This is a genomic window from Acidovorax sp. 107 (genome assembly GCF_003058055.1).
Taxonomy (GTDB): Bacteria; Pseudomonadota; Gammaproteobacteria; order Burkholderiales; family Burkholderiaceae_C; genus Acidovorax.
Genome location: NZ_QBTZ01000001.1, coordinates 1,346,283 through 1,459,849 on the forward strand (window position 1 = coordinate 1,346,283; position 113,567 = coordinate 1,459,849).

The 113,567-nt window shown below is 63.3% G+C and carries 102 protein-coding genes, 8 tRNA genes and 1 other RNA gene (2 of these 111 cut by a window edge); 68 read left to right on the forward strand and 43 right to left on the reverse strand.

The genetic code is table 11. The features are described 5' to 3' along the window. Positions 1-682, reverse strand: partial view of a DMT family transporter gene (locus C8C99_RS06395; protein ID WP_233247317.1) — the 5' portion only. The gene continues 230 nt to the left of window position 1, outside the view; the window shows 682 of its 912 coding nt (coding positions 1-682); the start codon lies at positions 680-682; the stop codon falls past the left edge of the window. Positions 683-775: 93 nt separating this feature from the next. On the opposite strand from C8C99_RS06395, the gene C8C99_RS06400 reads away from it, so the two are divergent. The 12 genes from C8C99_RS06400 to C8C99_RS06455 all read left to right on the forward strand — a co-directional run bounded on the left by C8C99_RS06400 (position 776) and on the right by C8C99_RS06455 (position 11,696). Further along, a complete protein-coding gene (locus tag C8C99_RS06400; protein ID WP_056645984.1) occupies positions 776-1,198 on the forward strand; it encodes a gamma-glutamylcyclotransferase in 423 nt (140 codons plus the stop codon). 252 nt (positions 1,199-1,450) lie between these two features. Continuing rightward, on the forward strand, positions 1,451-2,782 hold the full coding sequence (aceA, locus tag C8C99_RS06405) for an isocitrate lyase (RefSeq protein ID WP_056645589.1): 1,332 nt from the start codon (positions 1,451-1,453) through the stop codon (positions 2,780-2,782). 317 nt (positions 2,783-3,099) lie between these two features. After that, positions 3,100-5,019 (forward strand): threonine--tRNA ligase, encoded by a 1,920-nt coding sequence (gene thrS, locus C8C99_RS06410; protein WP_056645545.1) that lies wholly within the window; start codon positions 3,100-3,102, stop codon positions 5,017-5,019. An 81-nt stretch (positions 5,020-5,100) separates the two neighbouring features. After that, positions 5,101-5,709 (forward strand): translation initiation factor IF-3, encoded by a 609-nt coding sequence (gene infC, locus C8C99_RS06415; RefSeq protein WP_082576925.1) that lies wholly within the window; start codon positions 5,101-5,103, stop codon positions 5,707-5,709. Positions 5,710-5,890: 181 nt separating this feature from the next. After that, positions 5,891-6,094, forward strand: coding sequence for a 50S ribosomal protein L35 (rpmI, locus tag C8C99_RS06420; RefSeq protein WP_056645539.1), 204 nt, complete (start codon positions 5,891-5,893; stop codon positions 6,092-6,094). Positions 6,095-6,119: 25 nt separating this feature from the next. Then, complete coding sequence (rplT, locus tag C8C99_RS06425) at positions 6,120-6,479, forward strand: 50S ribosomal protein L20 (RefSeq protein ID WP_005795139.1); 360 nt, start codon at positions 6,120-6,122, stop codon at positions 6,477-6,479. A gap of 101 nt (positions 6,480-6,580) precedes the next feature. Then, entirely contained in the window at positions 6,581-7,633 is a 1,053-nt protein-coding gene (gene pheS / locus C8C99_RS06430; RefSeq protein ID WP_056645537.1) for a phenylalanine--tRNA ligase subunit alpha, read from the forward strand. A 72-nt stretch (positions 7,634-7,705) separates the two neighbouring features. Further along, a complete protein-coding gene (gene pheT / locus C8C99_RS06435) occupies positions 7,706-10,153 on the forward strand; it encodes a phenylalanine--tRNA ligase subunit beta (protein WP_108625270.1) in 2,448 nt (815 codons plus the stop codon). A gap of 25 nt (positions 10,154-10,178) precedes the next feature. Continuing rightward, a complete protein-coding gene (locus tag C8C99_RS06440; protein ID WP_056063789.1) occupies positions 10,179-10,505 on the forward strand; it encodes an integration host factor subunit alpha in 327 nt (108 codons plus the stop codon). A gap of 97 nt (positions 10,506-10,602) precedes the next feature. Further along, a complete protein-coding gene (locus C8C99_RS06445; protein ID WP_108625271.1) occupies positions 10,603-11,040 on the forward strand; it encodes a MerR family transcriptional regulator in 438 nt (145 codons plus the stop codon). A gap of 30 nt (positions 11,041-11,070) precedes the next feature. Beyond that, positions 11,071-11,147: transfer RNA gene (locus C8C99_RS06450), tRNA-Pro, on the forward strand. Between the two features lie 237 nt (positions 11,148-11,384). Next, the gene (locus C8C99_RS06455; RefSeq protein WP_108625272.1) at positions 11,385-11,696 is read left to right on the forward strand and encodes a single-stranded DNA-binding protein; all 312 of its coding nucleotides are present in this window, start codon (positions 11,385-11,387) and stop codon (positions 11,694-11,696) included. A 75-nt stretch (positions 11,697-11,771) separates the two neighbouring features. Here C8C99_RS06455 and C8C99_RS06460 read toward each other — a convergent pair whose 3' ends face one another. From C8C99_RS06460 to C8C99_RS06490, 7 genes are all read right to left on the reverse strand, one after another. Then, positions 11,772-11,978, reverse strand: coding sequence for a hypothetical protein (locus C8C99_RS06460; protein WP_082576924.1), 207 nt, complete (start codon positions 11,976-11,978; stop codon positions 11,772-11,774). Positions 11,979-12,259: 281 nt separating this feature from the next. Next, positions 12,260-12,335: transfer RNA gene (locus C8C99_RS06465), tRNA-Thr, on the reverse strand. Between the two features lie 11 nt (positions 12,336-12,346). After that, positions 12,347-13,354 (reverse strand): class 1 fructose-bisphosphatase, encoded by a 1,008-nt coding sequence (locus C8C99_RS06470; RefSeq protein ID WP_056063775.1) that lies wholly within the window; start codon positions 13,352-13,354, stop codon positions 12,347-12,349. Between the two features lie 23 nt (positions 13,355-13,377). Further along, positions 13,378-16,134 carry an aminopeptidase N gene (gene pepN / locus C8C99_RS06475; RefSeq protein WP_108625273.1) on the reverse strand — a complete coding sequence of 919 codons (2,757 nt, stop codon included), beginning with the start codon at positions 16,132-16,134 and terminating at the stop codon, positions 13,378-13,380. Continuing rightward, positions 16,118-16,792 (reverse strand): HAD family phosphatase, encoded by a 675-nt coding sequence (locus C8C99_RS06480; RefSeq protein WP_043565428.1) that lies wholly within the window; start codon positions 16,790-16,792, stop codon positions 16,118-16,120. The genes pepN and C8C99_RS06480 overlap by 17 nt, the downstream gene beginning before the upstream one ends. A gap of 9 nt (positions 16,793-16,801) precedes the next feature. Further along, positions 16,802-17,906, reverse strand: a protein-coding gene (gene prfB, locus C8C99_RS06485; RefSeq protein ID WP_099730502.1) for a peptide chain release factor 2 whose coding sequence is annotated in 2 segments (ribosomal slippage) — positions 16,802-17,824 and positions 17,826-17,906 — 1,104 coding nt in all. Because the reading frame shifts where the segments join, the coding sequence is not laid out codon by codon here. Between the two features lie 201 nt (positions 17,907-18,107). Then, positions 18,108-19,016 carry an alpha/beta fold hydrolase gene (locus C8C99_RS06490; protein ID WP_108625274.1) on the reverse strand — a complete coding sequence of 303 codons (909 nt, stop codon included), beginning with the start codon at positions 19,014-19,016 and terminating at the stop codon, positions 18,108-18,110. Between the two features lie 157 nt (positions 19,017-19,173). Here C8C99_RS06490 and C8C99_RS06495 point away from each other — a divergent pair, with 157 nt between their 5' ends. Then, positions 19,174-20,235, forward strand: a complete 1,062-nt coding sequence (locus C8C99_RS06495; RefSeq protein ID WP_108625275.1) for an aldo/keto reductase — start codon at positions 19,174-19,176, stop codon at positions 20,233-20,235. Positions 20,236-20,328: 93 nt separating this feature from the next. Here C8C99_RS06495 and C8C99_RS06500 read toward each other — a convergent pair whose 3' ends face one another. Further along, entirely contained in the window at positions 20,329-21,753 is a 1,425-nt protein-coding gene (locus C8C99_RS06500; protein WP_108625276.1) for a M20 family metallopeptidase, read from the reverse strand. Between the two features lie 25 nt (positions 21,754-21,778). Then, positions 21,779-22,777, reverse strand: a complete 999-nt coding sequence (locus C8C99_RS06505) for a tripartite tricarboxylate transporter substrate binding protein (protein ID WP_108625277.1) — start codon at positions 22,775-22,777, stop codon at positions 21,779-21,781. 177 nt (positions 22,778-22,954) lie between these two features. On the opposite strand from C8C99_RS06505, the gene C8C99_RS06510 reads away from it, so the two are divergent. The 3 genes from C8C99_RS06510 (at position 22,955) to plsY (ending at position 25,203) form a co-directional block, all read left to right on the forward strand. Beyond that, on the forward strand, positions 22,955-23,914 hold the full coding sequence (locus C8C99_RS06510; RefSeq protein WP_108625278.1) for a LysR family transcriptional regulator: 960 nt from the start codon (positions 22,955-22,957) through the stop codon (positions 23,912-23,914). Between the two features lie 71 nt (positions 23,915-23,985). Continuing rightward, positions 23,986-24,477, forward strand: a complete 492-nt coding sequence (locus tag C8C99_RS06515) for an aminoacyl-tRNA deacylase (RefSeq protein ID WP_108625279.1) — start codon at positions 23,986-23,988, stop codon at positions 24,475-24,477. Positions 24,478-24,534: 57 nt separating this feature from the next. Then, positions 24,535-25,203 (forward strand): glycerol-3-phosphate 1-O-acyltransferase PlsY, encoded by a 669-nt coding sequence (gene plsY, locus C8C99_RS06520; RefSeq protein ID WP_108625280.1) that lies wholly within the window; start codon positions 24,535-24,537, stop codon positions 25,201-25,203. Between the two features lie 26 nt (positions 25,204-25,229). Here plsY and C8C99_RS06525 read toward each other — a convergent pair whose 3' ends face one another. Genes C8C99_RS06525 through C8C99_RS06535 form a run of 3 tightly spaced genes read right to left on the reverse strand, consistent with a single transcriptional unit; the run spans position 25,230 to position 27,515 of the window. Beyond that, positions 25,230-26,249 (reverse strand): HD-GYP domain-containing protein, encoded by a 1,020-nt coding sequence (locus C8C99_RS06525; RefSeq protein WP_108625281.1) that lies wholly within the window; start codon positions 26,247-26,249, stop codon positions 25,230-25,232. An 8-nt stretch (positions 26,250-26,257) separates the two neighbouring features. After that, complete coding sequence (locus C8C99_RS06530; RefSeq protein ID WP_369867127.1) at positions 26,258-27,028, reverse strand: TIGR02281 family clan AA aspartic protease; 771 nt, start codon at positions 27,026-27,028, stop codon at positions 26,258-26,260. Between the two features lies 1 nt (position 27,029). Next, positions 27,030-27,515: a YajQ family cyclic di-GMP-binding protein gene (locus C8C99_RS06535; RefSeq protein ID WP_108625282.1), complete on the reverse strand. Its 486-nt coding sequence runs from the start codon at positions 27,513-27,515 to the stop codon at positions 27,030-27,032. Positions 27,516-27,600: 85 nt separating this feature from the next. Between C8C99_RS06535 and murB the strand changes: the two genes are divergently transcribed. Next, on the forward strand, positions 27,601-28,674 hold the full coding sequence (gene murB, locus C8C99_RS06540; RefSeq protein ID WP_108625283.1) for a UDP-N-acetylmuramate dehydrogenase: 1,074 nt from the start codon (positions 27,601-27,603) through the stop codon (positions 28,672-28,674). A gap of 222 nt (positions 28,675-28,896) precedes the next feature. On the opposite strand, the gene argG is transcribed toward murB, so the two are convergent. The 4 genes from argG to C8C99_RS06560 all read right to left on the reverse strand — a co-directional run bounded on the left by argG (position 28,897) and on the right by C8C99_RS06560 (position 31,982). Then, positions 28,897-30,234 carry an argininosuccinate synthase gene (gene argG, locus C8C99_RS06545; RefSeq protein WP_056645500.1) on the reverse strand — a complete coding sequence of 446 codons (1,338 nt, stop codon included), beginning with the start codon at positions 30,232-30,234 and terminating at the stop codon, positions 28,897-28,899. 85 nt (positions 30,235-30,319) lie between these two features. Next, complete coding sequence (locus C8C99_RS06550; protein WP_015014470.1) at positions 30,320-30,637, reverse strand: pyrimidine/purine nucleoside phosphorylase; 318 nt, start codon at positions 30,635-30,637, stop codon at positions 30,320-30,322. A 163-nt stretch (positions 30,638-30,800) separates the two neighbouring features. Beyond that, positions 30,801-31,463, reverse strand: a complete 663-nt coding sequence (locus C8C99_RS06555; protein WP_108625284.1) for a glycine zipper 2TM domain-containing protein — start codon at positions 31,461-31,463, stop codon at positions 30,801-30,803. A gap of 135 nt (positions 31,464-31,598) precedes the next feature. Then, a complete protein-coding gene (locus C8C99_RS06560) occupies positions 31,599-31,982 on the reverse strand; it encodes an arsenate reductase (protein ID WP_108625285.1) in 384 nt (127 codons plus the stop codon). Between the two features lie 61 nt (positions 31,983-32,043). Here C8C99_RS06560 and folC point away from each other — a divergent pair, with 61 nt between their 5' ends. From folC to C8C99_RS06620, 12 genes are all read left to right on the forward strand, one after another. Then, on the forward strand, positions 32,044-33,369 hold the full coding sequence (gene folC, locus C8C99_RS06565) for a bifunctional tetrahydrofolate synthase/dihydrofolate synthase (RefSeq protein WP_108627065.1): 1,326 nt from the start codon (positions 32,044-32,046) through the stop codon (positions 33,367-33,369). Positions 33,370-33,391: 22 nt separating this feature from the next. Then, on the forward strand, positions 33,392-34,234 hold the full coding sequence (locus tag C8C99_RS06570) for an SPOR domain-containing protein (protein WP_108625286.1): 843 nt from the start codon (positions 33,392-33,394) through the stop codon (positions 34,232-34,234). 28 nt (positions 34,235-34,262) lie between these two features. Next, a complete protein-coding gene (locus C8C99_RS06575) occupies positions 34,263-34,751 on the forward strand; it encodes a CvpA family protein (protein WP_056645488.1) in 489 nt (162 codons plus the stop codon). A 78-nt stretch (positions 34,752-34,829) separates the two neighbouring features. Next, positions 34,830-36,335, forward strand: coding sequence for an amidophosphoribosyltransferase (gene purF / locus C8C99_RS06580; protein ID WP_056645485.1), 1,506 nt, complete (start codon positions 34,830-34,832; stop codon positions 36,333-36,335). A 146-nt stretch (positions 36,336-36,481) separates the two neighbouring features. Continuing rightward, positions 36,482-37,903 carry a glutamate--tRNA ligase gene (gene gltX / locus C8C99_RS06585; RefSeq protein WP_108625287.1) on the forward strand — a complete coding sequence of 474 codons (1,422 nt, stop codon included), beginning with the start codon at positions 36,482-36,484 and terminating at the stop codon, positions 37,901-37,903. 65 nt (positions 37,904-37,968) lie between these two features. Further along, positions 37,969-38,044 (forward strand) — tRNA-Ala (locus C8C99_RS06590). Positions 38,045-38,076: 32 nt separating this feature from the next. Continuing rightward, a tRNA-Glu gene (locus tag C8C99_RS06595) sits at positions 38,077-38,152 on the forward strand. A 53-nt stretch (positions 38,153-38,205) separates the two neighbouring features. Further along, a tRNA-Asp gene (locus C8C99_RS06600) sits at positions 38,206-38,282 on the forward strand. 65 nt (positions 38,283-38,347) lie between these two features. Beyond that, a tRNA-Ala gene (locus C8C99_RS06605) sits at positions 38,348-38,423 on the forward strand. A 37-nt stretch (positions 38,424-38,460) separates the two neighbouring features. Further along, positions 38,461-38,536: transfer RNA gene (locus tag C8C99_RS06610), tRNA-Glu, on the forward strand. 53 nt (positions 38,537-38,589) lie between these two features. Beyond that, positions 38,590-38,666, forward strand: a tRNA-Asp gene (locus tag C8C99_RS06615). 214 nt (positions 38,667-38,880) lie between these two features. After that, on the forward strand, positions 38,881-41,763 hold the full coding sequence (locus tag C8C99_RS06620; protein ID WP_108625288.1) for an EAL domain-containing protein: 2,883 nt from the start codon (positions 38,881-38,883) through the stop codon (positions 41,761-41,763). 251 nt (positions 41,764-42,014) lie between these two features. On the opposite strand, the gene C8C99_RS06625 is transcribed toward C8C99_RS06620, so the two are convergent. From C8C99_RS06625 to C8C99_RS06635, 3 genes are all read right to left on the reverse strand, one after another. Beyond that, positions 42,015-42,773, reverse strand: a complete 759-nt coding sequence (locus C8C99_RS06625; protein WP_015014461.1) for a 3-hydroxyacyl-CoA dehydrogenase — start codon at positions 42,771-42,773, stop codon at positions 42,015-42,017. 118 nt (positions 42,774-42,891) lie between these two features. Next, positions 42,892-43,944, reverse strand: a complete 1,053-nt coding sequence (locus C8C99_RS06630; RefSeq protein ID WP_056645480.1) for an extracellular solute-binding protein — start codon at positions 43,942-43,944, stop codon at positions 42,892-42,894. 399 nt (positions 43,945-44,343) lie between these two features. Further along, on the reverse strand, positions 44,344-44,892 hold the full coding sequence (locus C8C99_RS06635) for a phasin family protein (RefSeq protein WP_056645474.1): 549 nt from the start codon (positions 44,890-44,892) through the stop codon (positions 44,344-44,346). 200 nt (positions 44,893-45,092) lie between these two features. Here C8C99_RS06635 and C8C99_RS06640 point away from each other — a divergent pair, with 200 nt between their 5' ends. From C8C99_RS06640 to C8C99_RS06680, 9 genes are all read left to right on the forward strand, one after another. After that, the gene (locus C8C99_RS06640) at positions 45,093-46,025 is read left to right on the forward strand and encodes a histone deacetylase (protein ID WP_056645470.1); all 933 of its coding nucleotides are present in this window, start codon (positions 45,093-45,095) and stop codon (positions 46,023-46,025) included. Beyond that, the gene (locus tag C8C99_RS06645; protein WP_056645466.1) at positions 46,022-46,504 is read left to right on the forward strand and encodes a thioesterase family protein; all 483 of its coding nucleotides are present in this window, start codon (positions 46,022-46,024) and stop codon (positions 46,502-46,504) included. The genes C8C99_RS06640 and C8C99_RS06645 overlap by 4 nt, the downstream gene beginning before the upstream one ends. Before the next feature lie 230 nt (positions 46,505-46,734). Then, entirely contained in the window at positions 46,735-47,955 is a 1,221-nt protein-coding gene (gene pncB / locus C8C99_RS06650; protein WP_056645463.1) for a nicotinate phosphoribosyltransferase, read from the forward strand. Positions 47,956-48,022: 67 nt separating this feature from the next. Continuing rightward, a complete protein-coding gene (locus C8C99_RS06655) occupies positions 48,023-49,435 on the forward strand; it encodes a sodium:proton antiporter (RefSeq protein WP_108625289.1) in 1,413 nt (470 codons plus the stop codon). 17 nt (positions 49,436-49,452) lie between these two features. Then, positions 49,453-50,436 (forward strand): D-glycerate dehydrogenase, encoded by a 984-nt coding sequence (locus tag C8C99_RS06660; RefSeq protein WP_108625290.1) that lies wholly within the window; start codon positions 49,453-49,455, stop codon positions 50,434-50,436. Between the two features lie 75 nt (positions 50,437-50,511). Continuing rightward, positions 50,512-52,059: a DNA recombination protein RmuC gene (gene rmuC, locus C8C99_RS06665; protein WP_108625291.1), complete on the forward strand. Its 1,548-nt coding sequence runs from the start codon at positions 50,512-50,514 to the stop codon at positions 52,057-52,059. Continuing rightward, complete coding sequence (locus C8C99_RS06670) at positions 52,056-53,246, forward strand: MFS transporter (RefSeq protein WP_056645452.1); 1,191 nt, start codon at positions 52,056-52,058, stop codon at positions 53,244-53,246. Before rmuC ends, C8C99_RS06670 begins: the two co-directional genes overlap by 4 nt. 50 nt (positions 53,247-53,296) lie before the next feature. Further along, a complete protein-coding gene (locus tag C8C99_RS06675) occupies positions 53,297-54,634 on the forward strand; it encodes a surface lipoprotein assembly modifier (RefSeq protein ID WP_108625292.1) in 1,338 nt (445 codons plus the stop codon). Between the two features lie 47 nt (positions 54,635-54,681). After that, complete coding sequence (locus C8C99_RS06680) at positions 54,682-55,635, forward strand: FecR domain-containing protein (protein ID WP_199226345.1); 954 nt, start codon at positions 54,682-54,684, stop codon at positions 55,633-55,635. Between the two features lie 49 nt (positions 55,636-55,684). On the opposite strand, the gene C8C99_RS06685 is transcribed toward C8C99_RS06680, so the two are convergent. From C8C99_RS06685 to C8C99_RS06705, 5 genes are all read right to left on the reverse strand, one after another. Further along, a complete protein-coding gene (locus tag C8C99_RS06685; RefSeq protein ID WP_056645443.1) occupies positions 55,685-56,548 on the reverse strand; it encodes a TIGR00730 family Rossman fold protein in 864 nt (287 codons plus the stop codon). Between the two features lie 121 nt (positions 56,549-56,669). Further along, entirely contained in the window at positions 56,670-57,053 is a 384-nt protein-coding gene (gene crcB, locus C8C99_RS06690; RefSeq protein ID WP_108625293.1) for a fluoride efflux transporter CrcB, read from the reverse strand. A gap of 120 nt (positions 57,054-57,173) precedes the next feature. Further along, a complete protein-coding gene (locus tag C8C99_RS06695) occupies positions 57,174-58,478 on the reverse strand; it encodes a TRAP transporter large permease (RefSeq protein ID WP_108625294.1) in 1,305 nt (434 codons plus the stop codon). 20 nt (positions 58,479-58,498) lie between these two features. Next, entirely contained in the window at positions 58,499-59,008 is a 510-nt protein-coding gene (locus C8C99_RS06700) for a TRAP transporter small permease (RefSeq protein WP_015014448.1), read from the reverse strand. 18 nt (positions 59,009-59,026) lie between these two features. Then, positions 59,027-60,010, reverse strand: a complete 984-nt coding sequence (locus C8C99_RS06705) for a TRAP transporter substrate-binding protein (protein ID WP_108625295.1) — start codon at positions 60,008-60,010, stop codon at positions 59,027-59,029. Positions 60,011-60,197: 187 nt separating this feature from the next. Here C8C99_RS06705 and C8C99_RS06710 point away from each other — a divergent pair, with 187 nt between their 5' ends. Both C8C99_RS06710 and C8C99_RS06715 read left to right on the forward strand, forming a co-directional pair. Continuing rightward, a complete protein-coding gene (locus C8C99_RS06710; RefSeq protein WP_108625296.1) occupies positions 60,198-60,734 on the forward strand; it encodes a winged helix DNA-binding protein in 537 nt (178 codons plus the stop codon). Between the two features lie 92 nt (positions 60,735-60,826). Then, positions 60,827-64,477, forward strand: a complete 3,651-nt coding sequence (locus C8C99_RS06715; RefSeq protein WP_108625297.1) for a hydantoinase B/oxoprolinase family protein — start codon at positions 60,827-60,829, stop codon at positions 64,475-64,477. Positions 64,478-64,548: 71 nt separating this feature from the next. Here the strand turns inward: C8C99_RS06715 and mnhG are convergent, their stop codons facing one another. From mnhG to gyrA, 16 genes are all read right to left on the reverse strand, one after another. After that, a complete protein-coding gene (mnhG, locus tag C8C99_RS06720; RefSeq protein WP_108625298.1) occupies positions 64,549-64,929 on the reverse strand; it encodes a monovalent cation/H(+) antiporter subunit G in 381 nt (126 codons plus the stop codon). After that, positions 64,926-65,204, reverse strand: a complete 279-nt coding sequence (locus tag C8C99_RS06725) for a K+/H+ antiporter subunit F (protein ID WP_056063664.1) — start codon at positions 65,202-65,204, stop codon at positions 64,926-64,928. The genes mnhG and C8C99_RS06725 overlap by 4 nt, the downstream gene beginning before the upstream one ends. Beyond that, complete coding sequence (locus C8C99_RS06730; RefSeq protein ID WP_108627067.1) at positions 65,201-65,692, reverse strand: Na+/H+ antiporter subunit E; 492 nt, start codon at positions 65,690-65,692, stop codon at positions 65,201-65,203. Before C8C99_RS06730 ends, C8C99_RS06725 begins: the two co-directional genes overlap by 4 nt. Before the next feature lie 56 nt (positions 65,693-65,748). Further along, positions 65,749-67,470, reverse strand: coding sequence for a monovalent cation/H+ antiporter subunit D (locus tag C8C99_RS06735; RefSeq protein ID WP_108625299.1), 1,722 nt, complete (start codon positions 67,468-67,470; stop codon positions 65,749-65,751). Between the two features lie 159 nt (positions 67,471-67,629). After that, on the reverse strand, positions 67,630-67,995 hold the full coding sequence (locus C8C99_RS06745; protein WP_108625301.1) for a Na+/H+ antiporter subunit C: 366 nt from the start codon (positions 67,993-67,995) through the stop codon (positions 67,630-67,632). Continuing rightward, positions 67,986-70,931: a monovalent cation/H+ antiporter subunit A gene (locus C8C99_RS06750; RefSeq protein WP_108625302.1), complete on the reverse strand. Its 2,946-nt coding sequence runs from the start codon at positions 70,929-70,931 to the stop codon at positions 67,986-67,988. The genes C8C99_RS06745 and C8C99_RS06750 overlap by 10 nt, the downstream gene beginning before the upstream one ends. Before the next feature lie 339 nt (positions 70,932-71,270). Further along, positions 71,271-71,735 carry a helix-hairpin-helix domain-containing protein gene (locus C8C99_RS06755; protein ID WP_056645423.1) on the reverse strand — a complete coding sequence of 155 codons (465 nt, stop codon included), beginning with the start codon at positions 71,733-71,735 and terminating at the stop codon, positions 71,271-71,273. Positions 71,736-71,772: 37 nt separating this feature from the next. Then, entirely contained in the window at positions 71,773-72,930 is a 1,158-nt protein-coding gene (gene lapB / locus C8C99_RS06760; RefSeq protein WP_056645420.1) for a lipopolysaccharide assembly protein LapB, read from the reverse strand. Next, positions 72,920-73,243 carry a lipopolysaccharide assembly LapA domain-containing protein gene (locus tag C8C99_RS06765; RefSeq protein WP_056645417.1) on the reverse strand — a complete coding sequence of 108 codons (324 nt, stop codon included), beginning with the start codon at positions 73,241-73,243 and terminating at the stop codon, positions 72,920-72,922. The genes lapB and C8C99_RS06765 overlap by 11 nt, the downstream gene beginning before the upstream one ends. Before the next feature lie 132 nt (positions 73,244-73,375). After that, a complete protein-coding gene (locus C8C99_RS06770; RefSeq protein WP_056645414.1) occupies positions 73,376-73,723 on the reverse strand; it encodes an integration host factor subunit beta in 348 nt (115 codons plus the stop codon). 123 nt (positions 73,724-73,846) lie between these two features. Continuing rightward, positions 73,847-75,532: a 30S ribosomal protein S1 gene (rpsA, locus tag C8C99_RS06775; RefSeq protein ID WP_056063647.1), complete on the reverse strand. Its 1,686-nt coding sequence runs from the start codon at positions 75,530-75,532 to the stop codon at positions 73,847-73,849. 195 nt (positions 75,533-75,727) lie between these two features. Then, positions 75,728-77,758, reverse strand: coding sequence for a bifunctional 3-phosphoshikimate 1-carboxyvinyltransferase/cytidylate kinase (locus C8C99_RS06780; RefSeq protein WP_108625303.1), 2,031 nt, complete (start codon positions 77,756-77,758; stop codon positions 75,728-75,730). Positions 77,759-77,893: 135 nt separating this feature from the next. Then, complete coding sequence (locus C8C99_RS06785; RefSeq protein WP_056645410.1) at positions 77,894-78,766, reverse strand: prephenate dehydrogenase/arogenate dehydrogenase family protein; 873 nt, start codon at positions 78,764-78,766, stop codon at positions 77,894-77,896. Between the two features lie 12 nt (positions 78,767-78,778). Then, positions 78,779-79,876 (reverse strand): prephenate dehydratase, encoded by a 1,098-nt coding sequence (pheA, locus tag C8C99_RS06790; protein ID WP_056645407.1) that lies wholly within the window; start codon positions 79,874-79,876, stop codon positions 78,779-78,781. A 65-nt stretch (positions 79,877-79,941) separates the two neighbouring features. Beyond that, positions 79,942-81,051: a 3-phosphoserine/phosphohydroxythreonine transaminase gene (gene serC / locus C8C99_RS06795; RefSeq protein WP_056645404.1), complete on the reverse strand. Its 1,110-nt coding sequence runs from the start codon at positions 81,049-81,051 to the stop codon at positions 79,942-79,944. 95 nt (positions 81,052-81,146) lie between these two features. Continuing rightward, positions 81,147-83,810, reverse strand: coding sequence for a DNA gyrase subunit A (gene gyrA / locus C8C99_RS06800; RefSeq protein ID WP_108625304.1), 2,664 nt, complete (start codon positions 83,808-83,810; stop codon positions 81,147-81,149). A 223-nt stretch (positions 83,811-84,033) separates the two neighbouring features. On the opposite strand from gyrA, the gene ompA reads away from it, so the two are divergent. The 5 genes from ompA to C8C99_RS06825 all read left to right on the forward strand — a co-directional run bounded on the left by ompA (position 84,034) and on the right by C8C99_RS06825 (position 88,032). Then, complete coding sequence (gene ompA / locus C8C99_RS06805; RefSeq protein WP_056645400.1) at positions 84,034-84,678, forward strand: outer membrane protein OmpA; 645 nt, start codon at positions 84,034-84,036, stop codon at positions 84,676-84,678. Between the two features lie 90 nt (positions 84,679-84,768). Further along, positions 84,769-85,479, forward strand: coding sequence for a bifunctional 2-polyprenyl-6-hydroxyphenol methylase/3-demethylubiquinol 3-O-methyltransferase UbiG (gene ubiG / locus C8C99_RS06810; protein WP_056645397.1), 711 nt, complete (start codon positions 84,769-84,771; stop codon positions 85,477-85,479). Between the two features lies 1 nt (position 85,480). Next, a complete protein-coding gene (locus C8C99_RS06815; RefSeq protein WP_056645394.1) occupies positions 85,481-86,155 on the forward strand; it encodes an HAD family hydrolase in 675 nt (224 codons plus the stop codon). A gap of 13 nt (positions 86,156-86,168) precedes the next feature. Then, positions 86,169-86,555: a transfer-messenger RNA gene (gene ssrA, locus C8C99_RS06820) on the forward strand. Between the two features lie 217 nt (positions 86,556-86,772). Continuing rightward, complete coding sequence (locus C8C99_RS06825) at positions 86,773-88,032, forward strand: site-specific integrase (RefSeq protein ID WP_108625305.1); 1,260 nt, start codon at positions 86,773-86,775, stop codon at positions 88,030-88,032. 400 nt (positions 88,033-88,432) lie between these two features. Here the strand turns inward: C8C99_RS06825 and C8C99_RS06830 are convergent, their stop codons facing one another. Continuing rightward, complete coding sequence (locus C8C99_RS06830; protein WP_108625306.1) at positions 88,433-89,605, reverse strand: reverse transcriptase family protein; 1,173 nt, start codon at positions 89,603-89,605, stop codon at positions 88,433-88,435. 414 nt (positions 89,606-90,019) lie between these two features. Here C8C99_RS06830 and istA point away from each other — a divergent pair, with 414 nt between their 5' ends. From istA to C8C99_RS24400, 10 genes are all read left to right on the forward strand, one after another. Beyond that, positions 90,020-91,546 carry an IS21 family transposase gene (gene istA / locus C8C99_RS06835; protein ID WP_108625307.1) on the forward strand — a complete coding sequence of 509 codons (1,527 nt, stop codon included), beginning with the start codon at positions 90,020-90,022 and terminating at the stop codon, positions 91,544-91,546. After that, positions 91,536-92,339: an IS21-like element ISThsp10 family helper ATPase IstB gene (gene istB / locus C8C99_RS06840; RefSeq protein WP_108625308.1), complete on the forward strand. Its 804-nt coding sequence runs from the start codon at positions 91,536-91,538 to the stop codon at positions 92,337-92,339. Before istA ends, istB begins: the two co-directional genes overlap by 11 nt. Before the next feature lie 169 nt (positions 92,340-92,508). After that, positions 92,509-92,940, forward strand: a complete 432-nt coding sequence (locus C8C99_RS06845; RefSeq protein WP_108625309.1) for a hypothetical protein — start codon at positions 92,509-92,511, stop codon at positions 92,938-92,940. Next, positions 92,924-93,898: a PD-(D/E)XK motif protein gene (locus C8C99_RS06850; RefSeq protein ID WP_108625310.1), complete on the forward strand. Its 975-nt coding sequence runs from the start codon at positions 92,924-92,926 to the stop codon at positions 93,896-93,898. The genes C8C99_RS06845 and C8C99_RS06850 overlap by 17 nt, the downstream gene beginning before the upstream one ends. After that, positions 93,895-96,024, forward strand: a complete 2,130-nt coding sequence (locus C8C99_RS06855) for an AIPR family protein (RefSeq protein ID WP_108625311.1) — start codon at positions 93,895-93,897, stop codon at positions 96,022-96,024. Before C8C99_RS06850 ends, C8C99_RS06855 begins: the two co-directional genes overlap by 4 nt. Positions 96,025-96,050: 26 nt before the next feature. Beyond that, positions 96,051-96,506 (forward strand): HipA domain-containing protein, encoded by a 456-nt coding sequence (locus C8C99_RS06860; RefSeq protein ID WP_108625312.1) that lies wholly within the window; start codon positions 96,051-96,053, stop codon positions 96,504-96,506. A 174-nt stretch (positions 96,507-96,680) separates the two neighbouring features. Next, positions 96,681-98,369 carry a class I SAM-dependent methyltransferase gene (locus tag C8C99_RS06865; protein WP_108625313.1) on the forward strand — a complete coding sequence of 563 codons (1,689 nt, stop codon included), beginning with the start codon at positions 96,681-96,683 and terminating at the stop codon, positions 98,367-98,369. Positions 98,370-98,615: 246 nt separating this feature from the next. Next, a complete protein-coding gene (locus tag C8C99_RS06870; RefSeq protein WP_108625314.1) occupies positions 98,616-98,879 on the forward strand; it encodes a helix-turn-helix domain-containing protein in 264 nt (87 codons plus the stop codon). A 1-nt stretch (position 98,880) separates the two neighbouring features. Further along, a complete protein-coding gene (locus C8C99_RS06875) occupies positions 98,881-100,221 on the forward strand; it encodes a type II toxin-antitoxin system HipA family toxin (RefSeq protein WP_108625315.1) in 1,341 nt (446 codons plus the stop codon). Positions 100,222-100,547: 326 nt separating this feature from the next. Further along, on the forward strand, positions 100,548-100,799 hold the full coding sequence (locus C8C99_RS24400; protein ID WP_108627068.1) for an AlpA family phage regulatory protein: 252 nt from the start codon (positions 100,548-100,550) through the stop codon (positions 100,797-100,799). 292 nt (positions 100,800-101,091) lie between these two features. On the opposite strand, the gene C8C99_RS06885 is transcribed toward C8C99_RS24400, so the two are convergent. Continuing rightward, positions 101,092-101,361 carry a hypothetical protein gene (locus tag C8C99_RS06885; protein WP_108625316.1) on the reverse strand — a complete coding sequence of 90 codons (270 nt, stop codon included), beginning with the start codon at positions 101,359-101,361 and terminating at the stop codon, positions 101,092-101,094. 30 nt (positions 101,362-101,391) lie between these two features. Here C8C99_RS06885 and C8C99_RS06890 point away from each other — a divergent pair, with 30 nt between their 5' ends. The 13 genes from C8C99_RS06890 to C8C99_RS06950 form a co-directional block, all read left to right on the forward strand. Continuing rightward, entirely contained in the window at positions 101,392-101,859 is a 468-nt protein-coding gene (locus tag C8C99_RS06890) for a Spy/CpxP family protein refolding chaperone (protein WP_108625317.1), read from the forward strand. 17 nt (positions 101,860-101,876) lie between these two features. Beyond that, positions 101,877-102,203, forward strand: a complete 327-nt coding sequence (locus C8C99_RS06895) for a hypothetical protein (RefSeq protein ID WP_056645960.1) — start codon at positions 101,877-101,879, stop codon at positions 102,201-102,203. Positions 102,204-102,220: 17 nt separating this feature from the next. Further along, positions 102,221-102,907, forward strand: a complete 687-nt coding sequence (locus C8C99_RS06900; RefSeq protein WP_056645387.1) for a response regulator transcription factor — start codon at positions 102,221-102,223, stop codon at positions 102,905-102,907. Next, a complete protein-coding gene (locus C8C99_RS06905) occupies positions 102,904-104,286 on the forward strand; it encodes a cell wall metabolism sensor histidine kinase WalK (protein ID WP_108625318.1) in 1,383 nt (460 codons plus the stop codon). Before C8C99_RS06900 ends, C8C99_RS06905 begins: the two co-directional genes overlap by 4 nt. A gap of 403 nt (positions 104,287-104,689) precedes the next feature. Further along, the gene (locus C8C99_RS06910; RefSeq protein ID WP_108627069.1) at positions 104,690-105,655 is read left to right on the forward strand and encodes an ABC transporter substrate-binding protein; all 966 of its coding nucleotides are present in this window, start codon (positions 104,690-104,692) and stop codon (positions 105,653-105,655) included. 21 nt (positions 105,656-105,676) lie between these two features. Next, positions 105,677-106,513 carry an ABC transporter permease gene (locus C8C99_RS06915; RefSeq protein WP_108627070.1) on the forward strand — a complete coding sequence of 279 codons (837 nt, stop codon included), beginning with the start codon at positions 105,677-105,679 and terminating at the stop codon, positions 106,511-106,513. Continuing rightward, a complete protein-coding gene (locus C8C99_RS06920) occupies positions 106,510-107,289 on the forward strand; it encodes an ABC transporter ATP-binding protein (RefSeq protein WP_108625319.1) in 780 nt (259 codons plus the stop codon). The genes C8C99_RS06915 and C8C99_RS06920 overlap by 4 nt, the downstream gene beginning before the upstream one ends. Before the next feature lie 30 nt (positions 107,290-107,319). Further along, complete coding sequence (gene hutC, locus C8C99_RS06925) at positions 107,320-108,132, forward strand: histidine utilization repressor (protein ID WP_108625320.1); 813 nt, start codon at positions 107,320-107,322, stop codon at positions 108,130-108,132. 201 nt (positions 108,133-108,333) lie between these two features. Then, the gene (hutH, locus tag C8C99_RS06930) at positions 108,334-109,872 is read left to right on the forward strand and encodes a histidine ammonia-lyase (protein WP_108625321.1); all 1,539 of its coding nucleotides are present in this window, start codon (positions 108,334-108,336) and stop codon (positions 109,870-109,872) included. A 161-nt stretch (positions 109,873-110,033) separates the two neighbouring features. Next, complete coding sequence (gene hutU, locus C8C99_RS06935) at positions 110,034-111,767, forward strand: urocanate hydratase (RefSeq protein ID WP_108625322.1); 1,734 nt, start codon at positions 110,034-110,036, stop codon at positions 111,765-111,767. 106 nt (positions 111,768-111,873) lie between these two features. After that, the gene (locus tag C8C99_RS06940; protein WP_233247168.1) at positions 111,874-112,620 is read left to right on the forward strand and encodes an IclR family transcriptional regulator; all 747 of its coding nucleotides are present in this window, start codon (positions 111,874-111,876) and stop codon (positions 112,618-112,620) included. A gap of 32 nt (positions 112,621-112,652) precedes the next feature. Beyond that, complete coding sequence (locus C8C99_RS06945) at positions 112,653-113,402, forward strand: transporter substrate-binding domain-containing protein (protein WP_108625324.1); 750 nt, start codon at positions 112,653-112,655, stop codon at positions 113,400-113,402. Between the two features lie 29 nt (positions 113,403-113,431). Continuing rightward, positions 113,432-113,567, forward strand: the beginning of a protein-coding gene (locus C8C99_RS06950) for an amino acid ABC transporter permease (RefSeq protein WP_056645362.1). 533 nt of this gene lie beyond the right edge of the window; 136 of the gene's 669 nt are visible here — the first part of the coding sequence; the start codon lies at positions 113,432-113,434; its stop codon lies beyond the right edge, outside the window.

Here is a 113,567-nt window from a genome sequence, read left to right on the forward strand (position 1 = left end):
TCCACATGCAGGCCGCTAGTGCATAGAACAGCAGCAGGAGCCAGGTGCCCCAGCCCACCGAGGCAAACGGAAAGTCCAGCGCCAGATACAGGCCGAACGGTGTCGTCAGCACAAAGCCCCACAGGTTGATGAGCGAGGTGATGCGCTTGGGCCCCAGGCTACCGGTGAGCTTCTTGCCGATCACCGTGTAGGCGGCCTCACAAATCACCGCCCCCAGCAGCAGAATTTGGCCCCACCAGGCCTGGTTTTCAGTGTTTTTGGCTCCCAGTGCCGGTTCCATATGCGCCGCGTGCTCTGGTTTTGATAGCGAAAACAGGGCGATGCCCACCACTGCGCAAAGCACTGCCATCCAGGTGCGGGGCGCCACCCGCTCCCCTAAAAATGCCCAGCCCATCAACGCCACAGCCGCGGGAATGGCCGCCATGGTGACGCCTGCTGAAACCGCATCGGTCAGGCTCACGCCATAGATCATGCAGATGGTGAACAGAAAGTTGCCCAGAAAGGACTCCAGGAACAGCAGCCGTCGGGTCTGCGGTGTCAGTGGCGGCTCGTTGTCGGGCTTCTTGAGCCAGTGCAGCATGGCGATGCCCCCGATGCCAAAGCGCATCCAGGCGAGCAAGAGAACGGGCAGCACGGCCGCCAGCGGTTTGGACAGCGCCACATAGCTGCCCACCAGCGACATGCTGAGGGCTAGGCACAGATAGGCGAAAGGGCGGCTGGGCGGGGGCGTATTCACTAGACTGGGACGCTGTTCAAACAAAAAAGACTGCGCATCATGCCCGAGCCTTCTTTGCCAGCGGCCGTCCCGCGCCATGTGTTTGTGTACGGCACCTTGCGCCGTGGTGGGTCGAACGACATCACGCGCTTGTTGCCTGCACCGCGCTGGGTGGGGTTTGCGCAAGTTGCAGGGATGCTGTTCCACCTGGGGGCTTACCCCGGCATGACCCTGGGTGGCGACCGGCCGGTGCATGGCGAGGTGTACGCCATCGAGCCTGCGCTGGAGGTGGTGCTGGATGTTATTGAAGGACTGGGCGGGGATCACCCGACCGATGAGTACTGCAAGCGCGAAATTGTGGTGACGGTGGAGGGCCAAGCGCTGTCTTGTCTGGTGTACGAGATCCATCCCCGATATGCGCAGGGCGCACGCCGGATCGAGCACGGTGACTGGCTCAGGGCAGTTGGCGCTACACCCGCCTGAATTCTCACAATACGAAAGTTAAATTTCTTTATGTGGAATGCGATAGATGTTGCATTGCCGCAATTTTTCTCGATATGAGAAATCAATTTCTGTATTGAGAAATCGCGTGCTTAAGTGGTTGTTTTGAAAGAAGAAAATTTATCTCTTCTATAAGACATAAGAGCTTGCGCAAGTCTTATAGAAGACTTAAAGTTGTCGTCAAGGGCGGCACACAGCAGCCCGGCGTTTTCAACCAACCCCTGGAGTGATCTCATGCCCCAATCTCTCAACGAACAACTGAGCCGCGAACAGCAAATTGCCGCCCTGGAAAAAGACTGGGCACAGAACCCCCGCTGGAAGGGTGTGAAGCGCGGCTACTCCGCTGCCGACGTGGTGCGCCTGCGCGGCTCGTTGCCCATCGAGCACACCCTGGCCAAACGCGGCGCTGAAAAGCTGTGGGACAAGATCAACGGCGGCGCCAAGAAGGGCTACGTCAACGCCTTCGGCGCCATCTCTGCCGGTCAGGCCATGCAGCAAGCCAAGGCTGGCCTCGAAGCCGTGTACCTGTCGGGCTGGCAAGTCGCCGCCGACGGCAACACCAGCGAAACCATGTACCCCGACCAGTCGCTGTACGCCTACGACTCGGTGCCCACCATGGTCCGCCGCATCAACAACACCTTCAAGCGCGCTGACGAAATCCAGTGGGGTCGTGGCATCAACCCCGGCGACAAGGAATTCATCGACTACTTTCTGCCTATCGTGGCTGACGCAGAAGCTGGTTTCGGCGGCGTGCTGAACGCGTTCGAGCTGATGAAGAACATGATCGCTTCGGGCGCTGCCGGTGTTCACTTCGAAGACCAACTGGCTGCCGTGAAGAAGTGCGGTCACATGGGTGGCAAGGTGCTGGTGCCTACGCAAGAAGCCTGCGAAAAACTGATCTCCGCACGTTTCGCTGCCGACGTGATGGGCGTGTCCACCATCGTGCTGGCCCGCACCGATGCCGAAGCCGCCAACCTGATCACGTCCGACCACGACGCCAACGACAAGCCTTTCCTGACCGGCGAGCGCACGCAAGAAGGCTTCTACCGCGTGAAGAACGGCCTGGAGCAAGCCATCAGCCGTGGCGTGGCCTACGCTCCTTACGCCGATCTGGTGTGGTGCGAAACCGGCGTGCCAGACATCGGATTTGCTCGTGAATTCGCTCAGGCCGTGCACGCTGCGTGCCCCGGCAAGCTGCTGTCCTACAACTGCTCGCCATCGTTTAACTGGAAGAAGAACCTGAACGACAAGCAGATCGCATCGTTCCAGGAAGACCTGTCCGCTCTGGGCTACAAGTACCAGTTCATCACGCTGGCCGGCATCCACATCAACTGGTTCAACACCTTCCAGTTCGCCCATGCATACGCCCAAGGCGAAGGCATGAAGCACTACACCGAGATGGTGCAAGAGCCAGAATTCGCAGCACGCGAAAAGGGCTACACCTTCGTGTCGCACCAACAAGAAGTGGGCGCAGGCTACTTCGACGACGTGACCACGGTGATCCAGGGCGGTTCGTCCTCCGTGAAGGCCCTGACGGGTTCGACCGAAGAAGAGCAGTTCCACTGATCTGCGGGGCTCGGCGCCGCTTTGTTGTGGCGCCAAATGCACTCGACGAAAGCCCGAAGCATCTGCTTCGGGCTTTTTTTCTGGGTGCTGGGGTTAAAATCCATAGAAATTCACTGCACAAGAGCGAGAAAGGCAATCTGGTTATGACACCGCGAACTACATCGGAGATGTTGGCCGGCCTCTGAGGCTGGCTGTTCGCGCCTGCACGAGATTGCACACACCTCCAAAAAGCGCGGACCTGTTCCGCGCTTTTTTGTTTCCGGGGCCTGGCGCGTGCCCGTATCCAATGCACTGATTGCAAAGAAAGAGTTACTCCCATGATTCACATCACGCTTCCCGACGGTTCGCAACGCGAGTTTCCAGGCCCTGTCACGGTGGCCGAAGTAGCCGCCTCCATTGGCTCTGGTCTGGCCAAAGCTGCCTTGGCGGGCAAGATCAGTGACAAGGTGGTGGACACCAGCTACCAGATCACGGCCGACAGTCCGCTGTCCATCGTGACGGCCAAGGATGCAGATGGCCTGGACGTGATCCGGCACTCCACTGCCCACTTGCTGGCGTACGCGGTCAAGGAGCTGTTTCCTGACGCGCAGGTCACCATCGGTCCGGTGATCGAAAACGGCTTCTATTACGACTTTGCCTACAAGCGCCCCTTCACGCCTGAGGACCTGGTGGCCATCGAAAAGCGCATGGCCGAATTGGCGGCCAAGGATGAGCCTGTGGTGCGCCGTGTGTTGCCGCGTGATGAGGCGGTGGCGTACTTCAAGGGTCTGGGTGAGCACTACAAGGCAGAAATCATTGCGAGCATTCCCAGCAATGAAGACGTGAGCCTGTACCGCGAAGGCAATTTCGAAGACCTGTGCCGCGGCCCCCACGTGCCCAGCACGGGCAAGCTCAAGTTCTTCAAGCTGATGAAGGTGGCGGGCGCCTATTGGCGTGGCGACCACCGCAATGAGATGCTGCAGCGGGTGTACGGCACGGCCTGGGCGACCAAGGACGAGTTGCAGCAGTACCTCACGATGCTGGAGGAGGCAGAGAAGCGCGATCACCGCAAGCTGGGTCGCGAGCTGGATCTGTTCCATATCGACGAGCATTCGCCTGGCACGGTCTTCTGGCACCCTAAGGGCTGGACGGTGTGGCAGGAAGTGGAGCAGTACATGCGCCGTGTGTACCGCGACAACGGCTACCAAGAGGTCAAGGGGCCGCAAATCCTGGATCAGGGCCTGTGGGAGAAAACCGGCCACTGGGACAAATACCGCGAGAACATGTTTGTCACGGAATCGGAGAAGCGTGACTACGCGCTCAAGCCGATGAACTGCCCCGGGCACATCATCATCTTCAAGCAAGGCATCAAGAGCTATCGCGACCTGCCGCTGCGTTTTGGCGAATTCGGCCAGTGCCATCGCAATGAGCCCACCGGGGGGCTGCACGGCATCATGCGCGTGCGCGCGTTCACGCAGGACGATGGCCATATTTTCTGTACCGAAGACCAGATTCAGTCGGAAGTGGTGGCCTTCACCACGTTACTGCAGAAGGTCTACAAAGACTTTGGATTCACACACATCATCTACAAGCTGTCCACCCGGCCAGAGAAGCGTATTGGCAGTGAGGAAAGCTGGGACCGCGCCGAAAACGCCTTGGCTGAGGGCCTGCGGGCGTCCGGTTGCGAGTTTGAATACCTGCCTGGCGAAGGCGCGTTCTACGGCCCCAAGATCGAGTACACGCTCAAGGACGCGCTGGGTCGCCCATGGCAATGCGGAACGATCCAGGTCGACCCCAACATGCCAGAGCGCCTGGATGCAGAGTTTGTGGGCGAAGATGGCGACCGCCATCGACCCATCATGCTGCACCGTGCCATCGTGGGTAGCCTTGAGCGCTTCATCGGAATTCTGATCGAGCAGCATGCGGGCGCCTTGCCCACCTGGCTTGCTCCCGTACAGGTTTCTGTGCTCAACATCACGGATGCGCAGTCCGATTACTGTCGTGAAATCGCAGCAAAACTGCAAAAAGCGCTGCCCAATCAAGGCCTTAGGGTGGCCCTGGATCTGCGTAACGAGAAGATTACGTATAAAATACGGGAGCATTCGATGCAAAAGCTGCCCTACATCCTCGTCGCAGGCGATAAGGAAAAGGCGGCGGGAGCCGTTGCAGTACGAGCCCGAGGCAATCGTGACCTCGGCGTGATGTCGGTGGATGCGTTCATTGAATTGATCGCTAACGACATCGCTACCAAAGCCTGATTTTGAACACAAAAACTGCTTTGCCGCTCGCGGTCTGTGCGGATGTAGCTACTTTATTTGTAGCAATTTGATTCAAGGAAGATAGCCATCGCTACTGAATTTCGTGATCGTCGCCACCGGGAAGAGCGCAAGCACCGCCTGAACCGTGAAATCATGGCCCCGGAAGTCCGCCTGTCCGGGCCTGACAACGAGCCTCTGGGTGTTGTCAGCCTCATGGAGGCCTTGCGCATGGCTGGTGAGTTGGACGTGGATCTGGTGGAAATCGCCGCCACGGCAAACCCTCCGGTATGCCGTCTCATGGACTACGGCAAGTTCAAGTACCAAGAGCAAAAGCGTGCGGCAGAAGCCAAAGCCAAGCAGACGGTCATTGAGATCAAGGAAGTCAAGTTCCGTCCCGGTACGGACGATGGCGACTACAACATCAAGATGCGCAATATCCGCCGCTTTCTGGCGGATGGCGACAAGTGCAAGATCACGCTGCGGTTCCGCGGTCGCGAAATCACGCACCAGGAACTCGGCTTGGCTTTGCTGAACCGGATTCGCGACGAGTTGGCAGACAGCATCATCATCGAACAGTTTCCAAAGCTGGAAGGCCGCCAGATGATCATGATGATTGCGCCTGGCAAGAAGAAGCCGGCGGCCAAGCCCGCGGCTGAAGGCGCTGCGCCGGCAGCGGGCGCGGCGGCCTGATCTGTCAGGTAGTTGCAGAGTTTGAGCACTGCGCCCGCGAGGGGGGAGTGCTCGAAAAGGTAGTGCTTTCGAGCATTGCCGAGAGAAGGGCGCGAGCCCTTCGATAAAAGTGGCTCGGGGCCAACAAGTTTGCAGATCGGTTTGCAAACGCCTCACGAGCACAACGAAAAGGAGCATTCACATGCCCAAAATGAAGACCAAGAGCAGCGCGAAAAAACGTTTCCGCGTTCGTCCCGGTGGCACCGTCAAGCGCGGTCAAGCCTTCAAGCGTCACATCTTGACCAAGAAGACCACCAAGAACAAGCGCCACCTGCGTGGTGCAGTTGCTGTGCATGAGACCAACATGGGCTCGATCGCACAAATGCTGCCCGGTGCTGGCCTGTAATTAACGACGAACAAGGAGTACATACATGCCTCGCGTCAAACGTGGTGTAACGGCCCGTGCCCGTCACAAGAAAGTTCTCGCCCTTGCCAAGGGTTTCCGTGGTCGCCGCGGTAACGTCTTCCGTATCGCCAAACAGGCGGTAATGAAGGCTGGGCAATATGCCTACCGTGACCGCCGCACCAAGAAGCGCGTGTTCCGCCAGTTGTGGATCGCCCGTATCAACGCCGCTGCCCGTGAACTGGGCCTGACCTACAGCCAGTTCGCCAACGGCCTGAAGAAGGCATCCATCGAGATCGACCGCAAGATGCTGGCCGACCTCGCAGTGCACGACAAGGCTGCCTTTGGCAGCATCGTGGAGCAAGTCAAGGCCAAGCTGGCTGCTTGAGTTCACGATGAGCGGCTATCGTTCTGATAGCTGCTTGCGCAATAACAGCAAGGGCTAGGGCTTGAAAAGGCACTAGCCCTTGTTCATTTTCAAGAGTCGATATGAACGAGTTGGATTCCCTGGTCGAGAGCGCGACGCAACTGTTTGCCCAAAGCGCAACCCCCGCTGACCTCGAAAACGCCAAGGCGCAGTTTCTGGGCAAGTCGGGTCGCGTGACCGAGCTGATGAAGGGCATGGCGCAGCTGTCCGTCGAGGAAAAGAAATCCCGCGGTGCAGCCATCAATGTGGCCAAGCAGGCCATTGAGGCCGCGCTGACTGCGCGCCGCCAGGCGCTGGCCGATGCCGAACTTCAATTGCAGCTCAAGGCCGAAGCACTGGACGTGAGCCTGCCAGGCCGCCAGCGCGGGCAGGGTGGCTTGCACCCGGTGTCGCTCACGCTTGAACGCATCCAGGGCATCTTCGGTTCCATGGGCTTTGACGTCGCCGAAGGTCCGGAGATCGAAACCGACTGGTTCAATTTCACCGCATTGAATACGCCGGAAGACCACCCCGCGCGCTCCATGCATGACACGTTTTACGTGGAGGGCGGCACTGCCACCGCCCCCAACCTGCTGCGCACCCACACCAGCCCCATGCAAATCCGCCATGCGGTGCAGCACGTGAAGAAGCACCGCGCCGCACTGGATGCCGGTCAGTCGATGCCCGAGATCCGCGTGATCGCCCCCGGCCGCACCTACCGTGTGGACAGCGACGCCACGCACTCGCCCATGTTCCACCAGTGCGAAGGCCTGTGGATCGGTGAGAACGTGAGCTTCAAGGATCTGAAGGTCATCTTCACGGATTTCTGCCGCACTTTCTTTGAAAGCGACGATCTCGTGTTGCGCTTCCGTCCCAGCTTTTTCCCGTTCACGGAGCCCAGCGCCGAGATCGACATCCAATTCCAGACGGGCCCGCTGGCTGGTCGTTGGCTGGAGGTGGCCGGCTCAGGCCAGGTGCACCCCAACGTGGTGCGCAACATGGGCCTCGACCCCGAGAAGTACATCGGCTTTGCGTTCGGCATGGGGCCAGACCGCCTGACCATGCTGCGTTATGGCGTCAACGACCTGCGCCTGTTCTTTGATGGCGACATCCGTTTCCTGTCGCAGTTCCAGTAAAGCCCACCGATTTCGCGCCGCGCGCGTGCCTGGTGGCCGCGCTCCGCCCCTTTCGAACAAGAGTGTCCGACTATGCAATTTCCTGAATCCTGGTTGCGTGAGTTTTGCAACCCCCCTTTGACGACGGCCGAGCTGGCTGAAACGCTGACCATGGCAGGCCTTGAGGTGGAAGAGCTGCGCCCTGTGGCCCCGCCGTTCACCAAGATCGTGGTGGGTGAGATCAAGGAGGCGGTGCAGCACCCCGACGCCGACCGCCTGCGCGTGTGCCAAGTGGACGTGGGACAGGGCGCCTTGCTCAACATCGTGTGCGGTGCGCCCAATGCACGCGTAGGCATCAAGGTGCCTTGCGCGTTGGTGGGCGCCGAACTGCCTCCGGGTGACGATGGCAAGCCGTTTCTCATCAAGGTGGGCAAGCTGCGCGGGGTGGAGAGCCAGGGCATGTTGTGCTCGGCCCGTGAGCTCAAGCTGTCGGAAGACCATGGTGGGCTGCTGGAGCTCGACGCTGCCGCGCCCGTGGGCCAAGACATCCGCACCCACCTGAACCTCGACGACACGCTGTTCACGCTCAAGCTCACGCCCAATCTGGCGCATTGCCTGAGCGTCTATGGCATCGCGCGTGAAGTGTCCGCGCTGACCGGCGTGCCGCTGCAGCAGCCATCGTTTCCTGTAGTGGCCGCAAAGCTGTCCGACAAGCTGTCGGTCAGGGTGAGCGCGCCCGACCTGTGCGGGCGTTTCTCCGGCCGCATCGTGCGCCACGTGAATACGCGGGCCGCCACGCCCCAGTGGATGCTGGACCGCCTGGCCCGTTGCGGCCAGCGTGGCGTGTCGCCGCTGGTGGACATCTCCAATTACGTGATGTTCGAACTGGGCCGCCCTTCGCACATTTTCGATCTGGACAAGATCCGTGGCGGACTGGATGTGCGCTGGGGCAAGTCGGGAGAGCAGCTCAAGCTGCTCAATGGCAACACCATTACGGTGGACGACAAGGTGGGTGTGATCGCGGATGACAGCCAGGTCGAATCACTGGCGGGCATCATGGGCGGTGACGCGACGGCGGTGTCTGACGATACCCAGCATATCTACATCGAGGCCGCCTTCTGGTGGCCCAAGGCAGTGGCGGGCCGCTCGCGTCGGTTCAACTTTTCGACGGATGCCGGTCACCGCTTTGAGCGTGGCGTGGACCCGAGCCTCACGGTGGAGCACATCGAGCGCATCACCCAGCTTGTCATCGACATCTGCGGTACGCCAGACACAGCTTGCGGTCCCATGGATGATCAGGCAGTGAACCTGCCTGCATCGCAGTCCGTCACGCTGCGCGTGGCGCGCGCTGCCAAGGTCATCGGTATGCCGCTGACGCAGGTGCAGTGCGCAGACGCCTTGCAGCGCCTGGGTCTGCCGGTGGTGCAGGGCGATGGCATGCTCACGGTCACGCCGCCCTCGTTCCGTTTTGACATCACCATTGAGGAGGACCTGATTGAAGAGGTCGCCCGCATGATCGGCTACAACAACCTGCCGACTACGCCGCCTTTGGCCCCCATCACGCCCAAGCTGGCGCTGGAGGCTACACGCAGCCCGTTTGCGGTACGCCGTTCGCTGGCAGCGCTGGGCTACCAGGAAACGATCAACTTCAGCTTTGTGGAAGAGCGGTGGGAGCATGGGCTGGCCGCCAATCCGCAGCCCATCAAGCTGCTGAACCCGATTGCCAGCCAGATGAGCGTAATGCGCTCGACCTTGTTGGGTTCTCTGCTACAAGTTTTGAAGTTTAACCTCGACCGCAAGGCCGAGCGGGTGCGTATTTTTGAACTGGGCCGCGTGTTCCTGCGCGATGGCCGTGTGCGCAATACCGACACCACGGTGGACGGCTTTCACCAGCCCATGCGCGTGTCCGGCCTGGCCTACGGTCCGAACGACATGCTCCAGTGGGGGCGCAAGGACCAAGTCATCGATTTCTTCGATGTGAAAGGCGACGTGGAAGCACTGCTGGCACCTTTGCGGGCGACGTTCGAGCCCGGCAGCCATTCCGCCATGCATCCCGGCCGCTGTGCACGCGTGCTGATCGACGGGCGCGCCATTGGTTTCGTGGGCGAGTTGCACCCGCAGTGGCGCCAGTCGTGGGATTTGCCGCTCGCCCCAGTGATGTTCGAGCTGGAGCTTGACGCGGTGCTGCAGCGTGTGGTGCCCCAGTTCAAGCCTGTGACCAAACACCAAGCTGTCGAGCGCGACCTGGCTGTGGTGGTGGCCGAGCGTGTGACGCATGCGGACATCGTGGGTGCGGTCGAGCAGGCGGTTCCAGGCGGCATGCTGCGCTCTGCGGTCCTGTTTGACGTATACCGGCCAAAGGCGCTGCGTGCGGGTGAAGAGGCTCCCGCAGGGGGCTTGGCACCCGGCGAGAAGAGTCTGGCCGTGCGCCTGACTCTGGGGCGCGACGAGGCCACGCTCACCGAGGCTGAAATCGACGCGGCAATGCAATCCGTGATCACGCAGCTGACGCAGCGCACGGGCGCCCGTCTGCGGGTTTGATGATGTCCACAGGGAGCGACCGACCATGATCGAATTCGCAGTCGAAAGCCTGGAAACACCGGCACTGACCAAGGCGCAATTGGCGGATCTGTTGTTCGATCAGATCGGCCTGAACAAGCGCGAGTCCAAGGACATGATCGACGCCTTCTTCGACCTGATTGCCCAGAGCCTGGTTGAAGGCAAGGATGTGAAGCTGTCGGGGTTTGGCAACTTTCAGATCCGCACTAAAGCACCTCGCCCCGGGCGCAATCCGCGTACCGGAGAGGCCATTCCCATCAAGGCGCGCCGCGTCGTGACTTTTCATGCCAGCAGCAAGCTCAAGGAGCAGATTCAGACGGCAGCCGTTGCGTGAATTTGCACCGTTTCTGTTGCCAAGATGTTCCTGGTGGCTGGCGGTGCAGGCTGGTCTGCAGTACCCTTGAAAGCTTTCCCGTTTGAATTCGCATCTCATGGGCACCACCCTCCCTTCCATCCCCGCCAAACGATACTTCACGATTGGTGAGGTTGCGGAGCTGTGCGGCGTCAAGCCGCACGTGTTGCGTTACTGGGAGCAGGAGTTCACGCAGCTGCGACCGATGAAGCGGCGTGGCAACCGGCGCTATTACCAGCACCATGAGGTGCTGATGATTCGCCGTATCCGTGACCTGCTGTACGACCAAGGCTTCACCATCAGCGGGGCGCGCAATCGTCTGCAAGAACTCACGCATCCTTCGCGGGAGGGGGCAACGGGCTCTGATGAATCGGCGATGGCTCAGGACGCTGAGCTACCCAGCATGCTGGTGGATAACGCGCGTGACCTTTCTATCGTCGCAACGGGCTTTTCCCTGGACTCCAATGCAGTGCGCCAAGAATTATTTGAAATTCGTGCACTACTTTCTCTGAACTGAGCTTTTTTCTGCATATAATCTAAGTCTTGTCGGCGTGTAGCGCAGCCTGGTAGCGCACTTGCATGGGGTGCAAGGGGTCGCGAGTTCGAATCCCGCCACGCCGACCATTGATAGCAAAAGCCCAGAGCCGAAAGGTTCTGGGCTTTTTTGCTTTTCCCTCCGCGCTGATTCTGCTGACCTCGGTATCGCTGGTTGGTGGCGGCGCCTGCTGCGCCATGGTCAGCTGCGTTTCCGCGCCGGCAACGCAGCGGTGTCAGGCGCCTTGGCAGGTGCGTCAGCTGGGCGCTGATGGCTGGCCCGCCGCGGGGGAGGCGACAACAGCCCGCTATGGGCACGGAGACCTCATGATTGATGGATTGGTGGCTGGACGGCTATACGGTGAAGCGGAGCGCCGTACAGACAAAGCGGGCAAGGTCTACACCTTGGTAAAGGTGCGAGCCAGCACGGCAGAGGGCGAAGTGCTTTTCATCAACGTCATTGCCTTTGACGAGGACCTTTGCGCATCCCTTCACCAACTGCGCGATGGTGATTCGGTGGCGTTGTCTGGCGGTCTCAACCCCCGTGTCTGGACTGACAAGCAAGGCAACGTCAGACCGGCGCTCGATATGGTGGCGCACCGCCTGATTGGCTTGCCAGCCTGCGGCCGGGAGGATTAGGCTCGAACCTTGCCCCGCCCACATTGTCCCCCCCGTGCGCGGTGCAGAGGGCCTGCGTGCGGGGCGAGCGCAGGCTTAGCCGGTCTTTCGAGTGTTGTCTTTTGTAGGGGTTGTAAAACCCAGTGCCTTGAGCTCGTCCTCGCTCATGTGTAGTTCCGTCAATTCGGGCTGGCGTGCCTCGATGGCCCGTCGCCGCTCGAAATTGGTGGGGGGGCCTTTTTCTTCCTGGCGGCGATCCTTGCCGGTACGGCGGTCCGGGCTGCCTCTGCGTTCGACGCTCATGATGGTGGGTGGTGGTGGAAGGGTTGAGGGGACTTTGGTGAGCTACCTGTCGGCGGTGGATGGAGCGTCCTGCAGCGGCAGGCAGAGGTAAATAGTCTGCCTCAGTTGCAGATGTTTGCAAACACGTAAGCTGCCATTCGCGCGCCCCTGGATGCGCGAGAGGTTGCCGCCGGTGGATGGAGTGGTGCCCTATTGGTTGCTGCCCGACTACTGCAGACAGGCTTTAGCCTCGTGAAGGCCAACAAAAAAGCCCTGACTCTTGCGAATCAGGGCTTTTCATTTGGTGCCGGAGAGATGAATCGAACACCCGACCTTCTCATTACGAATGAGCTGCTCTACCGACTGAGCTACACCGGCTTAGCCTCGAATTATAGCGTGGAATGGTAGCTGGTCACGCGCTCAACTTCATTTTTTGAGCCAAGGATCACGCTCACGCGTTCGTGCAACTGGGTGGGCTGGATGTCGAGGATGCGTTGCTTGCCGTTGGTGGCAGCACCACCCGCCTGCTCGACCAGCCAGCCCATGGGGTTGGCTTCGTACATCAGGCGCAGCTTGCCGGGCTTGTTGGGCTCGCGCTTGTCCCAGGGGTACATGAAGACGCCGCCACGGGTCAGGATGCGGTGCACGTCGGCCACCATGCTGGCAATCCAGCGCATGTTGAAGTCCTTGCCGCGCGGGCCTTCCTTGCCTTGCAGGCATTCGTCGATGTAGCGCTTCACGGGCTCGTCCCAGTGGCGCATGTTGCTCATGTTGATCGCGAATTCCTTGGTGTCCTCGGGGATGCGCACGTTCTCCTCGGTCAGCACGAAGGAGCCTTGTTCGCGGTCGAGCGTGAACATGGCCACGCCGTCGCCCACGGTGAGCACCAGCGTGGTCTGCGGGCCGTAGATGCAGTAGCCCGCGGCCACTTGCTGCGTGCCGGGCTGCAGGAAGTCGCCTTCCTCCACGCCCCGGTCGCCATCGGGCTTCTTCAGCACGCTGAAGATGGTGCCGATGCTCACGTTCACATCGATGTTGCTGGAGCCGTCGAGGGGGTCGAACAGCAGCAGGTATTCACCTTGCGGGTAGCGGTTGGGCACCAGGTAGATGCCATCCATTTCTTCGGATGCCATGGCCGCCAGGTGGCCGCCCCATTCGTTGGCCTCGATCAGCACCTCGTTGGCGATGATGTCGAGCTTTTTCTGGATCTCGCCCTGCACGTTTTCGCTGCTGGCCGTGCCCAGTACGCCGCCCAGCGCACCTTTGTTCACGGCGTGGCTGATGCTTTTGCAGGCGCGCGCCACCACTTCGAGCAGCAGGCGCAGCTGCGAGGGGATGAGGCCGTCCACCCGTTGCTGCTCAACGAGGTAGCGGGTCAGGCTGATGCTTTTTGCCATGTCAGTCTCTTCTCGGTCGTGGTTTATTCGGCGAGTGCGCGGGTCACCACCTCGCGCACATCGTTGGACAGGTCGGGCTTGGCAGCGACGCGTGCGATGGCCTCGCGGGCGGCGCTGCGCCACGGGTCTGCCAGCTTCTTCCAGCGGTCGAGCGCGCGCGCGAGGCGGGCGGCGACCTGCGGGTTGATGGCGTCCAGCTCGATCACGCGATCGCTCCAGAACACGTAGCCCGCAGCGTCCTGCCGGTGGAAGGCGCCGGGGTTGGCACTGCAGTAGCTGAAGATCACGCTGCGCGCACGGTTGGGGTTCTTCAGGCTGAAGTCCGGGTGCGACATGAGCTGGCGCACAGAGGGCAGCACGTTACCGCCCCGATCTGGCGCACCGGCCTGCAGCGCAAACCACTTGTCGATGACCAGCGGCTCGTCCTTGAATATCGCATGGAAGCGCGCCAGGGCAGGTGCCGCCAGTTCGCTGCCACTGGCCACCAGGGCCGTCAGGGCGTTGAAGCGGTCCGTCATGTTGCCTGCCACCTTGAAGCGCTGGTAGGCCTTGCCAGGCCACACCACATCGCCTGTCTTCTGCGCGGCAATGCACAGCATGTGCAGCGCCAGGCCGCTGAGCGCGCGGCGGCCGGAGGAGACGGGGTCGGGGCGGTAGCCGCCGGTGTCCTGGTTCTGTTCCCAGACGGTTTCCCAGTCGGCCTGCAGTGCTAGCGCCAACTCTTCGCGCATGGCTTCGCGTACCGCGTGGATGCGCTGAGGGTCCGCCACATCCAGCTGCTCGGCGATGTAGGTTTCGGAGGGCAGCGTGAGCACCAGCTCCTTGAACGCTGCATCCAGGGCTGGGTTGCGCAGCACGCTGCGCATGGCTTCCACAAACTCTGCAGACAGGATGGTTTGGTCAAATCGGCCGTTAGCGCCAGTTTTATATGCCTCATTAGCTATTGTATTAATAGCAATTCGCAGTGCTAGGCGCTGGCCTGCTTCCCAGCGGTTGAAGGCGTCGGCATCGTGCGCCAGCAGGGTGAGCAACTGCGCATCGGTGTAGTCGATGTCCAGCACCACGGGCGCGCTGAAGCCGCGCAGCAGCGAGGGCACGGGTTCGGCGTCCAGGTTGGTGAAGGTCAGGGTCTGCGACGCCTCGGTGAGCACCACCACGCGCGAGGTGGTGTGGGCTGCACCTTCTGCAGCGCCTTCGCCCGCAAGGTGCAAGGGCAGGGCGGCACCAGTGTTGGCGTCGATCAGGCCCAGCTCGACCGGGATGACGAAGGGCTGCTTCTCGCTCTGGCCAGGCGTAGGGGCGCAGCTTTGCGACAGCGTGAGTGCGTAGCAGCGCATGGCGGCGTCGTAGCGGCCTGTGGCGCGCACGCGGGGCGTGCCGGCCTGGCTGTACCAGCGTTTGAACTGCGCAAGGTGCTGCGTGAGCGGGCTGCCTGGGTTGGCATCGGCAATGGCTTGCACAAAGTCGTCGCAGGTCACAGCCTGGCCGTCATGGCGCTCGAAGTACAACTTCATGCCCTTGGCAAAGCCTTCGCGGCCCACCAGGTTGTGCTGCATGCGCACCACTTCCGCACCCTTTTCGTAGATGGTGACGGTGTAGAAGTTGTTGATCTCGACGTAGCTGTCGGGCCGTACGGGGTGGGCCATGGGGCCCGCGTCTTCCGGGAACTGGGCGGTGCGCAGCACGCGCACGTCCTCGATGCGCTTGACGGCGCGGGCGGACGGGCTGCCCGCCAGGTCCATGCTGAATTCCTGGTCGCGGAAGACGGTGAGGCCTTCCTTCAGGCTCAGCTGGAACCAGTCGCGGCAGGTCACGCGGTTGCCTGTCCAGTTGTGAAAGTACTCGTGGCCGACCACGCTTTCGATGTTGGCAAAGTCGGTGTCGGTGGCTGTGGATTCGCTGGCCAGAACGTACTTCGTGTTGAAGATGTTCAGGCCCTTGTTCTCCATGGCGCCCATGTTGAAGTCGCTGGTGGCGACGATCATGAAGCGCTCCAGGTCCAGCGGCAGGCCGAAGCGGGCTTCGTCCCAGGCCACGCTGTACATCAGCGAGTTCATGGCATGTTCGGTCTTGCCCAGGTCGCCCGGACGCACGTAAACCTGCAGCAGGTGGTCGGTGCCCGAGCGGCTCTTGATCTTCTGCTCGCGGGCCACCAGCTTGCCCGCCACCAGGGCGAACAGGTAGCAGGGCTTCTTGTGCGGGTCGACCCACTTGGCAAAGTGGCGGCCGTCTTCTAGGTCGCCGCTGTCCACCAGGTTGCCGTTGCTCAGCAGCACCGGGTACTGGGCCTTGTCGGCGCGCAGCGTGACGGTGTAGCTGGCCATCACATCAGGGCGGTCCAGGAAGTAGGTGATGCGGCGAAAGCCCTCGGCCTCGCACTGCGTGAAGAAGGTGCCCTGGCTCACGTACAGGCCCATGAGCTGCGTGTTCTTGGCGGGGCAGCAGGTGGTGAAGATCTCCAGCGCGAAAGGCTCGGAGCCTTCAGGCAGGTTCTCCAGCACCAGGCGGGTGCCTTCCATCTTGAACGAGGTGCCCTGGCCGTTGACCAGCACGCGCGCCAGGTTCAGGTCATCGCCGTCGAGCTTGAGCGGCTGCGCGGCCACGTCGGGGTTACGGCGCAGCGTCATGCGGTTGAGCACACGGGTCTTGGCCGGGTCCAGGTCGAAGGTCAGCTCCACGCTGTCGATCCAGTAGGCGGGGGCGGTGTAGTCCTCGCGGCGGATGGCGATGGCCGGGGCCGCGCCGTCTCCGCTTCCGTCGGCTTTATGCAGTTGCAACATGGATGCTCTCCAGAAAGTCGGTGTTCATGAGTTCGGTGTAGTCGCGCACGGCTGCCAGCACATGGGGCCCGGCCAGTTGCTCGGGCGTGTGGGTGCTGCAGATGGCCACGGCGCGCATGCCCGCGCGGCGCGCGGCCTCAATGCCAAAGGGTGCATCTTCAAAAACGATGCAGTGCGCTGGGTCGGCTGCAATGCGGCGCGCGGCTTCGAGAAAAATGGCAGGCTGGGGCTTGCCAGGCAGGCCCTCGTCGCCGCGCACGATGGCTTGTGGCGCGGGCTCCAGGCCGAGGTGGCCCAGGGCGAATTCCACGTTGCCGATGTCGCCCGCCGTGCCCACGGCCACCTTGAGGCCACGGGCACGCACCTGCGCCGCAAACTGGCGAAACCCGGCCACTTCGGAGAAGCGCGGGGCGAACAGCTCGCGGTAGATGGTTTCTTTTTCGTGCGTGAGCGCGTCGGCCTCGTCCTGCGACACGGGGCGGCCCAGCAGCTCCACGATGCACTCGGTGCCATTGCGGCCCGTGGTGCGCGCCATGAGGTCAGGCACGTCGATGTCCATGCCCCGGCGGCGTGCAAACTCGACCCACGCCTGGGCGTGCCAGGGCATGGAGTCGATCATGGTGCCGTCCATGTCGAAGATGATGGCGTCGGTGCGCATACGCATCGCTCAGACGCCTTGCTTCAACGAAGCTTCGATGAAGGCATCGAGGTCGCCGTCCAGCACCTTCTGCGTGGCCGAGATTTCGACGTTGGTGCGCAGGTCCTTGATGCGGCTGTTGTCCAGCACGTAGCTGCGGATCTGGTGGCCCCAGCCCACGTCGGTCTTGGTGTCTTCCAGCTTCTGCTGCTCTTCCATGCGCTTGCGCATCTCGAAGTCATACAGGCGGCTGCGCAGGCGCTGCCATGCCACGTCGCGGTTGCTGTGCTGGCTGCGGCCGTCCTGACACTGCACCACGATGCCGGTGGGGATGTGCGTCAGGCGCACGGCCGAGTCGGTCTTGTTGATGTGCTGGCCGCCCGCGCCCGATGCGCGGAAGGTGTCGGTTCGCACGTCGGCCGGGTTGATGTTGATCTCGATGGAGTCGTCGATCTCGGGATACACGAACAGCGACGCGAACGAGGTGTGACGGCCGCCCGAGCTGTCGAACGGGCTCTTGCGCACCAAGCGGTGCACACCGGTTTCGGTGCGCAGCAGGCCGAAGGCGTATTCACCCTCGATCTTGATCGTGGCGCTCTTGATGCCGGCCACGTCGCCCGGGGTTTCTTCTTCGACCGTGGCCTTGAAGCCCTTGCGTTCGGCGTACTTCAGGTACTGGCGCAGCAGCATGCTGGCCCAGTCGCAGGCCTCGGTACCACCAGCGCCTGCCTGAATGTCCACAAAGCAGTTGAGCGGGTCCGCCTCGTTGCGGAACATGCGGCGGAACTCCAGCTCTTCCACCGCCGCGCGCATGGTGGCGGCTTCCGACTCGATGGTCAAAAGGCCGGCTTCATCGCCTTCCTCTTTGCTCATCTCATACAGCTCGGCGTTGTCGGCCAGATCGCGGGTGAGCTTGTCGAGCGTGACCACCACGCTGGAGAGCGATTTTTGTTCCTTGCCCAGCTCCTGGGCCTTCTTCGGATCGTTCCAGACCGAAGGGTCTTCCAGCGAAGCGTTTACCGTGCGCAGGCGTTCAAATTTGGCATCGAAGTCAAAGATACCTCCGTAACTCTTGCGTGCGCAGAGCCAGGTCGCTGAGGGTAGTGCCGATGAGGTTGATGCGTTCTGCGTCCATGATTCTTGTCCTGGGTGTTCTGTGGAATAACCCGCGATTTTCTCATGGGATGGGTAAGAGCCCCACCAATGCCCTTTGTGCCGGGCGGTTGCCGGACTGGAGCATGAAGTCCGGTGGGTAGTCCGCCTGGAGGATATCAAAAATGATAGCTACTCAGGCAATATCCACTAGCGCCTGAAGGCGCCAGGGCTCTCAATTGCCTCAGGCAGCACCCAAAAACGATTCGATCAGCTGGGCCACCTGCTCCGGCTGGTCATGGTGCAGCATGTGCCCCGCGTCTTGCACGACGGCCGTGCTGCAGGTGCGCACATGGGTCAGGCGCTGGTGGTATTCGTCCAGGGTGTACCGGCCGTTCCACCACTGGCCCAGGCTGTCGCCACTGGCCTCGATGGCCAGCACGGGGGCGGTAATGCGCTCGTAGATGGCCAGCGCCTCGTCCGCGCGGTACAGCTGCGCGCTGGTGATCTTGTGGGCGGGGTCGCCCAGGATTTCCCACTGCCCCTGCGCGTTGGGCCGTGCCCAGTGCTGGGCCAGCCATTGGGCCTTGTCCTCGGACAGGCGGGGGTTGGTCTTCATCAGGCGGCGGGCCACGCCGTCGGCGCTGTCATAGGTCTTGAGTTCCTTGGTGCCCTGGTGCAACTGCTTGATTTCGTCGATCCATTGCGCGTAGCGCGTGGGCGCTTGCGCAGGGCGTGTGGCGGGCAGGCCAAAGCCTTCCAGGTTGACGAGCTTGCGCACGCGCTCGGGCCGCACGCCGCCGTACATCATGGCCACGTTGCCGCCCATGCTGTGGCCCACCAGGTCGATGGCCTCGCCGGGCGCGTAGTGGTCCAGCAGCAGGTCCAGGTCGGCCAGGTAGTCGGCAAACACATAGTGGTCCACCGGCGCACCGGTGGTGAGGCCAAAGCCGCGCCAGTCTGGCGCAATGATGCGGCGTGGTTGGCGCAGCGCGTCCACCGTGAACTGGTAGGAGGCACTCACGTCCATCCAGCCATGCAGCAGCACCAGCGTGGGCAGGTCGCTGTGCTCGGGGCCCCAGTGGCGGACGTGGTAATTGAGGTGCCGCAGCGCCAGTGTGCTGCTGCGCGAAGGGGTGAGAACTTGGTACATGCTGTGCCAATGTTACGTTGCCGCCGCGCTGGCGGGGCGCCCTGCGGTGTCACCAAGGAGTCCGGCGCCCGGCAGGTTTTGGCGATCGCTTGTACCATCGCCAGCCGGGGTCGCAGCAGGCCCTGTTTCCTTTTCCACCATCTGGAGCCTTCACCGCATGAACACCGTCCGCTTGGGTCAGAGTGACCTGCTTGTCACCCCCATTTGCCTGGGCACCATGACCTTCGGCGAGCAGGTCAACGAGGCCGATTCGCACGCCATCCTGAGCCAATCGCTTGCGCGTGGCGTGAACTTCATTGACACGGCCGAGATGTATGCCGTGCCCGCCAAGGCTGAGACCTTTGGCGCGACTGAAACCATCATCGGCAACTGGTTTGCCAAGAACCCCGGCGCGCGCCAGAAGCTGGTGGTGGCCACCAAGGTGGCCGGCCCATCGCGCGGCATGCCCTGGGTGCGCGAGGGCAAGGGCATGACGGCGGCCGATATCGTGGCGTCGTGCGAAGGCAGCCTGCGCCGCCTGCAGACCGATGTGATCGACCTCTACCAGATCCACTGGCCCGAGCGCCATGTGCCTGCCTTCGGCAACCTGTATTACGACCCCGCCAAGGAAACGTCGCAAACCCCCATCCACGAGCAGCTGGAAGCGCTGGCCGGGCTGGTGAAGGCGGGCAAGGTGCGCTACATCGGCCTGTCGAATGAAACCCCCTACGGCGTGCACGAATTCGTGCGTCTGGCCGAGCAGCATGGCCTGCCGCGTGTCGCTACCGTGCAGAACCCGTACTGCCTGATCAACCGCACCTGGGAAAACGGGCTGGATGAAACCTGCCACCGCCTGGATGTGTCTCTGCTGGCCTATTCGCCCTTGGGCTTTGGCCTGCTGACGGGCAAGTACGACGAAAGCGGCATCACCGGCCCCAATGCCCCGCAGGGCGCGCGCATTGCATCGTATGAATCCGTGCGCAAACAGCGCTGGGGCCGCCCCGAGGCGTTGGAGGCTTCGCGCCGTTACAACGCATTGGCCCGCGCCAACGGCATGACGCCCACGCAGATGGCGCTGGCGTTCTGCTACACCAAGTGGCAAGTGGCCAGCACCATCATCGGCGTGACGTCCGTGGCGCAGCTGGAAGAAGACCTGAACGCCTGGGGCACCACGCTGTCGCCCGAGGTGCTGAAGGCCATCGACGCGATCCGCTGGGAGCTGCGCGACCCGGCGCTGTGAGCGGGCAGGGTGTGACCCTGTGACTCGGCAGGAGAAAAACAAAGGGGCCCAGCAGGGCCCCTTTGTTTATTGACGAATCGTCGGGCACAGCCGTCAGGCCGTCGCCTCCTGGCGGGTGGTGCGTCCTTCAACCCACGGCGTTCCTTGGGCCTCTCCCAGGTCCCAGAACAACCCGGCCATCACCGCCAGCCCTTCGCGTGCCACGGGTGCCAGCAAATGCTCGTTGGGCGCATGCTGGGCGCAAGCGGGGTACGAGTGGGGCACCCACAGCGTGGGCAGGCCCAGCTGGTCGGCAAAGATGTCGTTGGGCAGCGAGCCTGCCAGGTTGGGCAGCAGCGTGGCGGGCTGGCCGGCGCTGGCCTGCAGCGAGGCCATCGTCCAGTCCACCCAAGGGTTGTGCAGATCGAGCCGCGTGGCGCCGCAGTGCATGCCCATGGTGATTTCGACCTGGTTGAAGCCATGCGCGTCCAGGTGCTCGCGCAGCGTGGCCTGCACGTTCTGCCAATCGGTGCCCACCACAAAGCGCAGCTGGCAATGCGCCACGGCCTGCGCAGGGATGGCATTGATGGGCCGCTGTGCGTTGCCCGCGCCCAGCGCCAGCACTTCCAGCGTGTTCCAGCCCACCAGCTGCTCGGCGGGGGTGAGGCCGGGCTCGCCCCAGTCGGGTGTGAGCGCGGGGTCATCGGCGCCGGTGCCAATCACCACGTCCTGGAGGGCCGTGCGCAGCTTGTCGGGCACCGCAGGCGGCAGCAGGCCTTTGACCAGGATGCGGCCCTTCGCGTCCACCAGCGTGGCCAGTGCGTGCGTGAGCACCATGGCCGGGTTGGCCAGCACGCCGCCCCAGTTGCCCGAGTGATACGCCTTGTCGCGGCTGCGCACGGCGAGCGAGAAATTGATCGCACCGCGCGACCCCAGAAAGAGGGTGGGGTGGCCCGCATTCACACGGGGGCCGTCGCTGGCCACGAACAGATCGGCCTTCAATGCATCGCGGTGTTGCTCGCAGAAGGCGCCCAGGCCGGGTGAGCCCGCCTCTTCGCCCATCTCCATGAGCAGCGTCACGTTGTAGCCCAGGCGGCCGCTCCGGGCCTCGATGGCGTGCGCCAGTGCGGCCAGGCTCACGGTGTGCTGGCCTTTGTTGTCGGCCGTGCCCCGGCCGTACCAGCGCTCGCCTTCGATGGTCAGCTCCCAGGGCGAGAGGCCTTCGCGCCATTGCGCGTCCTGCCCGTTGACCACATCGCCATGGCCATAGGTCAGCACGGTGGGTAGCGCAGGGTCTTCCACGCGGCGGGCCACCAAAAAGGGGCCGCCTTGTGGCGACGGGTTGTCGAGCACCTCGCACTCAAAACCCAGGGGCGTGAGCCAGGGCACCATTTCGTCGGTGAGGTAGGCGCGTAGCTCGGGCGGCACCTTGCCGGTGTCGCTTTCTGTGCGCCAGGCCACACGGCGGCGCAGGTCGTTGGCAAAGCGGCCCTCGTCAAAGTAGCGCTGGACGCTTTGAATGAGCTGTTGGCGGTTCATCGTGCAGGTCCTGTTCATGTGTTCTTCAATCCACCACGATCTTGGCGCGGTGGGCCAGCGCGCGGTAGCGGCCGATCTCGTCATCGATCATGGCGCGCGTGGCCACGGGGCCCAGGTGCACGGGTTCCATGCCCTGGGTGCGCATCTGTTCCTGCAGTCCACTGTCGCGGGTGACAGCCTCTACCTCGGTCACCAGCTTGCGGATGACGGACTGTGGTGTCTTGGCGGGGGCGGCGATGGCGTACCACGCATCGAACACAGCGTCGGGCAGCTTGAGTTCCTCCACGGTGGGCACCCCCGGCAGCATGCTGGAGCGCGACTTGCCTGCAATGGCCAGGGCGCGCAGTTTGCCGGCCTTCACCTGCGGCGCCGCAGCGGCCACGGTGTCGATGCCCAACTGAATTTCGCCGCCCATGAGGGCGATCAGCGACTGGCTGCTGCCCCGGTAAGGCACGTCTTGCAGCTGGATGCCCGCAGCCTGCTCCAGCAGTGCGCCTGCCAGGTGCGGGCCGGAGCCCGAGCCGAAGGTGGCGTAGTGGATGCTCTTGGGCTTGGCCTTGGCGGCTGCGATCAGCGCATTCAGGTCTTTGTAGGGCGCGCTGGCGCTGACGACCAGCACCAGCGGCGCCCGGGCCACGGTGGCCACGGGCACCAGGTCCTTGGCCGGGTCGTAGGGCAGCTTGCTGCGCAGGGCAGGGTTGACCGTGTAGCTGGTGGAGCCCGAGACCAGCAGTGTGTAGCCGTCCGGGTCGGCGCGCACCACGGCTTCGGTGCCGATGATGGTGGAGGCGCCCGGCTTGTTGTCGATCACCACCGCCGTGCCCAGGCGGCCAGCCAGCTTCTGTGCCAGCGCGCGTGCCACCACGTCGGTGCCGCCGCCGGGCGGGAAGGGCACCACCATGCGCACCGGACGCTGGGGCCACGCTTCGGCAGGCGGCGTAGTCTGGGCCGAGGCCAGGCTGGCATGGCCGGCAAACACTGCCAGGGTGGCAGACAGGAAAGTGGCTCGAACAAGGCGTTTCATGCGGACTCCGGTGGTAGGGCCCCGGCAGCGGGCGCGTGGCTCCATGAGGCCACGCGGCGCCCGTGCCAGGGCATGGGTGAATTGGAGCCTCAAGCCATGCAAGATGGATGCTGGTTTACCATTGCTTGGAATAGAGATTTGGCAACTGACCATTGCCTTTTTGTGATTTAAACAACCATGGCCATTTCACTGCTCAGCCTGCCCTTGCGTTACTTTCTGGAGGTGGCGCGCACAGGCTCCGTCAACCAGGCGGCGCAGCGCCTGCATGTGGCCGCGTCGGCCGTGAGCCGCCAGCTGGGCAAGCTGGAAGACAGCCTGGGCGTGGTGCTGTTTGAGCGCCAGGCCCGGGGCATGACGCTGACCGAGGCAGGCACCCGGCTGCTGGCCCACGCCAGCGCGCACGACGCGCAGGCGCTGGAGCTGGTCGAGCAATTGCAGGATCTGTCCGCCCAAGGTGCCCTGCGGGTGCGGCTGGCCTGTACCGAAGGGTTTGCGGCAGCGTTCATGCCGCTGGTCATGGCCGGGTTTCGGCAGGCGCATCCCCAAGTGCAGCTGCAGTTGCAGGTGGCCGTGCCGCAAGAGGTGTCGGCCCTGGTGCTGCGCGGCGAGGCGGATCTGGCGCTGAAGTACAGCACGGCACCGGAGAAGGGCCTGCAGGTGCTGCACTCGGCCATCGCACCCATTTACGCCGTCATGCCCGCGCAGCACCCGCTGGCGCGCCAGCGCAGCGTGAGCGTGGCCGATGTGGTGCGCTACCCCTTGCTGCTGGGCGCCGCTAATACCACCGGGCGGCAGCTGTTTGACCTGAGCTGTGCGGTGCAGGGGCTGCGCTATGTGCCCGCCGTGGAGAGCAATTTCTCGTCGGCCCTGCTGCCGCTGCTGAGCGGGCAGGACGTGGTGCTGGCCAGCTACCTCACGGCGGCGCGCTGGGTGGAGGCGGGCCTGCTGGCAGCCCGGCCTTTTGACGAGGCGCAGCTGCAGCAGCGCCGCCTGCAGGTCTTGGCGGCCGAGGGGCGCAGTCAGTCCACATTGGTGCGGCAGTTCACGCAGGCGCTGGTGGTCGCCATCGAGGAATACGGCAAACGCAAGGTAGGGCGGCGCCGCAAGGCCGCCGCAGCGCCTGCCACGGTGTTCTGACACGTCGCTGCAGGATTCAACGCGCTCACATTTGGATACGGATACCATCGGTGCCCTATCCGCACCACACCATGGCCAAGAAAGAAAACGTTTCCGAGACTCAAGCCACCCAGCTGCTCAAGGCGAACAAGGTGGCGTTCACCGAACACCCGTATGAGTACCTGGAGCACGGCGGCGCGATGCACAGCGCCGAGGTGCTGGGGCTGGACCCGTTCACCGTGGTCAAGACCCTTGTCATGCAGGATCAGGACGCCAAGCCACTGCTGGTGCTGATGCATGGCAATCGCAAGGTCTCTACCAAGAACCTCGCACGCCAGATCGGCGCCAAGTCGGTCGAACCCTGCGCGCCCGAGGTGGCCAACCGGCACAGCGGCTACCTGGTGGGCGGCACGTCTCCGTTCGGCACGCGGCGCACCATGCCGGTCTATATCGAAGAAACCATCCTCGCGCTGCCCCGCATTGCCATCAATGGCGGGCGCCGGGGCTTTTTGGTGCAGTTGGACCCGCAGGTGTGCGTGCAGCTGCTGGGCGCCAAACCGGTGCAGTGCGCGCTGGCAGAATAGGCCGCCGCGCGATACAGCCCGTCAGAAGGCTGACCATTAGATTTCCAAGGAGTTGCTTTGACCGCCGTCTATCCCGTTCTTGCCACTGTGGCCGCCTACCTGTTGGGCTCGCTATCGTTTGCCGTCATCGTGACGCGCGTCATGGGCCTGAGCGATCCGCGCACCTATGGCAGCAAGAATCCCGGCGCCACCAATGTGCTGCGCTCGGGCAGCAAGGCGGCTGCCATCGTGACCCTGCTGCTGGACGCGATGAAGGGCTGGCTGCCGGTGGCGCTGGTGATGTGGTTTGGTCATCCCTATGGGTTGGAGGACGGCACTGTTGCGCTGGTGGGGCTGGCTGCTTTCCTGGGGCACCTGTGGCCGGTGTTCTTCCGGTTTCAGGGTGGCAAGGGCGTGGCGACGGCGCTGGGCGTGCTGGTGGGCATCAGCGGCTGGCTCGGCCTGGCCACAGCGGCCACCTGGCTCATCATTGCGTTCTTCTTCCGCTACTCGTCGCTGGCCTCGCTGGTGGCCGCTGCGTTTGCCCCGGTGTACTACCTGATGGTGGATGGCGTGGTCTGGTATGCCGAGGGCACGATTGCAGCCTCCATTGTGGTGATGGCGCTGCTGCTGGCCTGGCGCCACCGCGAGAACATCCAGCGCCTGATTGCAGGCAAGGAATCACGTCTGGGCAGCAAAAAAGCCAAGCCCGCTGAAGACGAGGCCAAGGCCAAGCACAAACACTGACAGAAGAACTGCGCCGGGCGCGAGTGTCAGAGCGCTCCGGGCGCGGTCACCAGCCCGCGCAGCCCCGCGCTGTGCTGAGCGGCATAAAGCCCCAGCCGCACCATGGTGCGGTGGTTCAACTCCAGGCTCACGGCGGACCGAGCCAGAGCCGACTGGATGCGCGGCTTACCGCTCGCGGTCTGGTACAGGCTGGGCTGGCTGCGGTGGTTGCCGGTGTTGTCCAGCAGGCTGGCCACCAGCGGGTGGTTGGCCTTGTCGCTGCGGCGCAGCACGATGGCGGTCTCTCCGTTGTCCAGTTTGACAAAGGTACCTGGGGGGCACAGGCCGATGGACCGCACCAGGGTGTAGCTGACCTCATCGCGTTGGTCCACCTCTTGCCCCACGATGGCGCGCACCGAGTCGGTGGCGCTGCGCCCGGCGCGGGATTTGCGCGGGCTGATCATGGCGGCATACCGGTCGATGGTGCCGAGGATGCGGGTGAGCCGGTCGATTGGCTCCTGATTGGCCAGGGGCACGCGCTCTGCAATGCTGGCATGGTGTTGCCCCACCACGTCCAGCCAGAGAGGATCGTTGATGAACAGGCGCTCCAGCAGCAGCATGCTGTCCTCGGGGTGGCTCTTGATGGCCTCCTGCTGCTCGGTCGAGGGGCGCTCGCGCTGCACGGCGAGTTCGTCTTGCAGGGTTGTCATGCCAATGTTCATCGTGAGTGCGGCCCGCACCAGGCTGTCGCGCTCACGCTGCGGCAGTTTGAGCTCCAGCGCCATGATGTGGCACAGCGTGCCACACACCAGCGCGTGCGATGCGCTGTAGCCCACGGTGGATGTGGACGCATGCTGGAACATCAGGTACAGCGCCGCGTCGATGTCGTGCGCCACCAGGTCCTGCAGCCAGGCATCAAACTGCCGTACCTTGCCCGGAAAATCCTGCACCTGCAGCGGCCGGCTCAGCAGGACCGACAGGGCCGACTCCAGGTCGGACCAGAGGCTGAGCAGGTCTTCGTACTCCCCTTCGGAGTGGGCGTGGGTGGAGGCTGGGTGTGCGGACATCGTCGGTGTCAGTGGCGCTTTTCCAGCACCATCTGGTCGTTGGTGCGGGTCATCTGGAACTCGTTCAGGAAGCTGTTACCCAGCAGCACGTAAGGCATGGGCTGCGAGGTGATGATGGCCTCCACCCCAAAGACTTCGACGTCGCCAATGCGGATGGAGTCGAGCTTCATGCGCCAGCCTTGGGCAACACCATTGGCGGTGTTCACGCGCACTGGCTGGCCGCTTTGGTAGTTGAGGCCCATGCGCTCCGCATCGGGCCGCCCGATGGCGACGGTGGAAGCCCCGGTGTCCACCATGTACTGCATGACCTGGCCGTTGATGGTGCCGCTGTTCACAAAATGCCCTCGGCCATCCGCCACCAGCAGAATGCGTTTGCCGCTGCCACTGCGTCCGCCCACGCTCACGGGCGCCTCGCCCATCCGCAGCGTGCGCCGTGCGCCCTGGATCTCGACGGTGGCCTCGTCCTTGGCGACGGCGATGACTTTCACGCCCTGGAACTCATCCCCCGCGCCCACCGCCTTGGGCGGGCTGGCGTTCACCACGAGCAGTGCCTTGCTACCCAACACACCCGCCAGCGCCACGGCCTGCGCATGTGCCCATGTGGGGCCAAGCAGCAAACCGATCCACAGGGCCACGAGGTGCAGATACCGGCGCGGTTCATGCAGGAGCCGCTGCGCAAGGGTGGCCCCGCGGCGCTGGTGGCTTCCCCCTGCCCGCAGCGCTCCGCGCTGCGAGAGCGGGTGGCCGGCCCGCAGGGCTGCACGGGGGTGTTGCTTCATATCAGTCGCGGAAGTTGTCGAACGACAGCGGCACGTCCGTCACATCTTTGCGGATCAGGGCCATGGCGGCCTGCAGGTCGTCGCGCTTGGCGCCGGTCACGCGCACCTTGTCCTCCTGGATGGCTCCTTGCACCTTGAGCTTGCTCTCCTTGAGCAGCTTCTGGATCTTCTTGGCCAGCTCGCTCTCGATGCCGTTGCGCACCTTGATGACCTGCTTGACCTTGTCGCCGCCCATTTTCTGCACGTCACCCATGTCCAGAAAACGCACGTCCACATTGCGTTTGGTGAGCTTGTTGCGCAGCACGTCTTCGATCTGGGTGAGCTGGAAGTCGGCGTCGCCGATCAGCGTGATGTCCTTGTCCTTGATCTCGATGCTGGCGGAGGTGCCTTTGAAGTCGAAACGGGTGGTGATTTCCTTGGCGGTGTTCTCGACCGCGTTTTTCACTTCGACCAGGTTGGCTTCGCAGACGGTGTCAAAAGATGGCATGGTGGGTCTCTATCTCGGGGAAAACAGGTGCAGATAAGGGGGCTGATCGCAGGGGGCCAAAAGGCCGGGTGCGACAATCGGGCCAATGGTAGTCGAGAAAAACGCCCCTTTACAGCCCTGCAACACCTTCGGCATTGCCGCGCGCGCCCAAACCCTGGTGCGCGTGCGTTCGGTGGATGACGTGCACGCTGTGCTGGCTGACCCCCAGCTCGCGCCCGCACCGAAATTTGTGCTGGGTGGCGGTAGCAACATCATCCTGACCGGTGATGTGAAGTCCGTCGTGCTCAAGATGGAAATCAAGGGCCTGCGCCTGGTGGAGGAAACCCCCAAGGCCTGGATCGTGGAAGCGGGCGCTGGCGAGGTCTGGCACGACGCCGTGGCCTGGACACTGGCGCACGGCTATCCGGGCCTGGAGAACCTCGCCTTGATCCCGGGCACCGTGGGGGCGTCACCTGTTCAGAACATCGGCGCCTACGGGGTGGAGCTGCAGGACCGTTTCGAGTCGCTCGACGCCATCGATCTGGCCACGGGCCAGTCGTTCAGCCTGGACGCCGCGCAGTGCGGCTTTGGCTATCGCGATTCGGTCTTCAAGCATGCACCCTCCGAGGCGCAGGACGGCAGCGGGCTGCCGCGCGGCATGGGGCTGGCAGGCCGGGCGGTGATCACGCATGTGCGCTTTCGGCTGCCCAAGCCCTGGAAGCCGGTACTGGGCTATCTGGACCTGGAGCGCCGTCGCGCTGAGGCGGGGGTGGAGCACCCCAGCGCCGGGCAGATCTTTGACTGGATCTGCGACATTCGCCGCGCCAAACTGCCCGACCCCGCCGTGGTGGGCAATGCGGGCAGCTTCTTCAAAAATCCCACCGTGTCGCCCGACCAGTGCAGCGACATCATCGCCCGCGAGCCCAAGATCGTGCACTACCCCATGCCGGACGGCAGCATCAAGCTGGCCGCGGGCTGGCTGATCGATGCCTGTGGCTGGAAGGGCAAATCCATTGGCAAGGCCGGGGTGTACGAAAAGCAGGCCCTGGTGCTAGTCAATCGGGGGCAGGGCGCTGACAGCGTAACGGGGGGCGAAGTGATGACCCTGGCCAAAGCCATCCAGACCAGTGTGTATGAGCGCTTTGGCATCCGGCTGGAACCCGAGCCGGTGGTGGTATAGAGCGCGAAGCGTTTTGCGGCCCGTGTACCTCGGGCGTGCATATGTAGCTCTGGGTCAGATGCATCCATGAAAAAGCCACCCCATGGGTGGCTTTACTCATTTATTGATAGCTGCCAAGGCATATTGCACTGGCGCTATCAGCCATTTTCATCCAGAAAGAACTGCCAAGGTGCTCCCGGCGGCACCCGGGAGACTTCTGACAGCTGAGGGCTTCTTCAGGGCTTACTTGCGGTCGTTTTCCAGCTGGGCCAGGGCGGCATTGCCTCCCAGCGACAGCAGGCCAGCGCGCGAGTACACGCCCAGTTTGCCGCGCGTGTCCACGATGTCCAGATTGCGCATGGTGAGTTGACCAATGCGGTCCAGCGGCGAGAACGGCGCGTCTTCCACTTTCTCCATCGACAGGCGCTCGGGGTGGTACGTCAGGTTGGGCGACTCGGTGTTCAGCAGCGAGTAGTCGTTGCCACGGCGCAGTTCCAGCGTCACGGTGCCGGTCACGGCGCGGGCCACCCAGCGCTGGGCGGTTTCGCGCAGCATGATGGCTTGCGGGTCGAACCAGCGGCCTTGGTACAGCAGGCGGCCCAGCTTCAGGCCGTTCATGCGGTACTGCTCGATGGTGTCTTCGTTGTGAATGCCGGTCACCAGGCGTTCGTAGGCAATGTGCAGCAGGGCGAGGCCGGGGGCTTCGTAGATGCCGCGGCTCTTGGCTTCGATGATGCGGTTTTCGATCTGGTCGCTCATGCCCAGGCCGTGGCGGCCGCCGATGCGGTTGGCTTCGAGGATCAGTTCGACCGGGTCGTTGAACTCCACGCCATTCAGTGCGACGGGCTGGCCTTCTTCAAAGCGCACCGACACTTCTTCGGCCTTGACAGCGACTTCTTCCTTCCAGAACGCCACGCCCATGATGGGGTTGACGATGCGGATGCCGCTGGACAGGAACTCCAGGTCCTTGGCCTCGTGCGTGGCGCCCAGCATGTTGCTGTCGGTGCTGTAGGCCTTCTCGGCGCTCATCTTGTAGCCAAAGCCAGCCTGCGTCATGAACGCCGACATTTCCGCGCGGCCGCCCAGCTCGTCGATGAACAGCTGGTCCAGCCAAGGCTTGTAGATCTTGAGCGAGGGGTTGGTGAGCAGGCCGTAGCGGTAGAAGCGCTCGATGTCGTTGCCCTTGAAGGTCGAACCGTCGCCCCAGATGTGGACGTCGTCTTCCTTCATTGCGGCCACCAGCATGGTGCCGGTGACGGCGCGGCCCAGGGGCGTGGTGTTGAAGTAGGTCAGGCCGCCGGTGCTGATGTGGAAGGCGCCAGCCTGCAGGGCGGCAATGCCTTCGTGGGCCAGCTGCGTGCGGCAGTCCACCAGGCGGGCCTTCTCGGCGCCGTATTCCATGGCCTTGCGCGGGATGGCGTCGTAGTCGGGCTCGTCAGGCTGGCCCAGGTTGGCGGTGTAGGCGTAGGGCACGGCGCCCTTGAGCTTCATCCAGTGCAGTGCGGCGCTGGTATCGAGGCCGCCGGAGAAGGCGATGCCGACCTTTTGGCCGAGGGGGAGGTTCTGGAGGATGGTTGCCATGGAATATTCTTCAAAAATGATAGCTACCAGCGCATTGTGGACTAGCGCTAGAGGCCAAAATCAATCAAATTTTAGCCCGAACATCTCAGCCGAAATGGCAGATGTAGTGATAGGCCTCGGTCACGCGGATGTCGAACTTGGAGTTGCCGGGCACGCTGAACTTTTCGCCTGCGGACGATTTCACCCACGCATCCGTGCCTGCCAGCTTGTATTCGCACGAGCCTGCGACACATTCCATGATTTCAGGCGCGCCAGTGTTGAACGTGAGCGTCGCGGGCAGCACCACACCCACCGACTTCTTCGTGCCGTCCGGGAAGGTGATGCCGTGGCTCACGCACTTGCCGTCAAAGTACACATTGGCTTGGGTGGTGACGGACACGCCGTCGATTTTTTCGGTGGTCATGGAATGCGCGGGTAGGAATGGAGGAAACCCACGATTTTAGGGCAGGGTGCTGACGCCTCGGACTGCGGGCGCCAACGAAATCCGTGCCCTCGACCGCTTGTGCCAAGAAAAAGAGCCCCGAAGGGCTCTTGGTCACTGGCCTGGGCAGCTTGGCTGCCGGCGCTTAACGCCAGTAGGGGTTGCGGTGGTGCGGGTAGTAGGGACGTCCGCCGTCGTAGCCATATTCAATTACCGTGACCGGGGGCGTCACGTAAGTGGGTGGTGCCTGGTACACCGGCTGCACGGGGTAGGTGGAGGTCACCACACCCGGCTGGCTGTATACGCCCTGGGCTGCGTATGGGTCAGGCTGGGTCGAATAGGTCTGGCCAGCGGGCTGCACGTTCACCGAAATCCAGCGGCCTGGGTCATTCTGGGTGCGGGTGGTGTACTGGCGGCCTGCGTATTCATAGACCACGTCGTAGCCCACCGTGCGGTTCTCGTAGTACGTCTCGGTAGTGCAGCGCTGCACGTTCTGGTACTGCGGCTGGCCATTGCCTTCGATCTGGTTGCCCACCACTGCGCCGCCCAGCACCCCGATGGCTGTGGCTGCGGCGCGACCGCTGCCCCTGCCAATGGTGTTGCCCACAGCGCCACCGGCAATCGCGCCAATCACAGCGCCTGCGCCAGTGGTGCGGTTGCCGTTGTAAACGGTTTCATTGCCACAAACCTGCTGCGGAACGCCGACTTGCTGAATGATGGGCGTGGCAGACAGCACACGGCCTTGTTCCTGGGCGCCGGCCACGACGGCGACGGCGGCCAGGGCAGAAAAAATCACGATCTTTTTCATGGAGAAACTCCTTTCGGGTCGGTACATAACGCACCAGACTGCAGAAAAGTTTAGGCCCGCCTGGTCAACCCGGGCCCCTGACGCCGTAAATCTGCGTAAAGATTTGTGCGATTTTCCCGCGTTCCCCTTCCTAAGTCACCCCTTGGATGCGCCATCCGGTCCAGCGGGCCACTGGTCCGGCACAAATCCGATGGTGACATGCAGGCCTTTGGCGTCCTGCCACTGAACCACCGGCCTTTTGATCACGCTGGGTTGCTGCTGAACCAGTGCGCTGGCGCTCGCATCGTCCAGCACCGCTGCCTGCGTTGCCGCATCGAGCTTGCGCCAGGTGGTCCCCTGGCGATTGACCAGCTTTTGCCAGCCGACCGCCTTCAGCCAGACCGGGAGTTGGTCGGCCGGAACGCCCTGCTTTTTGAAGTCATGAAACTGGACTTCCAACCCTTGCTCTGCAAACCAGATCCGGGATTTTTTGACGGTATCGCAATTGGGGATGCCGTAAACGGTGATGACGATGTTCATGCCGCGCATCATCCTCGAAATCGAGGGGGTGAATGCGGGCTCGGCGACAATCCCGGGCTGTATGCAAACCAAACCCCACACCCTGGAAGGCTGGCTGCGCCACTGCGAGCAGCTGCACCCCCGCAACATTGACATGGGCCTGGACCGGGTCGCTGAAGTCGCGCGCCGCATGGCGCTGCGTTTCGAGTGCCCAGTAATCACGGTGGCGGGCACCAACGGCAAGGGATCGACCTGCGCAATGCTCGAAGCGGTGGCGCTGCAGGCGGGTTACCGCACGGGCGTGTACACCTCGCCGCACCTGGTGCACTTTGAAGAGCGCTGCCGCGTGCATGGCGAAATCGTCCCAGCGGCAGATCTGCTGCCCCATTTCGAGGCGGTGGAGGCCGCCAGAACACAGAACGGCAACGAGGTGTCGCTCACGTATTTTGAGTTCACCACCCTGGCCATCCTGCGGCTCATGAGCCATGCCTTGCTGGATGTGGCGATTCTTGAGGTCGGCCTGGGTGGGCGCCTGGACGCCACCAATGTGATCGACACCGACTGCGCCATCATCACCAGCATCGACATCGACCACACAGAGTTTCTGGGCCCGGACCGCGAGAGCATTGGCCGGGAAAAGGCCGGCATCATGCGTACCGGCAGGCCGGTCATCGTGAGTGACCCGATGGCGCCCCAGAGCGTGGTGGACCACGCGCGGGAGATCGGCGCAGATCTGTGGAGTTTTGGGCGCGATTTCAACTTTTCGGGCGACAAGCAGCAGTGGAGCTGGGCTGGCCGGGGGCGGCGTTATGCCGGGCTGGCTTATCCGTCCCTGCGCGGGGCCAACCAGCTGGTGAACGCATCGGGTGTGTTGGCCGCTTTTGAGGCATTGCGTGACCGCCTCCCCGTCACAGCGCAGGCAGTGCGCAACGGCATGGCCCTGGTGGAATTGCCGGGGCGGTTTCAGATCGTACCGGGGCAGCCAACGCTGGTGCTGGATGTGGCGCACAACCCCCACTCCGTGGCGGCGCTCACGGCCAATCTGGATGCGATGGGGTTCTTCCCTACCACCCACGCGGTGTTTGGCGCCATGGCGGACAAAGACCTGGCGCCGATGCTGGCCAAAGTGGGGCCGCTGGTGGACCGTTGGTATTTCACCGATCTGCCCACTCCCCGTGCAGAGTCGGCCGCCGTGTTGCAGCAAAAGTGGAATGCGGTGCACATGGTGGCGGGCGGTCGCCGGGACGTCACGTCCAGCTTGCATGCCGACCCACTGCAGGCCCTGCACGCGGCGGTGGCTGCTGCAGACCCCGCTGATAGAATCGTGGTCTTTGGCTCGTTCTTTACGGTGGGTGGGGTGTTGATCAACGGAACACCTCGCTTGCACGCCAAACATCTGGGCGCCTGAGCGCCTCACGAGTCCTTAGTCCATGGCATTTTTCAAGTTCCGGTGGCCCGGTCAGGGTGAGCAGCAACAGGCCGAAAAGCCGTCCAAGCGCTCGCGCACCCCACAGGCTGAGAGCATCGAAGTGATGCGCCGCCGCGCCCGGCATCGTTTGATTGGCGCAGCGGTGCTGGTGCTGGTGGGGGTCATTGGGTTTCCGCTGCTGTTTGATACCCAGCCACGGCCCATTCCTGTGGATATTCCCATCGAGATCCCGGACCGCAACAAGGTCGCGCCGCTGGTGGTGCCTGCGCCTGTGGTCGATGCCGCCGCGGCCAAGCCAGCAGCGCCCGCCGCCCCAGAGCAAGCACCCGCAGCTGCCGCACAACGGCCTGCACCTTCGCGCACGGCTGCGGCCAATGGTCTGGCGGACGGGGAGGAGCTGGTGCCCAGCGCTCGTCCCGCAGCAGCCAAACCTGCGCCAGCCCCTGCAGCCGCACCCGCCAGGCCCGAGGTGAAACACGAGGCCAAGCCGCCCGTGGCCCCAGCGCCTGCTCCTGCGCCCGAGCCCAAGCCTGTGCGCGCGGACGACTCGGCGCGTGCCCGTGCCTTGTTGGAAGGCCGCAGCACTCCGGTACCAGCGGCAGCGGGTGCCGAGGAGGCGCGTTTCATTGTGCAGGTTGGCGCCTTCGCAGATGCTGAAAAGGCCCGTGAAGCCCGTACCAAGGTGGAACGGGTGGGCCTCAAGACCTATACGCAAGTGGTGGACACCAAAGACGGCAAACGCACTCGTGTGCGTGTCGGCCCGTTCACCAATCGGACAGAGGCAGACAAGGCGGCGGCACGCATCAAGGCGCTGGACCTGTCGGCTTCTGTGCTGACCCTGTAAGCGTTGCTGATCGGGCTACCGTTTGTCCATGGCTGCGCTGGATTGGGTGTTTGTGGCCGTGTTGCTGGCCTCCATGCTGATTGGTGCGTGGCGTGGCCTGGTGTTTGAAGTGCTGTCGGTTCTGGGCTGGGTGGTGTCGTTTTTTGTGGCGCAGTGGTTTGCAGCTGATGCCGCGGCCTTGTTGCCCATGGGCGGTTCGGGCGATTCACTGCGATATGCAGCCGGTTTTGTCGTGGTGTTTGTGGCTTCGGTTTTCGCTTGTGGTTTTCTGGCCTGGATCGCCAAGAAACTGGTGGAGGCGGTAGGCCTGCGCCCTGCCGATCGCACCTTGGGTGCCGTGTTTGGCGTGCTGCGTGGTTTGGTTTTGTTGCTGGCGGTGGCCGTGGTGGCGGGCATCACGCCTGTGCACGAGGCGCAGTGGTGGCAGGAGTCGCAGGGTGCACCGGTCTTGACCGAGGTGCTCAAGGGGTTGAAACCGGCGCTGCCGGACGAATTTGGAAGGCATCTGCCTTCGTGATATCGAAGCGGGAGCGGCCAGAAGCTGCTGCCGTTGGATGACCGCGGGGCTGTTCCCGCAAACGGATGGAATACAACTATGTGTGGAATCGTCGGCGTCGTCAGTCCTGCGCCCGTTAATCAGCTGATCTATGACGCCCTGCTGCTCTTGCAGCATCGCGGTCAGGACGCAGCGGGCATCGTGACCCAGCAGGGCCGCAAATTCTTCATGCACAAGGCCAAGGGCATGGTGCGCGACGTCTTTCGCACGCGCAACATGCGTGCTCTGCCGGGCAACGTGGGCCTGGGCCAGGTGCGCTACCCCACCGCCGGCAATGCCTACAGCGAAGAAGAGGCGCAACCGTTTTACGTCAACGCCCCGTTCGGCATCGTGCTGGTGCACAACGGCAATCTGACGAACGCCCGCGAACTGCGCACCGAGCTGTTCCAGACAGACCATCGCCACACCAACACCGAAAGCGATTCAGAAGTTCTGCTGAACGTGTTTGCGCACGAGCTCGAACGCGCCACGCGCGGTGTGCCGTTGCAGCCCGAGGACGTCTTCACGGCCGTGCGTGCGGTGCACAAGCGCATCAAGGGTTCGTATGCCGTGATCGCGCTGATCGCAGGCCACGGCCTGCTGGCCTTCCGCGACCCGCATGGCATTCGCCCGTTGGCCATGGGCCGCAGCCAGGACGGCACCGTGATGGTGGGCAGCGAGTCGGTGGCGCTGGAAGGCACCTCCCATGTGTTCGACCGCAATATCAACCCAGGCGAAGCGATTTTCATCACGCTCGATGGCCAGGTTCACGCCAGCCAGTGCGCTGAGAACCCGCAGCTCAATCCATGCATCTTTGAGTTTGTGTACCTTGCGCGGCCTGATTCGGTGCTTGACGGCATCTCGGTTTATCAAGCCCGTCTGAACCTGGGTGAAGCCTTGGCCAAACGCGTGGTATCCACCGTGCCGCCCAACGAGATCGACGTGATCATCCCCATTCCCGAGTCCAGCCGCCCCAGCGCCACCCAACTGGCACATCTGTTGGGCGTCCCGTATCGGGAGGGCTTCGTCAAGAACCGCTATGTGGGCCGCACCTTCATCATGCCGGGGCAGGGCGTGCGCAAAAAGTCGGTGCGCCAAAAGCTCAACGTGATCGGCAGCGAGTTCAAGGGCCGCAACGTGCTGCTGGTGGATGACTCCATCGTACGCGGCACGACCAGCCGCGAGATCGTGCAGATGGCGCGCGATGCGGGAGCCCGCAAGGTGTACCTGGCCAGCGCGGCGCCGCCTGTGCGCTACCCCAACGTGTATGGCATCGATATGCCCACCAGCAGCGAACTGGTAGCCCACGGCCGCACGGTTGAAGAGATCCGCCAGGCCATTGGCTGCGACGCGCTTATCTACCAGGATGTGGATGGCATGAAGAAGGCGGTGGGCGCGCTCAATAGCGCCATCGTTGGTTTCGATGCGTCGTGTTTTGATGGCGTGTACGTGACGGGCGACATCACCGCAGAAGGGATTGCCAGCCTGAACGAAGGGCGTGTGGGCGCGGAGGAGGGCGAGGAAGACACCTCGCGCCTTGCTTTGCCCAATGCGCAGGAAGCGTAGCCAAGGACTGGCGCAGCCACCGCTGGCTATCGCACGGGATGCTGGGCCTCCAGTGGAACGGGCGAGGCTTTAGCAGGGCCGGCTGCGCCCGACGACGGATTGACCCATTTTGGAACTGGCCCCGTTGAGGGCCAGCATTGATTGTTATGACTGAAACCATTGCATCCAGCACGGGCCGCGTACGCACCCGTTTCGCACCCTCGCCCACGGGGTTCATCCACCTGGGCAACATCCGCTCGGCCCTGTACCCCTGGGCGTTTGCCCGCGCCACGGGCGGTGACTTCATTCTGCGCATTGAAGACACCGACCTGGAGCGCTCCAGCCAGGCGGCGGTGGACGTCATCATCGAGGGCATGGCTTGGCTCGGTTTGAACCACGACGAAGGCCCGTTCTATCAGATGCAGCGCATGGACCGTTACAAGTCCGTGCTCGCAGACCTGCAGGCCGCAGGGCACGTGTATCCGTGCTACATGAGCGTGGCAGAGCTGGATGCCCTGCGCGAGCGGCAGATGGCTGCCAAGGAGAAGCCCCGCTACGACGGCACGTGGCGCCCCGAATCGGGCAAGACCCTGCCAGCCATTCCCGAGGGCGTGCAGCCCGTGCTGCGCTTCAAGAACCCGCAAGGTGGCGTGGTGGCTTGGGACGACAAGGTCAAGGGCCGCATCGAGATCAGCAACGATGAGCTGGATGACCTGGTCATCGCACGCCCGGATGGCACGCCCACCTATAACTTCTGCGTCGTGGTGGACGATATCGACATGGCGATCACGCATGTGATCCGCGGTGACGACCATGTGAACAACACACCGCGCCAGATCAACATCTTCCGTGCCCTGGGCAAGGAACCTCCGGTGTATGCCCACTTGCCTACGGTGCTGAACGAGCAGGGCGAGAAGATGAGCAAGCGCAATGGTGCCAAGCCGGTCACGCAGTACCGTGATGAAGGCTATTTACCCGACGCCATGGTGAACTACCTGGCCCGCTTGGGCTGGAGCCACGGCGATGATGAGATATTCAGCCGCGAGCAGTTCCTGCAGTGGTTCAACCTGGACCACCTGGGCCGCAGCGCGGCACAGTTCGATGAAGCCAAGCTGCGCTGGGTGAATGCCCAGCACTTGAAAGCCATGGCCGATGACGCGCTGGCGGCGCTGGTTGCTCCGCAATTGCAGGCCCGTGGTGTCTCGGCCGAGGCACTGGCTGATGGCCGTCTCCCTCGCATCTGCGCGCTGTTCAAAGATCGGTGCGACACCACCGTCGTGCTCGCCAACTGGGCGCAAGTTTTTTATGGCGATGTGTCGCCCGTCGATGCAGAGCGTGCGCAGCATGTCACCGACGCCATTGCGCCTGCTCTGGACGCGCTGGCCGATGCGCTGTCTGCGTGTGAATGGGACAAGGCTTCCATCAGTGCGGCGTTCAAGCAGGTGCTGGCTGCCCAGGGCCTGAAGATGCCTCAGTTGGCGATGCCCGCGCGCGTGCTGACGGTCGGAACCGCACACACTCCGTCGGTCGATGCCGTGCTGGAATTGGTCGGACGTGAAAAAGTTGTAGCGCGTTTGCGAAACCGCTAAAAATCTGTCTATAATTCAAGGCTCAGGTGATGACAAAAAATACTAAGTGTTTGAGGTCATTTAGTGGGGGTATAGCTCAGCTGGGAGAGCGCTTGCATGGCATGCAAGAGGTCATCGGTTCGATCCCGTTTACCTCCACCACACAGCTTGATAACGGTTAGTTCTAAGGTTTTGACCCTATCGTCTAGAGGCCTAGGACATCACCCTTTCACGGTGAGTACCGGGGTTCGAATCCCCGTAGGGTCGCCAAGTTCGTAGCACTTGGCTTGTGTTGAGAAATGCAAGCGAAAAGCTGCCTGCCAGGAGTGGTAGTTCAGTTGGTTAGAATACCGGCCTGTCACGCCGGGGGTCGCGGGTTCGAGTCCCGTCCACTCCGCCAGTTATCAGCCGTTGCAAATCTTGAAGATGCAACGGTTCTCTTTGGTGCAAGCCAGAGAAGTTTTGGGGGGTATAGCTCAGCTGGGAGAGCGCTTGCATGGCATGCAAGAGGTCATCGGTTCGATCCCGTTTACCTCCACCAAATTTGTCAGTAGTAGTTCGGTTAGTTCCAAGGTTTTGACCCCATCGTCTAGAGGCCTAGGACATCACCCTTTCACGGTGAGTACCGGGGTTCGAATCCCCGTGGGGTCGCCAAGTTCGTAGCACTTGGCTTGTGTTGAGAAATACAAGCGAAAAGCTGCCTGCCAGGAGTGGTAGTTCAGTTGGTTAGAATACCGGCCTGTCACGCCGGGGGTCGCGGGTTCGAGTCCCGTCCACTCCGCCAGATGCAAACCGCTGCAGTCGCAAGGCTGCAGCGGTTTTTTTATGCCCGGTGTTCTTTGCTGCTTTTCCCTGCAGGCATTGAAGCCGGGCCTGCTGAATGACTGTCGCCCCGGATTGAGCCTGTTACAAGGGGTGGGCCTGTGCAAGAATTGCCGGTACCGGTCGCACCATCGTATCGCTCAGGCGGCCGGTCTTCACAGACCCATTTGGCGCCCATGAACCTTCTTCGGTTGCAGATCCACCCGCAGCACCAGGCCAGTTTCAAAGCTGTGGCACCGGTGCTTTACCTGTTGACCGGTGGATTGGTTGCTGCGTGGGTGTATTTTTCGGTGGCAACCTCCTTGCGGGTGGGGCACTACCTCACGCTGCACCAAGTGCTGGAGACCTTGTCCATTGCCGTGTCGGCGCTGGTGTTTGCCGTGGGGTGGAAGGCGCACAGCCTGAACCCCCAGCGTAACGTCCTCATTCTGGCCTGCGGATTTCTGGGGGTCGCGGTGCTGGACTTTTCGCACATGCTGTCATTTGCCGGCATGCCGGACTACATCACGCCCAACTCAGTGGCCAAGGGCATCAATTTCTGGCTGCCCGCGCGCTACCTGGGGGCGCTGACGCTCTTGGGCGCCGTAGTGCTGCACTGGCGCGCGCCCGGCGATGCGCCCGTTTCAAGCCCGGGTCGGTTGATGGTGCTGGCACTGGTGTTGGCTGTGGTGGTCGCCATCCACGCCGTTGTGTTCTGGTTTCCGCAGTGGTACCCGCAGACCTACGATGCTCAGGGGCTCACGCGGTTCAAGATCGCCGCCGAGTACGGCGTGGTCGCTTTGTATGTTGCGTCGTTGGTGCTGCTGCTGCGCAGTGCGCGCGAGCGCGCCGCCTTTGATGTGGCGAGGCTGTTCGCCGCAGTGTGGGTAATGGCTCTGAGCGAGGTCTTTTTCACGTTTTACGTCATCGCCACGGACGCCTTCAATCTGCTGGGCCATCTGTACAAAGTGGCGGGGTACTACTACCTCTACCGGGCCATTTTTGTGGGCACCATCGAGGCGCCTTACCGGGTGCTCAAGCAGTCCGACAAGGCCATGCGGGCCGTGCTGGATGCGGTCCCCGACTTGATGTTCGAGGTGACTCGCGATGGCCGCTATGTGCAGATCCATACGCGCCAGCCTGAGTTGCTGTTGATGCCGACCAGTGAGGTCATCGGCCGGTCGATCCACGACATCCTGCCGCCTGCGGCCGCAGCGGTGGCGCAGGCGGCAATCGATGCGGCGGCCGAACATGGCCTGGCCCGCGACTTTCAGTACGCGCTGATCTTGCCCGACGGCCAGCATTGGTTTGAGCTCTCTGTGGCACGCAAGGTAATGGACGATGAGGCGGATGATCACTTTGTGGTGCTGTCCCGCGACATCACGCTGCGGGTCCAGACGCTGGATACCTTGCGCAAGCTGCGCCACGCCGTGGAGCAAGCGCCCAACTCCATCTTCATTGCGGGCGCCGATGGCAACATCGAATACGTAAACCCCGCATTCACTGCCACGACGGGCTACAGCCCCGAGGAGGTCATTGGCCGCAACCCGCGCCTGCTGAGCGCGGGTTCCACGCCCGCCAGCGTGTATGCCGACCTGTGGCAGCACCTGGAGTCAGGTCGGCCGTGGCGCGGCGAGTTCGTGAACCGCCGCAAGGGGGGCGCCGAATACCATGAGTCTGCCATCATCTCGCCGCTGCACGACGAGCAGGGCCGCATCACCCACTATCTCGCGGTGCAGGAGGATGTGACGGAACGCAGGCGCGACGAGGAGCGCATTCGCAAGCTGATCAACTTCGACGCATTGACTGGCCTGCCCAACCGCACGATGTTCGCCTCCCGGTTCAGCCAGGCTCTGGCACTTACTCAACGAAGCGGCCACCAGCTGGCCCTGCTGTACCTGGACCTGGACCACTTCAAGAACGTGAACGACTCGCTGGGTCACCAAGTGGGCGACGGGCTGCTGATCGAGATTGCACATCGCTTGCAGTCGGTGGTGCGCGATGAAGACACGGTGTCCCGGCAGGGCGGGGACGAGTTCGTCATCGTGCTGCCCCTGACCGATGCGCAACAGGCGGCCCACGTGGCCGACGAACTGCAGGCGCAGGTGCGTCGCATCTGCAAGCTGGAGCACCACGAGCTGGTAGTGACCTCATCGATCGGGATTGCGATGTACCCCGAAGACGGCGGTGACTTTGAAACCCTGGCGCAGCGTGCCGACGCAGCCATGTTCCGCGCCAAAGAGTCTGGACGCGATACCTATCGGTTCTTCTCCACAGACATGCAGGCGCGTTCGCTCAGGGTGTTGCAGATTGAGAACGCCTTGCGCAGCGCCCTGGTGCAGGGCCAGCTGACGCTGCACTACCAGCCACAAATCCGGCTGCGGGATCGCCAGCTGGTGGGGGTAGAGGCGCTGCTGCGCTGGACTCACCCCGAGCTGGGCACCGTCGGCCCCGCTGAATTCATTCCGGTGGCGGAAAGCAGCGGACAGATTCTGGGCATGGGCGAATGGGTGTTGCGCACCGCGCTGGCCCAGGCCCGGCACTGGCGCGATGCCGGCCACACTGAGCTGGTGGTGGCGGTGAACCTGTCGATGGTGCAGTTTCGCCACCCAGGCCTGGTGGACACGGTGCGCCGGTCGCTGGCCGACAGTGGTGTACCGCCGCAAATGCTGGAGCTGGAGCTGACGGAGAGCATTGCCATGGATGCGCCAGAACAGGTGATTGCCATCGTGCAGCAGCTGTGTGACCTGGGGGTGAAGCTGTCCATCGATGACTTTGGCACGGGGTATTCATCGTTCAGCTACATCCAGCGCCTCAAGGTCCACAAGCTCAAGATCGACCAGTCGTTCGTGCGCCACCTGGGTGATGACCCCAGCGCACCCCACATCGTGCGCGCCATCATTGGCCTGGCACAGAGTCTGGGTCTGGAAACCATTGCCGAAGGCGTGGAGACGGCCGTCCAGGGCGAGGTGCTTTTGGGACTGGGTTGCGACACGGGGCAGGGCTATCACTTCAGCCGTCCGGCGCCCGCCACGGACCTGGACGGTATGTTGACCCAGGGCCACGCGGTACCGGGTTGAGCGGCCGAGGAGAGGCCAGAGGCGATCGCATGGTCAACGCGGAACCGCCGCGTTGTCAGCGCGGCGAGTGGGCGGGCAGGCGGCAATTGGGGGGCGTGTTTGGCGCGCCTGAAACAGGAGCCACTCCAAGCCTTTGTGTGGCCAATTTTGTGCCAAACAAGCCCTATGCGCAGAGGAAATATGCCTGGATAGCTATCGAATAAATAGCATTCAGGCGGTCCTTAGAGCCCCTGCCCAAGCTCAGTCGAGGCTCAGCGAGGTGCCAGGCGAATGGCACCGTCCAGGCGAATCACCTCGCCATTGAGCATGTCGTTTTCAAGGATGTGGCGCACCAGCTTGGCATAGTCCTGGGGGGTGCCCAGGCGGCTGGGGAAGGGCACGCCAGCGGCCAACGCGTCCTGCACTTCTTGCGGCATGCCAAACAGCATGGGGGTACCAAAAATGCCAGGGGCAATGGTCATGTTGCGGATGCCGTTGCGGGCCAGGTCACGGGCAATCGGCAGGGTCATGCCTACCACGCCGCCCTTGGAGGCGGCGTAGGCGGCCTGGCCGATCTGTCCGTCATAGGCGGCCACGCTGGCCGTGGAGATCAGTACGCCGCGCTCGCCCGTGGACTCAGGCTCGTTCTTGCTCATGGCCTCGGCGGCCAGGCGGATCATGTTGAAGCTGCCGATCAGATTGACCGTGATGGTCTTGCTGAACAGGGCCAGCGCATGTGCGCCGTTCTTGCCAACGGTCTTTTCCGCAGGGGCGATGCCCGCGCAGTTCACGAGGCCCACCAGTTTCCCGAGCGACACCGCCTTGGCCACGACGGCCTGGCCATCGGCCTCGTTGCTCACATCGCATTTCACAAACGCGCCGCCGATTTCCTTGGCCACGGCCTCGCCTTTTTCTGCCTGCATGTCGGCAATGACCACGGTGCCGCCCTGGGCGGCCAGCATGCGTGCCGTGCCTTCGCCCAAGCCCGACGCGCCGCCGGTGACGATGAATACCTTGCCTTGGATGTCCATGGTTGTCTCCATTAAGTGACGTTAACGTAAACGTCAATTATGGCGCATCTCCCAGCCGTGCCGAAGGCGAAAAAAGCCCGGACGAGGCCGGGCTTGTGGTGGGTGAGGCAGGGGCGGCTTACTGGAAGCCCACGCGGTCCAGCATCTGCTGCACCTTGGTCGTGTTGGCGCCCACCGCGCTGATCGGGATGGTTTCGCTCTTGAAGGGCTTGCCGCCAGTCATGGCCTTGAGGGCGGGGTTGTCCAGTGTCACGCCCTTGGCGGCGGGCCACTCATTGTTGCCATTGGCAAAGTAGTTCTGTGCCTCGGGGCTGGCCAGGTATTCGAGGAACTTGACGGCATTGGCCTGGTTCTTGGAGTGCTTGGCCACCGCGCCACCAGCGATGTTCAGGTGCGTGCCCCAGGACTCCTGGTTGGGGAACACCACGCCCACCTTGTTGACCACTGCCACATCCTCGGGTGCGTTGGAGCGCATCATGCGAGCCAGGTAGTAGGTGTTGGTCACTGCAATGTCGCATTCGCCTGCGGCCACGGCCTTGATCTGGTCGGTGTCGCCGCCCTTGGGTGGGCGGGCCAGGTTGGCCACCATGCCCTTGAGCCAGGCCTCGGCTTTTTGTTCGCCCAAATGCTCGGTGACTGCGCCGAACAGGCTCAGGTTGTAAGGGTGCGAGCCGGAGCGGATGCACAGCTTGCCCTTGTTCTTGGGGTCACCCAATTCTTCATACGTGTCCACATCGGCCTTTTGCATTTTGACCTTGTTGTAGACGATCACGCGCGCGCGGGTGGACAGTCCAAACCACGAAATGCCGCCGTCCGCCGCAGGTTGGCTGCGCAGGTTGGCGGGGATGGCATCGTTCAGCACCTTGGACTGGATGGGCTGGAACAGGCCATCGACCTCACCCTTGTACAGGCGGGCGGCGTCCACCAGCAGGATCACGTCGGCAGGGGAGGCGGAGCCCTCGGCCTTCAGGCGGGCCAGGATGCCGGCGTCGTCGGCGTCCACGCGGTTGATCTTGATGCCCGTGGCCTTGGTGAAGCCCGTGTAAAGCGCTTCGTCGGTGGAGTAGTGGCGGGCCGAGTAGAGGTTGACCACTTGTTCCTGGGCATGCACGGCGCCTGCAGCGGCGGCCAGGGCACAAGCGCTCAGCAAGGCTTTCACAGTCTTCGACATGGGTTGCGTCTTTCGGGGTTGAAACTGCGCCAATGATAAAGCAAACGCGAATTATTCTTAATAAATATCCGATTCGACGGCTGGATTTGGGGTCTGGATTTGACGTGGAGCAAGGGCCAGGCACTGGGTAACGGCATTGCGGCGCGTTGGGCGAGTGCGTCCAAAGTGCCGATCAACATCCGGCCTCGGGCCAGGTCGAATGGGCTTGTATTGCGCGCAGGCAAAAAAAAGCCCAGTCGTAAAACCGGGCTTTAAAAGGATCCTTGAAACGGGGGTTTCGAGAGGATCCAAGGAGACAACTGGGGCGCTGTTGACAAGGTCAGCAGCGCATGGATTGCATTATCAGGGTATTCCCTGAACGCGGCCTAGAGGTTGCACTCCAGACCGCCAACATGGCGATTAACGCTTGCGGGGAGCGGCCGTCTTGGCAGCGTTGGCAGCGGTGTTGGCCACAGCGTTGAAGTTGGCTTCTGCCACGTCAGACGCTTGCTTGACGGCCTTTTGCACCGACTCAAACGCGTTGTTGGCGGCCGACACGGCGCTCTTCATCACGGCGACGGCGGTTTCGGAGCCGGCAGGGGCGTTCTTGGCGGCGCTGTCCACCAGGTTGGTGAAAGCCTTTTGTGCGTCGGTGGCCTGGGTTTCGAAAGCCTTGCCGAATTCGGCACCGGTGCCCGAAGCGATGTCATACAGGTGACGGCTGTAGGCGGCGGTCTTTTCAGCCAGGGGCTGGAACAGGCCAGCTTGCAGGGCCAGCAGCTCTTGTGCGTCCTTCACGCCCAGCACGGCTTGGGTGTGGTTGGCGGCTTCGGACAGGGCAGCGCGCGAAGCGGTCACGTTCAGTTCGACCAGCTTTTCCACGCCTTCGAACGCCTTGGTGGTCAAGCCAAACAGGGTTTCGATGTTGGCCTTGTGGGATGCCAGGATTTGTTCTGCGGTCAGCGACATGTCATATCTCCTAAGAATGAGGGCCCGAAGGGCCGGGGTGGTTCACAGACATCTGCGCTGACCTTGACCGGGTGAGTCATGTTGCAGTGCAGCATGGGTTGAATTTTAGGGGCTTGCTGCGCTATTGCAAGGGGTTTTTGTTGCGGTGCAGCAAATTAGACACGATCACCCAGAAATCCCCGACTTGCCACAATTGCGTCATGCACGCCTACTATGCCGACCACTTCGTGTTGCCCTTGCCCGAAGGCCATCGCTTCCCCATGGCCAAGTACCGCATGCTGCGCGATCGGATCGCTGCGCACCTGCCTGACGCGCTGTTGAAGGAAGCTTTGCCAGCCTCGGATGAGGCGCTGGCGCGGGTGCATAGCCAGCAGTACATCGACGCCATCGCCCACGGAACGCTGGCGCCCCCGGCGCAGCGGGAGATCGGCTTTCCCTGGAGCCCGGCCATGGCCGAGCGCGCGCGCCGCTCGGTGGGCGCCACCCTGGCGGCCACCCGCGCCGCGTGGCGCGAGGGGGTGGCGGGCAACCTGGCGGGTGGCACGCACCACGCGTATGCCGACAAGGGCAGCGGCTTTTGTGTATTCAACGATGTGGCGGTGGCTGCCCGGCAGGTACAGGCCGATCACCTGAACGATGGATCGGGCTGGCCGTTGCAGGTGGCGGTGATCGACCTGGATGTGCACCAGGGCAATGGCACAGCCCATATCTTTCAGTGCGACGACAGTGTGTTCACCCTGTCGCTGCACGGCGCGCGCAACTTTCCGTTTCGCAAGGAGCCGAGCGACCTGGATGTGGAGCTGCCCGACGGGTGTGCTGATGATGAGTACCTGCACGCGCTGGACCAGGCCCTGGACGCGCTGGACCACCGCTGCAAGCCAGATCTGGTGTTTTATCTTGCGGGTGCGGACCCCCATGTGGGCGATCGGCTGGGGCGTCTTGCTGTCACCCACGATGGGCTGGAGGCACGCGACCGGCGGGTATTTGACTGGGCCTGGCAGCGGCGCATTCCCACGGTGTTCGTCATGGCGGGCGGCTACGGCGACGACCTGGAGGACACGCTGCAGGCGCAACTCACCACCTGGCGCGTGGCCTGGCAGTACCACCAGCGCTGGCAGAATGTGCGGCCATGACCTCTGCCGCCAGCACCCCGTCCACCACTCCATCCGTGCCCGCCCGCCCGGCTCCGCAGCCGCGCAGCGCCTACCGCGTGTTCCGCCCCATCACCACGCGCTGGGCCGACAACGACGTGTATGGCCACGTGAACAACGTCGTGTACTACAGCTGGTTCGATACGGCGGTGAATGCCCACCTGATCGACCAGGGCGTGCTCGACATCCACGCGGGTGGAACCATCGGCCTGGTCATCGAAACCCAGTGCAATTACTTCGCGCCGCTGGCGTTCCCGCAGACGGTGGAGGCTGGCATCCGCGTTGCGCGGCTGGGGGGCTCCAGCGTGCGCTACGAGGTGGGCCTGTTTGCGCAAGGCGAGCCGATGACGGCAGCGGCGGGCCACTTCATCCATGTGTATGTGGACCGCGAAACCCGTCGCCCGGTGGCCGTGCCAGACGCGTTGCGCGCCGTGCTGCAGGCGCTGGTCATGCCAGGTTGATGGGCGGCGGCACGCTGCTGCCATTGATTTGATAGCAAAGGGCGCAGGTGCGATGTGCGCCCTGGCCCGAAATGGCGCTAAATGCAGGTGGTGGCTGAACACTGGCTGACGCCGCTGTGTGCACCAAGCGCCGGGCGCTGTGATGGCCTACACTTTGCGGCTTTATTGCCCGGTTTGCGACCGGTGCGCTGCGTACTTTGCGTGCGCGGTTTCTAAGGCTTGCCCTGTCCATGATCATCACCAGCCTGCTCGACACCGACCTGTACAAGTTCACCATGATGCAGGTGGTGCTGCACCAGTTTCCGGGGGCGCAGGTTGAATACAAGTTCAAGTGCCGCAACCCTGGCGTGCAGCTGGCGCCCTTTGCCAACGAGATCCGCGATGAGATCCGTTCGCTGTGCAGCCTCCAGTTCCAGGACGCCGAGCTGACCTACCTGCGGTCGCTGCGTTTCATCAAGAGCGACTTTGTGGATTTTCTCGGGCTGTTCAAGCTCAACGAGAAATACATCACCGTCACGCCCCAGCACAACGGCGAGATAGACATCACCATCCGCGGGCCCTGGCTGCACACCATCCTGTTCGAGATCCCGGTGCTGGCCATCATCAACGAGGTGTACTTCCGCAACACGCAGAAGGTGCCCGACTTTCCTGAAGGCCGCCGCCGGCTCGACGCCAAGATTGCGCTGCTGCAGGGCGAGGGTCTGTCCGACCTCAAGATTGCCGACTACGGCACGCGCCGCCGCTTCTCGCGCGCCTGGCACGAAGAAGTGCTGCGCGTGCTGGTGGCCCGCCTGGGTACAGGCGACCGCCGCCCCGGCGCTCCCGCAGGTCCGGGGCAGTTTGCGGGCACCAGCAACGTGCTGTATGCGATGAAGCTGGGCGTGACCCCCTTGGGAACCATGGCACACGAGTATCTGCAGGCCTGCCAGGCGCTGGGGCCGCGCCTGCGTGACAGCCAGGTGTTCGGGTTTGAAGTGTGGGCCAAGGAATACCGGGGTGACCTGGGCATTGCGCTGTCGGATGTGTACGGCATGAGTGCCTTCCTGCGCGACTTCGATCTGTACTTCTGCAAGCTGTTCGACGGCGCACGGCACGACAGCGGCGACCCGTTTGCTTGGGGGGAGCGCCTGCTGGACCACTACCGCAAGAACCGCGTGGACCCGCTGACCAAGACGCTGATTTTCAGCGATGCGCTCACCATCCCACGCACGATCGAGCTGTACCAGCAGTTCCGTGGGCGCTGCCAACTGGCCTTTGGCATTGGCACCAACCTGACCAATGACCTGGGCAGTCCGCCTGCCCACGAGCCCTTGCAGGTGGTCATCAAGATGACGCGCTGCAACGACCAGCCCGTGGCCAAGCTGTCCGACACGCCGGGCAAAGGCATGTGCGATGACGAGAAATACCTGGCCTACCTGCGCCAGGTCTTCGATATCCCATCGCCGGCTTGACCGCGCAGCGCGGGTGTTACCACCCTGCGAGGCCCTGACTTTTGACAATGAGACGGAGACAAAAACCATGAAATTTTCGCGCGGGCTGGCGGTTGCCGGCTTCCTCGCAGTGCTGCCCGGCCTGGCGCTGGCGGCCGATATCGACGGCGGTACGCTGTCCGTGCTGTGGGGCGTGCCCTTTGCGGGCATCCTGCTGTCGATTGCGCTCATGCCGTTGCTGGCGCCCATCTTCTGGCACCACCACTTTGGCAAGGTGGCCGCGGGTTGGGCCTTGGCGTTTTTGCTGCCGTTCGCGGTGGTGTTTGGCCCCGGTGCAGCGGGGGCGAGCTTTGCGCACGCACTGGTGGCCGAATACATTCCCTTCGTCATCCTGCTCACGGCGCTGTTCACCGTGGCGGGGGGCATCTACATACGGGGCAACCTGCACGGCAGTCCGGCGCTCAACACCGCCATCCTGGCCATTGGCGCGGCGCTGGCCAGCGTCATGGGCACCACGGGCGCGTCGATGCTGCTGATCCGACCGTTGATTCGTGCCAACGACAACCGCAAGCACACGGCGCATGTGGTGGTGTTCTTCATCTTCATCGTCTCCAATGCCGGGGGCTCGCTCACCCCGCTGGGTGATCCGCCGCTGTTCCTGGGTTTCCTGAAGGGGGTGGACTTCTTCTGGACGGTGGGGCACATCTTCCCCGAGACCCTGTTCCTGGTGGGCGCGCTGCTGGCCATCTTCTTCATGATGGACTCCTGGTACTACCACCGGCGTGAAGAAGTGCTCAAGGCCGACCCGACCCCCGACACCAGGGCCATCGGCTTTGACGGCAAGGCCAACTTTGCGCTGCTGGGCGTGGTGGTGGCGCTGGTTCTGCTCAGTGGCTTGTGGAAGTCTCCCGTGTCGTTCACCATTGCCGGAGCCGATGTAGGCCTGCCCGGTATCGTGCGGGACGTGGGCCTGATCCTGGTGGCGCTGGTGTCCCTGCGCGTCACCCCCAAGCAGGTGCATGAGGACAACCAGTTCAGCTGGGGCCCCATGCAAGAGGTCGCCAAGCTGTTTGCAGGCATATTCCTCACCATCGTCCCGGTCATTGCCATGCTCAAGGCGGGCGTCAACGGCCCCTTCGGCGCCGTGGTGGCTGCCGTGACCCGGCCCGACGGCACGCCAGATCCGGCCATGTACTTCTGGGCCTCCGGGGCGCTCAGCTCCTTCCTCGACAACGCGCCCACTTACCTGGTTTTCTTCAACACCGCCGGTGGCGACCCCGCCGTGCTGATGACCACCCTGGCCCCCACGCTGGCGGCCATCTCGGCGGGCTCGGTCTTCATGGGAGCCAACAGCTACATCGGCAACGCGCCCAACATGATGGTCAAGGCCATTGCCGAAGACCGGGGTGTGAAGATGCCCAGCTTCTTTGGCTACATGCTGTGGTCGGGCGGCATTCTGGTGCCGCTGTTCATCGTGATGACGTTTATCTGGTTCCGTTGATTGGAGTTTTGAGCGCTATGAGCAAACCCCGCATCCTGGTCGCCCGCGCGATCTTTCCCGACATTGTGGACCGCCTGCGCCAACACTTCGATGTGGAAGACAACCCCAACGACGTGATCTGGTCGCCGCAAGAGCTGGCCGCCCGCCTGGCTGACAAGGACGGGGTGCTGACCACAGGCAGTCAGCGCATCGATGCCGCACTGCTGGCCGCCGCGCCACGCCTCAAGGTCTGCGCCAACATGGCCGTGGGCTACAACAACTTTGACGTGGACGCCATGACCACAGCCGGCGTTCAGGGCACCAACACGCCCGACGTACTGACCGAGACCACGGCCGACTTTGGCTTTGCGCTCTTGATGGCCACGGCCCGCCGCATGACCGAGAGCGAGCATTACCTGCGCGCCGGTAAATGGACCAAGTGGAGCTACGATATGTTCGCGGGCGGCGACATCCACGGCAGCACGCTGGGCATCATCGGCATGGGCCGCATCGGGCAGGGCATTGCCAAGCGTGGTGCGCACGGCTTTGGCATGAAGGTGGTCTATCACAACCGCTCGCGCCTGTCGCCCGAGCTGGAAGCCGAATGCAAGGCCACCTATGTGGGCAAAGACGAGCTGCTGCGAACGGCCGACCACGTGGTGTTGGTAGTGCCGTACAGCGCGGCATCGCACCACACCATCGGCGCGGCCGAGCTGGCGCTGATGAAGCCCACGGCCACCCTCATCAACATTGCGCGCGGCGGCATCGTGGACGACGCCGCTTTGGCGGTGGCCCTGCGCGAAGGGCGCATTGCTGCGGCGGGGCTGGATGTGTTCGAGGGCGAGCCCAGTGTGCACCCCGATCTGCTCACCGTGCCCAACGTAGTGCTCACCCCGCACATTGCCAGTGCCACCGTGCCCACACGCCGCGCCATGGCCAACCTGGCGGCCGACAATCTGATCGCGTTCTTTGACGGGCGCGGGCCACTCACACCGGTGAACCAGCCCTCCGCACTGCGCTGAGACGAAGATTGGGCCAAATCGCCTGTATGCGCTAGTCGAATATGCCCTGATAGCTATCAAAAATATAGTAAACCATTGACCACTGACACTCTCGTTCTATTGGCTGCGCTGGCATTGGCGCTGGTACTTTTGGTGGTGCTGTTGCTGCGCCGTCCCCGGATAGACCTGCCGCCCGAATGGCTGGCTCGCCAGCAGGCGCTGGAGCGCACCGTGCAGGCCACCCAGATTGCAGTGGCCAAGAATGACGGCGCGCTGGACGGCATGGGCCAGCAGCTGCGCGGCTTCACGCAAACCACGCAGACCACGCTGGAGGGGCTGCGCCACGCGGTGGACGAGCGATTGACACAAGCGGTGGCCGAATCGCGCAACGGCCGCGCCGAGCTGCTGGCGGCCTTTGGCGTGTTTGAGGCGCGGCTGGAGCAGCGCCTCACGGCCCTGGACGCCGCCACACGCCTCACGCTCGACTCGCTCAAAGGCGACACCCAGTCGCAGCTGGGCGCGATGTCGCAGGCGCTCAAGGACCAGCTCGAAGCCAACAGCTTTCAGATCAAAAACCAGTTTGCCGTGCTGCAAGACGCCGTGTCGCAGCAGCTCACCGGACTGGTGCAGGGCAGCCAGCACAACGCCGAACAACTGCGGACCGCGCTCAACGAGCGCTTGGCCGCCATCCAGGCCGACAACGCCACCAAGCTTGAAGAAATGCGCCGCACGGTGGACGAAAAGCTCCACGCCACGCTGGAGCAGCGCCTGGGCGAATCTTTCAAGCTTGTCAGCGACCGGCTCGAACAAGTGCACAAGGGCCTGGGCGAGATGCAGACCCTGGCGGGCAGCGTGGGCGACCTGAAACGTGTGATGACGAATGTGAAGTCGCGCGGCACCTGGGGCGAGATGCAGCTGGGCGCCATCATCGACAACGTGCTCACGCCCGACCAGTTCGCGCGCAACGTCAAGACCGTGCCGGGCAGCGATGAGCTGGTGGAGTTTGCCATTCGCCTGCCGGGCAAGAGTGACGAGCACCCGGTGTGGCTGCCCATCGACTCCAAGTACCCGGTGGAGCAATACCAGCGCCTGCTGGACGCGCAGGACGCCGCCGACAAGGTGGCCATCCTGTCCGCAGGCAACGCGTTCGAGGCCTCCATCAGGCTCGAAGCGAAGAAGATATTTGCCAAGTACGTCTCCCCCCCGCATACCACCGACTTTGCCGTGCTCTACCTGCCCACCGAAGGCCTGTTTGCCGAGGTGATGCGTCGCCCCGGCCTGGTCGAAGCCGTGCAGAACGACTGCCGCGTGATGATCACCGGCCCGGCCAATCTGGCTGCCATGCTCAACAGCCTGCAGATGGGTTTCAAGACGCTGGCCATCGAGAAGCGCTCGTCCGAGGTGTGGAGCCTCTTGGGCGTGGTCAAGACCGAGTTTGCCAAGTTTGGCGATGTGGTCGAGGCCACCAAGAAATCCATCGACGCCGCCGCCAAGAAGTTTGACGAGGTGGGCGTGCGCACCCGGGCCATCCAGCGCAAGCTGCGTGATGTGCAGGACCTGCCCGCGCCCGATACCGCCGTGCAGCAGGCGGGGGGCCGCACGGCGGCGCTGCCGGGGCTGGATGCGGAGGATGATTTGCTGTGAACTGGGCCCTAGCGCGGTTGATTGCGGGGCAGATCTGCGTGCACGCCTGCATGGCCGGCATGCGCATGGCTGCACCGCTGCTTGCGCTGCGCGAGGGCCACAGCGCAGCGGCCGTGGGGGTGTTGCTCGCGCTGTTCGCACTCACGCAGGTGTTTCTGGCCTTGCCCGCAGGGCGCTATGCGGACCGCCATGGCCTCAAGCGCCCCGTGGGCTATGCGGTTGCCGTGGCGTCGGCAGGGGCTGCACTGGCGCTGGCGTTCCCGGTTTTCCCGGTGTTGTGTGCGGCCGCCTTGATGACCGGAGGGGCCAGCGGCGCCGCAATCATTGCGCTGCAGCGCCATGTGGGCCGCGCCGCGCACGATGCCACGCAGCTCAAGCAGGTGTTCAGCTGGCTGGCCATTGGGCCTGCGGTGTCCAACTTCATCGGGCCCTTCTGTGCGGGGCTCATGATCGACAACGCGGGCAGTGCGGCGGGCAGCACAGAAGGCTACCGCGCCGCCTTCGCCCTGATGGCGGTGCTGCCCCTGCTCACCTGGTTCTGGGTGCGCGACACGGTGGAACTTCCGCCTGTGATCGCCGCCGCAGGCGGTCCTCCGCAGCGCGCGTGGGACTTGATGAACGACCCACCGTTTCGCCGCCTGCTCCTGGTCAACTGGATCTTGTCCTCGTGCTGGGACGTACACACCTTCGTGGTCCCGCTGCTGGGGCACGAGCGCGGCTTGTCGGCGTCGGTCATTGGCTCCATCCTGGGGGCATTCGCCATTGCCGCCGCCGTCATCCGGGTGCTGATGCCCATCGTTGCGGAGCGGCTGCGCGAGCGGGTGGTGGTAGCGGGCGCCATGCTGGCTACGGCGGTACTGTTTGGTGCCTACCCGCTGCTGCACAGCGCGCTGGCCATGGGCGCATGTTCGGTGCTGCTGGGGTTTGCGCTGGGCTCGGTGCAGCCCATGGTGATGAGCCTGCTGCACCAGATCACGCCGCCCGCCCGCCATGGCGAGGCGCTGGGCCTGCGGCTCATGGCCATCAACGCATCCAGCGTGCTCATGCCCATGTTGTTTGGCTCTGCGGGTGCCGTGATTGGTGTGGGAGGGCTTTTCTGGGTGGTGGGAGGAGCCGTTGGCGGGGGCGCGCGAATCGCATGGCGCATGGGTGAAAAGCACTCCACAAAGCTCCCACAAAAAGAGTAAACAGGTGTAAATTGCCTCCACCCGGCAGCGGGTTTCGAGAGGGGGCGGTCATGTACCTGCGAAATTGGTCACGGCGCGTGCTGCCATGGTGCGTGGTACTGGCGTGGGGTGGCGGGCTGTCCTGCAGTGCGCGAGCTGATGGCGTGGTGGAGCAGGCGCAGGCGCTGGTGCAACAAGGCCAGGCCCAGCAGGCGTTCCGTTTGCTGGACGCGGACGAGGCGCAGCGCGCTGGCGACCCTGCTTTTGATGCAGCCATGGGTGAAGCGGCGCACGCTGCAGGCCAGTACACGCGAGCGATCATGGCGCGCGAGCGATGGCTCGCCGCGCAGCCGGGCAGCCTGGAGGCCCAGGTGGCACTGGGGCAGTCCCTGCAGGCCGCGGGCGACCGCAGGGGCGTCATGGCCCTGCCTGCGCCGGTGCAGGCAGCACTCATCCCGGTGGATGCTGGGCACACCCTCGATCAGTTTTTGTATTCGTATGATCGCCTGGAGGCCGGTGGGCGCTCTTCGATCAAGGGCTATGTAGAGCTGGGCATGGGGCATGACTCCAACGCCAACGCTGGGCCCGTGGTGGGCGACCTGCAGTCGCCCGTGCCGGGCACCCCCGCGTGGGCTCTGCTGCCCGAAGCCCGGGCAACCTCGGGCAACTATGTGGTGGCCCAAGCGGGGCTGCGGGGGCGGGCGGTGCTCAATGCGCGGTGGTCCGTGGTGGGCACTGCGGTGGGCGCCGCGCGGCACTATGGAGGCGAGGCGGACCGGCTGGACCACACGGCGCTCGACGGCACCCTGGGGCTGGCCTGGCGTACCGAGCGCCATGAGCTGATTGCGTCTGGCCAAGGGTCCTACTACGCGCTGGACGGCACGCGGCTGCGCACCATGGGCGGCGTGCTGGGTGAATGGATTTACCGTATTGACGGGTTTCGCCAGTGGGGCAGTTTTGTGCAGGTGCTCGACGTGCGGTACCCCGACCAGGCACTGCGCAACGTGCGCCGGAGCGTGGTGGGCACGTCGTATTCCCATCTGTTTCGCAACGGTTCGTCGGCCTATGGGGGCGTGTACGGTGGCCGGGAGCGGGCGCAGGCAAGCGGTGCCGACGCGCTGGGTCATCGACTGTGGGGCCTGCGGGCCGGAGGGCAGTGGCCCCTGGCGCCTCAGTGGTCTGTGTTTGCCAATGCAGACTGGGAGCACCGGCGCTACGGCGGCCAGGACCCGTTTTTCGCGGTCACCCGTACCGACCGGCAGGCCCAGCTGGCCCTGGGACTGAACTGGACACCATCGCCGGGTTGGCGGGTCACGCCGCAATGGTCGTTCACGCGCAACGCGTCCACGCTGCCCATCACCGACTATGAGCGCCGGGTGTTTTCCGTCACCGTGCGCCGGGAGTTCTGAATGCTTTGGCATAGCGGGTCCTGTGCCGACTCACCTTGGAGTTGTCTATGACGTCAGACCAAAAACGCTCGCGGCTGGCGCTGCTGATGGGCATGGTGGCGGCCTGGCCACTCACAGGGCTGGCCGCTGCCGGGCTGGTGCAGTTCACGGCCGGGGATGTGCAGCTGCGGCGGGGTGAAACTCTGTCGAGACTGTCCAAAGGGGCAGAACTGGATGGCGGGGATGTGGTGCTTACCGGCACCGAGGGCAGGGCGCAGATACGGTTTTCAGATGGTGGCCTGGTGGCCTTGTACCCGGACTCGCAGTTCACCGTCACCCGGTATGCCGACGGTGCGGGTACGGGTGAGGACCATTTTGTGGTCAACCTGTTACGGGGAGGAATGCGCGCGCTCACCGGGCTGATCGGCAAACGTAACCCGGCCAACTACAAGGTGGTCACACCGACGGCGGTGGTGGGGATCCGGGGCTCCGCCTTCTTGCTGGCCATCGATGCCAACGGCGAGGTGTTCGTGTCGGGTGAGCAGGATGAGATCGAGGTGTGCACCCAGGCGGGCTGTGTGGGGGTGACGGCGGGTGAAGCCGTGTTGGTGGTGTCGGATCAGGAGCTGCCGGTCTACACCCACACCCGCGCCCTGCTGCCGGTGCCCCAGGTACAGACTCCTTTGCTGGCGGGCGATCAGCTGGATGTGCAGGGCCGCCGTGCATTCGTGTACATCGTTCCTGCGCCGGTGCCCGTACCCGTTCCACCCCCACCGGAGGCTGCGCCGCCACCGGCACCCGTGCCGGTCTCGCCGCCGCCTCCCACGGGTGCGCCGCAGCCGGGGATTCCTGCGCCGCCTGCGCCCACGCCAACGACGCCGCCACCTCCGCCCACGCGGCCGACAGCGCCACCAGTGACTACGACGCCGCCGCCTCCAACGGTACGGCCACCGATTGTCTTCATCCCGGTGCTGCCTATCATCCGGCTACCGCCGCCACCGCCACCACCTGTGATTCGATAGCGAGGAGGGTTGCAGCCATCTGACGCGCGCGCAGGCGCGGTGCTGCCCCTCAGAGCTGGTAAAACGCCCGGATCAGGTCCCAGGCTTCCTGCGGGTTGTCGGTGTAGTGGAAGAGCTTCAGGTCTTGTGCCGAGATCGTGCCTTCTTCCACCAGTACATCGAAATTGATGAGGCGCTTCCAGTAATCGGTGCCGAACAGCACGATGGGCACAGGTTTGGCCTTTTTGGTCTGCACCAGGGTCAGCACTTCAAACAGCTCGTCCAACGTGCCAAAGCCGCCGGGGAAGGCCACCAGCGCCTTGGCGCGCATCATGAAATGCATCTTGCGCAGCGCGAAGTAGTGGAACTTGAACGACAGCGACGGCGAGATGAAGCGGTTGCCGCTTTGCTCGTGGGGCAGGGCGATGTTCAGGCCTACGTTCAGTGCACCAGCGTCGTGGGCGCCCCGGTTGGCGGCCTCCATGATGCCGGGGCCGCCGCCGGTGCAGATGTAGATGCGGTCGGCAGGGCGCTGGCGTTCGCTGTAGTCGGCCACCAGTTTGGCGAACTGGCGGGCCAGGTCGTAATAGCCCGCGTTGCGCACGGCCAGGCGCGCGCGGCGCACGCGTTCGGCGTCGCCACTGGCTTCGGCTTCGGTGAGCTGGGCAGCGGCCTCGTCGGGCGCCACGAAGCGCGCGCTGCCGTATACCACCACGGTGCTTTCAATGCCTTGTTCGGCCTGGCCCAGGTCGGGCTTGAGCATTTCGAGCTGAAAGCGTATGCCGCGGGTTTCGCGGCGGAACATGAATTCGGGGTCCGCAAAGGCCATGCGGTTGGCATCGGCCTGCAGCGGGTTGCCGTTGTGGGCGTGGTTGTGCAGTTCGGCCCAGGCATCGGCCAGGCGGCGTTCGTTGAGTTGGGTGTTGGCTTCCATGGCGGGCTCGCGTATCGGTCGGTGAACAGGAGAAAAAAAGTGGCGGCACTGGCGTTCGCCGGGGCTGGCACCTTTAGTGTGGCGTGGGTTTATGACGAAATAGCTTGCAAGTGCACAAGCATCATGCGCGTGATGCTATGAAATACGAAGCAGTTTGCATGCCAAGCACCGTGAGGCTCAGGGAGCCGAGCAGGTGCAGTGCGGTGGTGCCCAGCGCCATGGCGTAGCGCTGCACCATCAGCATCTCTATGACCTCGGCCGAGAAACTGGAGAACGTGGTGAGTGCGCCCAGGAAACCCGTGACCAGCGCCAACCGCCACATGGGGTCGATTTGCGGCATGGCATGGAACACGGCGACGCACACACCAATGAGATAGCCGCCCACCAGATTGGCGGCCAGCGTGCCCCAGGGGATCAGGCCTCCCGGGCTGAGCCACAGACCCAGGCGCCAGCGCGCCAGTGCGCCCACACAAGCGCCGATGCAGATGGCAAGAACATTCAACATCGAACGATTGTCGCTGGATTTTGGAGCGCCGGACTGGCTGCTCTCCATCCCTTAAACGCCAAACGGGGCGTCCCCGGTGAGGGCGCCCCGCTTGGTTGTGCCTGCTGGCGGCAGGTGTGTTCAGCGCGCCGACATCTGCTGCGGCAGCCAGGTCACGATGCCGGGGAACACATAAATCAGCGCCACGGCGCCACACATCAGGAAGAACATGGGCATCGCAACCTTGGCAATCCAGGGCAGCTGGCGCCCTGTCATGCCCTGCAACACAAACAGGTTGAAGCCCACGGGCGGCGTGATCTGCGCCATCTCGACCACCAGCACGATGAAGATGCCGAACCAGATGGTGTCGATGCCCGCGGCCTGCACCGTGGGCATGAGCACGCCCATGGTCAGCACCACCATCGAGATGCCGTCGAGAAAGCAACCCAGGATGATGTAGAAAATCGCCAGCGCCACGATGAGCTGGGCCTGGTTCAAGCCCAGCGACGCGATCCATTCGGCCAAGTGGCGAGGCAAGCCGATGTAGCCCATGGCCAGCGTGAGGAAGGCGGCGCCTGCCAGGATCAGTGCGATCATGCAGTACAAGCGCGTGGCGCCCATCAGCGAGTCCTTGAACGTGCCCCAGGTCATCGAGCCCTGCACGGCCGACAGCACCAGCGAGCCCACCACGCCCACGGCCGCCGCCTCGGTGGCGGTGGCAAAACCGGTGTAGATGCTGCCCAGCACGGCCGCAATCAGCAGCACCACGGGGATCAGGCTGCGCGATTCCGACAGCTTTTGCATGAAGCTCATGCGCACATCGGCCGCGGGCACCTGCTCGGGGTGGCGCAGCGCCCAGACCATGATGTAGCCCGAGAACAGCGCCGCCAGCAAGATGCCCGGCAGCACGCCCGCAATGAACAGCTGCGAGATCGACACCTCGGCCGACACGCCGTACACGATCATGATGATGGAGGGTGGGATCAACAGGCCCAGCGTGCTCGCGCCCGCCAGCGTGCCCACGACCATGTGCTCGGGGTAGCCGCGGCGCGTCAGTTCGGGCAGCGTCATCTTGCCGATGGTGGCGCAGGTGGCGGCGCTCGACCCCGACACGGCGGCAAAGATGGTGCAGCCCACCACGTTGGTGTGCAGCAGCCGGCCCGGCAGTGCCTGCACCCAGGGGGCCAGGCCCTTGAACATGTCTTGCGACAAGCGGGTGCGGAACAGGATTTCGCCCATCCAGATGAACAGGGGCAGGGCTGTGAGGGTCCAGCTGGAGGCGCTACCCCAGATCGTCACAGCCATCGCATCGCCCGCCGGGCGGGCGGAGAACAGCTGCATGGCGATCCAGGCGACGCCGGAGAGGGTGAGCCCGATCCATACGCCGCTGCCCAGAATCAGGAAAAGCGACAGTACGAGCAGGCCGGTTATGGCGAGATCACTCATGGTAGGTCGTGCAGCAGGGGTTATTCATTGCGCAATGCTTCGCCAGAGGAGGCATCCACACGCTTGCCCATCATCTCCAGCACCAGCTCGTCCAGGAACGCGATGGCCAGAATCACCGTGCCCACGGCCATGGCGATCTGTGGAATCCATAGAGGTGTGGCGTCACTGCTGGTGGAGATGTCGTGGAACTCGTGCGACTGCCAGGCCAGCTTGCAGCTGTACACCGCAAACAGCACGGCGAGCAGGGTGGCAATGGCCAAAGCCCAGATCTCGAACGCCTTCTTGGCGCCGCCCTTCAAGAAGTTGAGCAGCAGCGTGACGCGGATGTGCTCTCCGCGCTTCAAGGTGTGGGCGAGTGCCAGAAAGCCCGATGCAGCCATCAGATAGCCCGCATAGGCGTCCGTGCCCGGCACGTGAAAGTGGAACTGCCGGCTGGCGATGGACAGCAGCACCATCCCCAGCAGGCCGACCATGAAAAGCGCCGCCAGGGCGGCGGCGCTGTCGTACAGAAAGTCCAGCAGACGACGCATGTGCGTGGGCGCCTGGGCTTACTTGCGGTAGGCGTCGATGAGCGCCTTGCCTTCGGGGCCGGCCTTTTCGAGCCATTCCTTGAGCATGGTGTCACCCACCTTGGCCATGTCGGCCTTCAGCGCGGCGGGCGGCGCCTCTACGCTCATGCCATTGGCCTTGAGCTTCGCGATGGTGTCGGCGTTGACCTTGGCACTGTTGGCCCAGCCGCGCGCCTCGGCGTCAGCACCGGCCTTGAGCAGGGCGTCCTGGCTGGGCTTGTCCAGCGCATCAAACGCCTTCTTGTTCACCAGCAGGGCGTTTTTGGGCAACCAGGCCTGGGTGTCGTAATAGAACTTGAGGTGCTCGTACAGCTTGCTGTCCACGCCTGTGGCGCCCGAGGTCATGGTCGATTCGACCACGCCCGTGGCCAGGGCTTGCGAGAACTCCGCAGCCTGCACCGTCACGGGCTGGGCACCGACCAGCTCGGCAATGCGCGCGGTGGCAGGGCTGTAGGCGCGCCACTTGATGCCCTTGAGGTCAGCGGCAGAGGCCAGCGGCTTCCTGGTGTAGATGCCTTGTGGAGGCCAAGCCACCGCGTACAGCAACATCATTCCCTGCTCAGCCAGCTTCTTTTCCAGGAAGGGCTTTTGGGCGGCGTAGAGCTTTTTGGAGGCGTCGTAGCTGTCGGCCAGGAAGGGCAGGCCATCCACGCCAAACAGCTGCCATTCGTTCTGGAAGTTGGCCAGCAGGATCTCGCCCATCTGTGCCTGGCCGCCTTGCACAGCGCGCTTGATTTCAGGGGCCTTGAACAGCGCCGCGTTGGCGTGCACCGTGATCTTGAGCTTGCCGCCCGTGGCCTTGTCCACATCGCTGGCCAGCTGCACCATGTTCTCGGTGTGGAAGTTGGTGGCAGGGTAGGCGGCGGCCAGGTCCCACTTGGTCTGGGCGAATGCCGAGGTGGCAGACAGGCCCGCAGCCAGGGTCAGGGCGAGTGCGGTCACGGGGAAGATTCGACGCTTCATAGATATTGCTCCGCAGGGTTGTATGTACAAGGTTGGATGTAACAAATCACTGTATCGGAAGCCGATCCGATTGCGATAGGTGTTTTGCCTAAACGCTGACAAATTGCCAACAAATTACCATCGACTTGCCTACAATGCCCCATGCATATCCCGTGCCAATGACAGAACCCGCAGGCCCGAACCCGCCATGAAATCTGACGCCAAGCCCAAGGCCAAAACCGACTCCGGACCCATCGTGTCGTCGGCGCACCTGGTGTCGGCGCAGAGCGCGGAGATGAGCGAGTTCGAGTTTGGCCTCATCGTGGCGGGCAATGCGTTCCACCGCTGGGTGGTGCACTGCATGGCGGCGGCGGGGCTCAAGGACCTGACGCCGCTCGACGTGGTGGTGCTGCACCATGTCACGCACCGCGCGCGCGACAAGCGCCTGGCCGACATCTGTTTCATCATGAACGTGGAAGACACGCACCTGGTGAACTACTCGCTCAAAAAGCTGCAGACCCTGGGCGTGGTGGCCTCGCAAAAGAATGGCAAGGAAGTGACCTACGCCGCCACCGACATCGGCCGCGCCTACGTGCAGCGCTACCGCGAGATCCGCGAGAGTTGCCTGATCGACGCCTTGAATGCCGATGACGCGCTCAACCGCGACATTGGTGAGCTGGCCCGTTTGCTGCGTGTGCTCTCGGGCATGTACGACCAGGCAGCGCGCTCGGCCGCGTCGTTGTGAACTCTGGCCTCCAATCTTTGAGTTTTTGAATGAAAAGCGGCTGTGGCGCAGATATTGAATGCGCTGGCAGCTATTGATTAGATAGCATCACCATGTCCAACCAACCTTCCCCCATGTCCCGCTGGCAGTTCTGGATAGACCGTGGAGGCACCTTCACCGACGTGGTGGGCAAGCGGCCTGACGGCACCCTGGTCACGCACAAGCTGTTGTCCGAGAACCCCGAGCAGTACAAGGACGCGGCCGTGGCAGGCATTCGGCACCTGCTGGGTTTGAAGCCGGGCGAGCCGGTGACGCCTGCGCTGGTGGAGTGCGTGAAGATGGGCACCACCGTGGCCACCAACGCGCTCTTGGAGCGCAAGGGCGAGCCCACGCTGCTCATCACCACCAGGGGCTTCAAGGACGCGCTGCGCATTGCGTACCAGAACCGCCCACGTTTGTTTGACCGCCACATCGTGCTGCCCGAGCTGCTGTACGAGCGCGTGATTGAGGCGCAGGAGCGCGTGAGCGCGCAGGGTGAGGTGATCGAGCCGCTGGACGAAGACCACCTCAAGGAACGCCTGTGGGCCGCTTACGACGCGGGCCTGCGCAGCGCGGCCATCGTGTTCATGCACGGCTACCGGTTCACGGCGCACGAAGAGGCGGCGGCCCGCATTGCGCGCGCGGCGGGTTTCACGCAGGTGAGCGCCTCGCACGCCACCAGCCCCATGATGAAGCTGGTGAGCCGGGGCGACACCACGGTGGTGGATGCCTACCTGTCACCCATCCTGCGCCGCTATGTGGACCAGGTGGCGAGCGAGATGCCGGGCGTGAAGCTGTTCTTCATGCAGTCGTCGGGCGGCCTGACGGACGCCCAGGTGTTTCAGGGCAAGGACGCGATCCTCTCGGGCCCCGCAGGCGGCATCGTGGGCATGGCACGCACTGCCGGTTTGGCAGGCCACGACAAGGTGATCGGCTTTGACATGGGCGGCACCAGCACTGACGTGAGCCACTACGCGGGCGAGTTTGAGCGGGAGTTCGAGACGCAGGTGGCCGGCGTGCGCATGCGTGCGCCCATGATGAGCATCCACACCGTGGCGGCCGGTGGCGGCTCCATCCTGGGCTTTGACGGCGCACGCTTTCGTGTGGGCCCCGAGAGCGCGGGTGCCAACCCCGGCCCCGCCAGTTACCGCCGTGGCGGCCCGCTGGCCGTGACGGATGCGAACGTGATGGTGGGCAAGATCCAGCCCGCGCACTTCCCCAAGGTGTTTGGCCATGCGGCCAACGAGGCGCTGGATGGCGACGCAGTGGCGCACAAGTTTGGCGATCTTGCCGAGCAAACCGGGCGCAGCGCCGAGGATGTGGCCCATGGTTTTATTCAGATCGCCGTGCAGCAGATGGCCAACGCGATCAAGAAAATCAGCGTCGCGCGCGGCTATGACGTGACGCGCTACACGCTGCAGTGCTTTGGCGGCGCAGGCGGCCAACATGCGTGTTTGGTGGCTGATGCGCTGGGCATGACCCGCGTGTTTGTGCACCCGCTGGCCGGTGTACTCAGCGCCTACGGCATGGGGCTGGCGGACCAGAACGTGATCCGCGAACAGGCCGTGGAAACGAAGCTGGTGCCAGAGGCACTCGCAAGCATCGAAGCCACGCTGGACCAACTGGCCACCACCGCACGCACCGAGCTGGAGCGCCAGCAGGTGGGCGCAGGCACAGCCGTGGTGCACCGCCGCGTGCATGTGCGCTACGAGGGCAGCGACTCGGCGTTGATCGTGCCGTTTGGCTCGCTGGCCGAGATCACCGCAGGCTTTGAGGCCGCCTACCGCCAGCGCTTTGCGTTCCTCATGCAGGGCAAGGGCTTGGTGGTGGAGGCTGTATCGGTCGAGGCCGTGGTGCCCGGCGACGCCCCCGAGGAGCCACGCCACGCGCTGCAGCCCGCGCGCGAGGTACCGCGCCGCTGCACCGTGCGCATGTACACCGGTGGCGTGGACGGCGTGCCCGCTTGGCATGACGCGGCATTGGTGGTGCGCGAGGACCTGCGCCCCGGCGACGTGATCCCCGGCCCGGCCATCATTGCCGAGAAGAACGCCACCACCATCGTTGAGCCCGGCTGGGAAGCGCAGCTCACCGAGCTGGACCACCTGCTGCTCCACCGCCGCGTGGCGCGCGCTGTGCAGCATGCTGTGGGCACCACCGTGGACCCGGTGCTGCTGGAGGTGTTCAACAACCTGTTTATGAACATTGCCGAGCAGATGGGGCTGCAGCTGCAGAACACGGCGTACTCCGTCAACATCAAGGAGCGCCTGGACTTCAGCTGCGCGCTGTTCGACACCGAGGGCAACCTGATTGCCAATGCGCCGCACATGCCCGTGCACCTGGGCTCGATGGGCGAGAGCATCAAGACCGTGATTCGCGAGAACGCAGGCAAGATGCAGCCCGGCGATGTGTTTGTGCTCAACGACCCGTACCACGGTGGCACGCACCTGCCGGACATCACGGTCATCACGCCGGTCTACATCGCCGATGAAGCCACGCCCACGTTCTATGTGGGCAGCCGGGGCCACCACGCGGATGTGGGTGGCACCACGCCCGGATCGATGCCACCGTTCTCCACGCGCATCGAGGAAGAGGGCGTGCAGATCAACAACGTGAAGCTGGTGGAGCGCGGCGTGCTGCGCGAGGCGGCGATGGTTGCGCTGCTGGAAAGCGGCGAATACCCATCACGCAATCCACAGCAGAACATGGCCGATTTACGCGCGCAAATCGCTGCCAACGAAAAAGGCCAGCAGGAGCTGCGCCGCATGGTGGCCGAGTTCGGTCTCGACGTGGTGCAGGCCTACATGCGCCATGTGCAGGACAACGCCGAAGAGTCCGTGCGCCGTGTCATCACACGGCTGAAGGATGGTGCGTTCACCCTGCCGCTCGATAACGGCGCGCAGATCAGCGTGGCGGTGAAGGTGGATGCCGCCAGCCGCAGCGCCACCATCGACTTCACCGGCACCAGCCCGCAGCAGACGAACAACTTCAATGCGCCCACGGCGGTGTGCATGGCGGCGGTGCTGTACGTGTTCCGCACGCTGGTCGATGACGACATTCCGCTGAACGCCGGATGCCTGAAGCCGCTCAACGTCATCATCCCCCCCGGCAGCATGCTCAACCCCAACCCACCGGCCTCGGTGGTGGCGGGCAACGTGGAGACCTCCACCTGCATCACCAACGCGCTGTATGGCGCCTTGGGCCTGATGGCAGCGGGGCAGTGCACCATGAACAACTTCACCTTTGGCAGTACGCGCTACCAGTACTACGAGACCATCTCGGGCGGCAGTGGTGCGGGCGGGGTGTGGGATGCGAATGGGCAGCTGGTGGGTGGGTTTGGCGGCACCAGCGTCGTGCAGTGCCACATGACCAATTCGCGCCTGACGGACCCCGAGGTGCTGGAGTTCCGCTTTCCGGTGCGGCTGGAGGCCTACGAGATCCGCAAGGGATCGGGCGGTGCCGGACAGTACAAGGGTGGCGATGGCGGCATCCGCCGCGTGCGCTTCCTCGAACCGATGACGGCCAGCATCTTGTCCAACGGCCGCCACCATGGCGCATTTGGCATGGCGGGCGGCCAGCCAGGGGCCGTAGGCATCAACAAGGTGGTGCGCAGCGACGGCCGGGTGGAGCTGCTGGACCACATTGGCCAGGCCGAGATGGCACCGGGCGATGTGTTCGAGATTCACACACCCGGTGGCGGTGGGTTTGGCGTTCCAGGGGCGAAGTAAGGGCCAAAAGTGCTGCAGGCGCATGTTTCATATGCGCCTGCAGCTATCAAATCAGGAGTAATTGATCAGGATTATTTGGCTTCTGCGCTGCCATCCACCTTGGGCTGGCTCAGGCTGGGTGGCACATCACGCCCAGCCTGCCGGGCGCGGAACAGCGCCGCGCGCATCAGAAAGATCGACATGATGGGCACCGTGATCGCCACGAACACGGCAATCAGCAGCGCATGCAGCGCCAGGCTGCGGTCGGCCACCGAGAAGTACAGCACCGTGCCGTGCATGATCAGCCAGCAGCCCAGCGTGGCGATGATGGAGGGGGCGTGTACCCGTTCAAAAAACGTGGGCAGCCGCAGCAGCCCGATGGAGCCCAGCAGGGCCAGCGCGGCGCCGGCCAGCACCAGCACGGCCACGATGATTTCCAGCCACAGCGGAAGAACGGCGGCAGCTTCGGTCATTCGATCACCTCGCCGCGCAGCAAAAACTTGGCCATGGCCATGGAGCCGACAAAGCTGAACAGCGCCAGCAGCAGTGCGGCCTCGAAGTAGTTTTTGCTGCCGTAGAGCAGGCCCAGCACCAGCATCACCAGCATGCCGCTCAGGTACATGCAGTCCAGCGCCAGCACGCGGTCTTGCGCGGACGGGCCCTTGAGCAGTCGGATCAACGCACAGCCCATGGCCAGCGCGAGCATGAGCAGGGCGGCCGGCAGGGCCCAGTCCAGCACGGGGGTCATTCAAAAATCTCCATCAAGGGGGCCTCGTAGCGCTGCTTCACGTCAGCGATCATCGTGGCCGGGTCGTCCAGCTCCAGCACGTGCAGCAGCAGCATGCTGCGGTCCAGCGAAATCTCGGCCCACGCGGTGCCGGGCGTGATGCACACGATCATCGCCAGCACGGCCAGTGCGTTGGGGTCCCGCACGTCCAGCGGGATGTGCACAAAACCCGCAGGGTGGCGCCTGCGGCCGGGCGCCAGCAGCAGACGGGCCACGGCCAGGTTGGACCGGGTGGTGTCTGCCACCACCGTGAGCGCCAGGCGCAAGACGGTGCCCGGCTTGCGGATGCGCACGGGCAGGGGGCGCAGCCCGGCGGTGAGCAGCGGGATCGCCAATGCCACCACGGTGCCCAGCAGGAGGTGGCCTGCGCTCAGGCTGCGGTTGAGCAGCAGCCACAAGCCCAGCAGCGCCAGCGAGAGCAGCGGTGCAGGCACCAGGCGCCCCAGCAGATGGGGGCGTGGCGGCGTTGCGGGTACGTGGGTAGCGGTTGAGTGGCGGGGTGAGGTCATGGCTTGTCCCCTGATGGCATGGTTTCAGTCGTTGCCGCAGGCGAAGGCGCGACGGGCGCAGCGGTCATCACCGCGCGCACATAGGTGGCGGGCGCATGCAGGGCATCGGCCGTGGCCTGGGTGTAGCGCATCACCGCCCCAGCCTGCCAAACCAGCGCCACGCAGGCCAGCAGCAGCAGGGCAATGGGCAACCCCTCCAGCACCAGGAGCTGCGGGGATGCCCGGCCTTGGGCCGACCAGAAGTGGCGAATGCCCGCGCGCGTGAGTGCCAGCAGCGCCAGCAGCCCCGAGCCCACCAGCAGCGCCACCAGCAACCAGCCCGCAGCGCCCAGGCGAATGCCCTGGGCCGCGCCCAGCCCCAGCGGGTTGAGCAGTGCATGGACCATGGCGAACTTGCCCACAAAACCGGGCAGGGGCGGCAGGCCCGCAATGACCAGCGTGCAGGCCACGAACGCCAGGCCCAGAAAGGCCGCGGCGGCGGGGATGACCTGACCGATCAGCGCCTGCTCCCTGTCGTCCAGATTCATGCCCTCGGTGGGTACCAGGTCGGCCGACAGGAAGGGCGCGTCGTCGGTCTGCTCATGCGGCGCGAGGTTGGCGCCGTCGTTGCGCCAGCGGTCGATCAGGTCAGTGAGCAGGAACAACACGCTCACGGCCAGCGTAGAGCTGAGCAGGTAGTACAGCAACCCGCTCGTGAGCAGGTTCTGCCCGAAGCCCACGGCGGCCAGCAGCGTGCCCGACGACAGCACGGCGCTGAACCCGGCCAGATGCCCCAGGCGCTGCGATCCCAGCATGCCAATGGCACCAAACGCCATGGTCAGCATGCCGCCTCCAATGAGCCACTGGCCGCCGAACAGCGCGGATTCACCCGCCTCGGCGCCGAACAGCAGTGTCCACAGCCGCAGCACGCTGTACACGCCCACCTTGGTCATCAGCGCAAACAGCGCACCCACGGGCGCGGTGGCCGCGCTGTAGGCGGGTACCAGCCAGAAGTTGAGCGGCCACACGGCGGCCTTGATGAGGAACGCGACCGCCAGAATGGCGGCGGCTGCGTGCAGCAGCCCCCGGTCTGCCACGGCCACACCCGCAATGCTCTGCGCCAGGTCGGCCATGTTGAGCGTGCCGGTGATGCCGTACAGCATCGACACACCGATGAGGAACAGCGACGAGGCGGCGAGGTTGATGGCGATGTAGTGCAGCCCCGCCGACACGCGCGGGCGGCCCGAGCCGTGCAGCAGCAGCCCGTAGGAGGCCGCCAGCATGATCTCGAAGAACACGAACAGGTTGAACAGGTCGGCCGTGAGAAACGCGCCCGCCAACCCCATGAGCTGAAACTGGAACAGCGGGTGAAAGTGCACACCCGCCCGGTGCCAGCGCGCGGCTGAGAACAGCACCGTGGCCAGCGCCACCGTGCTGGTCAGCACCAGCATCATGGCCGACAGACGGTCGATGACCAGCACGATGCCGAACGGCGCCGGCCAGTTGCCCGGCAGGTACACGCCCAGGCTGGTCTGCACGCTGGGCTCCTTGGCCTGCACCAGCAGCAGCACGGCCACCACCAGGCCCATCAGGGTCGATGTGATGTTGAGCGTGACCTTGGTGCGCTGGCGCTCTTCGCGCAGCAACAGCATGAGCCCGGCCGTGAGCAGGGGTAGCGCGATGGGGGCGAGGATCAGGTGCGGCATCAGCCGCTCCAGTAGGAGGTGCACGGATGTCATGTCAGGACTCCATGGCGCTGCGCATGAAAAGGGCGCGCCTCAGGCCCGGGCAGCCGAGCCAGGGCCGCCCCGCCGCGAGGGCTGCGTCCCCCTGCCCGCAGCGCACAGCGCTGCAAGAGCGGGGGGAAGCGGCGAAGCCGCTCAGGGGGGTGTTTTTCATCATGGCATTTCCTGCGCATCCTTGGCGCGCGTGCCGTCCACATGGTCGGTGCCGGCCATGCCGCGCGATGCCAGGAGCACCACGAGGAAGAGGGCGGTCATAGCAAAGCCGATCACGATGGCCGTGAGGGTGAGCGCCTGGGGCATGGGGTCGGCATAGTGGGCCAAGTCTTGCGGCACCCCGGGCTGCAGCACGGGCTCCTTGTCAATCGCGAGGCCCAGGCGGCCCATGCTGAAGATGAACAGGTTGACGGCATACGACAGCAGCGACAGGCCCATGATGACCTGGAAGGTACGCGGCCGCAGCAGCAGCCACACGCCGGAGCCGGTGAGCACACCGATGGCCAGGGCCAGTATCAGTTCCATGGACCTTCTCCCGGTGTGGCGGCGGCCTGGGCTTCTTCGGCCGCGCGTGCGTTGTTGTAGCGGTGGCTGCGCACCGACTGGTGTGCAATGCCGGTGAGGATGAGCATGGTGGAGCCCACCACCAGGGTGAACACGCCAATGTCGAAGAACAGTGCGCTGGCCACATTGATCTCACCCACCACAGGCAGCGAAAAGTGCGCCGTGTGGCTGGTCAGGAACGGATAGCCCCAGGCCAGCGCGCCCAGGCCGGTGGCCAAGGCCGCCAGAAGGCCCACACCGATCCAGCGCCTTGGGTACAGCGGCAGATGGGCCTCGACCCAGGACGTGCCCGAGACGATGTACTGCAGCAGCAGCGCTACCGAGAACACCAGCCCCGCCACAAAGCCGCCGCCGGGCTCGTTGTGCCCGCGCATGAACAGGTACACCGCGACCAGCGTGGCAAAGGGCAGCATCAACCGCACCAGCACGGCGGGCACCATGAGGTAGCCCACGGCGGTGTCGGCCGTCTGGCTGGGGTTGGCCAGGTCGGTATCCACGTCGGGGGGCAGCGCTCGCTGTTGGGGCGGCAGGTCCATCACCTCGCGTGCGGGCCGGAAGCGCCGCAGCAGCGCGTACACCGTGAGCGCCACGATGCCCAGCACCACGATCTCGCCAAAGGTGTCAAAGCCCCGGAAGTCCACCAGCATCACGTTGACTACGTTGGTGCCGCCGCCGCCGGTGAGTGCGTGCTCCAGGAAGAAGGTCGAGGTGCTGTCCGGGAACGGACGGCTCATCATCGCGAACGACAGCAGGGCCATGCCGCCGCCTGTGCTCAGCGCCAGCGCCAGGTCGCGCCAGCGGCGCAGCTGGGTGCGGCGTTCTTCAGCCAGCGTGGGCACACGCAGGCTTTCGTCGCGCCGGGGTAGCCAGCGCAGGCCCAGCAGGATGAGGATGGTGGTCACCACCTCCACCACGATCTGCGTGAGTGCGAGGTCGGGCGCCGAGAACCACAGGAAGGTCAGACACACGCACAGCCCGGAGCCACCGAGCAGCGTCAGGGCGGCCAGCCGGTGGTATTTGGCCTGCCATGCTGCCGCCACGGCGCACACCGCGCCCAGCAGCCACAGCAGCGCAAAGGCAGGCGACAGCGGCAGCTGCACCCGGTCGCCAATGGGCAGGCCCCGCGCCCACAGGGGCAGGGTGCCCGCCACCAGCGCAGCGCACACCAGCCACAGCATTTGCCACTGCAGGCGACCGGTGCCCAGCAGGCGGCGGCCGTTGCGGCCCATCAGGCTGAGCAGGGCCAACGTGGCTTCAAAGGCCCGCTGGCCGCTGATGCGGCGCATGACCGGGGGTGCATCGATGGCGCCCTTTTCGCGTTGCCAGCGCAGCAGTGCGTAGAGCGCAATGCCCCCGCCCAAAGCGACCAGGCTCATCACAAACGGGGTGTTGAACCCATGCCAGACCGCCAGGCTGTAGGTGGGTAGCTCGCCGCCCACCACGGGCCGCGCGGCAGCGGCCAAGTAGGCCCCCACCGACCACGCGGGCAGCGTGCCCACCACGAGGCAGGCCAGCACCAGCAGTTCGACGGGAACGCGCATCCAATGTGGGGGCTCGTGGGGCGGGCGTGGCAGGTCGGTGGCGGGCGGGCCAAAGAACACATCCACCGTGAAGCGCAGCGAGTAGGCCACGCTGAACATGCCGGCCACCGTGGCGGCGATGGGCAGCAGCCATTCGAGCAACGGCGTGGTGTTCACGTACACCGTCTCGGCAAAGAACATTTCCTTGGACAGGAAGCCGTTGAGCAGCGGCACGCCCGCCATGGCCGCGCTGGCCACCATGGCCAGGGTGGCGGTGATCGGCATCATGGTGCGCAGACCCGACAGGCGCCGTATGTCGCGCGTGCCGCTTTCATGGTCCACGATGCCCACGGCCATGAACAGCGAGGCCTTAAAGGTCGCGTGGTTCATGATGTGGAACACAGCGGCCACGGCCGCCAGCGGGCTGTTCAGGCCCAGCAGCAGGGTGATGAGACCCAGGTGCGAGATGGTCGAGTACGCCAGCAGCCCCTTGAGGTCGTTCTGGAACATGGCGGCGTAGCCGCCCACCAGCAACGTGCACAGCCCCGCACCGCCCACCAGCCAGAACCACTGCTCGGTGCCTGCGAGCGCCGGCCACAGGCGCGCCAGCAGAAACACGCCGGCCTTCACCATGGTGGCCGAGTGCAGGTAGGCCGACACGGGTGTGGGCGCTGCCATGGCGTTGGGCAGCCAGAAGTGGAACGGGAACTGCGCGCTTTTGGTCAGCGCGCCCAGCAGAATCAGGACAAGCGCGGTGGTGTAGAGCGGGTGGTTCTGGATGAGCTGCCCCGCAACCAGCACATGGTCGAGGTCGTAGCTGCCGACGATGTGGCCCAGCACCAGCATGCCCGCCAGCATGGCCAGTCCGCCCGTGCCTGTCACCGTCAGCGCCATGCGCGCACCACGCCGCGCGTCCTTGCGGTGGTGCCAGTAGCCGATCAGCAGGAAGGAGAACAGGCTGGTCAGCTCCCAGAAAAACGCGATCTGGATGATGTTGCCCGACAGCACTACGCCCGCCATCGCGCCCATGAACGCCAGGAAGAACGAGAAGAAGCGCGGCACCGGGTCTGCGGGCGACATGTAGTAGCGCGCGTACAGCACCACCAAGCTGCCCACGCCCAGCACCAGCATGCAGAACATCCACGCAAAGCCATCCATCCGGATGACGAGGTTCAGGCCCAGTGCGGGCAGCCAGGCCAGTTCTTGCCGGATCACGCCGCCGTCTGCAATCTCTGGAAAGTACAGCGCCGCCTGGGCTGTGCAGAACAAGGCGATAAGGCCCGCCAGGGTGGACTCGGTATTGCGGGCGTTGGACGGCAGAACCGCTGCCAGCAGGCTGCCGATGAAGGGGAGAAGGATGAGCGTGATCAGGGGCATGCGCAAACGATTCTAGGGCGTGTCCCCCTTCAATTCCCCCACGCGCTGGCGGTGCAATGCGGATGGAAGCCCGACAAAGCAGACGCCGCATTGCGCAGCCAGCCCGAAGGGAAAGCCAGCCAGGCCGCACACTGCGTCGTTGCCCTTCGCTTGTGTAGCCAAGCTACACGGCGCTCAGGGCGCCTAGCACTGCACGGCCTGGATGGCTTTCGCGTGGGGGAATTGAAGGGGGACACGCCCTGGGGCAGCCCCTAAAAACCCTGCCCGACCCACGCTGTTGGGTAGCCATGCTGCAAAAAACAAGCCCGCTGCAGCGGGCTTGCTGCTTGTGAAGCGTGCTTAGTTTTTGCTAGCGCTGCTTGCTGGGGCTGGAGTAGCCGGTGCTGCCTTTGCAGTCGCAGGGGTGGCTGGTGCGACCGGTGTGACTGGCGTAGCCGGCTCCTTGTCAGCGCCGGCCTGGGTTCGGCGGTCTGCTGTCTGGGTATTGCCGTGCTTCTTGTTGTTTTTCTTGGCTTCAGCCTTGGCGGCTGCCGCCGCGCTGTACTTCTTGCCGTTGACCGTCAGGCCCTCTTTGGAGAAGTTGACGGCACTCTTGTTGCCCACGCCGCCCACACGGCCAATGAAGTCGGCCCAGTCCTTGAAGGGTGCGCTTTGGCGCTCTTGCAGGATGCGGCCCGACAGGCCGGGGCCAATGCCCTTGATGCCGTCGAGTTCGGCCTCGGTGGCGGTGTTCACGTCCACGGCGGCCCAGGCGGCGGAGGCAAGCAGCGTGGCAACAAGCAGGGTCAGCAGTTTCTTCAGCATGGCAAGGGTCCTACGGCGTAGCGGGGGAGGGCCGGGGTCAGAGTTCTTCGACCCGGCGCGCGGGGTAGCTGTCCCAGGTCTGACAGCCGGGACATTGCCAGAAATGCTGACGGGCTTCAAAGCCGCAGGCCGCGCAGCGGTAGCGGGTGAGGGGTTTGACGGCATGGTCCAGTGCACGTTGGACCTGGGGGTGGAATTCTTCGTGTTCCAGCTTTTCGGTGGCCAGCCATTTGGCGGCGGCGACCAGAGAGCGTTCCTTGTCCAGGTGCTCCACATAGCGTTGGCGGGCGGATGGGTGGGTGGCCTCGTCGGCGGCCTCCATGGCCACAATGCTTTCCAGCACGTCCAGCGAAGGCGCTTGTGCATAGTGGGCCTGCAGCAGGGCGTGCACTTCCTGCGTGCGGCCAGTGGCCGTTCCGGCCTCAACCATCAGCGGGGCCGCCAAGGGCAGTGCAGCGGGGTTGCGCTCGCCCAGCGTCTTCAGGGTGGACAGCACCGCCGCGGGCTGGCCCATGAGGCGTTGCAGGCGCGCCAGTTCAATGCGCGCACGCGCCGCCTCGGGGGCAGCCACCACAGCCTGCTCCAGCAGGGCCTGGGCGCCGGGCAAGTCGCCTTGCGCGCTCAGCGCCAGGGCCTGCTCGCACAGGTAGTGGGCCTGGCGGGTGCTGAAGTCGCCCTGGTCGGCGTCGTGCATCTTGCGGGCGATGCTGGCGGCATGGGGCCAGTCGCGCGAGCGTTCGTAGATGGCCAGCAGCGCCAGGCGGGCCTGGGCCTCGAACGGGGTGCCCTCCAGGCGCTGCAACGCGTCTTCGGCGCGGTCCAGCAGCCCGGCCTTCAGAAAGTCGAGCGCCAGTGCATGCTGGGCGCGCTCGCGGTCGGTGCGGGAGAGGTCGCCGCGCGAGAGCAGATGTTCGTGAACACGCACGGCGCGGTCGTACTCGCCCCGGCGGCGAAACAGATTGCCCAGGGCGAAGTGCAGCTCGGACGTATCCGGGTCGTTCTGCACGGCCTCGATGAAGGCGTCGATCGCCTGGTCCTGCTGCTCGTTGAGCAGGAAGTTCAGGCCCTTGAAGTACGCCTTGGGCGCCCGCCGGTTCTCTGCGCGCAGCTGGCGCAGGTCAAAGCGCGATGCGAGCCAGCCCAGCACAAAGGCCAGAGGCAGGCCCAGCAGTATCCAGCTCAGGTCAAATTCCATGGATTGAAGGCAGGTCAGGAGGTGGTGGAGGCGCGGCGGGTGTGGCGCTGGTGGCGGGCGCTACAGGGGTGGGGGCAATGACCGCGGCCTGGGCGCGGCGTGCAGCGGTGCGGTGCCGCCACCAGCGCGGCACCATGCCCAGGGCCCCAACGACCAGACCTGCGGCAAAGGCGGTCAGCACCACCAGCACCAGCGGCGCGCGCCATTGCGTGCCAAAGAAGAAATGCACGGTCGCGTCCTGCTGGTTGTTCAGCGCGAAGGCGAATAGCGTAAAAAAAATGGCTGCCTTGAGCAGCCACAGGAGGTATTTCATCGGTCTCCCCAGTGGTGGGGCGATTCTAAGAGCTTGGCGCTGCGGCCCCGTGTGGAGGTGCAGTCAGACCAGCACAGGCCAAAAACGCCGCAGGCGCATACAACTCATGCGCCTATTGCTATCAATTCGATATCAAGTACCCGTGGTGCCTGTGGCAGGCTGGGTGTTTTCTTCCATTTCGGCTGTGCGTTTGTCCACGGCTTCGCGCAGGGCCTTGCCCGGCTTGAAATGGGGAACGCGCTTTTCGGGGATGGCCACGGCCTCGCCGCTGCGCGGATTACGGCCCATGCGGGGAGGGCGATGGTTCACCGAGAAACTGCCAAAGCCCCGGATCTCGCTGCGGTGCCCGCGCACCAGGGCCTCGCCCACAGCGTCCAGAATGGTCTTGACCGCGTATTCGGCATCGCGGTGGGTGAGCTGGCTGAAGCGGGCGGCCAGTTCTTCGACGAGGTCTGAGCGGGTCATGGAATCTTGGGACATAGGCAAGTCTTGGCTGAAAAAAGAGCGGGCGCCGAGGCGCCCGCTGTCTGACCGTCCAAGAGGCCTCTGCATGAATCTTCGCGTGGGTCGATTCGCGCGGAGGCTCCCTGGTGGGTCAGCGCTTTACTTTTCCGAGTTGTCCAGCTTGGCGCGCAGCAGGGCGCCCAGGCTGGTCGTGCCGGCGCTTTCGCGGCTCGATTGCTGGCTCAGGTTGGCCATGGCGCCTTGTTCGTCAGCCATGTCCTTCTGCTTGATCGACAGCTGGATGTTGCGGGTCTTGCGATCCACGTTCACCACCACGGCCGTGACTTCGTCGCCTTCCTTCAGCACATTGCGGGCATCTTCCACGCGGTCGCGGGAGATTTCCGAAGCGCGCAGGTAGCCCACGATGTCTTCGCCGAGGTCGATTTCAGCGCCACGGGCGTCCACGGTCTTGACCTTGCCGGTCACCGTCTGGCCCTTATCGTTCACGGTCACGAAGGTCGTGAATGGGTCGCCGTCGAGCTGCTTGATGCCCAGCGAGATGCGTTCGCGGTCCACGTCCACGGCCAGCACGATGGCTTCCACTTCCTGGCCCTTCTTGTAGTTGCGAACAGCGGCTTCGCCGGGTTCGTTCCACGACAGGTCAGACAGGTGCACCAGGCCGTCGATGCCGGCAGCCAGGCCCACGAACACGCCGAAGTCGGTGATCGACTTGATCGGACCCTTCACGCGGTCGCCGCGCTTCGTGTCCTGTGCGAATTCTTGCCATGGGTTGGCCTTGCACTGCTTCATGCCCAGGCTGATGCGGCGCTTGTCTTCGTCGATTTCCAGAACCATGACTTCGACTTCGTCGCCCAGCGAAACCAGCTTGGCGGGAGCGATGTTCTTGTTGGTCCAGTCCATTTCGGAGACGTGCACCAAGCCTTCGATGCCGGGTTCGAGTTCGACGAACGCGCCGTAGTCGGCGATGTTCGTGATCTTGCCGAACAGGCGCGTGCCTTGTGGGTAGCGGCGGTTCACACCCATCCATGGGTCGTCGCCCATTTGCTTCAGACCCAGCGAGACACGGTTCTTCTCGGTGTCGAACTTCAGGATCTTGGCCGTGATTTCCTGGCCAGCGGTCACCACTTCGGAGGGGTGACGCACGCGGCGCCATGCCATGTCGGTGATGTGCAGCAGGCCGTCGATGCCGCCCAGGTCCACGAACGCACCGTATTCGGTGATGTTCTTGACCACGCCCTGAACGATGGAGCCTTCCTTCAGGGTTTCCATCAGCTTGGCGCGCTCTTCGCCCATGGAGGCTTCCACCACAGCGCGGCGGCTCAGCACCACGTTGTTGCGCTTGCGGTCCAGCTTGATGACCTTGAATTCCATGGTCTTGTTTTCGTACGGCGTCAGATCCTTGATCGGACGGGTATCGATCAGCGAACCGGGCAGGAATGCGCGGATGCCGTTGACCAGAACGGTCAGACCGCCCTTGACCTTGCCGCTGGTCGTGCCAGTGACGAATTCGCCGGATTCCAGGGCCTTTTCCAGGCTCATCCAGGAAGCCAGACGCTTGGCGGTGTCGCGCGACAGGATGGTGTCGCCGTAGCCGTTTTCGATGGAGCCAATGGCCACCGACACGAAGTCACCCACTTGGACTTCGACTTCGCCCTTGTCGTTCTTGAACTCTTCCAGCGGCACGTAGGCTTCGGACTTGAGGCCAGCGTTCACGACCACGAAGTTGTGCTCGACGCGCACGACTTCAGCGGTGATGACTTCGCCTGGTCGCATTTCCGTGCGCTGCAAGGATTCTTCAAAAAGGGCGGCAAAAGATTCGGACATGTGTTTCCTTGCCACAAACAGGATTCCGGTAGCACCATTGCTACCGTTTTTATAGCTGCTTGCGGTGGTTTTTTGCGGCAGAGCCGCGGGTTAGGTTATCGATCCACACAACCTGTGCGCTGACGCGCGAGAGGGGTTGCGTGGGCCTGTGGCAAGGCCTTTCGGCACTGCCTGGAGCCCGAGGGCTCCACATTGTCAGCGCTGCGCAGAAGCTGCGAAGGGCTGACGCTCCTGCCACCAGGCCAATACCTGTTCGACGGCTTGTTCAATCGTCAAATCGGAGTTGTCCAGGACCAGAGCGTCCTGCGCGGGCTTGAGAGGCGCAACGCTGCGGGAACTGTCCCGGGCGTCGCGCGCTTCCAGATCCGCACGAAGGTCTTCGATACTAGCCGAAAAACCCTTAGAAATCAACTGCTTATAACGGCGCTCCGCGCGGCAGGCGGCGCTGGCCGTGAGATACACCTTCAAGGGGGCCTCGGGGAAGATCACGGTGCCCATGTCGCGCCCGTCGGCCACCAGTCCCGGCAGGCGCTGGAAACTGTGTTGGAGGTCCACCAGCGCTGTGCGCACGGCCGGCAGGGCGGACACGCGGGACGCGTTCATGCCGGCTTCTTCGGTGCGGATGGCCTCGGTCACGTCGTCGCTGCCCAGCCACACCTTGCCGCCTTCAAAGCGCACGGGCAGGGTCTGGGCCAGGGTGGCGATACGGGCTTCGTGGTCAGCATCGATGGCGAGACCCGCCCGCAGAGCGGCCAGGGCGGTGATGCGGTACATCGCGCCTGAGTCGAGGAAGCGATAGCCCAGCCGCTGCGCCACCGCCGCGGCCACCGTGCCCTTGCCCGAGGCCGTGGGGCCGTCGATGCAGATCACCGGGATGTGGGCGGTCTCGACCTGGGCGACCGAGAACAGGGCCTCGAAGTAGTCCGGGAAGGTCTTGGCCACGCACTTGGGGTCTTCGATGCGCACCGGCAGACGCGCCGGGTTGAACGCGGCCAGCGAGAAGCACATGGCCACGCGGTGGTCGTCGTAGGTGTGGATGCTGGCGGCCTTCCAGTCAGCGGGTTGGGCCGGGGGCGTCACCCGGATGTAGTCCGCACCTTCCTCTACCGTGGCGCCGAGCTTGCGCAGCTCGGTGGCCATGGCGGCGATGCGGTCGGTTTCCTTCACGCGCCAGCTGGCGATGTTGGTCAGCGTGGTGATGCCTTGGGCATACAGCGCCATCACCGCCAGCGTCATGGCGGCGTCGGGGATGTGGTTGCAGTCCAGATCAATGGCCTTCAGGGGCCAGGCACCGCGTTCGATCTGCAGCCAGTTGGGGCCACCCGTGACCACAGCACCCATGGCGCGTGCGGCCTCGACAAAGCGGATGTCGCCCTGGATCGAATCCAGGCCCACGCCCTGAATCTTGATGCCTTTTTGGCTGCTAGTGCTAGAAGTAATTGCGCCAAGCGCTATGAAATAGCTAGCAGATGAGGCGTCTGCCTCCACATGGATGCTGCCGGGCGACTGGTAGCGGCTGCCTACCGGGATGGTGAAACGCTGCCAGTTCTGGTGCTCGACCACGATGCCAAAGCGCGCCAGCAGTTGCAGCGTGATGGCGATGTAGGGTTTGGAGATCAGCTCGCCCACCACCTCGATCACAATGGCCTGCGTGCCCGCCGCCAGCGGCAGTGCCATGAGCAGGGCAGTGAGGAACTGGCTAGACACATCGCCGCGCACGCGGATGGGCTCTGCCAGCGCCAGCGGGGGTACGCCCTGGGCATGGGCGATCTTGAGCGGTGGGTAGCCGTCGTTGCCCAGGTAGTCGATCTGGCAGCCCAACTGGCGCAGGGCATCGATGAGGTCGCCAATGGGGCGCTCGTGCATGCGCGGCACGCCAGATAGCTCGAACTCGCCGCCCAGCAGCGCCAGCGCCGCCGTGAGTGGGCGCATGGCCGTGCCCGCATTGCCCAAGAACAGCTTGGCGGGAGATTGGGGCAGGCGGCCACCCAGGCCGGTGATGTGCACGGTGCTGCCCGCTTCATCCACTGTGCACCCGATCTGGCGCAGGGCGTCCAGCATCACGCGCGTATCGTCGGACGCCAGCAGGTCGTGCACGGTGGTGGTGCCGTTGCTCAGCGCGGCCAGCAGCAGCACACGGTTGGAGATGCTCTTGGAGCCCGGCAGGTGGACTTCGCCTGCAGCGGCTTGCAAAGGGGGGAGATCGAGGAATGTGGTGCTGTACATCAGTGTCTTTCGTCCATTGGTGCAAGCGCCCGTCATTACTGGCGCAGGCCCATCCCAGTGCACCCGTGGAACTGGCTTTGCCAGGTCACCGGGTGCGTCCCCCTTGGGGGAAGGCGCCGCAGGCGACTCAGGGGGTTATTTTCTCTTCGCGCCCATGCGCCAATGCGCCCGGGTTTCGCTGGCCAAAGTCAGCATGTCTTCGAGCGCCTGGGCATTGCCTTTTTCCATGGCCTGCTCGATGTTGCGCAGGGCCTGCTGGAACAGCTTGGACTGGGCAATCAGCTCGTCACGGTTGGACAGCAGGATGTCGCGCCACACCTTGGGGTCGCTGGCGGCAATGCGGGTGAAGTCGCGGAATCCGGGGCCTGCGAGGGACAGGAAGTCGTCACCGTGCGTCTGGCCCGTGATGCTGTTCATCATTGCGAACGCCAGCAAATGGGGCAGGTGGCTGACGGCGGCAAAAGCCGCGTCGTGCGACTCGGGCGACATGCTGGTCACGCGGCAGCCCAGTGCAGTCCAGATCTTTTCAGCGTCCTGCAACTGGGCGGTGAGTGTGCGTTCGGTGGGCGTCAGGATCACCTGGCGCCCGCTGTACAGATCGGCTTCGGCATGTTCCACGCCCGACACTTCGCGCCCTGTGATGGGGTGTGCTGGCACGAAGGAGCCCACCTGGTCACGCAGCGAGCGCTGCGCTGCCTGGACCACGTCGGACTTGGTGGAGCCCACGTCCATGATGAGCATGCGGGGGGTGACCAGGTGTTTGATGGCCTTGAGGGTGGCTTCGGTGGCCGCTACCGGCACAGCCACCAGTACAACGTCGGCGCCTGCCACCGCCAGCAGAGCGGAGGGCGCCTCGACGTCGATCACGCCCAACTGGCGCGCACGGTCGGTGGTGGAGGGCGACTTGCTGTAGCCCACCACGCGTTTGACCAACCCGGCCTTCTTCATGGCAAGGGCGAATGAGCCTCCCATGAGCCCGCAGCCGATCAGTCCCAATTGTTCGAACATGGCGACGGCTCCTTATGCCGAGACGGGGTAGGTCCCCAGGACCTTGTAGAACGCGCACAGGCTGCGCAGCTCTTCAAGGGCCCGCGCGACGTGGGGCTGGGCGGGGTGGCCGTCGAGGTCGATGTAGAAGTAATACTCCCACTGGCCCGTACGCGCGGGGCGCGATTCAAAGCGCGTCATGGACACGCCGTGCGTCTTGAGCGGCACTAGCAGGTCGTGCACTGCGCCAGGCTGGTTGGGCACCGACACCACCAGGCTGGTGCAATCCTTGCCCGAAGGGGGTGGCGTCTGCAGTGTGTGCGGCAGGCAGATGATCGCGAAACGCGTGCGGTTGTACGCGTCGTCCTGAATGGCATGGGAGACGATGTGCAGGCCGAACTGGGTGGCTGCACGCTCGCTGGAGAGGGCCGCCCAGGCGGGGTTGGTGGTGGCCAGGCGCGCGCCTTCGGCATTGCTCGACACCGGGCGGCGCTCGGCGTGCGGCAGGTGCTTGGACAACCAGGCCTGGCACTGGGCCAGGGCTTGCGGGTGCGCAAGCACCACCTCGATGCCGTCCAGCGAATTGCTGGTGCGCAGCAGGTTGTGGCGTACCAGCAGGCTGACTTCGCCCACCACGTGCGTGGGGGTGTGCAGGAACAGGTCGAGCGAGCGCGTGACCACGCCTTCGGTGGAGTTCTCCACGCCCACCACGCCGTATTGCGCGCTGCCCGCCGCCGTGGCGTGGAACACCTCGTCGAAATTGGCGCAGTACATGAGGTCAGCCGCACCGCCGAAGAATTCGATGGCGGCCTGTTCGCAGAATGTGCCCTCGGGACCGAGCACGGCCACGCGCTGCGGCGATTCGAGGGCGAGGCAGGCCGACATGATCTCGCGCCAGATGGCGGCCACATGCGGGCCCTTGAGCGGGCCGGGGTTGGCGTTGGTGATTTTGTCGATGACCTGGGCCACGCGGTCGGGGCGGAAGAAGGGCGTGCCCTCACGCTTCTTGACCTCACCCACCTGCTCGGCCACCAACGCTCTCTGGTTCAGCAGCGTGAGCAGTTGCTGGTCGATGCTGTCGATCTGCACGCGCAGGCTGGCGAGGTCGGGTGAGGCTTGCGGATTGTTCATGGACGGTGGGGTCGCGGTGCGTGCTCTGGGAGCCGTTTTCTGTTGTTGTCGTGTCGAATGCGCGCTCAGGCGTGCTTTTGCTCAAATTCTCGCATGTAGTCCACGAGCGCCTGCACACCCGCCAGTGGCATGGCGTTGTAGATGCTGGCTCGCATGCCGCCCACAGACTTGTGGCCCTTGAGTTGCAGCAGCCCGCGCTCCTTGGCCCCGGCCAGGAAGGCATCGTTACGGCTTTCGTCACGCAAGAAGAACGGGATGTTCATGCGCGAGCGGCAGTTGGCCGCCACTTTGTTCACATACAGCTGCGATTGGTCGATGGCGTTGTAGAGCAGCGTGGCCTTGGCAATGTTGCGCTGCTCCATCGCGGCCACGCCGCTCAAGCCGCCTTCCGTCTGGCGCTTGAGCCACTGGAAGGTCAGCCCGGCGATGTAGATACCCCAGGTGGGCGGCGTGTTGTACATGGACTGGTTGTCGGCCACGATTTTGTAGTCGAAGGCGCTGGGGCAGGCGGGCAGGGCGTGGCCCAGCAGGTCTTCGCGCACGATCACCAGCGTGAGGCCAGCGGGTCCCAGGTTCTTTTGCGCGCCGCCAAAAGCCAGGCCCACGCGGCTCCAGTCCACGGGCCGCGACGCCACATGCGACGAGAAATCGATCACCAGCGGCGCATCGCTGCCCAGCGCCTTGAGGTCGGGCAACTGGTGGAACTCGGTGCCGTTGATGGTTTCGTTGCTGCACAGGTGCAGGTAGCTCGCGCCCCGGCTGACCGTCCAGGCGGCCGGGTCGGGCACGGTGGTGAAGCCCGTGTCTTCGGTGGTGGCGACGATGTTGACTTCTGAAGCGTACTTGCGCGCTTCCTTTTGTGACTTCTGGCTCCAACTGCCCGTCACCACAAAATCGACCACCCCTGCACGCGACAGATTGAGTGGAACGATGGCGTTCTCGGCCAGGCCTCCGCCTTGCATGAAGAGGATTTTGAAATGTGAAGGTACGGCCAGCAGCTCGCGCAGGTCGGCTTCTGCCCTCTCGTAGATGGACAGAAACTCCTTGCCGCGATGGCTCATCTCCATCACGCCCATGCCACTGCCGTGCCAGTCCAGCATCTCGGAGGCGGCTTGTTGCAGGACTGCGGAGGGGATGGCGGCGGGGCCAGCGGAGAAGTTGTAAGGGCGTGTCATGTTCAAGGCTAAAAATGCATCAGGCGCTTATTCAATAAGCGCCTGATGCTCCGCTTTTGATAGCGTTTTCGGGGCGTCTTCACGCCCCGCGGTGGTCAGGCGTCGGGGGCTTCAGGTGCGGAGGAGTCACCACTGTCAGCACCTCCTTCGCCATCGGTCTCTGCATCCGTCATATTGGCGTCGTTCTCAACAATGCGCTGCAAGCCGCTGAGCTTGGAGCCCTCGTCCAGCGCGATCAGCGTCACGCCCTGCGTGGCGCGGCCCAGCTCGCGAATCTCGCTCACGCGGGTGCGCACCAGCACACCCTTGTCGGTGATCAGCATGATCTCGTCGTCCGCGTGCACCAGCGTGGCGGCCACGACCTTGCCGTTGCGCTCGCTTTGCTGGATGGCGATCATGCCCTTCGTACCACGGCCGTGGCGGGTGTATTCGACGATGCTGGTGCGCTTGCCGTAGCCATTTTCGGTGGCGGTGAGCACGCTCTGCGTCTCGTCCTCGGCGACCAGCATGGCGATCACGCTCTGGCCGTCTTCCAGCATCATGCCGCGCACACCGCGCGCTGCACGGCCCAGGGGGCGCACGTCGTTTTCGTCGAAGCGCACGGCCTTGCCGCCGTCACTGAACAGCATCACGTCGTGCTTGCCATCGGTGAGGGCTGCGCCGATCAGGTAGTCGCCGTCATCCAGGTTGACGGCAATGATGCCGCCCTTGCGCGGATTGCTGAATTCGTCCAGCGCTGTCTTTTTGACGGTGCCCATGCTAGTGGCCATGAACACGAAGCGGTCGGCCGGGAAGCTGCGCATGTCGCCGGTGAGCGGCAGCACGACGTTGATCTTCTCGCCGTCCTGCAGCGGGAACATGTTGACGATGGGGCGACCGCGCGAGCCGCGCGAGCCTGCGGGCACTTCCCACACCTTGAGCCAGTACAGGCGGCCGCGGTTGGAGAAGCACAGGATGTAGTCGTGCGTGTTCGCGATGAAGAGCTGGTCGATCCAGTCGTCTTCCTTGGTCGCCGTGGCCTGCTTGCCGCGGCCGCCGCGCTTCTGGGCGCGGTACTCGGACAGGGGCTGGCTCTTGATGTAGCCGGTGTGCGACAGCGTCACCACCATGTCGGTGGGCGTGATCAGGTCTTCGGTGGAAAGATCCTGCGCACTGTATTCAACGATCGAGCGGCGCGCACCCAGCTTGTGCTGGCCGAATTCCTGTTTGATGGACGTGAGTTCGTCGCCGATGATGACCGACACGCGCTCGGGCTTGGCCAGGATGTCCAGCAGGTCTTCGATGACCGCCATGACTTCCTTGTACTCGGCCACGATCTTGTCCTGCTCCAAGCCTGTGAGGCGCTGCAGGCGCATTTGCAGGATTTCCTGGGCCTGCGTTTCCGACAGGCGGTACAGGCCGTCCTGGCCCATGCCGAATTCCTTTTCGAGGCCGTCGGGGCGGTAGTCGTCGGCATTGATCACACCACCGTCGGCGCGCGTGCGGGTGAGCATCTCGCGCACCAGCTTGCTGTCCCAGGGGCGGGCCATCAGTTCGGCCTTGGCGACGGGCGGTGTGGGTGCATTGCGAATGATGGCAATGAAGTCATCGATGTTGGCCAGGGCCACGGCCAGGCCTTCCAGCACATGGCCACGGTCGCGTGCCTTGCACAGCTCGAACACCGTGCGGCGGGTGACCACTTCGCGGCGGTGCTGCAAGAAGACGCTGATCAGGTCCTTCAGGTTGCACAGGCGGGGCTGGCCGTCGATCAGCGCCACCATGTTCATGCCGAACGTGTCCTGCAGCTGCGTCTGCTTGTACAGGTTGTTCAGCACCACCTCGGGCACTTCACCGCGCTTGAGTTCGATCACCAGGCGCATGCCCGACTTGTCGGACTCGTCCTGGATGTGGCTGATGCCTTCGATCTTCTTTTCGTGCACCAGCTCGGCCATGCGCTCCTGCAGCGTCTTCTTGTTGACCTGGTAGGGCAGCTCGTCCACGATGATCGCCTGGCGCTGACCGCGATCAATGTCCTCGAAGTGGCACTTGGCACGCATCACCACCTTGCCGCGCCCGGTGCGGTAGCCATCCTTCACACCGTTGATGCCGTAGATGATGCCGGCCGTTGGGAAGTCGGGGGCCGGGATGATTTCCATCAGCTCGTCGATGGTCGTCTCGGGGTTGCGCAGCATGTGCAGGCAGGCATCGACCACTTCGTTGAGGTTGTGGGGCGGAATGTTGGTGGCCATACCCACCGCAATACCTGCCGATCCATTCACCAACAAATTGGGCAGCTTGCTGGGCAATACCAGCGGTTCTTTCTCGCTGCCGTCGTAATTGGGTCCGAAATCGACAGTTTCCTTGTCGATATCTCCCAGCATTTCATGCGCAATCTTGGCCAGGCGGATTTCGGTGTATCGCATAGCGGCAGCGTTATCGCCGTCCACCGATCCGAAATTGCCCTGTCCATCTACCAGCATATGGCGCAGCGAAAAATCCTGCGCCATCCGCACGATGGTGTCGTACACCGCCGAGTCACCATGCGGGTGGTATTTACCGATCACGTCGCCAACGATACGGGCCGACTTTTTATAAGGTCGATTCCAGTCGTTGTTGAGCTCATGCATCGCAAAAAGTACGCGACGGTGCACCGGCTTCAAGCCGTCGCGCGCGTCGGGCAGTGCACGGCCCACGATCACGCTCATCGCGTAATCGAGGTAACTGCGCCGCATCTCTTCTTCGAGGCTGATCGGCAGGGTTTCTTTGGCAAACTGGGTCATTGGGACGGCGGGGACGGCAAAGGAGAGCCATTTTAGGCGTAAGACCGTGTAGCGACGGCGCAACATATCGAAGCAATTCAGGTTTTGTCCTACGGGCCCCGACCAGCACGCGCAGCTTTTGCCCTGTTACGTATGGCACAATCGTTTGAACGCTTAGGGTGGTGGTCACCCCAGGCGTCCTGATTCGCAGCGCGGCTGCGGCTTTTTCCCCAAGAGGAGAACCATGAAGAAACTGAACAAAGTGGCGATGTTGTTTGCCTCTGCAGCGCTCGCAACCGCCGCTGGCGCACAAACCGTTGACAACTGGCGCGATGCTTCTGGCCAACTGGTCTGGAAGAACGGTACCAACGAATACTGCTGGCGCGATGCCAACTGGACGCCTGCTACGGCTGCCGCTGGTTGCGATGGCGCTATCGCTGCGCCCGCACCTGCCGCTGCACCAGCTCCTGCTGCTGCTCCAGCACCCGCTGCCGCCCCTGCACCCGCACCAGCACCAGCTCCTGCAGTCGCCACCAAGGTGACCTACGCCGCTGACGCCTTCTTCGACTTCGACAAGTCGGTCCTCAAGCCAGAAGGCAAGGCCAAGCTGGACGACCTGGTTTCCAAGGTCAAGGGCATCAACCTGGAAGTGATCATTGCCGTGGGTCACACTGACTCCGTCGGCTCCGATGCTTACAACCAGAAGCTGTCGGTGCGTCGTTCTGAAGCCGTGAAGGCTTACTTGGTGTCCAAGGGCATCGAAAAGAACCGCGTGTACACCGAAGGCAAGGGCGAAAAGCAACCTGTGGCTGACAACAAGACCGCCGAAGGCCGTGCGAAGAACCGTCGCGTGGAAATCGAAGTGGTCGGCACCCGCGCCGCGCAGTAATCTTCGGATTGCTTCACAAAAAAGCCCCGTTCGCGGGGCTTTTTTGCGTCTGGGGATTTTCATCCCCTACCTTCATGGACAATCAGCGACATGATCGAAACCGTCAATGCAGATCCGGCCGAACTGGCCAAGTTTTCGGAACTGGCCCACCGGTGGTGGGATCCCGATAGCGAATTTCGCCCTTTGCACCAAATCAACCCTTTGCGGCTTGACTGGATCCATGGACTGAGCGCCTTGACCGGCAAACGTGTGCTGGACGTGGGTTGTGGCGGTGGCATTTTGGCTGACTCTATGGCACGTAAAGGTGCCGATGTGGTCGGTATCGATCTGGCAACCAAGGCGCTGCGTGTGGCGCAACTGCATGCTCTGGAGGCCGGAACCCAAAACGTGCAGTACCGCGAAATCAGCGCTGAGGCGATGGCCCTGGAGCAACCCGCTGGGTTTGACGTGGTGACCTGCATGGAAATGCTGGAGCATGTGCCTGATCCCGCCTCGGTGGTTCGCGCTTGCGCCACCCTGGTCAAGCCCGGTGGCTGGGTGTTCTTCTCCACCATCAACCGCAATGCCAAAGCCTTTATGCTGGCCATTGTGGGTGCGGAGTACGTGCTCAATATGCTGCCGCGTGGCACCCACGAATACGCCAAGATGATCCGCCCCAGTGAGCTTGCCGGCCATTGCCGCAATGCGGGCCTGGACGTTCTGCACACCCGGGGGCTGGAGTACAACCCCCTGACACGTCGCTATTGGCTCAGCGCCAACACCAGCGTCAACTACCTGTTTGCCGCGCGTCGCGTGGGCTGATATGGCTACCGTTTTTCATGGCATTCGCGCAGTCCTGTTTGATCTGGACGGCACCCTGATCGACAGTGCCCCTGACTTGGGGGCGGCCGCAGACAAGATGCGTACCGACCGAGGCTTGCCTTCGTTGCCTCTGGATCGATATCGTCCCATGGCGGGGGCGGGGGCCCGTGGCATGCTCGCAGAAGCCTTTGGCATGGGGCCGGATCACCCTGAGTTTGCCGTTATGCGCGAAGAGTTTTTTGTGAACTACGAATCCCGCATGACAGCGCAGACCACCATTTTTGAAGGTGTGCCTGAATTGGTCCGTCAGATTCTCGGGCGGAACATGGCGTGGGGCGTGGTAACCAACAAGGCTGCCCGCTTTACCGAACCCCTGACCCAGGCCATTCCGCTGTTTGCCACCGCGTCGGCGGTGGTCAGTGGCGACACAACGCCACATGCCAAACCCCACCCTGCACCGCTGCTCGAAGCTGCTGCGCGCTTGAGCGTGCCCCCGGCGCATTGCATCTACGTGGGCGATGACGAGCGGGATATCGTGGCGGGCCTGGCGGCAGGTATGGGTACAGTGGCTGCCACCTACGGCTACTTGGGCGCCAAGGCCGACCCTGCGGAGTGGGGCGCGCACGCCGCAATTAAATCTCCAGCCGAGCTCTTGCAATTGCTCGCGAGCGCCTAAAATAGGAATCATGGGGGCTGTCCTGGTTTCGACGTGGGTTCGGGATCAGTGTGGTGCATGTCGAGCTTGAGTCACGCTCGTAAATCTCGATTTAACAAACTAACTGCAAACGACGAACGTTTCGCACTCGCTGCTTAATTGCCAGTGAGCCTTGCAACAGTTGGCCGATGGGCTGGGCAAGGGGGTTCTGAGCAATCAGTGCCTCCCGGCTGCAAGGATAATTACATGGGCTGGCTTCCATCCGGGTACCTTGGATGGGAGCGAGAAAATAGGGTGCTGGCGGCCCATGTAGCGTGCGACTGCGCGACATGGGTAGCGAGATCCAAATCAGACCGCTAAACATGTAGATCTGCCTGACGAAGGCTTGCGGACGCGGGTTCAATTCCCGCCAGCTCCACCATTACGACGTCCAAGGGCGTTCGCCGACATCCGGTGAACGCCCTTTTTCTTTTGTAAATCAATGAGTTACGGTGTGGGAAGGTCCGGAGTGATCTCCTGGCAGCCAGACTGAGGCGGGGGAACAGACGGGGGAACAAAATCCGAAAAGGGTAGACTGGCGGCGTTTGTTCCCCCGTTTCAGAGGGGAATCCGAGCTAAACCTCTGGAGGTGTTCCCCCATGTTGACCGACGCACAGTGCCGTAACGCCGTCTGTTCCCCCACATCGAAGCGGGAGCGTTTGTCGGACTCGGGAGGCCTGTATCTGGAGGTTGCTCCCGGGGGATCGAGGCGCTGGTTCTGGAAGTATCGGCATGAGGGCAAGGAAGGGCGTATGGCTCTGGGCAGCTATCCCTCGGTCAGCCTGACGGCAGCTCGCAAGGCTCGTGATACCGCTAGGCTACAGAAATCGACAGGAATAAATCCTGTGCATGCCAGAAAGGTGGAAAGGCTGAAGGCTTCTGCCAGTGCCGGGGATACCTTCAAAGCTGTCGCTCTGGAGTGGTACGACAAACAGAAGCCTCTATGGAGTGATTCTCATGCCGAGCGCTCGCTGCGCCAGTTCGAACGTGATCTCTTTCCGTGGCTTGGGGGGCGTCGCCTGGCTGAGATTGAGCCGGTGGAACTGCTGGCAACCCTGCGCAAGGTGGAAGAGCGCGGGGCTGTAGAGACGGCCGATCGTGGATTGATGTTGGCTCGCCAGGTCTGGCGCTACGGGGTCGCGACAGGCCGGGTAGGACGGGACATCACGGGAGACCTCAAAGGCGCGTTGTCTCCGTATCGCGGCAAGCACTTTGCCGCTATCACCGAACCAGTCAAGCTGGCTGCACTGTTGCGGGCCATCCAAGCTTACAAGGGCGGGCCTATTGTGCGGGCAGCATTGCAATTGGCGCCCTTGCTGTTTCAGCGACCTGGTGAATTGCGTGGTGCAGCTTGGGCTGAAGTGGACTTGGATGCCGCCCTCTGGACGATTCCGGCTGTGCGGATGAAGCGGGGCAAGGACGGGAAGGAAAACGGGGATCCACATCTCGTGCCTCTTTCAACCCAGGCTGTGAAAGTGTTGCGGGAGCTGTATCCGTTGACGGGCCACAGCGCTTTGGTGTTTCCCGGTGAACGCAACCACAGTCGGCCTATTTCAGAGAATTCGGTGCGCACCGCACTAATCACCATGGGCTATACGCCGGAGATCCAAACGTGGCATGGCTTTCGCGCCACGGCGCGAACAATGCTGGCGGAGCGATTGGATGTCGACCCGCTGGTGATTGAGGCGCAACTGGCTCACGCTGTGAAGGACGCCAATGGGCGCGCTTACAACAGGACACAGTACCTAGCCCATCGAACGAAAATGATGCAGCGGTGGGCAGACTATCTGGATCGGCTGAGAGAAGGCAAAGCAGCAGGCAAGACGACTTCCAAAACTCTTGGCAATGCAAGTACCTGATCTGCCATTTCGCTGGACTTGGTCATTGCGGCGGTTTGCCATGAATCGATGGCAGTTTCTCTTCAATTGAATGTTGAGACCCTGTCGGCAAAGCGTGTGAGCTTGGCGGTGTAAATGGCCGTTCTGCAGTGCGTTTGCCGTCAGCCAAATGCCGCAGCCGAATTCACGTGGTCAACGGCCTTTCAGCCACTGCACTGACCGATCTGTCACTGGATGAATGACCGGTCCGAAGTACGCTGCAGTAATTCGAGGCGGCATTGCAAGTCGCAGCAATCCGTGTCGCAAGTGAAGCGCGGACCAGATTCACAGAGTGATCGTTAAAATGCATCTCTTGTTCAAGCGTCGAAGTTCTCAGCGCAACTAAACCCGATCTACTCTGTAGCGGAAGTGCATCATGCATCTAGACGAATGAGATACCGTGCTCAACCGGCCAGGGCAGGGCTTTCAGTTCAGCAAGGCGTGCTGCACCCCAGGCACGTTCAATGCCGATAGCGTAGTAGGCGAGCCCGAAGACGTGGCGCTGCAGTCCCAGCCTCGAGTCGAACTTCAGCTTCTCGTGAGGAGGAATACCTTGAGACTGGTACTTCTGAAGATAGTGGATGTGGGCCCGCAGTTTGTTCTTGAAATCGCGAGTGAGCCGCGGTTCTGCGCCTGACACCGATAGACCCAGCACCAACTTACGTCCACCCGGTCCAGCGATGGTGGCTTTAGCAAGATTGGGTTGAAACCCGTGAGCCTTCAGGATGTCGTGCCCCTGCTTGAGCAAGGTAACCGCCTTGGATTTGGACCAATCTTCTGCCGAAGACGACAAAACGATATCGTCTGCGTAACGTGTGTAGACCATCCCATTGGACGTTGCGAGCGAATTTAATTCACAGTCTAGGTCGAACGCCGCAAGATTTGCAAGCAATGGGCTTGTAGGCGCCCCCTGGGGAAGATGGCCCAATGAACCGCTGCTGTATCTACCAATCCGCGCTGTGTCATTCACCTTGTGACGTTTTGGTCCGCCCTTCCGAATCCGTGTGCACAACCGTGTTAGCTCGAACGCCATTAGAGGCTGATAGCCGAATGACCGGAACACCTCGTATACCTTTGGCTCCAGTATTGATTCGAAGAAATTCGTCACGTCCATCTTGACCAGCCAGCGCGCATTTCGATGCTGTTCGGCCGCATCCCGAATTCTCGATCCGGGCCGGTAGGCGCTGGATGCTGAGTGGGGACAACCCTTCGTAAGGATGTGCTCGTGAATCCATCGCTGCGTCTTCATCAGCAATGGCTCTGGAGCGCATATTGTGCGAGTCCTCTTGCCTCTGAAGCCGCCATTGTGCTTCTTTAAGGAAAAGACACGATAGAACGTATTGCTGTTGAGACCACCGCGCTCCGTAACGCTGCGGAGGTAGTGGTAAGGCACGCCGGTCTCACGAGCTAGGTGATTCAGTGTAAAGAGAATCGCTGCGCCTGGCGCGGCTTTGCGTATGAGCTCAGCAGTGCTGGCCGCGTTAGCTAGGACATTGGCCGCGCGCTTCTGACTACGTCCGGAAGCAAGATATCGCTGAGAGTTCCAGTGGTTCATCTACCTTTGGTCCCGCTCGCGGGACGTCTCCTGCTCTGGCCCGAGGACACGCTGGTAGCCAGCTGCAGGAGACGGCGCAAGTAGGCGCAAGTTCAAATTCGGCTTTCGGACTCCTAAGCCTCGCCACAGCAAAAGCTACGGCTCGACCACAGGGAGTTGCCTCCCTATGGAAACTAGACTATCACTAAATCGGTACTCTCAGCGATGTCGGATAGTAATACGGATTTGGTGATGCAGGCGCTGGAATGGATGCGGAGGTTTTTTGGTTTAAGTGACCGACGAAGGCATGGCCTTCAGGCGTAAGCCTGTTGATTTCCACGCAGAAGTGACCCACTAACCCCCGGGATTTCCATCCAAACCTGACCCACGTACTAACCCTAACCTGCTGCTTTGCTGAGCAGCAGGAGACCAGGAGTGATAGACGTGGCAACACTGAGTGTCATCAGGCGCTGGGCCCTGCGAGAGCAGCTGTCCATCCGGGAGATCGCCCGCCGCACGGGCCTCTCGCGCAACACCATCCGCAAGTACCTGCGCGTAGGCGAGGCCGAGCCGCACTATGCCAAGCGGGTCAGTCCATCCAAGCTCGATCCCTTCGCCTTGAAGCTCGCCGGCTGGCTCAAGACGGAAGCTGGCCGATCCCGCAAGCAGCGGCGCACCATCAAGCAGATGTACGTGGATCTGCAGGCGCTCGGTTATGGCGGCTCCTACAACCGTGTGGCGGCCTTTGCGCGCCTCTGGCACGAGCAGCGCCTTGTGGCACAGCAGACCACTGGCCGTGGCACCTTCGTTCCCCTGACCTTCGGTCCGGGTGAGGCCTTCCAGTTCGACTGGAGCGAGGACTGGGCTGTTCTCGCTGGCGTGCGCACCAAGCTGCAGGTAGCCCACTTCAAGCTCAGCCACAGCCGAGCGTTCTACCTGCGCGCCTACCCCCTGCAGACGCACGAGATGCTGTTCGATGCCCACAACCATGCATTCGTAGTCCTGGGTGGCGTGCCCCGCCGTGGCATCTACGACAACATGCGCACCGCTGTAGACCGGGTGCGCCGTGGCAAGGAGCGCGACGTCAATGCGCGCTTTGCGGCCATGGTCAGCCACTTCCTGTTCGAGGCCGAGTTCTGCAATCCCGCGTCGGGCTGGGAGAAGGGCCAGGTGGAGAAGAACGTGCGCGATGCCCGCCATCGCCTGTGGCAGGTAGTGCCGCCATTCCCAAGCCTGTCCGATCTCAATGCCTGGCTTGAAGAGCGCTGCGTGGCGCTGTGGCACGAGATCGAGCACGGCAAGCTGCCGGGCTCCGTCGCGGATGTCTGGGCTCAAGAGAAGGCAAGCTTGATGCCGATGCCCCGGCCCTTCGATGGCTTTGTGGAGCACACCAAGCGCGTCTCACCCACCTGCTTGGTCCACTTCGAGCGCAATCGCTACAGCGTGCCGGCGCCGTATGCCAATCGGCCGGTGAGCCTGCGGGTCTACGCCGATCGCCTGGTGGTCGCCGCCGAAGGCCAGATCGTGTGCGAGCATCAGCGCCTGATCGAGCGTAACCACCACGGTACGGGTCAGACCGTGTACGACTGGCGCCACTACTTGGCGGTGCTGCAGCGCAAACCAGGAGCTTTGCGCAACGGCGCCCCATTCCTGGAGCTACCAGCGGCCTTCAAGCGACTGCAGGCCACCTTGCTCAAGCAACCCGGCGGCGACCGGGAGATGGTGGAGGTACTGGCACTGGTGCTGCACCACGATGAACAAGCTGTGCTCGCTGCAGTGGAGTTGGCACTGGAGTCAGGGGCTGCCAGCAAGACCCACATCCTGAACGTGCTCCACCGCCTGCTGGACGGTAAGCCCGCCCCAGCACCGGTCACATCGCCGCAGGCCCTCAAGCTGGCGGTGGAACCCCAAGCCAATGTGCTTCGTTACGACCAATTGAGGGAGGTGCGCTATGCGTCATGACCCTGCCATCGCTTCCATCGTGATCATGCTGCGCGAGCTCAAGATGCACGGCATGGCCCAGGCAGTTGCAGAACTGGCTGAGCAAGGTGCACCGGCCTTCGATGCGGCGCAGCCCATCCTGTCCCAACTGCTCAAGGCCGAGACCGCCGAGCGAGAGGTGCGCTCGGTGGCCTACCAATTGAAGGTGGCCAGGTTCCCGGCGTACCGGGACCTGGCTGGGTTTGACTTCGGCCACAGTGAGGTGAACGAGGCACTGGTACGCCAGCTGCACCGCTGCGAATTCTTGGAGAACGCCAACAACGTGGTGTTGGTGGGTGGCCCGGGTACGGGCAAGACCCACATCGCCACAGCCCTCGGGGTGCAAGCCATTGAGCACCATCACCGCAGGGTGCGGTTCTTCTCCACGGTGGAGCTGGTCAATGCACTGGAAGAGGAGAAGGCCCAGGGCAAGCCGGGGCAGATCGCGCACCGCCTAGCCTATGCCGATCTGGTGATCCTGGATGAACTGGGCTACCTGCCATTCAGCACGTCAGGAGGAGCCTTGCTGTTCCACCTGCTGTCCAAGCTGTACGAGCGCACCAGCGTTGTGATCACCACCAACCTGAGCTTCAGCGAATGGGCCAGTGTGTTCGGGGATGCCAAGATGACCACGGCACTGCTGGACCGACTCACGCATCACTGCCATATTCTGGAAACGGGTAACGACAGCTACAGGTTCAAGAACAGCTCCGCACAGCAACCACCACAGACCACCAAGAAGGAGAAGGCGACCAAGAACTTATCCACAACGTGAGCGTGAAGCTCACGAACCAGGGTGGGTCAAGATTCGATGGAAATGGTGGGTCAGCTTTGCGTGGAAATCAACAGGCATTGCACTGGAGGACTTCGTCGTCGCGGCTGAGGGACCTACTGTCGTCAAGGTTCGACCGCGAACGCGCCAGTTCGAGCGAACAAGAAAGGGCGTGGGGTTCCTTCGTCTGAACAAGCAGCGAGTTGGTGACGTCTCCGACGAGCTGGTCGGATTTACTGCCGAGATGAAGTTACAGGCGGAACAGGACTGGCAGGAGGAGCGCATGCGAGACAAGAAGCTTGGCGCGTCTGTGCCAGGCTATTTCTACCGCCGATATCGCACGCGACCGCTCCTGACCATTCATATAGTTGAACCAAGTGATCCCAAGCCCGACAAGGTTGATGACTCCGGCAAGCCGAAGAAGGACAAGCTCAAGGAGATGTTCTCTGCTGCCGAGATCGAGCCGCGCTCGTTTGTGGCGATCTCGATTTCTTTCCCGAACTTCGACGGCTTTAAGACGCCCGTTTACTACACGTTGAACAAGGTTGCGCTGCGAGAGGCCGGGCTGCTTGAAGCAGAGGAGAGCAATGACGACGAAGATTGAGGCCATCTGGGAGTTGGAGGCGCGCCAGGCTGGAACGCTGGCCATTGAAGCGGGGTCGTTTCGATTGACTAGGCTTGGTGATCGACAGGGTCACGACATCTATGCGGGGCTCGACGACGGGTTGCATGCGATTCTCGGCCTCGGAGTTTCGATTCGGCCACCAGCAATCGTTCTCGAATCGGGCGCTTTCGACTACTTTCGTCGCCAGCGAGCGGATGGATCATGGTTGCTTGTCCTTCGCCTGAAGCGCAGGGGATTGGAGTCCGTCTTCGGTCGGCTTTGCCAAGACCTCGCGGACTCTGCATCGCTGGTGAAGGCTGAAGATGCTGTAGTCGCACTCTTCGTGGAGCGGCTTCGTCTGTGGGAGCGGCTTTTCTCCGGATCGGACGACGGGCTAATGCCGAAACACAAGATTCGAGGCTTGGTCGGAGAGTTGCTCGTGCTCGAGCGCTTACTCATGGCGCAGGCCGTCTCCATCGGGGAACTCGTTGACTCATGGGTAGGTCCGCTGAGCGCGGATCAGGACTTCTGTCTTGCCGACAGGTCGATAGAGGTAAAGACGATCAATCCAGGAGCCAGATCGGTACGCATTTCATCGCTTCGTCAGCTGGCCGCGCCTGTACCGCTGACGCTTACCCTGATCACCCTTGGCACATCGGCGGCCGACTCAACGGACGCGGTGTGCCTCAACTCCCTGGTGGATCGGATCGAGGCTCGCATCGCCGCAGAACCTGCTTCGCTGTCGACTTTCAGAGAACGCCTCCTTGCCGCCGGGTATGTCGATCAGCGGCACTATGGCGAGGACTGGTTCGCTGCGATACGGGAGGATTCGTTTGCTGTCACTGTTGGATTTCCCAGACTGGTGCCTTCGGACGTCGGACCTGCCATCACCGGTGCCACCTATGAACTTGATCTTGCCGCGCTCAGTGGATATCGAGTGGAGTTCCCGGCGGCATGACTGACCTGGAGTTTTATCTGGAATTGAATCAGATGGTGGCGAGGCGAGCAGCCTCCGACCATCTGGTGGACGTGCTCGCGTTCGTGCATGAGATTGCCGATCGGCTGGGCGACGATCCGGCGTTCGGAGAGTTCGTTCCAGCTGAGTTCTCTGGCTCAGCGACTCGGGGAAAGCAGCAATTCCGCATTCATGGCTTCACGGCCTTTGATGAGTCGGACGGGAGCGTTGGACTTGTCGTCGGGCGATGGCTCGACGATGACGAGCCCGAAACACTCATGACCGCCGCCGTGAATCAGCTTTCTGCATATCTCGAGACGTTTGCTCAAGAGGCGCTGAACGAGTCGCTGTGTGAACGAATCGTCGAGTCAAACGGTGCATACGAGATCGCTCATCTGATGCAGAAGTCGAAGGCTCGCATATCAAGAGTTCGCCTTCACGTCATATCGAACCAGCCGCTGAGCACGAAATTCAAGGAGAGAATTCTTCAACCCATCGGCGACATTGCGATAGAGCTGCACGTATGGGATCTCTCTCGACTCCGTTCAATCTACGAGTCCGATCGTGAACGTGAGGTTGTGACGGTGAGCATTTCCGACTTCAATGCGAGCGGGATTGAATGCATGCGAGCCACTGGGTCCGAAAGTATCCAGTCTTATCTGTGCATTGTTCCAGCGTCACTGCTCGCCGACATCTTTGAGCGATACGGTAGTCGTGTGCTTGAAGGGAATGTGCGTTCGTTCCTGGGGATGAAGGGGGGGGTCAACAAGGGAATTCGGCGAACGATTCAGGACTCTCCGCACCTTTTTCTTGCATTCAACAATGGCATTGCCGCAACTGCGGCCTCGGTCGAGGTAAGCGTCATCGATGGGCGATCGTTCATCTCGAGTCTCGTCGATCTTCAGATCGTCAATGGCGGGCAGACGACAGCCAGCATTCTCAATGCGCGCAAGAAGGACCGCCTGTCACTTGAGGGGGTGAATGTCGCCATGAAACTGACCGTTGTGGAGGCGACGGGCGCCGACGATCTCATTCCAAAGATTGCGGAGTATGCGAACACGCAGAACAAGGTTGCTGTCGCAGACTTCTTCGCCAACCATCCCTTCCACCGAAAGATGGAAGAAATCTCGCGAAGATTGGTCGTTCCTTCAAGCGAAGCCACACGTATCCGAAGCAAGTGGTTCTATGAGCGTGCGCGAGGGCAGTATCAGAACGAGCGGTTATATCTCTCGGAGAAGAAGAAGCAGAACTTCGATCTCGAATATCCGGCTGGACAGGTCATCAACAAGACCGACCTGGCGAAGTTCGACAGCGTCCTCAGTGAGAAGCCGCAGTGGGCCAGCCTGGGTGTCCAGAAGAACTTCGTCAAGTTTGCGTCCCACTTTGAACCCAAGACCTCCGAGACAACCTCGTCTGAGTATTGGACTGAAGTCAGTCCTCAGTATGGTGACGGCTATTACCAGCGCATTGTGGCCGTCGCTCTGTTGTGGAAGAAGCTCGAGGCCATGGTCTCGGCTGCTCGAAGCGACTGGTATCGAGGGGACTACCGAGCACAGATCGTCGCATATGGGCTTGCAATGCTGGTCCATGGAGCTCGCCGCTCGGGGCGAGAGCCGGATTGGGACGCACTTTGGAATGCCCAAGCGGTTTCCTCTGAACTAGAGGATGCAATGAGGGCGTCGGCGATCCTTGCTCAGACTGTGATTCTCACGCTGCCAGTGGGAGCCACGAACGCTGGTGAGTGGGCCAAGAAAGATGCATGTTGGGATCGCGCATGCGATGCGAGTCAAGAGCCGGCGCCTGATTCCACGTGGCTTGTCTCTCGCGCCGAAGCTCGCTATAAGCAAACCGAAGCTCGTAAGCAGGGGAAGCAAGACGATGTGATCGCCCTTCAGCGTCGAATGCTCGCACTTTGCCAGTCGGGATACTGGGCTGAATTGTCCAAGTGGCCCGGCTTGCATGAAATTGCAACCGAGGCGCAGAAAATGCTCGTTGCTCGGGCGAGCACGATTTCGGGCTTCATGAAGATCGGACTTGAAAGAGACTGGACGCGTCTGTCAGAGTTGGCGAAATCTTGCGATGAAGCGGGTTTCAAGCGCCCCATGGAAACCTCGAGTAAGCAGCTCTAACAGGCAGGTGGCGCAATCCCCTGCTCATGCCTATTGACCCGGCGGGGCTGTTGCCGGGTTCGTTGACACCAACTTGGACTGCCCCGAGTCTGATAATAGATCACTACGCAGAAGTGACTCACCAACCACGGCAGGCTAGGTTTGTGTGGAAATCAGCAGGCTGGCTCCACTTCGCGTCGGCAATGGCACTCACCAGACACCAGGATGGTAACGATGCATCGACAGGCGCGAGTTATCTGGAGATCGCTTGCGTGCTGATCGACCACGTCGCGAACACCATGAATGACTGCGGGAGCTATGTTCTCGCATCGTTTGTACCATGCTGGTCATCCGCCACTGATGATCATCTGCGCAACCACAGCTTCATCCTCGTGCCTGGCAAGGGCTGGCATCTGTCCGATGTCCACGACATGAATCCTGCGCCCGGATCGCAAGGACTGAAAGACGTGCAGAATGCTTTCACGAACTGCAGCCGTCGTTGACGATTTATTGTGTTGAAGTCGCCAACAAGTGCGCATATCGATAGGCCTCGTTCAAGAGTCTCCGGTATCTTGCCGGTACGCGCACGCAACCTGAGAGGCGCATCAACTCGTGCTGATTGGAACGTTCTGGGCCCTCGTTTGAGTATCCAGGTGATAAATAAGATTAACTGCGCCATGGACGCATCGACGGCCCGCTTCTACGAGGACCATGCCCAGGACATAGCCAGCCGATACGAGTCGGTGGGCAGTCCTGTGGCGAAGTATTTTCCATTGGCATTTTTGCCGGGTGCCCGGGTGCTCGATATCGGGGCCGGGTCTGGGCGCGACCTGGCGCACCTTCTCAAGAGCGGCTATGACGCCTACGGAGTGGAACCCACGGACGGCCTGCGCGCGGCGGCCAAGGCTGCCCACCCAGAACTCGCAGGTCGGCTCGCAAGTTCTGCACTGCCCGAGTTGGGCATGCCCTTTGATGGCAAGTTCGATGGAGTTCTTTGTAGTGCAGTCCTGATGCATGTGCCGGACCATCAGCTGTTTGATGCTGCTTTGGCTATCCGCGCCCTGCTCAATCCCCACGGCCGCCTGCTGCTATCCCTGCCGCTATCCCGGGGCGACGACTTGGTGGACAAGCGCGATGCCCGGGGTCGGCTGTTCCAGGGATACACCGCTGACGAGATTCAGCTGCTGTTCGCGCGACTGGGGTTTCAATGCATAGGCCGCTGGGATTCCGACGATGCCCTTGCCCGAGCCGGGACGAGCTGGTACACGCTGCTGCTGGAACTTCGCTCCAACGGCGCCTTGCGCGCTATCGACCAGATCGAGGGCGTGCTCAATCGAGACAAGAAGGTTGCCACCTACAAGCTGGCCTTGTTCCGCGCCTTGGCCGACATCGCCATGCACGAGAGCAAGACTGCTGTCTGGCTGGCCGACGGCCAGGTGGGCGTTCGTCTCCTGCGCATTGCAGAGAAGTGGCTGATGTACTACTGGCCCATCTTTGCTTCGCCGCAGTTCATCCCGCAATCGCAGTCTGAAGGGGCGGGCGGCACCAAGCCCGTCAAATTCCGCGCAGCGCTCACGGCCTTGATGCAGCCCTACCGTGATCAGGGAGCAAATGGAGGCATCAGCGCCTGGCACCTGGATTGGCTCGGTGGGCGGCTGAGCAATGATGTGCAAGACCAGCTCAGATCTGTTCTCCGCGTGATCGCCGAGACCATCCGCTTGGGGCCAGTCGAGTATTCCGGTGGAGCCCTGGAGTCGGGGACCGTGTTCGAATGCGACAAACGATCAGGTCTTGTCTTGATGCCGGCGGACATCTGGAGGGAACTCAGCCTGCTTGGGCACTGGATCTCCGATGCGGTCGTGCTGAGGTGGGCTGCGCTCACAGAGCGCTTTGGGTACCGGCAAGGAATCACGTCTGGCGCAGTGCTTCCGCTATTGCTTGCACGCCCTGACCCGGAGCGTGCGACCATGCTCGCCCGCCAGGCATATGAAAATGCCGGCGTAACCCGGTGCACCTGGTCCGGCCGACCTCTCAAGCAGCGCTTCGTGGTCGATCACGCCATCCCATTCGCACTGTGGGCGAACAACGACTTGTGGAACCTTCTGCGGGTCGACCAGCAGGTCAACGCCAATAAGTCCGACAAGCTGCCTTCGGCGCAGCTGCTAAGTGACCGTCGTACTGCGGTCCTGGAGGACTGGGCGGTCCTGCGCTCGGCTCAGCCGAGCCTGTTCGATCGCCAAGCAAGCCAGCTGCTGGGGTGGACGCCCGGCGATTCGCCGCAATGGGCCGATGCGATGTTTGGGCGGTTCCGTGAAGCTGTGGAGGTGACAGCGCTGCAGCGGGGTGTGGAGCGTTGGTCGATTTGAGTTGACTCGGCTGCTTGGTCTGGTGCCTCGCGAAAGAAAGCGCAAGCCCGACTGCTCAGCTGGCCAACACCATAGATGTTTGCATCGGCTTGTGTGGCGGGACACCATCGAATGGTGAGCATCCATCAGGTTGCATCGGCGCACCTTGAAGTGCATTGTGCCAACCAGAATTAGTTGATTTTCAGGTATTTGACTAATATCTGTTTTTGAGATATTTTCCATTTATCTGAATTTCAGGTATCAGCCATGGCGACGACATCACATCCGCTGGTCACTGCCGGCCAACTTGGGTCGATGCTGCAGGCCGCTCGGAAGGCGCAGGGGTTGACCCAGTCGGCGTTGGCCAGCCGTATCGGCCTGAGTCAGTCACGGGTCTCCCATTTGGAACTCAACGCCCACGAATTGAGCGTGGAGCAACTCCTTGCATGGTGTGCCGCGCTGGGCCTGGAACTGGCCGTTGGGACCCGGGGTAGCGCTGCGGTGTCGACGGCCCCGACCACGGATTGGTGACATGGGACGTCGATCGCACAGCCGCAGCCTGTCTATCTGGACCAACGGTGTCCGCGTGGGCCGGTGGACGATTCCCGCTCGCGGGGAGATGGAGCTGCAGTATGACCCGGACTGGATGGGGGCTGATATCGGCCGGCCGCTGTCCCTGTCCCTGCCGTTCAACCTGCAGAACCTGCCGGCCAAGGGCGAGAAGGTCTCCAACTACTTCGACAACCTGCTTCCGGACAGTGACGCGATCCGTCGCCGTGTGGCCGAGCGATTCCGTACGGGCTCGACCGAACCGTTCGATTTGCTGAAGGCCATCGGGCGCGATTGCGTGGGCGCTGTCCAGATCCTGGATGAAGATGAGGTGCCCACCGGTTTCGATCGAATCGAGGGCGAGCCCCTGTCGGAGGAGGCTATTGAGCGGCACCTGATAGAAACCGTTTCTCTGCAGGCCTTTGCTGCGGGCCGAGACCCGGATGCCGATTTCCGCATCTCGCTGGCCGGTGCGCAGGAGAAGACGGCCTTCCTGTGGTGGGGCGGGCAATGGCTCGTGCCGCGTGGTGCCACGCCGACGAGCCACATCTTCAAGCTCCCGCTTGGCCTGATGGGCGGGCGGCAGGCGGATTTCAGCACGTCCGTCGACAACGAATGGCTGTGCTTGCGGCTGCTGAAAGCCTATGGCTTGCCGGTGGCCGATGCCCGCATAGGGACCTTTGGCGGACAGCGCGTGCTGGTGGTGGAGCGGTTCGACCGGCGCGTGGCATCCAATGGGCAGTGGCTCATGCGTCTGCCGCAGGAAGATTTTTGCCAGGTCGAGGGCTGCTCGCCATTGCGCAAATATGAGAACGACGGCGGCCCTGGGCTCAAGGCGCTGTTTGGCACGCTGCGGCAATCGGTGAATGCCGAAGCTGACATGAAAACGCTGATGGCGGCTCAGGTGTTGTTCTGGTTGCTGCGAGCACCCGATGGCCATGCCAAGAATTTCAGTATCCAGCTTCTGCCACGCGGGCGTTTCCAGTTGACCCCGCTGTACGACGTAATGTCGGTCTATCCGGTGTTGGGCAACGCTCCGAACCAGTGGTCGCCACATGAAATCAAGTTGGCGATGGCCTTGCTCGGCAAAAACCGGCACTACGAGATGCAAGGTATCCAGCGAAGGCACTTCAATAGCACCGTGCAGAAGGTCGGCTATGCCTCGACCGCCGAGCCGATCATCGAAGAAATCCTTGCCCGGACTCCAGCGGCCATCGCCGAGGTGCAATCCGAATTGCCACAGGACTTCTCACCGCGTGTTCTTGACGCCATCCTGGGCGGGCTTGAGCAGGCGGCTCGAACACTCGGTGGGATGCCGCCGTGAGGTAGAAGAGGGGCCGAGCGCTCTTGGATGTCCTGTCTCAATAGGGGTCGTGCATCCGAATGGGTGTTGGAGCTGGAGTTGCCCCGCTTCGGGATCACGGAGAAATGCCACCGGATGAACAGCCATGGGAGTAATGGCCCTGGTGCGCTGGGCTGCGCTTGCATGGATGGAATGGGTCGGAAGTCCCTGGCACTCTACGGAATCGGCGACAGGTGTCGCAGGATCGGAAAGGGAGCCATATGAGACCAGCCGCACAGAACCGCAAGAACCGCGGGAACCAGCGGGAGGCTGTCGATAGAGAAATCACCGACCGTGCTGCCCAGTTGATGAGGCAGGCGTTGTCGCTGCTGGAGAGTAGTGAGCCGATACGAAGGCTGTCTTTGGAAAATGGAAGCGACGAAGACCGCCTGTTGCGTTTGCCAGAGGTGCTGCGCTTGACGGGGATGTGCCGCTCGGCCCTTTACGACCAAATGGCGCGAGGGCACTTTCCGGGTTCTATCAAGATCGGTCAGCGTGCGACCTCATGGTCAGCCAAGGCCGTACGGAACTGGATAGCGCGGCGTGTTGATGGTGTGTAGCCGATGGAGCAATGTAGCGCTCGCTGACGATGTGGTGATGGCATCTTGGGTTGCCCAAATTGATCGGTCATGGGCTCGTCTCCATCCACAGTTTTCACGCGGCAGCTTATGGTGAACAAGGTGGGGGAACAAACGGGGGAACAACTCAAAAAATAAAAAAATTGAAATCCAGCTTTCATGCGGGTTCACAGCTTTCATTCAATTGACGCCAGCCCAAATACAAACCCCCAACCGGTCACGGTTGGGGGTTTTTCTTTTCCCCAATTTTTCCTGCAGAGCAAGGTTTTCGCCGTCATTCGCCTCGTTGGCGCAGCGCAAATTGCTTTCTGCCTTCCAAAATGGCCTCGCCTGTGAGGCGCTGGCTCCATATCGCAATGATGCTGTTGCCGTATATCCAGGGCGTCGCGCTGCGATCCCTGGGCGAAATCGGATAGCGCACTCCCATCTCCATGTCTGAATACCGGCCAGCGTATCTCGCCGGGGCGGCCAAGAAACAAAATGAAATAAACCGAAACTGGGTCGAGATGACGTTCTGGGCCGCTGCGGGCACCATCAGGGCCATGTTCCATAACGTCTTTGAAAGGACTGCATCATGAAACCCTGGATCAAGAAAACCCTGATGGGCATTTTTGGTGCGTCCATCGCGGTGGGGGGGCTGACGGCCTGCTCCAGCGGGCACCACCAGCGCGGCCCGATGAGCGCAGAAAAGATGGCGGAAGTGCGCGGCAAAGTGGTAGATCGGGTGAGCAGCAAGCTGGATCTGAACGAGGCGCAGAAGACCAAGCTCAATGCATTGGCTGACCAGCTGGAAGCACAACGCGCTGCGTTCATTGGCAAGACCGCAGACCCCCGAGCCGAGGTGCAGGCCATTGTGGCTGGTGACAAGTTTGATCGGGCGCGGGCGCAGTCCCTGCTCGAAGACAAGACGCGTGCGGTGCAGGCCCATAGTCCCGCCGTGGTCAATGCGATGGCCGACTTTTATGACAGCCTGAACCCGGACCAGCAGCAAAAAGTGCGCGAGCTGATGCAGCGACGCAAGGGCTGGATGGCGCGCGGGTGATGGGCGAGGAGCATCGCATGTCACCCACGCTGGAACCTATTCACCGCTTGGCCCAAGGCGTGCGTGTGCACGGGCCTGCGCTGCTGTCGGGCATGCCGGAGCCTCACGATGAGCTGATGTCGCTCGTATGGGGACCACGCTTTGACCGGGAGCATGCGATGGGCCTGGTGGCCCGCCAACCCTCCGTGGCGGCCCACACCCTGCCGGCCCTGCTGGCGGCCGCCGACCATTTTGATGCGCTCCACGCCGGCGCGCAGGGCCGTTTGCGCCGACTCATCGTGCGACACCGCGCATTGTGCGGGGTGGGCGCTCCGCTCGAGGTGGCGTATGGAGAGCGCGCCTGACGGTGTGAGAATGGCTCATGCACCGCATCTTGCTGATTGACGACGACGCGCAACTGGGCGCTCCCCTGGCCACGTATTTCCAGCGTTTTGAACTGGAACTGATCCACGCCCTGCGGCCCAGTGATGGCCTGGCTCAATTGACGGGGGGCGGCTTTGACGCCGCCATTCTCGACGTGATGCTGCCTGAAATGGATGGATTCGAGTTGTGCCGCACCATCCGCAAGCAGGGCGACCTGCCGATCGTGATGTTGACCGCACGCGGCGAGGTGATGGACCGGGTGGTGGGGCTGGAACTGGGGGCAGATGACTATCTGCCCAAGCCCTTTGAGCCGCGTGAGCTGGTGGCGCGCCTGCAGACGGTGCTGCGCCGCCGCAGGGCGCCAGGGCAAGGCGCTGCAGTTGGCGCGCTGGAGTTCGAGGGCCTGTCCATCGACGCAGCCCGCCGCAGCGTGCAGCGCCAAGGCGTGGTGGTGGAGCTGACAGGTACGGAGTTCGACCTGTTGCACCTGCTGGCGCGTGAGCCAGGCAAGGTCTTCAGCCGCGACGACATCCTGAACCAGCTGCGCGGCCATGAGGCCGAGCTATATACCCGCGCGGTGGACATTGTGGTGAGCCGGTTGCGCAAGAAGCTGGAGCCGCTCGACTGCATCAAGACGCTGCGCAACGTCGGCTATTCCCTGGCATTGCGCCGCGCTGCTCCATGAGAAAGATTTGTACCCCACCCCACGATCCGAACTGTCCCTGGCATCGCCGTGCGCGGCACGCTGTAGGGCATTCGCTGCGCATTCGGCTGGTGCTGGTGTTCATGGCGCTGGCAGTGACCGTGGCTGTGACCTTCATGGGGGGCGTGCAAAAGGCTGTGTCTGTGGGCTGGCGCGAGGCTGCGCGGCCGCTGCTGATGGACTATGTGGACCGCTTGGCGGCCGAGATCGGCAGCCCGCCGAGCATTGAGCGCGCGCAGGCAATTGCCAACCGCCTGCCGCTGACCTTGCGCATCGATGGCCCGCAGATCCATTGGGCATCGCACCCCGACCAGCAGAACCCCGACTGGATGAGCAACAAGTTCCGGCAGGAAGACCGCTGGGCTGGGGACGACAATGGGCACAGCCTGCTGCGCCGCACGACGGCCGATGGGCACCACATCGAGTTCGGACTGAACGCATTGTCGTGGGACAAGCGCCCGCGCATTGCGTGGGGCACGCTCACGGTGCTGCTGCTGCTCACGGCGCTGGCCTATGTATACGTGCGGCATCTGCTGCGGCCGCTGGACGACATTCGCCAGGGGGCGCAGCGTTTTGGCAACGGCAACTTTGCCCAGCCCATACCGGTGCGGCATGCCCACCGGCCGGACGAGCTGGGCCAGCTGGCCGAGACCATCAACACCATGGGGGACGACATCCACCAGATGCTGGAAGCCAAGCGTGCACTGTTGCTAGCCATGAGCCATGAGCTGCGCAGCCCGCTCACACGGGCCCGCCTGAACACCGAGCTGCTGCCCGAAACGGCCGATGTGCAACCCCAGCGCCTGGCGCTGATGCGCGACCTGGGTGAAATGGCGGGCCTTATCACCGACCTGCTGGAAAGTGAACGCCTGGCGGGCCGCCATGCAGCGCTGCACCGCGAGCCCACCGATGTCGCCGAGCTGGCGCGCGAGGTGGTGGCCGACCTGTGCGCGCGCCATGCGGGCGCCGCCGACATTGCCTTGCACGCGGCGCCGGACTTGCCTGCAGTACGGCTCGACCGGTCCCGCTTGCGACTGTTGCTGCGCAACTTGCTGGACAACAGTCTGCGCCACAGCGAGTCGGGTGCCTTCCCGCCCGAGCTGCACCTGCGGCTGGTGGATGAGGGCAGGGTGCTGGAGCTGGAAGTGCGTGACCATGGGCGCGGTGTGCCCCCCGAGCACCTGCCCCACCTGGCCCAGGCGTTCTACCGCCCGGACACCGCACGCCAGCGCGCCACTGGTGGCGTCGGGTTGGGCTTGTACCTGTGCCGCCTGGTGGCGCAGGCGCACGACGGGCAGTTGAACATGCGCAATGCAGAGCCCGGCCTGTCGGTCACCGTGCGTTTGCCGGTGGTGGAATAGGTCGCCGGCCTGCGGCATAGACAGGCTGGCCTCTTGGCCGCCGGGTTGCGTTGCACCGGGCGGGTTCGGCCGGCGCACAGGCCTGGTGCAGGGGGAGGCAGCCACGCCACGGCCATGGTGAGCCTCCCAAAGTAAATTTGTAGCCAATTTGCGCGATAGTGCAGGTATTTATTGACCTGATAGCTATCAAATCAGGAGTAATTCGCATCGCCTGAGGCGACTGACAAAGTCGTCGTCTCCCCTGGCCCCGTTCTTGCTGAAGATGAGCACCCCTCGCATGAGTCGGCTTTTTTAGTGTTTACCCTGTATATACAGGTATGCTGAAGCTGTCATCATGGCCCCCGGTACGCAGGCGCGTTCCAGTGGGCTGGGCCAAGGTACTTTCTTCAAACAGGAGCAGATGATGACTCGATCGGTTGTGAAATGGACGTCGCTGGCAGCGGCAACGGCTTGCATGATGGCCCTGGCCGCACCGGCCCAGGCGCAGGACACCAAAATCGTGCTGGGCATGTCCGGCTGGACAGGTTTTGCACCGCTCACGCTGGCCGACAAGGCCGGCATCTTCAAGAAGAATGGCCTGGATGTGGAGATCAAGATGATTCCGCAGAAGGACCGCCACCTGGCCCTGGCCTCCAAGTCCATCCAGTGCGCCGCCACCACGGTAGAGACGCACGTCGCCTGGAACGCCAACGGCGTGCCGATCGTTCAGATCTTCCAGATGGACAAGTCCTACGGTGCTGACGGTATCGCGGTGCGCGGCGACATCAAGGGCTTTGCCGACCTCAAGGGCAAGACCATCGGCGTGGATGCGCCGGGCACCGCCCCGTATTTCGGCCTGGCCTGGATGCTGAGCAAGAACGGCATGAGCCTCAAGGACGTGAAGACCACCACGCTGTCGCCCCAGGCTGCAGCACAGGCCTTCGTGGCGGGGCAGAACGATGCGGCCATGACCTATGAGCCCTACCTTTCCACCGTGCGCGACAACCCTGCGTCGGGCAAGATTTTGGCCACCACGCTCGACTACCCCATGGTGATGGACACCGTGGGCTGCGACCCCACTTGGCTCAAGGCCAACGGCAAGGCCGCGCAGGCACTGGCCAATTCGTACTTCCAGGCGCTGGACATGATCAAGGCCGACCCGGCCAAGTCCAACGAGATCATGGGCGCCGCCGTCAAGCAGACGGGCGAGCAGTTCGCCAAGTCGTCGTCCTTCCTGCGCTGGCAGGACAAGGCCGCCAACCAGAAGTTCTTTGCGGGCGAGCTGACCAGTTTCATGAAGGACGCCACGGCCATCCTGCTGGAGGCCGGCATCATCCGCAAGGCGCCTGAGGACCTGGCCGTCACGTTCGACGCGAGCTTCATCAAGTAATTGCAGGAAGAAGAACGCGCCATGTCTGCTGTGCAACCCCTGTCTGTGACCACGCCCAAAGCCCCGGTGCGCCGGCGCTCGCTCGCTCCTCTGGAGCCTGTGGGCGCCCGTGCACGCTGGCTGCTGGGTTTCGGGTTTTTTGTGTTGTTCGTGCTGGTGTGGGGGTTCTTTACGCTGGGCGGCTTCGTGTCGCCCACGTTCCTGGCCAGCCCCGTCACCATGGCCAAAGAGGGCTGGTTGCTGTTCAGCGAGTACGGCTTTCACAAGGACATCGGCATGACGGTGTGGCGCGTCTTCGGCGGCTTCATCCTGGCCGCCGTCATCGCCGTGCCCCTGGGCATCGCGATGGGTGCGTACAAAGGCATCGAAGCCTTCTTCGAGCCCTTCGTCTCGTTCTGCCGCTACCTGCCTGCGTCGGCCTTCATTCCGCTGCTGATTCTGTGGGCCGGCATCGGCGAGACGCAGAAGATTCTGGTCATCTTCATCGGCTCGGTCTTCCAGATCACGCTGATGGTGGCCGTCACCGTGGGCGGCGCGCGGCGCGACCTCGTGGAGGCTGCGTACACGCTGGGCGCGGGCCACAAGGGCATCGTCACCCGCGTGCTCATCCCGGGCGCCGCGCCCGAGATCGCCGAGACCCTGCGCTTGGTGCTGGGCTGGGCCTGGACGTACGTCATCGTGGCCGAGCTGATCGGCTCTTCCAGCGGCATCGGCCACATGATCACCGACAGCCAGTCGCTGCTTAACACCGGCCAGATCATCTTCGGCATCATCATCATCGGCCTCATCGGGCTGGTGTCCGACTTCGCCTTCAAGGCGCTCAACCACCGTCTGTTTGCCTGGAGTTTTGTGCGATGAGCAGCGTATCCATCCAAGCCGTCTCGCGCGTCTTTGAGACCGCCAAGGGCCAGCGAACGCAGGCGCTGCAGCCGGTTGATTTTGAAGTGCGTGATAACGACTTCGTGACCATCCTCGGCCCCTCGGGCTGCGGCAAGTCCACGCTGCTGCGCATCGTCGCGGGCCTGGACCACGCCACCAGCGGCCGCGTGCTGTTGGACGGCGTACCTGTGGAAGGCCCTGGCGCCGACCGTGGCATGGTGTTCCAGAGCTACACGCTGTTCCCCTGGCTCACCATCGAGCAGAACATCCGCTTTGGCCTGCGCGAGCGCGGCATGCCCGAAGCACAGCAAAAAGAGCGCGCCGCGTACTTCATCGCCAAGGTGGGCCTGCGCGGCTTTGAGCAGCACTTTCCCAAGCAGCTGTCGGGCGGCATGCAGCAGCGCACCGCCATTGCGCGTGCGCTGGCCAACGACCCCAAGATTTTGTTGATGGACGAGCCCTTCGGCGCACTGGACAACCAGACCCGCGTGCTCATGCAAGAGCTGCTGCTGGGCATCTGGGAGGCCGAGCGCAAGACGGTGCTTTTCGTCACCCACGACATCGACGAAGCCATCTTCATGGCCAACCGCGTGGCCGTATTCAGCGCCCGGCCCGGCCGCATCAAGACCGAGCTGGCCGTGGACCTGCCGCACCCACGCCACTACACCATCAAGACCAGCCCTGAGTTCATGGACCTCAAGGCGCGTCTCACCGAAGAGATCCGCGCCGAATCCATGGCGGCGGACCTGCACTGATCTGAACCTGCACCAGCCCTGCATTCACCCATGAGCGCCCGTCCTTCTAGTCGCACCACCGCCACTGCACCGCGTAGCACCACGCCTGCCAAGGCCGTGGCCGCCGTGGCCGCGCCTGCGCAGGCCATGGCGCTGTACGAGCAGGTCAAGGACCACATCTCGCGCAAGATCCAGGAAGGCATCTGGCGCGCGGGCGACCGCCTGCCGTCCGAGAACGAGCTGGTCACCCAGTTCGGCATCTCGCGCATGACGGTGAACCGCGCGCTGCGCGAGCTGGTGGAGCAGGGCCGCATCGTGCGCGTGGCGGGCGTGGGCAGTTTTGTGGCCGAAGACAAGCCTCAGTCCACGCTGCTGCAGATTGCCAACCTGGCGAGCGAAATCCGCCAGCGTGGGCACGACTACCGCTGCGATGTGCTCGCGGTGGAGCGCACCTCCGCCACGCTGGAAGTGGCAGCCGCGCTGGACCTGCGCACGGGCGAGTCGGTGTTCCACTCGCTGTGCATCCACCGCGAAGACGGCCTGCCCGTGCAACTGGAAGACCGCCACGTGAACCCACGCCAGGTGCCCCAGTTCGCCGCGCAGGACTTCACGCAACTGCAGCCCTCCGAATACCTGGTGCGCAACGTGCCCTTCGACCAGATCGAGCATGTGGTCGATGCCGTCATGCCCACCGCCGAGCAGGCCGCGCTGCTGGAGATGTCTCCGCAGGAGCCTTGCCTGCTGCTCACCCGCCGCACCTGGTCGCGCGGCGTGCCGATCACCGTGGTGCGCTGCCTGCACCCCGCCACCCGTTACCGCCTGGGCAGCCGCTTCCGCGCTGACGGCAACCCCGTCGCCGGTTGAATATGAAGCACCCCCTGAGTCGCTTCGCGCCTTCCCCCTCAAGGGGGACGACACCCTCGCTGCGGGGCGGCCCTTGCGCGGTGTCTCTCGCGGAGGCACTGGCAGTTGCAACCGCAGCGGGATTGACAGTCCGCATCTGACGAACAAACTGACGCTCGCTATTTTTCGCTTGTACCTACTTGTATATACAGGATCAACGCCATGACACAGAACGCATCACCAATCACCCTGCACCCCGGCCGCGTCACGCTGGCTGAGCTGCGCCGCATCCACGCTGGCCCCGTGCAACTGGTGCTGGACGCGTCGGCCCGCGCGGGTTTGCAGAAATCCCTGGCCACGGTGCAGCGCATCGTCGATGAAGACCAGGTGGTCTATGGCATCAACACTGGCTTTGGCAAGCTGGCCAGCACCAAGATTGCGCACGACCGCCTGGCCGAGCTGCAGCGCAACTTGGTGCTGTCGCACAGCGTGGGCACGGGCGACCCGCTGCCCGACGATGTGGTGCGCCTCATCCTGGCGACCAAGGCCGTGAGCCTGGCGCGTGGCCACTCGGGCGTGCGGCCCGAGCTGGTGGATGCGCTGTTGGCGCTGGCCAACGCCAACGTGTTGCCGGTGATTCCAGCGAAGGGCTCGGTGGGTGCATCCGGCGACCTGGCACCTCTGGCGCACATGGCCTGCGTGCTGATCGGGGAAGGGCAGGCCAAGGTGGACGGCAAGGTAGTGCCGGGTGCCGAGGCCATGCGTTCTATCGGCCTGCAGCCCTTTGTGCTGGGCCCCAAGGAAGGGCTGGCGCTGCTTAACGGTACGCAGGTGTCCACCGCGCTGGCGCTGGCCGGGTTGTTCGGCGCCGAGAGCGTGTTTGCCGCCGCACTGGTCGCAGGCTGCCTGTCGCTCGAAGCCATCAAGGGCTCGGTCAAGCCGTTTGATGCACGCATTCATGAAGCACGGGGGCAGGCCGGGCAGATCGCCGTGGCTGCCGCCGTGCGTGCGCTGCTGGATGGCAGCGCCATCGACCCCTCGCACCCCCACTGCGGCCGCGTGCAAGACCCTTATTCGATCCGCTGCGTGCCCCAGGTGATGGGCGCGTGCCTGGACAACTTGCACCACGCCGCGCGAGTGCTGACCATCGAGGCCAATGCGGCGTCGGACAACCCGCTCGTTTTCGACAACGGCGACGTGATCTCCGGCGGCAACTTCCACGCCGAGCCCGTGGCCTTTGTGGCCGACATCATCGCGTTGGCGGTGGCCGAGATCGGTGCCATTTCCGAGCGCCGCCTGTCGCTGCTGCTGGACCCGGGCCTCTCGGGCCTGCCCGCATTCCTGATCCGAGACAGCGGCGTGAACTCGGGTTTCATGATCGCCCAGGTCACCGCCGCCGCGCTGGCTGCGGAGAATCAGTGCCTGGCCAACCCCAGCAGCGTGACCAGCCTGCCCACATCGGCCAACCAGGAGGACCACGTTTCCATGGCCACCTACGGCGCGCGGCGCCTGGCCGACATGGTGCGCAACGCCGCAGTGATGGTGGGCATCGAGGCCATGGCCGCTGCCCAGGGCATGGAGTTCGACCGTGCCTTGAAGTCATCGCCTCTGGTTGAAGACCAGTTCGCCGCCATCCGCCAGCGCGTGGCCTACCTGGAGCAGGACCGCTACCTCGCCACCGACATCGAATCCATGCGCGAATGGGCCCAGCAGTCCGCCTGGCCCGCAGCGCTCACGCAGTGCCTGCCCAGCTTCGCCTGAATCCCATGCGCGCATCCACCCCCAACACCGTTCGGGCTGAGCCTGTCGAAGCCAGGGCCCTCCCTGTGCAAGCCCTTCGACAAGCTCAGGGCGAACGGGGCCGGTGACCGCTTCCGCATCTACATCGATCAACCGCCATCACATTCACTCAGGAGCCCACCATGAACGCCAACGACGCCATCATCGCTGCCGCAGCTTCTTCTTCCAGCACCGACCCCCGCCACGACGCCAGCCGCGTGATCCGCGCGCCGCGCGGCAGCCAGCTCACCTGCAAGAGCTGGCTCACCGAGGCTGCCTACCGCATGATCCAGAACAACCTGGACGCCGAAGTTGCCGAGCGACCGCAGGACCTGGTGGTGTACGGCGGCATCGGCCGCGCCGCACGCAACTGGGAGTGCTATGACCAGATCCTCGCCTCGCTCAAGGAGCTGAACGACGACGAGACCCTGCTCATCCAGTCCGGCAAGCCCGTGGGCGTGTTCAAGACCCACACCAACGCGCCCCGCGTGCTGCTGGCCAACAGCAACCTGGTGCCCAAGTGGGCCAACTGGGAGCACTTCAGCGAGCTGGACCAGAAGGGCCTGTTCATGTACGGCCAGATGACCGCCGGCAGCTGGATCTACATCGGCACGCAAGGCATCGTGCAGGGCACCTACGAGACCTTCGCCGAAGCCGGCCGCAAGCACTATGGCGGCTCGCTCGAAGGCAAGTGGATCCTGACGGCCGGCCTGGGCGGGATGGGCGGCGCGCAGCCGCTGGCCGCCACGTTCGCGGGCGCGGTGTCGCTCAACATCGAATGCCAGCAAAGCAGCATCGACTTTCGCCTGCGCACGCGCTACGTGGACAAGCAGGCGCGGGATATCGATCACGCCATTGAACTCATCCGTCAGCACACGGCGGCCAGGGAGGCCATCTCCATCGCGCTCCTGGGCAACGCGGCCGACGTGCTGCCTGAACTCGTCAAGCGCGCCAAGGCCGGCGGCCTCAAGCCCGACCTGGTCACCGACCAGACCTCGGCCCACGACCTGGTCAACGGCTACCTGCCCGCGGGCTGGACGGTGGAGCAATGGCGCGCGGCGCAGCAGGACGTGACGCAGCACGAGGTGCTCAAGAAGGCCGCAGCCCGCTCCTGCGCCGTGCACGTGCAGGCCATGCTGGACTTTGAAGCCATGGGCATCCCGGTGGTGGACTACGGCAACAACATCCGCCAGGTGGCGTTCGATGAAGGCGTGAAGAACGCGTTCGACTTCCCCGGCTTCGTGCCTGCGTACATCCGCCCGCTGTTCTGCGAAGGCAAGGGTCCGTTCCGCTGGGTAGCCCTGTCGGGCGACCCGGAAGACATTCGCAAGACCGACGCCAAGATCAAGGAGCTGTTCCCCGAGAACAAGCATGTGCACCGCTGGCTGGATATGGCGGGCGAGCGCATTGCCTTCCAGGGCCTGCCCGCACGCATCTGCTGGCTGGGCCTGGGCGAGCGCCACCTCGCGGGCCTGGCCTTCAACGAGATGGTGAAGAACGGCGAGTTGAAGGCACCCATCGTGATCGGCCGCGACCACCTGGACACCGGCAGCGTGGCCAGCCCCAACCGCGAAACCGAAGCCATGAAGGACGGCACCGACGCCGTGAGCGACTGGCCGCTGCTCAACGCCCTGCTAAACACCGCAGGCGGCGCCACCTGGGTCAGCCTGCACCACGGCGGCGGCGTGGGCATGGGCTACTCGCAGCATTCGGGCATGGTCATCGTGGCCGATGGCACCGACGCAGCGGCCGAGCGCTTGGCGCGCGTGCTGGTCAACGACTGCGGCAGCGGCGTGATGCGCCATGCCGACGCGGGCTACGAACTGGCCGTGGAAACGGCCAAGAAACAGGGTCTGAAGCTGCCCATGGTGAAGTGACCCGGTGAAAGTGACGAAATAACAGGGATGTGAAAAAGGGAACTGCATTCCCATTCCGTGGGAATGCAGGGTTTGAATGCCGCAGCAATCCTTTGATACTGAGTCCATGCCCACCCGTGGACCGACCTCCGTTGCCGCCGCCGACCGTGTTCTGCACGTGCTGGCGGTACTGGCGCAGCACGGCCAGCCCATGTCGGCGGCTGAGCTGATGGAGGCCACGGGTCTGGCGCGCAGCACGTTGTACCGGCAGCTCGCGCGGCTCAAGCTGTGGGGTTTTGTGCTGGAGGGCAGTGGGCACTACGCGCCCGGCCCACTCAGCCTGCAGCTGGCTCTGGGCTTTGACATGGCGTCGCACCTGGTGCACCACGCACGGCCGGACATGCAAGCGCTGGCCCGGCAGTCCCACGAAAGCGTGGGGCTGGTGGTGGCCGTGAACGACAGTGTGGTGTGCCTGGACATGGTGGACAGCACGCAGGCCCTGCGCTGTTCGTTTGAAAAAGGACGCAGCGTGCCCTTGCGGGCCGGTGCCTCTGCCAAGTGTCTGCTCGCCCATGTGGCACCGGCCACACGCAGCGCCATCCTCGACCTGCACTACGGTGCTGGCACCGCTGAGCGCCAGGCGGCGCTGGCCGAACTGGAAGGCATAGCCAAAGCCGGCTACGCCGTCAGCTCCGGTGAGGTGGATGCCGGAGTCTGGGGCGTCAGCGTACCGGTGTTCGGCTCTCCCCGGCAGGCCGCCGGAGCCATCACCCTGATGGCCCCGATCTTGCGAGCCCAGGGGCAGGAGGCCGCGCTCACCGGCATGACCGTCGTCGCCGCAGCGCGCATCTCCCGCCAGCTCACCCCTCCCTGAATTCCCTCACCCCTCCCCAAGGAGCTTTCCCCATGAACCTTCGTCGCAATCTTCTTCTGGCCAGCCTGGCCGCCGCAGCCTTTTGCACCATGGGTGCACAGGCGCAGGACAACGTGCTGCGTGTGGGCACCGATGCCACGTTCCCGCCCATGGAGTTTGTCGAGAACGGCAAGCGCACGGGTTTTGACGTCGAACTGGTGGAGGCGATTGCCAAGACCATGGGCAAGCAGGTCGAGTGGGTGGACATCGACTTCAAGGGCCTGATCCCCGGCCTGATCTCCAAGCGCTTTGACATGGCCGTCTCGGCCATCTACATCACGGACGAGCGCAAGAAGGTGGTGGACTTCACCGATTCGTACTACGCCGGTGGCCTGGTGGTGATGGTGAAGGCCGACAACAAGGCCATCAACAAGCTGGCCGACCTGGATGGGAAGAAAGTCAGCGTGCAGGTGGGCACCAAGTCGGTGGCGTACCTGACCGAGAAATTCCCCAAGGTGCAACGTGTCGAGGTCGAGAAGAACCAGGAGATGTTCAACCTGGTGGACATCGGCCGCGCCGATGCCGCTGTGACCGGCAAACCCGCCGCCTTCCAGTATGTGCGCACCCGTCCAGGCCTGCGCGTGCTGGATGAGCAACTCACTACCGAAGAGTACGGCATGGCCCTGCGCAAGGACACGCCCGAGCTGACGAAGGCCGTGAACGGCGCCATCACCAAGCTCAAGGCCGATGGCACCTACGCGGCCATCGTCAAGAAGTGGTTCAGCAACAGCGCTGCCAAGTAAACAACAGCCTACCGTTGCCGAACTGAGCCATGGAACTCGATTTTTCTCCTGTCTGGGCCGGATTGCCCCAGTTGCTGGCGGGCGCGCTGGTCACCGTGGAAATCACGGCCGCCTCGCTGCTGCTGGGCTGCGTCATGGGCCTCCTGGTGGGCATTGGCCGCCTGA

What these genes read in the sequence shown, in the direction of transcription:
- C8C99_RS06850 (WP_108625310.1), top strand. Translation starts at nt 92,924, where the DNA reads ATGACGACGAAGATTGAGGCCATCTGGGAGTTGGAGGCGCGCCAGGCT.
- C8C99_RS06855 (WP_108625311.1), top strand. Translation starts at nt 93,895, where the DNA reads ATGACTGACCTGGAGTTTTATCTGGAATTGAATCAGATGGTGGCGAGG.
- hutU (WP_108625322.1), top strand. Translation starts at nt 110,034, where the DNA reads ATGAACGCCAACGACGCCATCATCGCTGCCGCAGCTTCTTCTTCCAGC.
- C8C99_RS06635 (WP_056645474.1), bottom strand. Translation starts at nt 44,892, where the DNA reads ATGTCGCTGACCGCAGAACAAATCCTGGCATCCCACAAGGCCAACATC.
- C8C99_RS06920 (WP_108625319.1), top strand. Translation starts at nt 106,510, where the DNA reads ATGAGCAGCGTATCCATCCAAGCCGTCTCGCGCGTCTTTGAGACCGCC.
- hutH (WP_108625321.1), top strand. Translation starts at nt 108,334, where the DNA reads ATGACACAGAACGCATCACCAATCACCCTGCACCCCGGCCGCGTCACG.
- C8C99_RS06455 (WP_108625272.1), top strand. Translation starts at nt 11,385, where the DNA reads ATGATTGATGGATTGGTGGCTGGACGGCTATACGGTGAAGCGGAGCGC.
- C8C99_RS06480 (WP_043565428.1), bottom strand. Translation starts at nt 16,792, where the DNA reads ATGCGCACCGACGCCATCATCTTCGACATGGACGGCACCATGATCGAC.
- C8C99_RS06495 (WP_108625275.1), top strand. Translation starts at nt 19,174, where the DNA reads ATGAACACCGTCCGCTTGGGTCAGAGTGACCTGCTTGTCACCCCCATT.
- ubiG (WP_056645397.1), top strand. Translation starts at nt 84,769, where the DNA reads ATGATCGAAACCGTCAATGCAGATCCGGCCGAACTGGCCAAGTTTTCG.
- C8C99_RS06890 (WP_108625317.1), top strand. Translation starts at nt 101,392, where the DNA reads ATGAAACCCTGGATCAAGAAAACCCTGATGGGCATTTTTGGTGCGTCC.
- C8C99_RS06625 (WP_015014461.1), bottom strand. Translation starts at nt 42,773, where the DNA reads ATGGACATCCAAGGCAAGGTATTCATCGTCACCGGCGGCGCGTCGGGC.
- C8C99_RS06940 (WP_233247168.1), top strand. Translation starts at nt 111,874, where the DNA reads ATGCCCACCCGTGGACCGACCTCCGTTGCCGCCGCCGACCGTGTTCTG.
- gltX (WP_108625287.1), top strand. Translation starts at nt 36,482, where the DNA reads ATGACTGAAACCATTGCATCCAGCACGGGCCGCGTACGCACCCGTTTC.
- mnhG (WP_108625298.1), bottom strand. Translation starts at nt 64,929, where the DNA reads ATGACCGAAGCTGCCGCCGTTCTTCCGCTGTGGCTGGAAATCATCGTG.
- C8C99_RS06715 (WP_108625297.1), top strand. Translation starts at nt 60,827, where the DNA reads ATGTCCAACCAACCTTCCCCCATGTCCCGCTGGCAGTTCTGGATAGAC.
- C8C99_RS06400 (WP_056645984.1), top strand. Translation starts at nt 776, where the DNA reads ATGCCCGAGCCTTCTTTGCCAGCGGCCGTCCCGCGCCATGTGTTTGTG.
- serC (WP_056645404.1), bottom strand. Translation starts at nt 81,051, where the DNA reads ATGACACGCCCTTACAACTTCTCCGCTGGCCCCGCCGCCATCCCCTCC.
- C8C99_RS06915 (WP_108627070.1), top strand. Translation starts at nt 105,677, where the DNA reads ATGTCTGCTGTGCAACCCCTGTCTGTGACCACGCCCAAAGCCCCGGTG.
- C8C99_RS06555 (WP_108625284.1), bottom strand. Translation starts at nt 31,463, where the DNA reads ATGAAAAAGATCGTGATTTTTTCTGCCCTGGCCGCCGTCGCCGTCGTG.
- C8C99_RS06510 (WP_108625278.1), top strand. Translation starts at nt 22,955, where the DNA reads ATGGCCATTTCACTGCTCAGCCTGCCCTTGCGTTACTTTCTGGAGGTG.
- crcB (WP_108625293.1), bottom strand. Translation starts at nt 57,053, where the DNA reads ATGTTGAATGTTCTTGCCATCTGCATCGGCGCTTGTGTGGGCGCACTG.
- C8C99_RS06500 (WP_108625276.1), bottom strand. Translation starts at nt 21,753, where the DNA reads ATGAACCGCCAACAGCTCATTCAAAGCGTCCAGCGCTACTTTGACGAG.
- C8C99_RS06885 (WP_108625316.1), bottom strand. Translation starts at nt 101,361, where the DNA reads ATGGCCCTGATGGTGCCCGCAGCGGCCCAGAACGTCATCTCGACCCAG.
- murB (WP_108625283.1), top strand. Translation starts at nt 27,601, where the DNA reads ATGGTAGTCGAGAAAAACGCCCCTTTACAGCCCTGCAACACCTTCGGC.
- C8C99_RS06785 (WP_056645410.1), bottom strand. Translation starts at nt 78,766, where the DNA reads ATGTTCGAACAATTGGGACTGATCGGCTGCGGGCTCATGGGAGGCTCA.
- aceA (WP_056645589.1), top strand. Translation starts at nt 1,451, where the DNA reads ATGCCCCAATCTCTCAACGAACAACTGAGCCGCGAACAGCAAATTGCC.
- C8C99_RS06505 (WP_108625277.1), bottom strand. Translation starts at nt 22,777, where the DNA reads ATGAAACGCCTTGTTCGAGCCACTTTCCTGTCTGCCACCCTGGCAGTG.
- C8C99_RS06910 (WP_108627069.1), top strand. Translation starts at nt 104,690, where the DNA reads ATGACTCGATCGGTTGTGAAATGGACGTCGCTGGCAGCGGCAACGGCT.
- C8C99_RS06655 (WP_108625289.1), top strand. Translation starts at nt 48,023, where the DNA reads ATGAAATTTTCGCGCGGGCTGGCGGTTGCCGGCTTCCTCGCAGTGCTG.
- argG (WP_056645500.1), bottom strand. Translation starts at nt 30,234, where the DNA reads ATGGCAACCATCCTCCAGAACCTCCCCCTCGGCCAAAAGGTCGGCATC.
- pheS (WP_056645537.1), top strand. Translation starts at nt 6,581, where the DNA reads ATGAACGAGTTGGATTCCCTGGTCGAGAGCGCGACGCAACTGTTTGCC.
- C8C99_RS06575 (WP_056645488.1), top strand. Translation starts at nt 34,263, where the DNA reads ATGGCTGCGCTGGATTGGGTGTTTGTGGCCGTGTTGCTGGCCTCCATG.
- ompA (WP_056645400.1), top strand. Translation starts at nt 84,034, where the DNA reads ATGAAGAAACTGAACAAAGTGGCGATGTTGTTTGCCTCTGCAGCGCTC.
- C8C99_RS06560 (WP_108625285.1), bottom strand. Translation starts at nt 31,982, where the DNA reads ATGAACATCGTCATCACCGTTTACGGCATCCCCAATTGCGATACCGTC.
- C8C99_RS06685 (WP_056645443.1), bottom strand. Translation starts at nt 56,548, where the DNA reads ATGGAAGCCAACACCCAACTCAACGAACGCCGCCTGGCCGATGCCTGG.
- C8C99_RS06895 (WP_056645960.1), top strand. Translation starts at nt 101,877, where the DNA reads ATGTCACCCACGCTGGAACCTATTCACCGCTTGGCCCAAGGCGTGCGT.
- C8C99_RS06675 (WP_108625292.1), top strand. Translation starts at nt 53,297, where the DNA reads ATGTACCTGCGAAATTGGTCACGGCGCGTGCTGCCATGGTGCGTGGTA.
- C8C99_RS06490 (WP_108625274.1), bottom strand. Translation starts at nt 19,016, where the DNA reads ATGTACCAAGTTCTCACCCCTTCGCGCAGCAGCACACTGGCGCTGCGG.
- C8C99_RS06875 (WP_108625315.1), top strand. Translation starts at nt 98,881, where the DNA reads ATGGGACGTCGATCGCACAGCCGCAGCCTGTCTATCTGGACCAACGGT.
- C8C99_RS06700 (WP_015014448.1), bottom strand. Translation starts at nt 59,008, where the DNA reads ATGCGTCGTCTGCTGGACTTTCTGTACGACAGCGCCGCCGCCCTGGCG.
- rplT (WP_005795139.1), top strand. Translation starts at nt 6,120, where the DNA reads ATGCCTCGCGTCAAACGTGGTGTAACGGCCCGTGCCCGTCACAAGAAA.
- C8C99_RS06755 (WP_056645423.1), bottom strand. Translation starts at nt 71,735, where the DNA reads ATGCTGAAGAAACTGCTGACCCTGCTTGTTGCCACGCTGCTTGCCTCC.
- hutC (WP_108625320.1), top strand. Translation starts at nt 107,320, where the DNA reads ATGAGCGCCCGTCCTTCTAGTCGCACCACCGCCACTGCACCGCGTAGC.
- C8C99_RS06535 (WP_108625282.1), bottom strand. Translation starts at nt 27,515, where the DNA reads ATGCCATCTTTTGACACCGTCTGCGAAGCCAACCTGGTCGAAGTGAAA.
- pheA (WP_056645407.1), bottom strand. Translation starts at nt 79,876, where the DNA reads ATGAACAATCCGCAAGCCTCACCCGACCTCGCCAGCCTGCGCGTGCAG.
- C8C99_RS06745 (WP_108625301.1), bottom strand. Translation starts at nt 67,995, where the DNA reads ATGGAACTGATACTGGCCCTGGCCATCGGTGTGCTCACCGGCTCCGGC.
- rpmI (WP_056645539.1), top strand. Translation starts at nt 5,891, where the DNA reads ATGCCCAAAATGAAGACCAAGAGCAGCGCGAAAAAACGTTTCCGCGTT.
- C8C99_RS06445 (WP_108625271.1), top strand. Translation starts at nt 10,603, where the DNA reads ATGGGCACCACCCTCCCTTCCATCCCCGCCAAACGATACTTCACGATT.
- C8C99_RS06825 (WP_108625305.1), top strand. Translation starts at nt 86,773, where the DNA reads ATGTTGACCGACGCACAGTGCCGTAACGCCGTCTGTTCCCCCACATCG.
- C8C99_RS06725 (WP_056063664.1), bottom strand. Translation starts at nt 65,204, where the DNA reads ATGACCCCCGTGCTGGACTGGGCCCTGCCGGCCGCCCTGCTCATGCTC.
- C8C99_RS06550 (WP_015014470.1), bottom strand. Translation starts at nt 30,637, where the DNA reads ATGACCACCGAAAAAATCGACGGCGTGTCCGTCACCACCCAAGCCAAT.
- purF (WP_056645485.1), top strand. Translation starts at nt 34,830, where the DNA reads ATGTGTGGAATCGTCGGCGTCGTCAGTCCTGCGCCCGTTAATCAGCTG.
- lapB (WP_056645420.1), bottom strand. Translation starts at nt 72,930, where the DNA reads ATGGAATTTGACCTGAGCTGGATACTGCTGGGCCTGCCTCTGGCCTTT.
- C8C99_RS06525 (WP_108625281.1), bottom strand. Translation starts at nt 26,249, where the DNA reads ATGTCCGCACACCCAGCCTCCACCCACGCCCACTCCGAAGGGGAGTAC.
- gyrA (WP_108625304.1), bottom strand. Translation starts at nt 83,810, where the DNA reads ATGACCCAGTTTGCCAAAGAAACCCTGCCGATCAGCCTCGAAGAAGAG.
- C8C99_RS06780 (WP_108625303.1), bottom strand. Translation starts at nt 77,758, where the DNA reads ATGTACAGCACCACATTCCTCGATCTCCCCCCTTTGCAAGCCGCTGCA.
- pheT (WP_108625270.1), top strand. Translation starts at nt 7,706, where the DNA reads ATGCAATTTCCTGAATCCTGGTTGCGTGAGTTTTGCAACCCCCCTTTG.
- C8C99_RS06645 (WP_056645466.1), top strand. Translation starts at nt 46,022, where the DNA reads ATGACCTCTGCCGCCAGCACCCCGTCCACCACTCCATCCGTGCCCGCC.
- C8C99_RS06640 (WP_056645470.1), top strand. Translation starts at nt 45,093, where the DNA reads ATGCACGCCTACTATGCCGACCACTTCGTGTTGCCCTTGCCCGAAGGC.
- rpsA (WP_056063647.1), bottom strand. Translation starts at nt 75,532, where the DNA reads ATGTCCGAATCTTTTGCCGCCCTTTTTGAAGAATCCTTGCAGCGCACG.
- C8C99_RS06860 (WP_108625312.1), top strand. Translation starts at nt 96,051, where the DNA reads ATGCCTATTGACCCGGCGGGGCTGTTGCCGGGTTCGTTGACACCAACT.
- C8C99_RS06515 (WP_108625279.1), top strand. Translation starts at nt 23,986, where the DNA reads ATGGCCAAGAAAGAAAACGTTTCCGAGACTCAAGCCACCCAGCTGCTC.
- C8C99_RS06945 (WP_108625324.1), top strand. Translation starts at nt 112,653, where the DNA reads ATGAACCTTCGTCGCAATCTTCTTCTGGCCAGCCTGGCCGCCGCAGCC.
- C8C99_RS06660 (WP_108625290.1), top strand. Translation starts at nt 49,453, where the DNA reads ATGAGCAAACCCCGCATCCTGGTCGCCCGCGCGATCTTTCCCGACATT.
- C8C99_RS06900 (WP_056645387.1), top strand. Translation starts at nt 102,221, where the DNA reads ATGCACCGCATCTTGCTGATTGACGACGACGCGCAACTGGGCGCTCCC.
- folC (WP_108627065.1), top strand. Translation starts at nt 32,044, where the DNA reads ATGCAAACCAAACCCCACACCCTGGAAGGCTGGCTGCGCCACTGCGAG.
- pncB (WP_056645463.1), top strand. Translation starts at nt 46,735, where the DNA reads ATGATCATCACCAGCCTGCTCGACACCGACCTGTACAAGTTCACCATG.
- C8C99_RS06440 (WP_056063789.1), top strand. Translation starts at nt 10,179, where the DNA reads ATGATCGAATTCGCAGTCGAAAGCCTGGAAACACCGGCACTGACCAAG.
- C8C99_RS06905 (WP_108625318.1), top strand. Translation starts at nt 102,904, where the DNA reads ATGAGAAAGATTTGTACCCCACCCCACGATCCGAACTGTCCCTGGCAT.
- C8C99_RS06460 (WP_082576924.1), bottom strand. Translation starts at nt 11,978, where the DNA reads ATGAGCGTCGAACGCAGAGGCAGCCCGGACCGCCGTACCGGCAAGGAT.
- C8C99_RS06710 (WP_108625296.1), top strand. Translation starts at nt 60,198, where the DNA reads ATGAAATCTGACGCCAAGCCCAAGGCCAAAACCGACTCCGGACCCATC.
- C8C99_RS06530 (WP_369867127.1), bottom strand. Translation starts at nt 27,028, where the DNA reads ATGAAGCAACACCCCCGTGCAGCCCTGCGGGCCGGCCACCCGCTCTCG.
- C8C99_RS06630 (WP_056645480.1), bottom strand. Translation starts at nt 43,944, where the DNA reads ATGTCGAAGACTGTGAAAGCCTTGCTGAGCGCTTGTGCCCTGGCCGCC.
- C8C99_RS06695 (WP_108625294.1), bottom strand. Translation starts at nt 58,478, where the DNA reads ATGAGTGATCTCGCCATAACCGGCCTGCTCGTACTGTCGCTTTTCCTG.
- C8C99_RS06830 (WP_108625306.1), bottom strand. Translation starts at nt 89,605, where the DNA reads ATGAACCACTGGAACTCTCAGCGATATCTTGCTTCCGGACGTAGTCAG.
- C8C99_RS06770 (WP_056645414.1), bottom strand. Translation starts at nt 73,723, where the DNA reads ATGTCCCAAGATTCCATGACCCGCTCAGACCTCGTCGAAGAACTGGCC.
- C8C99_RS06705 (WP_108625295.1), bottom strand. Translation starts at nt 60,010, where the DNA reads ATGAAGCGTCGAATCTTCCCCGTGACCGCACTCGCCCTGACCCTGGCT.
- C8C99_RS06815 (WP_056645394.1), top strand. Translation starts at nt 85,481, where the DNA reads ATGGCTACCGTTTTTCATGGCATTCGCGCAGTCCTGTTTGATCTGGAC.
- C8C99_RS06870 (WP_108625314.1), top strand. Translation starts at nt 98,616, where the DNA reads ATGGCGACGACATCACATCCGCTGGTCACTGCCGGCCAACTTGGGTCG.
- C8C99_RS06865 (WP_108625313.1), top strand. Translation starts at nt 96,681, where the DNA reads ATGGACGCATCGACGGCCCGCTTCTACGAGGACCATGCCCAGGACATA.
- pepN (WP_108625273.1), bottom strand. Translation starts at nt 16,134, where the DNA reads ATGTTGCAACTGCATAAAGCCGACGGAAGCGGAGACGGCGCGGCCCCG.
- C8C99_RS06765 (WP_056645417.1), bottom strand. Translation starts at nt 73,243, where the DNA reads ATGAAATACCTCCTGTGGCTGCTCAAGGCAGCCATTTTTTTTACGCTA.
- C8C99_RS06750 (WP_108625302.1), bottom strand. Translation starts at nt 70,931, where the DNA reads ATGCCCCTGATCACGCTCATCCTTCTCCCCTTCATCGGCAGCCTGCTG.
- thrS (WP_056645545.1), top strand. Translation starts at nt 3,100, where the DNA reads ATGATTCACATCACGCTTCCCGACGGTTCGCAACGCGAGTTTCCAGGC.
- C8C99_RS06680 (WP_199226345.1), top strand. Translation starts at nt 54,682, where the DNA reads ATGACGTCAGACCAAAAACGCTCGCGGCTGGCGCTGCTGATGGGCATG.
- C8C99_RS06620 (WP_108625288.1), top strand. Translation starts at nt 38,881, where the DNA reads ATGAACCTTCTTCGGTTGCAGATCCACCCGCAGCACCAGGCCAGTTTC.
- C8C99_RS06470 (WP_056063775.1), bottom strand. Translation starts at nt 13,354, where the DNA reads ATGGCAAAAAGCATCAGCCTGACCCGCTACCTCGTTGAGCAGCAACGG.
- C8C99_RS24400 (WP_108627068.1), top strand. Translation starts at nt 100,548, where the DNA reads ATGAGGCAGGCGTTGTCGCTGCTGGAGAGTAGTGAGCCGATACGAAGG.
- C8C99_RS06735 (WP_108625299.1), bottom strand. Translation starts at nt 67,470, where the DNA reads ATGACATCCGTGCACCTCCTACTGGAGCGGCTGATGCCGCACCTGATC.
- C8C99_RS06570 (WP_108625286.1), top strand. Translation starts at nt 33,392, where the DNA reads ATGGCATTTTTCAAGTTCCGGTGGCCCGGTCAGGGTGAGCAGCAACAG.
- istB (WP_108625308.1), top strand. Translation starts at nt 91,536, where the DNA reads ATGCGTCATGACCCTGCCATCGCTTCCATCGTGATCATGCTGCGCGAG.